93 protein-coding genes and 6 pseudogenes are annotated in these 107,977 nt (G+C 72.6%); 49 read left to right on the forward strand and 50 right to left on the reverse strand.

The features are described 5' to 3' along the window. From ACZ68P_RS31225 to ACZ68P_RS31235, 3 genes and pseudogenes are all read left to right on the forward strand, one after another. The coding region (locus ACZ68P_RS31225; RefSeq protein WP_471012136.1) for a lactate utilisation protein LutB domain-containing protein at positions 1 to 465 on the forward strand (465 nt) is incomplete at its 5' end. Beyond that, positions 462 to 1,142, forward strand: a complete 681-nt coding sequence (locus ACZ68P_RS31230; RefSeq protein ID WP_471012137.1) for a LutC/YkgG family protein — start codon at positions 462 to 464, stop codon at positions 1,140 to 1,142. The genes ACZ68P_RS31225 and ACZ68P_RS31230, both read left to right, overlap by 4 nt. A gap of 103 nt (positions 1,143 to 1,245) precedes the next feature. Further along, positions 1,246 to 2,877: pseudogene (locus ACZ68P_RS31235) on the forward strand (alkyl/aryl-sulfatase). Positions 2,878 to 2,900: 23 nt separating this feature from the next. On the opposite strand, the gene ACZ68P_RS31240 reads toward ACZ68P_RS31235, so the two are convergent. After that, positions 2,901 to 3,545, reverse strand: coding sequence for a TetR/AcrR family transcriptional regulator (locus ACZ68P_RS31240; protein WP_471012139.1), 645 nt, complete (start codon positions 3,543 to 3,545; stop codon positions 2,901 to 2,903). 110 nt (positions 3,546 to 3,655) lie between these two features. Here ACZ68P_RS31240 and ACZ68P_RS31245 point away from each other — a divergent pair, with 110 nt between their 5' ends. The 3 genes from ACZ68P_RS31245 to ACZ68P_RS31255 all read left to right on the forward strand — a co-directional run bounded on the left by ACZ68P_RS31245 (position 3,656) and on the right by ACZ68P_RS31255 (position 6,325). Further along, positions 3,656 to 4,546: an NAD(P)-dependent oxidoreductase gene (locus ACZ68P_RS31245; RefSeq protein ID WP_471012141.1), complete on the forward strand. Its 891-nt coding sequence runs from the start codon at positions 3,656 to 3,658 to the stop codon at positions 4,544 to 4,546. Between the two features lie 99 nt (positions 4,547 to 4,645). After that, the gene (locus ACZ68P_RS31250; protein ID WP_471012143.1) at positions 4,646 to 5,314 is read left to right on the forward strand and encodes a HEAT repeat domain-containing protein; all 669 of its coding nucleotides are present in this window, start codon (positions 4,646 to 4,648) and stop codon (positions 5,312 to 5,314) included. Positions 5,315 to 5,320: 6 nt separating this feature from the next. Beyond that, positions 5,321 to 6,325 carry a HEAT repeat domain-containing protein gene (locus tag ACZ68P_RS31255; protein WP_471012144.1) on the forward strand — a complete coding sequence of 335 codons (1,005 nt, stop codon included), beginning with the start codon at positions 5,321 to 5,323 and terminating at the stop codon, positions 6,323 to 6,325. 187 nt (positions 6,326 to 6,512) lie between these two features. Here the strand turns inward: ACZ68P_RS31255 and ACZ68P_RS31260 are convergent, their stop codons facing one another. Next, a complete protein-coding gene (locus tag ACZ68P_RS31260) occupies positions 6,513 to 7,409 on the reverse strand; it encodes an alpha/beta fold hydrolase (protein WP_471012146.1) in 897 nt (298 codons plus the stop codon). A gap of 192 nt (positions 7,410 to 7,601) precedes the next feature. Between ACZ68P_RS31260 and ACZ68P_RS31265 the strand changes: the two are divergent. Beyond that, positions 7,602 to 8,039: pseudogene (locus tag ACZ68P_RS31265) on the forward strand (SRPBCC domain-containing protein); the annotation flags it as partial. Beyond that, positions 8,040 to 8,402: an ArsR/SmtB family transcription factor gene (locus ACZ68P_RS31270; protein ID WP_471012309.1), complete on the forward strand. Its 363-nt coding sequence runs from the start codon at positions 8,040 to 8,042 to the stop codon at positions 8,400 to 8,402. Between the two features lie 39 nt (positions 8,403 to 8,441). On the opposite strand, the gene ACZ68P_RS31275 is transcribed toward ACZ68P_RS31270, so the two are convergent. The 3 genes from ACZ68P_RS31275 to ACZ68P_RS31285 form a co-directional block, all read right to left on the reverse strand. Then, the gene (locus ACZ68P_RS31275) at positions 8,442 to 9,674 is read right to left on the reverse strand and encodes a PP2C family protein-serine/threonine phosphatase (RefSeq protein WP_471012147.1); all 1,233 of its coding nucleotides are present in this window, start codon (positions 9,672 to 9,674) and stop codon (positions 8,442 to 8,444) included. Positions 9,675 to 9,709: 35 nt separating this feature from the next. Next, positions 9,710 to 10,699, reverse strand: a complete 990-nt coding sequence (locus ACZ68P_RS31280; RefSeq protein WP_471012149.1) for an Acg family FMN-binding oxidoreductase — start codon at positions 10,697 to 10,699, stop codon at positions 9,710 to 9,712. Positions 10,700 to 10,920: 221 nt separating this feature from the next. Beyond that, positions 10,921 to 11,892, reverse strand: coding sequence for a LysR family transcriptional regulator (locus ACZ68P_RS31285; protein ID WP_471012310.1), 972 nt, complete (start codon positions 11,890 to 11,892; stop codon positions 10,921 to 10,923). A gap of 39 nt (positions 11,893 to 11,931) precedes the next feature. Between ACZ68P_RS31285 and ACZ68P_RS31290 the strand changes: the two are divergent. The 3 genes and pseudogenes from ACZ68P_RS31290 (at position 11,932) to ACZ68P_RS31300 (ending at position 14,920) form a co-directional block, all read left to right on the forward strand. Beyond that, a pseudogene (locus ACZ68P_RS31290) lies at positions 11,932 to 12,958 on the forward strand (serine hydrolase). Positions 12,959 to 13,041: 83 nt separating this feature from the next. Beyond that, a pseudogene (locus ACZ68P_RS31295) lies at positions 13,042 to 13,837 on the forward strand (MBL fold metallo-hydrolase). Between the two features lie 177 nt (positions 13,838 to 14,014). Further along, complete coding sequence (locus tag ACZ68P_RS31300) at positions 14,015 to 14,920, forward strand: YihY/virulence factor BrkB family protein (protein ID WP_471012152.1); 906 nt, start codon at positions 14,015 to 14,017, stop codon at positions 14,918 to 14,920. Positions 14,921 to 14,974: 54 nt separating this feature from the next. Here the strand turns inward: ACZ68P_RS31300 and ACZ68P_RS31305 are convergent, their stop codons facing one another. Together ACZ68P_RS31305 and ACZ68P_RS31310 are read right to left on the reverse strand one after the other, a co-directional pair. Then, the gene (locus ACZ68P_RS31305; protein ID WP_471012155.1) at positions 14,975 to 15,586 is read right to left on the reverse strand and encodes a hypothetical protein; all 612 of its coding nucleotides are present in this window, start codon (positions 15,584 to 15,586) and stop codon (positions 14,975 to 14,977) included. Positions 15,587 to 15,766: 180 nt separating this feature from the next. Further along, the gene (locus tag ACZ68P_RS31310; RefSeq protein ID WP_471012157.1) at positions 15,767 to 17,830 is read right to left on the reverse strand and encodes an RICIN domain-containing protein; all 2,064 of its coding nucleotides are present in this window, start codon (positions 17,828 to 17,830) and stop codon (positions 15,767 to 15,769) included. Positions 17,831 to 18,284: 454 nt separating this feature from the next. On the opposite strand from ACZ68P_RS31310, the gene ACZ68P_RS31315 reads away from it, so the two are divergent. Then, positions 18,285 to 19,241: a quinone oxidoreductase family protein gene (locus tag ACZ68P_RS31315; RefSeq protein WP_471012159.1), complete on the forward strand. Its 957-nt coding sequence runs from the start codon at positions 18,285 to 18,287 to the stop codon at positions 19,239 to 19,241. Between the two features lie 190 nt (positions 19,242 to 19,431). Here ACZ68P_RS31315 and ACZ68P_RS31320 read toward each other — a convergent pair whose 3' ends face one another. Next, positions 19,432 to 20,538: a M20 family metallopeptidase gene (locus ACZ68P_RS31320; protein ID WP_471012311.1), complete on the reverse strand. Its 1,107-nt coding sequence runs from the start codon at positions 20,536 to 20,538 to the stop codon at positions 19,432 to 19,434. A 265-nt stretch (positions 20,539 to 20,803) separates the two neighbouring features. Here ACZ68P_RS31320 and ACZ68P_RS31325 point away from each other — a divergent pair, with 265 nt between their 5' ends. Beyond that, positions 20,804 to 21,715 (forward strand): LysR family transcriptional regulator, encoded by a 912-nt coding sequence (locus ACZ68P_RS31325; RefSeq protein WP_471012161.1) that lies wholly within the window; start codon positions 20,804 to 20,806, stop codon positions 21,713 to 21,715. Here the strand turns inward: ACZ68P_RS31325 and ACZ68P_RS31330 are convergent. Further along, positions 21,656 to 22,699 (reverse strand): TetR/AcrR family transcriptional regulator C-terminal domain-containing protein, encoded by a 1,044-nt coding sequence (locus ACZ68P_RS31330; RefSeq protein WP_471012164.1) that lies wholly within the window; start codon positions 22,697 to 22,699, stop codon positions 21,656 to 21,658. The two genes, ACZ68P_RS31325 and ACZ68P_RS31330, sit on opposite strands and share 60 nt — an antisense overlap. 168 nt (positions 22,700 to 22,867) lie before the next feature. Between ACZ68P_RS31330 and ACZ68P_RS31335 the strand changes: the two genes are divergently transcribed. The 4 genes from ACZ68P_RS31335 (at position 22,868) to ACZ68P_RS31350 (ending at position 28,588) form a co-directional block, all read left to right on the forward strand. Beyond that, the gene (locus tag ACZ68P_RS31335; protein WP_471012165.1) at positions 22,868 to 23,977 is read left to right on the forward strand and encodes an FAD-dependent monooxygenase; all 1,110 of its coding nucleotides are present in this window, start codon (positions 22,868 to 22,870) and stop codon (positions 23,975 to 23,977) included. A gap of 286 nt (positions 23,978 to 24,263) precedes the next feature. Next, positions 24,264 to 25,754, forward strand: a complete 1,491-nt coding sequence (locus tag ACZ68P_RS31340; RefSeq protein WP_471012167.1) for an alpha/beta hydrolase family protein — start codon at positions 24,264 to 24,266, stop codon at positions 25,752 to 25,754. Positions 25,755 to 26,084: 330 nt separating this feature from the next. Continuing rightward, positions 26,085 to 26,936: an aldo/keto reductase gene (locus ACZ68P_RS31345; RefSeq protein WP_471012169.1), complete on the forward strand. Its 852-nt coding sequence runs from the start codon at positions 26,085 to 26,087 to the stop codon at positions 26,934 to 26,936. A gap of 620 nt (positions 26,937 to 27,556) precedes the next feature. Next, positions 27,557 to 28,588: a terpene synthase family protein gene (locus tag ACZ68P_RS31350; RefSeq protein WP_471012170.1), complete on the forward strand. Its 1,032-nt coding sequence runs from the start codon at positions 27,557 to 27,559 to the stop codon at positions 28,586 to 28,588. A gap of 126 nt (positions 28,589 to 28,714) precedes the next feature. Here ACZ68P_RS31350 and ACZ68P_RS31355 read toward each other — a convergent pair whose 3' ends face one another. The 6 genes from ACZ68P_RS31355 to ACZ68P_RS31380 form a co-directional block, all read right to left on the reverse strand. Then, positions 28,715 to 30,160 (reverse strand): cytochrome P450, encoded by a 1,446-nt coding sequence (locus tag ACZ68P_RS31355; RefSeq protein WP_471012172.1) that lies wholly within the window; start codon positions 30,158 to 30,160, stop codon positions 28,715 to 28,717. Further along, positions 30,157 to 30,780, reverse strand: a complete 624-nt coding sequence (locus ACZ68P_RS31360) for a GTP-binding protein (RefSeq protein WP_471012174.1) — start codon at positions 30,778 to 30,780, stop codon at positions 30,157 to 30,159. Before ACZ68P_RS31360 ends, ACZ68P_RS31355 begins: the two co-directional genes overlap by 4 nt. Next, complete coding sequence (locus tag ACZ68P_RS31365; protein WP_365716574.1) at positions 30,761 to 31,117, reverse strand: DUF742 domain-containing protein; 357 nt, start codon at positions 31,115 to 31,117, stop codon at positions 30,761 to 30,763. Before ACZ68P_RS31365 ends, ACZ68P_RS31360 begins: the two co-directional genes overlap by 20 nt. Next, the gene (locus tag ACZ68P_RS31370; protein ID WP_365716572.1) at positions 31,114 to 31,521 is read right to left on the reverse strand and encodes a roadblock/LC7 domain-containing protein; all 408 of its coding nucleotides are present in this window, start codon (positions 31,519 to 31,521) and stop codon (positions 31,114 to 31,116) included. The genes ACZ68P_RS31365 and ACZ68P_RS31370 overlap by 4 nt, the downstream gene beginning before the upstream one ends. Before the next feature lies 1 nt (position 31,522). Then, positions 31,523 to 32,887, reverse strand: coding sequence for an ATP-binding protein (locus ACZ68P_RS31375; protein ID WP_471012177.1), 1,365 nt, complete (start codon positions 32,885 to 32,887; stop codon positions 31,523 to 31,525). Positions 32,888 to 33,503: 616 nt separating this feature from the next. After that, complete coding sequence (locus ACZ68P_RS31380; RefSeq protein ID WP_471012180.1) at positions 33,504 to 34,328, reverse strand: class I SAM-dependent methyltransferase; 825 nt, start codon at positions 34,326 to 34,328, stop codon at positions 33,504 to 33,506. A gap of 421 nt (positions 34,329 to 34,749) precedes the next feature. Here ACZ68P_RS31380 and ACZ68P_RS31385 point away from each other — a divergent pair, with 421 nt between their 5' ends. The 3 genes from ACZ68P_RS31385 to ACZ68P_RS31395 all read left to right on the forward strand — a co-directional run bounded on the left by ACZ68P_RS31385 (position 34,750) and on the right by ACZ68P_RS31395 (position 36,893). Further along, complete coding sequence (locus ACZ68P_RS31385) at positions 34,750 to 35,409, forward strand: DNA alkylation repair protein (protein WP_471012313.1); 660 nt, start codon at positions 34,750 to 34,752, stop codon at positions 35,407 to 35,409. Positions 35,410 to 35,552: 143 nt separating this feature from the next. Further along, entirely contained in the window at positions 35,553 to 36,215 is a 663-nt protein-coding gene (locus ACZ68P_RS31390) for a class I SAM-dependent methyltransferase (RefSeq protein ID WP_471012183.1), read from the forward strand. Positions 36,216 to 36,323: 108 nt separating this feature from the next. Further along, positions 36,324 to 36,893, forward strand: coding sequence for a hypothetical protein (locus ACZ68P_RS31395; protein WP_471012187.1), 570 nt, complete (start codon positions 36,324 to 36,326; stop codon positions 36,891 to 36,893). 59 nt (positions 36,894 to 36,952) lie between these two features. On the opposite strand, the gene ACZ68P_RS31400 is transcribed toward ACZ68P_RS31395, so the two are convergent. From ACZ68P_RS31400 to ACZ68P_RS31450, 11 genes are all read right to left on the reverse strand, one after another. Continuing rightward, positions 36,953 to 38,053: a hypothetical protein gene (locus ACZ68P_RS31400; protein WP_471012190.1), complete on the reverse strand. Its 1,101-nt coding sequence runs from the start codon at positions 38,051 to 38,053 to the stop codon at positions 36,953 to 36,955. A gap of 62 nt (positions 38,054 to 38,115) precedes the next feature. Beyond that, a complete protein-coding gene (locus tag ACZ68P_RS31405) occupies positions 38,116 to 39,624 on the reverse strand; it encodes an ABC transporter ATP-binding protein (RefSeq protein WP_471012193.1) in 1,509 nt (502 codons plus the stop codon). Continuing rightward, a complete protein-coding gene (locus tag ACZ68P_RS31410) occupies positions 39,621 to 40,430 on the reverse strand; it encodes an ABC transporter permease (RefSeq protein WP_471012196.1) in 810 nt (269 codons plus the stop codon). Before ACZ68P_RS31410 ends, ACZ68P_RS31405 begins: the two co-directional genes overlap by 4 nt. After that, positions 40,427 to 41,374, reverse strand: a complete 948-nt coding sequence (locus ACZ68P_RS31415; protein ID WP_471012200.1) for an ABC transporter permease — start codon at positions 41,372 to 41,374, stop codon at positions 40,427 to 40,429. Before ACZ68P_RS31415 ends, ACZ68P_RS31410 begins: the two co-directional genes overlap by 4 nt. Next, a complete protein-coding gene (locus ACZ68P_RS31420) occupies positions 41,371 to 42,936 on the reverse strand; it encodes an ABC transporter substrate-binding protein (RefSeq protein WP_471012202.1) in 1,566 nt (521 codons plus the stop codon). Before ACZ68P_RS31420 ends, ACZ68P_RS31415 begins: the two co-directional genes overlap by 4 nt. Continuing rightward, positions 42,933 to 43,754, reverse strand: coding sequence for a class I SAM-dependent methyltransferase (locus tag ACZ68P_RS31425; RefSeq protein WP_471012203.1), 822 nt, complete (start codon positions 43,752 to 43,754; stop codon positions 42,933 to 42,935). Before ACZ68P_RS31425 ends, ACZ68P_RS31420 begins: the two co-directional genes overlap by 4 nt. Positions 43,755 to 43,905: 151 nt before the next feature. Next, positions 43,906 to 45,183 carry an MFS transporter gene (locus ACZ68P_RS31430; protein ID WP_471012205.1) on the reverse strand — a complete coding sequence of 426 codons (1,278 nt, stop codon included), beginning with the start codon at positions 45,181 to 45,183 and terminating at the stop codon, positions 43,906 to 43,908. Next, positions 45,180 to 46,238, reverse strand: coding sequence for a dipeptide epimerase (locus ACZ68P_RS31435; protein WP_471012207.1), 1,059 nt, complete (start codon positions 46,236 to 46,238; stop codon positions 45,180 to 45,182). Before ACZ68P_RS31435 ends, ACZ68P_RS31430 begins: the two co-directional genes overlap by 4 nt. Continuing rightward, positions 46,235 to 47,356 carry a PLP-dependent cysteine synthase family protein gene (locus ACZ68P_RS31440; RefSeq protein WP_471012209.1) on the reverse strand — a complete coding sequence of 374 codons (1,122 nt, stop codon included), beginning with the start codon at positions 47,354 to 47,356 and terminating at the stop codon, positions 46,235 to 46,237. Before ACZ68P_RS31440 ends, ACZ68P_RS31435 begins: the two co-directional genes overlap by 4 nt. Beyond that, positions 47,353 to 48,267 (reverse strand): Rossmann-like domain-containing protein, encoded by a 915-nt coding sequence (locus ACZ68P_RS31445; protein ID WP_471012210.1) that lies wholly within the window; start codon positions 48,265 to 48,267, stop codon positions 47,353 to 47,355. The genes ACZ68P_RS31440 and ACZ68P_RS31445 overlap by 4 nt, the downstream gene beginning before the upstream one ends. Beyond that, positions 48,264 to 49,553 carry an ATP-grasp domain-containing protein gene (locus ACZ68P_RS31450; protein ID WP_471012211.1) on the reverse strand — a complete coding sequence of 430 codons (1,290 nt, stop codon included), beginning with the start codon at positions 49,551 to 49,553 and terminating at the stop codon, positions 48,264 to 48,266. Before ACZ68P_RS31450 ends, ACZ68P_RS31445 begins: the two co-directional genes overlap by 4 nt. Positions 49,554 to 49,736: 183 nt before the next feature. Here ACZ68P_RS31450 and ACZ68P_RS31455 point away from each other — a divergent pair, with 183 nt between their 5' ends. From ACZ68P_RS31455 to ACZ68P_RS31470, 4 genes are all read left to right on the forward strand, one after another. After that, positions 49,737 to 50,357 carry a GNAT family N-acetyltransferase gene (locus tag ACZ68P_RS31455; protein WP_471012212.1) on the forward strand — a complete coding sequence of 207 codons (621 nt, stop codon included), beginning with the start codon at positions 49,737 to 49,739 and terminating at the stop codon, positions 50,355 to 50,357. Positions 50,358 to 50,454: 97 nt separating this feature from the next. Then, positions 50,455 to 50,661 carry a DUF6011 domain-containing protein gene (locus ACZ68P_RS31460; protein WP_471012214.1) on the forward strand — a complete coding sequence of 69 codons (207 nt, stop codon included), beginning with the start codon at positions 50,455 to 50,457 and terminating at the stop codon, positions 50,659 to 50,661. A gap of 47 nt (positions 50,662 to 50,708) precedes the next feature. Then, positions 50,709 to 51,404, forward strand: a complete 696-nt coding sequence (locus ACZ68P_RS31465; RefSeq protein ID WP_471012216.1) for a phosphatase PAP2 family protein — start codon at positions 50,709 to 50,711, stop codon at positions 51,402 to 51,404. Continuing rightward, on the forward strand, positions 51,404 to 52,357 hold the full coding sequence (locus ACZ68P_RS31470) for a YihY/virulence factor BrkB family protein (protein ID WP_471012217.1): 954 nt from the start codon (positions 51,404 to 51,406) through the stop codon (positions 52,355 to 52,357). Before ACZ68P_RS31465 ends, ACZ68P_RS31470 begins: the two co-directional genes overlap by 1 nt. A gap of 7 nt (positions 52,358 to 52,364) precedes the next feature. On the opposite strand, the gene ACZ68P_RS31475 is transcribed toward ACZ68P_RS31470, so the two are convergent. Both ACZ68P_RS31475 and ACZ68P_RS31480 read right to left on the reverse strand, forming a co-directional pair. Then, positions 52,365 to 53,201, reverse strand: coding sequence for a hypothetical protein (locus ACZ68P_RS31475; protein WP_471012219.1), 837 nt, complete (start codon positions 53,199 to 53,201; stop codon positions 52,365 to 52,367). 652 nt (positions 53,202 to 53,853) lie between these two features. Beyond that, positions 53,854 to 54,303 (reverse strand): SRPBCC family protein, encoded by a 450-nt coding sequence (locus ACZ68P_RS31480; protein WP_471012221.1) that lies wholly within the window; start codon positions 54,301 to 54,303, stop codon positions 53,854 to 53,856. 268 nt (positions 54,304 to 54,571) lie between these two features. Here ACZ68P_RS31480 and ACZ68P_RS31485 point away from each other — a divergent pair, with 268 nt between their 5' ends. From ACZ68P_RS31485 to ACZ68P_RS31500, 4 genes are all read left to right on the forward strand, one after another. After that, positions 54,572 to 55,918: a nicotinate phosphoribosyltransferase gene (locus ACZ68P_RS31485; RefSeq protein ID WP_471012222.1), complete on the forward strand. Its 1,347-nt coding sequence runs from the start codon at positions 54,572 to 54,574 to the stop codon at positions 55,916 to 55,918. Between the two features lie 461 nt (positions 55,919 to 56,379). Further along, positions 56,380 to 56,904: a transglycosylase SLT domain-containing protein gene (locus ACZ68P_RS31490; protein ID WP_471012224.1), complete on the forward strand. Its 525-nt coding sequence runs from the start codon at positions 56,380 to 56,382 to the stop codon at positions 56,902 to 56,904. Positions 56,905 to 57,104: 200 nt separating this feature from the next. Beyond that, positions 57,105 to 57,368: a hypothetical protein gene (locus tag ACZ68P_RS31495; protein WP_471012226.1), complete on the forward strand. Its 264-nt coding sequence runs from the start codon at positions 57,105 to 57,107 to the stop codon at positions 57,366 to 57,368. 324 nt (positions 57,369 to 57,692) lie between these two features. Beyond that, positions 57,693 to 58,805, forward strand: coding sequence for an ABC transporter substrate-binding protein (locus tag ACZ68P_RS31500; RefSeq protein WP_471012228.1), 1,113 nt, complete (start codon positions 57,693 to 57,695; stop codon positions 58,803 to 58,805). An 18-nt stretch (positions 58,806 to 58,823) separates the two neighbouring features. Here ACZ68P_RS31500 and ACZ68P_RS31505 read toward each other — a convergent pair whose 3' ends face one another. Continuing rightward, positions 58,824 to 60,044 carry an erythromycin esterase family protein gene (locus tag ACZ68P_RS31505; RefSeq protein ID WP_471012229.1) on the reverse strand — a complete coding sequence of 407 codons (1,221 nt, stop codon included), beginning with the start codon at positions 60,042 to 60,044 and terminating at the stop codon, positions 58,824 to 58,826. A 58-nt stretch (positions 60,045 to 60,102) separates the two neighbouring features. Here ACZ68P_RS31505 and ACZ68P_RS31510 point away from each other — a divergent pair, with 58 nt between their 5' ends. From ACZ68P_RS31510 to ACZ68P_RS31520, 3 genes are all read left to right on the forward strand, one after another. Continuing rightward, positions 60,103 to 60,837 (forward strand): TioE family transcriptional regulator, encoded by a 735-nt coding sequence (locus ACZ68P_RS31510; protein WP_471012231.1) that lies wholly within the window; start codon positions 60,103 to 60,105, stop codon positions 60,835 to 60,837. Positions 60,838 to 61,078: 241 nt separating this feature from the next. Beyond that, on the forward strand, positions 61,079 to 61,882 hold the full coding sequence (locus tag ACZ68P_RS31515; RefSeq protein ID WP_471012233.1) for an SGNH/GDSL hydrolase family protein: 804 nt from the start codon (positions 61,079 to 61,081) through the stop codon (positions 61,880 to 61,882). A 113-nt stretch (positions 61,883 to 61,995) separates the two neighbouring features. After that, positions 61,996 to 62,571: a hypothetical protein gene (locus ACZ68P_RS31520; protein WP_471012234.1), complete on the forward strand. Its 576-nt coding sequence runs from the start codon at positions 61,996 to 61,998 to the stop codon at positions 62,569 to 62,571. Between the two features lie 114 nt (positions 62,572 to 62,685). On the opposite strand, the gene ACZ68P_RS31525 is transcribed toward ACZ68P_RS31520, so the two are convergent. The 3 genes from ACZ68P_RS31525 to ACZ68P_RS31535 form a co-directional block, all read right to left on the reverse strand. Next, complete coding sequence (locus ACZ68P_RS31525; RefSeq protein WP_471012236.1) at positions 62,686 to 64,506, reverse strand: ThuA domain-containing protein; 1,821 nt, start codon at positions 64,504 to 64,506, stop codon at positions 62,686 to 62,688. 21 nt (positions 64,507 to 64,527) lie between these two features. Further along, the gene (locus ACZ68P_RS31530) at positions 64,528 to 67,197 is read right to left on the reverse strand and encodes a PQQ-dependent sugar dehydrogenase (protein WP_471012315.1); all 2,670 of its coding nucleotides are present in this window, start codon (positions 67,195 to 67,197) and stop codon (positions 64,528 to 64,530) included. A gap of 385 nt (positions 67,198 to 67,582) precedes the next feature. Next, on the reverse strand, positions 67,583 to 67,882 hold the full coding sequence (locus ACZ68P_RS31535) for a hypothetical protein (RefSeq protein WP_471012331.1): 300 nt from the start codon (positions 67,880 to 67,882) through the stop codon (positions 67,583 to 67,585). On the opposite strand from ACZ68P_RS31535, the gene ACZ68P_RS31540 reads away from it, so the two are divergent. After that, the gene (locus ACZ68P_RS31540) at positions 67,778 to 68,146 is read left to right on the forward strand and encodes a GNAT family N-acetyltransferase (protein WP_471012318.1); all 369 of its coding nucleotides are present in this window, start codon (positions 67,778 to 67,780) and stop codon (positions 68,144 to 68,146) included. The two genes, ACZ68P_RS31535 and ACZ68P_RS31540, sit on opposite strands and share 105 nt — an antisense overlap. Here the strand turns inward: ACZ68P_RS31540 and ACZ68P_RS31545 are convergent. Continuing rightward, on the reverse strand, positions 68,043 to 68,579 hold the full coding sequence (locus ACZ68P_RS31545) for an NUDIX hydrolase family protein (protein ID WP_471012238.1): 537 nt from the start codon (positions 68,577 to 68,579) through the stop codon (positions 68,043 to 68,045). The two genes, ACZ68P_RS31540 and ACZ68P_RS31545, sit on opposite strands and share 104 nt — an antisense overlap. Positions 68,580 to 68,804: 225 nt before the next feature. On the opposite strand from ACZ68P_RS31545, the gene ACZ68P_RS31550 reads away from it, so the two are divergent. Both ACZ68P_RS31550 and ACZ68P_RS31555 read left to right on the forward strand, forming a co-directional pair. Continuing rightward, positions 68,805 to 69,872, forward strand: coding sequence for a hypothetical protein (locus ACZ68P_RS31550; protein ID WP_471012241.1), 1,068 nt, complete (start codon positions 68,805 to 68,807; stop codon positions 69,870 to 69,872). After that, complete coding sequence (locus ACZ68P_RS31555; RefSeq protein WP_471012245.1) at positions 69,869 to 70,957, forward strand: hypothetical protein; 1,089 nt, start codon at positions 69,869 to 69,871, stop codon at positions 70,955 to 70,957. Before ACZ68P_RS31550 ends, ACZ68P_RS31555 begins: the two co-directional genes overlap by 4 nt. 27 nt (positions 70,958 to 70,984) lie before the next feature. Here the strand turns inward: ACZ68P_RS31555 and ACZ68P_RS31560 are convergent, their stop codons facing one another. After that, positions 70,985 to 72,115: a PP2C family protein-serine/threonine phosphatase gene (locus ACZ68P_RS31560; RefSeq protein WP_471012248.1), complete on the reverse strand. Its 1,131-nt coding sequence runs from the start codon at positions 72,113 to 72,115 to the stop codon at positions 70,985 to 70,987. 381 nt (positions 72,116 to 72,496) lie between these two features. Here ACZ68P_RS31560 and ACZ68P_RS31565 point away from each other — a divergent pair, with 381 nt between their 5' ends. Continuing rightward, entirely contained in the window at positions 72,497 to 72,790 is a 294-nt protein-coding gene (locus tag ACZ68P_RS31565) for a YkvA family protein (protein ID WP_471012251.1), read from the forward strand. 102 nt (positions 72,791 to 72,892) lie between these two features. Here ACZ68P_RS31565 and ACZ68P_RS31570 read toward each other — a convergent pair whose 3' ends face one another. The 4 genes from ACZ68P_RS31570 to ACZ68P_RS31585 all read right to left on the reverse strand — a co-directional run bounded on the left by ACZ68P_RS31570 (position 72,893) and on the right by ACZ68P_RS31585 (position 78,974). Beyond that, a complete protein-coding gene (locus ACZ68P_RS31570; protein ID WP_471012254.1) occupies positions 72,893 to 74,122 on the reverse strand; it encodes a cation:proton antiporter in 1,230 nt (409 codons plus the stop codon). A gap of 362 nt (positions 74,123 to 74,484) precedes the next feature. Next, the gene (locus ACZ68P_RS31575) at positions 74,485 to 75,744 is read right to left on the reverse strand and encodes a vWA domain-containing protein (protein WP_471012320.1); all 1,260 of its coding nucleotides are present in this window, start codon (positions 75,742 to 75,744) and stop codon (positions 74,485 to 74,487) included. A 104-nt stretch (positions 75,745 to 75,848) separates the two neighbouring features. After that, positions 75,849 to 77,171 (reverse strand): AAA family ATPase, encoded by a 1,323-nt coding sequence (locus tag ACZ68P_RS31580; protein WP_471012255.1) that lies wholly within the window; start codon positions 77,169 to 77,171, stop codon positions 75,849 to 75,851. A gap of 141 nt (positions 77,172 to 77,312) precedes the next feature. Continuing rightward, the gene (locus ACZ68P_RS31585) at positions 77,313 to 78,974 is read right to left on the reverse strand and encodes a hypothetical protein (protein ID WP_471012256.1); all 1,662 of its coding nucleotides are present in this window, start codon (positions 78,972 to 78,974) and stop codon (positions 77,313 to 77,315) included. 331 nt (positions 78,975 to 79,305) lie between these two features. Here ACZ68P_RS31585 and ACZ68P_RS31590 point away from each other — a divergent pair, with 331 nt between their 5' ends. From ACZ68P_RS31590 to ACZ68P_RS31620, 7 genes are all read left to right on the forward strand, one after another. Beyond that, positions 79,306 to 79,662 carry a phage holin family protein gene (locus ACZ68P_RS31590; RefSeq protein WP_471012257.1) on the forward strand — a complete coding sequence of 119 codons (357 nt, stop codon included), beginning with the start codon at positions 79,306 to 79,308 and terminating at the stop codon, positions 79,660 to 79,662. Positions 79,663 to 79,919: 257 nt separating this feature from the next. Then, complete coding sequence (locus tag ACZ68P_RS31595) at positions 79,920 to 81,014, forward strand: serine/threonine-protein kinase (protein ID WP_471012260.1); 1,095 nt, start codon at positions 79,920 to 79,922, stop codon at positions 81,012 to 81,014. Positions 81,015 to 81,140: 126 nt separating this feature from the next. Next, positions 81,141 to 81,491 carry a PRC-barrel domain containing protein gene (locus ACZ68P_RS31600; RefSeq protein WP_471012262.1) on the forward strand — a complete coding sequence of 117 codons (351 nt, stop codon included), beginning with the start codon at positions 81,141 to 81,143 and terminating at the stop codon, positions 81,489 to 81,491. A gap of 405 nt (positions 81,492 to 81,896) precedes the next feature. Then, the gene (locus ACZ68P_RS31605) at positions 81,897 to 83,501 is read left to right on the forward strand and encodes a TROVE domain-containing protein (protein WP_471012265.1); all 1,605 of its coding nucleotides are present in this window, start codon (positions 81,897 to 81,899) and stop codon (positions 83,499 to 83,501) included. A gap of 127 nt (positions 83,502 to 83,628) precedes the next feature. Continuing rightward, on the forward strand, positions 83,629 to 87,360 hold the full coding sequence (locus ACZ68P_RS31610; RefSeq protein ID WP_471012266.1) for a S8 family peptidase: 3,732 nt from the start codon (positions 83,629 to 83,631) through the stop codon (positions 87,358 to 87,360). A gap of 137 nt (positions 87,361 to 87,497) precedes the next feature. After that, a complete protein-coding gene (locus ACZ68P_RS31615) occupies positions 87,498 to 88,499 on the forward strand; it encodes a transcriptional regulator TrmB (protein ID WP_471012267.1) in 1,002 nt (333 codons plus the stop codon). Between the two features lie 263 nt (positions 88,500 to 88,762). After that, entirely contained in the window at positions 88,763 to 90,148 is a 1,386-nt protein-coding gene (locus ACZ68P_RS31620; RefSeq protein WP_471012270.1) for an FAD-binding protein, read from the forward strand. Between the two features lie 79 nt (positions 90,149 to 90,227). On the opposite strand, the gene ACZ68P_RS31625 is transcribed toward ACZ68P_RS31620, so the two are convergent. After that, complete coding sequence (locus ACZ68P_RS31625; RefSeq protein WP_471012274.1) at positions 90,228 to 91,448, reverse strand: saccharopine dehydrogenase family protein; 1,221 nt, start codon at positions 91,446 to 91,448, stop codon at positions 90,228 to 90,230. Between the two features lie 163 nt (positions 91,449 to 91,611). Here ACZ68P_RS31625 and ACZ68P_RS31630 point away from each other — a divergent pair, with 163 nt between their 5' ends. Both ACZ68P_RS31630 and ACZ68P_RS31635 read left to right on the forward strand, forming a co-directional pair. Beyond that, on the forward strand, positions 91,612 to 92,343 hold the full coding sequence (locus ACZ68P_RS31630; RefSeq protein WP_471012277.1) for a TetR/AcrR family transcriptional regulator: 732 nt from the start codon (positions 91,612 to 91,614) through the stop codon (positions 92,341 to 92,343). 65 nt (positions 92,344 to 92,408) lie between these two features. Further along, the gene (locus ACZ68P_RS31635) at positions 92,409 to 92,948 is read left to right on the forward strand and encodes a hypothetical protein (RefSeq protein WP_471012280.1); all 540 of its coding nucleotides are present in this window, start codon (positions 92,409 to 92,411) and stop codon (positions 92,946 to 92,948) included. Between the two features lie 104 nt (positions 92,949 to 93,052). Here ACZ68P_RS31635 and ACZ68P_RS31640 read toward each other — a convergent pair whose 3' ends face one another. Then, the gene (locus ACZ68P_RS31640; protein ID WP_471012284.1) at positions 93,053 to 93,922 is read right to left on the reverse strand and encodes a LysR family transcriptional regulator; all 870 of its coding nucleotides are present in this window, start codon (positions 93,920 to 93,922) and stop codon (positions 93,053 to 93,055) included. 121 nt (positions 93,923 to 94,043) lie between these two features. Between ACZ68P_RS31640 and mgrA the strand changes: the two genes are divergently transcribed. Continuing rightward, complete coding sequence (mgrA, locus tag ACZ68P_RS31645) at positions 94,044 to 95,036, forward strand: L-glyceraldehyde 3-phosphate reductase (RefSeq protein WP_471012323.1); 993 nt, start codon at positions 94,044 to 94,046, stop codon at positions 95,034 to 95,036. Positions 95,037 to 95,095: 59 nt separating this feature from the next. Here mgrA and ACZ68P_RS31650 read toward each other — a convergent pair whose 3' ends face one another. Beyond that, entirely contained in the window at positions 95,096 to 95,890 is a 795-nt protein-coding gene (locus tag ACZ68P_RS31650) for a GNAT family N-acetyltransferase (RefSeq protein WP_471012288.1), read from the reverse strand. Between the two features lie 98 nt (positions 95,891 to 95,988). Here ACZ68P_RS31650 and ACZ68P_RS31655 point away from each other — a divergent pair, with 98 nt between their 5' ends. After that, on the forward strand, positions 95,989 to 96,966 hold the full coding sequence (locus tag ACZ68P_RS31655; RefSeq protein ID WP_471012292.1) for a GNAT family N-acetyltransferase: 978 nt from the start codon (positions 95,989 to 95,991) through the stop codon (positions 96,964 to 96,966). An 11-nt stretch (positions 96,967 to 96,977) separates the two neighbouring features. On the opposite strand, the gene ACZ68P_RS31660 is transcribed toward ACZ68P_RS31655, so the two are convergent. Both ACZ68P_RS31660 and ACZ68P_RS31665 read right to left on the reverse strand, forming a co-directional pair. Next, positions 96,978 to 98,048 (reverse strand): glycoside hydrolase family 43 protein, encoded by a 1,071-nt coding sequence (locus ACZ68P_RS31660; RefSeq protein ID WP_471012294.1) that lies wholly within the window; start codon positions 98,046 to 98,048, stop codon positions 96,978 to 96,980. A 422-nt stretch (positions 98,049 to 98,470) separates the two neighbouring features. After that, positions 98,471 to 99,619 (reverse strand): S1 family peptidase, encoded by a 1,149-nt coding sequence (locus tag ACZ68P_RS31665; RefSeq protein WP_471012296.1) that lies wholly within the window; start codon positions 99,617 to 99,619, stop codon positions 98,471 to 98,473. A gap of 402 nt (positions 99,620 to 100,021) precedes the next feature. Between ACZ68P_RS31665 and ACZ68P_RS31670 the strand changes: the two are divergent. Further along, a pseudogene (locus ACZ68P_RS31670) lies at positions 100,022 to 100,506 on the forward strand (IS5 family transposase); the annotation flags it as partial. A 109-nt stretch (positions 100,507 to 100,615) separates the two neighbouring features. Next, on the forward strand, positions 100,616 to 101,047 hold the full coding sequence (locus tag ACZ68P_RS31675; RefSeq protein WP_471012299.1) for a hypothetical protein: 432 nt from the start codon (positions 100,616 to 100,618) through the stop codon (positions 101,045 to 101,047). Positions 101,048 to 101,503: 456 nt separating this feature from the next. Here the strand turns inward: ACZ68P_RS31675 and ACZ68P_RS31680 are convergent, their stop codons facing one another. From ACZ68P_RS31680 to ACZ68P_RS31710, 7 genes and pseudogenes are all read right to left on the reverse strand, one after another. Further along, entirely contained in the window at positions 101,504 to 101,911 is a 408-nt protein-coding gene (locus ACZ68P_RS31680) for a DUF3224 domain-containing protein (RefSeq protein ID WP_471012301.1), read from the reverse strand. 237 nt (positions 101,912 to 102,148) lie between these two features. Next, a complete protein-coding gene (locus ACZ68P_RS31685) occupies positions 102,149 to 103,018 on the reverse strand; it encodes an alpha/beta fold hydrolase (protein WP_471012302.1) in 870 nt (289 codons plus the stop codon). Positions 103,019 to 103,117: 99 nt separating this feature from the next. After that, the gene (locus tag ACZ68P_RS31690) at positions 103,118 to 103,855 is read right to left on the reverse strand and encodes an SAM-dependent methyltransferase (RefSeq protein WP_471012326.1); all 738 of its coding nucleotides are present in this window, start codon (positions 103,853 to 103,855) and stop codon (positions 103,118 to 103,120) included. Between the two features lie 18 nt (positions 103,856 to 103,873). After that, positions 103,874 to 105,064 (reverse strand): annotated as a pseudogene (locus ACZ68P_RS31695) (glycosyltransferase); the annotation flags it as partial. Between the two features lie 112 nt (positions 105,065 to 105,176). Then, positions 105,177 to 105,959 (reverse strand): VOC family protein, encoded by a 783-nt coding sequence (locus ACZ68P_RS31700; RefSeq protein ID WP_471012303.1) that lies wholly within the window; start codon positions 105,957 to 105,959, stop codon positions 105,177 to 105,179. A 55-nt stretch (positions 105,960 to 106,014) separates the two neighbouring features. Next, a complete protein-coding gene (locus tag ACZ68P_RS31705) occupies positions 106,015 to 106,995 on the reverse strand; it encodes a GNAT family N-acetyltransferase (protein ID WP_471012305.1) in 981 nt (326 codons plus the stop codon). Between the two features lie 103 nt (positions 106,996 to 107,098). Beyond that, on the reverse strand, positions 107,099 to 107,740 hold the full coding sequence (locus ACZ68P_RS31710) for a hemerythrin domain-containing protein (protein ID WP_471012307.1): 642 nt from the start codon (positions 107,738 to 107,740) through the stop codon (positions 107,099 to 107,101). 143 nt (positions 107,741 to 107,883) lie between these two features. On the opposite strand from ACZ68P_RS31710, the gene ACZ68P_RS31715 reads away from it, so the two are divergent. Continuing rightward, the coding region (locus ACZ68P_RS31715; RefSeq protein WP_471012329.1) for a LysR family transcriptional regulator at positions 107,884 to 107,977 on the forward strand (94 nt) is incomplete at its 3' end.

A 107,977-nucleotide genomic window follows, 5' to 3' on the forward strand; every position in this document is an offset into this window, starting at 1 on the left:
TGCCCCGTCTACGAACGAGCCGGAGGCCACGCCTACGGCTCCGTCTACCCCGGCCCCATCGGCGCCATCCTCACCCCCCAACTCCGCGGCACCACGACCGACATCGATACCACCCTCCCCTACGCCTCCACCCTCTGCGGCGCTTGCTACGACGCCTGCCCCGTCGCCATCGACATCCCCGAAGTCCTCATCCACCTACGGGAGAAGGTCGCCGACCAGGGCGGCAAGGGGCATCGGCTGGAGAAGGCGGCCATGGGCGCGGCCGCGTGGGCCTTCGACCACCCCGGAATGTTCGCCACAGGTCTGCGCGTCGCCTCGCTCACCCGCGCTCTGCATCCCTCGCGCCTGCCGGGCCCCGGCCGGGCGTGGACCGACACCCGCGATCTGCCGCGGCTTCCCGAGCGTTCCTTCCGGGACTGGTGGAAGCAACAGCACGAGCACAAGGGAAAGGCGGACAGCCAGTGAACAGCCGGGAGCAGATCCTCGCCCGCGTCCGCCGGGCGCTGGAGAACGACCCGCGCCCCCCGGGCGACGGCGAGCGGGCGGTGGTCCGCGACTACGCGCGCGTACACGGGGACCGGACGCCCGAGGAGACCGTCGACCTGCTGGTCACCACCCTGGAGGAGTACCGGGCCGTCGTGCACCGCTGCCGCCCCGCCGGGCTCGCGGAGCTCGTCGCCCGGCTGCTCGACGAGCGCGGAGCCAGGAGTGTGATCATCCCCCGGGACCTGCCGGACGACGTGATCGGAGCCACGAGAAGCGAGGTGCGCCGGGAGCGGGACGACGACACCCCGCGGGATCTCGACACCGTCGACAGTGTGGTGACCGGCTGCTCCGTCGCGATCGCCGAGACCGGCACCCTCGTGCTCGACGCGGGACCGGCCCAGGGACGCCGGCGCCTCACGCTCGTGCCGGACCACCACATCTGCGTCGTCCACGCCCCCGCGCAGGTCGTCGGTTCGGTCCCCCAGGCCGCCGAACGCCTCGACCCCACCCGCCCGCTCACCTGGATCTCCGGCCCGTCGGCCAGCAGCGACATCGAACTCGACCGCGTGGAGGGGGTCCACGGTCCCCGGCGCCTCGACGTCGTCATCGTCGGCGCCACCGATCCCGGACGGAGCCCCGGGCCCGCCGCGCCGTGATCCGTCCCCGAGGTGCGCCCGACCGGGTGGGGTGCTGGGATGAGGCCGGGTCTCGCGCCGGCCTCCCGGCTCGGGCGTCGCACCGCGCGGAGCGGAGTGAGAGATGACCGCCCTCCCCTTCGAGGACACCACCGACTGCGACAACGCGGACCGCGGGTTCATCGGCGCTCTCACCCCGGCCGTCGTCACGGCGGAGGACGGCCGCGTCGTCTACGACAACGACGCCTACGCCTTCCTCGACGGGGACTGCCCCGACACCGCGAACCCGAGCCTGTGGCGCCAGGCCCAGCTCTGCGCCCGCCAGGGCCTGTACGAGGTCACGGAGGGGATCTACCAGGTCCGCGGGCTCGACCTGTCGAACATGACGCTCGTCGAGGGCGACCGCGGCGTGATCGTGATCGACCCGCTGATCAGCACGGAGACCGCCGCCGCCGACCTCGCCCTGTACCGCGCGCACCGGGGCGACCGCCCGGTCACGGGGATGGTCTACACCCACTCGCACGGCGACCACTTCGGCGGCTGCCGGGGCGTCCTGTCCCCGGGCGCCGAGCGGGACGTGCCGATCCTCGCCCCGGCCGGGTTCGACGATTGACGGCGTGCACATGGTCTTCCAGCTCACCCCCGGCACCGAGGCACCGGCCGAGGTGAACTTCCTCTTCCCGGACAGGCGGGCGCTCTGCCTGGCCGAGAACGCCACGCACAACATGCACAACGTCCTGACGCTGCGCGGCGCCGTCGTCCGCGACGCCCGGATCTGGTCACGCTACCTCGACGAGGCGATCGAGTACTTCGGCGACGGCTACGACGTGGCGTTCGCCTCCCACCACTGGCCCACCTGGGGCCGTGAGAACGTCGTCGCCTTCCTCTCCGCCCAGCGCGACCTGTACGCGTACATGCACGACCAGACGCTGCGCATGCTCAACGACGGGCTGACCGGCCCGGAGATCGCCGAGGAGATGCGGCTGCCGCCGGCCCTGGAGAGGGCGTGGCACACGCGCGGCTACTACGGCTCCCTCTCCCACAACGTCAAGGCGATCTACCAGCGCTGTCCGGGCTGGTTCGACGGCAACGCGGCGCACCTGTGGGAGCACCCGCCCGTCGAGATCTCCCGGCGGTACGTGGACTCGATGGGCGCCCCGAGCAGACCCTGGCGAAGGCCCGCGGCTACGCCGACTCCGGCGACCTCCGCTTCGCCGCCACCCTCCTGAACCACCTCGTCTTCGCCGACGCCGGTCACACGGATGCCAAGCAGACGCTGGCCGGCGTCTACGACAGGCTCGGTCAGGGCGCCGAGAACGGCCCGTGGCGCAACTTCTACCTCACCGCGGCCATGGAGCTCCGGCACGGGGCCGACCCCGTCTCCCTGGACACCACCAACCCCGAGCTGACGGCGGCCCTGACCACCGACATGCTCCTGGACTCCGTCGCCATCCGCGTCGACGGCCCCCGCGCCGGGCACGAGGACCTCACCATCGACCTCGTGCTCACCGACGAGCGACGCCGCCACCGCCTCACGCTCCACAACGGCGCTCTCACCCACCGCTCCACTCCCGACGGGGACGAGCCGAAGAGCCCGGCGGGGCTCACCCTGCGCCTCACCAAGCCACAGCTCCTCGGCATCCTCGCCGGTCAGGGTCTCGACGGAGTCAGCACCGACGGCGACGCGGGGCTGCTAGCCCGCCTCCTCTCCTACGTCACCGCACCGGACACGGCCTTCCCCGTCGTCACGCCCTGAGCCCCGTCACAGCCGAGGCCCCCTCAGACGTACGAGTCGATCAGGCGGGACAGGTGGCGGCCGGCCAGGAGCAGGGGCGTCTCCGAGCGGGTGATCTGGGCGGAGACCTCGGCCCCCTCCAGGGTGTTGACGACCGTGGCGGCCAGGGACTCCGCCTCGGGGCCGGGGAAGCCGCAGCCGAGGAGTTTGTCGGCGACCAGTCGCTGCCAGGACGCCAGGGCTTCGGCGCAGGCGCGCTGGATGGGGTTCTCCGTGCCGAGGGTCTCCAGGGCGGCCGCGGTGACGGGGCAGCCGTCGATCCAGCCGGAGGCGCGCAGTTCGGTGGCGAGCGTGCGGGCACACGCGTCGACCGCGGCGCCGGGGGCGTCCTCGCCGTCCAGGGCGTTCCGCAGCAGCGCGGCGAACTCCTCCCGGCCGTGCTCCATGGCCGCCACGGCCACGGCTTCCTTTCCGCCGGGGAAGAAGTGGTAGACGGATCCGAGGGTCGCCTCCGCCTCCTGTGCGATCTGCTTGATGCCCGTGCCGACATAGCCCTGACGCTGGATGAGGCGGGACGCGGCGACGACGATGCGGTCGCGGGTGCCCCCGGCCCCGCCGGCCCCGCCGGTCCCGCTCGTCCTGCCGGCCCCGCCGACGCCGTCGGCGCTGCTCGCGCTGCTCTTCTGCATGCGGTGAGCTTACCGAGTCATTAAGTAGAGCGTTCGTTCTAGAACCGTGCTAGCTTCATCCTTGTCACTGGATAGAGCGTTCGTTCTAGACCTTACGAGGAGAACTCCGCATGCGCACCAAGAACACCGGCTCCACCCGGTCCGTCACCGTCATCGGACTCGGTCCCATGGGCAGCGCCATGGCCGACGCCTTCCTCTCCCAGGGCTACGACGTCACCCTGTGGAACCGCACCGCCTCCCGCGCCGACGCGCTCGTGCGCCGCGGCGCCGTCCTCGCCGCCTCGCCCGCCGAGGCGGTCGCCGCCAACGAACTCGTGGTGCTCAGCCTCACTGACTACGAGGCGCTGTACGCCGTCCTGGACGGCGTCGACCCGGCGGTCCTGGACGGCCGGGTCCTGGTCAACCTCAGCTCCGACACGCCCCGCCGCGCCCAGGAGGCGGCCGACTGGGCGCGGGAGCGCGGCGCCGTCCAGCTCACCGGCGGGGTCCTCGTCCCGCCCTCGGGCATCGGCAGCCCCGGCTCCTCGGCCTTCTACAGCGGCCCGCGCGAGGTCTTCGAGGCCCACCGGCCCACGCTGGAGGTGCTCACCGGCACCGACTACCGAGGCGAGGACCCCGGCCTGGCCGCCCTCTTCTACCAGCTCAACATGGTCATGTTCTGGACCGCGCTGAGCTCCTACTGGCAGGCCCTCGCCCTGGCCGACGCGCACGGCATCAAGGCCGCCGACCTCCTGCCGCACGCCCTCGGCGCCCTGGATCTGGCGCGGTTCCTGGAGTTCTACTCACCTCGCGTCGACGCGGGCGACCACTCCGGGGACGTCGACCGGCTCGCCATGGGACTCGCCAGCGCCGAACACGTCCTGCACACCGTCCTGGACGCCGGCGTCGACGGAGCGTTGCCCGCCGCCGTCGTCGACCTCTTCCGGCGCGGCGTCGACGCCGGCCACGGCGGCGACAGCAGCTCCAGCCTCGTGGAGGTGCTCAAGCGACCCGCCGGCTGAGCGGCCGGCCACCCTGCCCGCCTGCCGCCCCTCGGCTCGCGGCCGACTTGACCTTGCCACGGTGACAAGCCCTTCACTGATGCCGAGGAGGTGGGCCCGATGGTCACACGGGACGAGGACACGAACACGCCGCGCGCTCTCCGGAACCTGGAGAGCGGCAGTTCGTCGGAACGACTGCGAGCCGCCATGGCGGTCGGTACGGATCCGGACCCCCGGTTCGTCGACGTGCTGATCTCCCGGTGCGCGGTCGAGCCCGAATTCCACGTACGGGAGATGCTGACGTGGGCGCTCACCCGCCACTCGACCGGGACGACGGTCACCAGGCTGATCGGGGAGCTCGGTTCGGAGCACGCGCAGGCACGAAGCCAGGCCCTGCACACGCTCTCCAAGATCGGGGACCCACGGGCCTGGCCAGCCCTCACCCGCGCGCTGCTGACCGACGCCGACGACGAGGTGGCGCGGAGCGCCTGGCGGGCAGCCGTCGCGCTCGTTCCCGAAGGCGAGACGGCCGGGCTGGCCGGGGTGCTGGTCACACAGCTCGGGCGCGGCGCACGGGAGACGCGGCTGAGCCTCAGCCGGGCACTCATCGCGCTCGGTGAGGCCGTCACGCCGGCCCTGCGGACGGCGATGACGGATCCCGCCCCTCGCGTACGCCTGCACGCGATCGCCACGGAACGGCTGTGGCGCGACCCGGATGCCGGATTCGAGTGCGCGATCGAGGAGGCGAAGCGCATCGTGGCCCTGGGCACGAACAGCGAGAAGGAGTAGTGGGCAGTGTTGATCGGTGAGGTGGCACGACGTTACGGAGTGAGCGCCCGCATGCTCAGGCATTACGAATCGCTCGGCCTGGTCCGGCCGACAGGACGTACCCGGTCCGGCTATCGGGAGTACGCGAGCGCCGACATCCGGCGCGTCTTCCACATCGAGAGCCTGCGGTCGCTGGGGTTGTCCCTGCGTGAGGTCGGGCGGGCCCTGGACGATCCCGGCTTCACGCCCTCGGGCCTCGTCGGGGACCTCACCCGCCAGACGGAGGAACGCCTCGCGCGGGAGACGGAGTTGCTCACGCGGCTCCGGCGGATCGGTGCCGCGGAACCCGACGACTGGGAGGACGTCCTGCAGATCACCGCCCTTCTGCAGGCCCTGGCGTCCGAGAGCGCCGGGAAGCGCCAGCGCGCGGCCCTGTCCTCGGTCGAGGAGGTGCCCGTGCCGGTGGAGGCCCTGGTCGAGGCGGCGTTGGGCGAGACGGACCCGAACGTGGCGGGTGCCCTGCGGTGGGCCCTGGCGCGGACGGGTGGACGGGGAACGGCACTGCTGGCGGAGGGACTGCGCTCAGCCGTGCCCGAGGTGCGCCGGCGCGCCGTCCAGGCCATCGCCGAGTTCCCGGGCGGGGAGTCGACCGCACTGCTGCGGGACGCTCTCGCGAGTTCCGACCTCGGGGTCCGCAGATGTGCGGCCCTGGCGCTCGGGGCACGCGGGGCGGCGGACGCGGTCCCGGTACTCGTCGACATGATCGTCGAGGAGGTGAACGACGTCGACGCGGCCGATGCGCTGAGCGCGTTGGCGAGCGACGCCGGGACGGCGGACCGGATCGCCACCCTGCTGGTCGACCGCCTCGCCGACGACACCGTCGCACCGTCCGCACGTCGACGGCTGACCGAGGCGCTCGCCGACGTTCCGGGGCCCACCGCATCACGCGCTCTCGCGGATCTGTCACACGACCCGGACCGCGCCGTCGCCCTGACCGCGACCTCCATCCTCACGCTCCGCGAAGCCCGGTGAGGACCCATCAGGCGCGCGGTCGCCAGGGTGGTCTCCTGTCGCCCCGATGGCGCGCCCGTCCTGGCGCCCGCCGTCGGGGCGGCCGTGTCGCTCGGCTCTGGGGCTCGGTTCGCCTCCGGGCGCTGGGTGCGGGTGCCGACGCCCGTGCGCCCTTCGGCTCCGGCCGGCCCCGGCGACGGCGAACCCGTCACCGCCGCCCGGCGCCTCGGCCCGCGCCGGCCAGCACGTCTCTGAGCGTGCGGGCGAACTCCTCCGGGGCGCCCTGCTGGCCGTACTCGCCGCCGAGGAAGCCTCCGTGGTGGCTCGGGAAGACGGTGAGGGTCGTGCCCAGCTCCCGCGCGATCTCCGCCGCCGCGCGGGCCGGCCACTCCCCCTCCGACTCCTTGCCCGCGGCGACGACCACCCGGGTCGGAGCTGCCCGCAGCGCGGCGGTGTCGGGCCGGAAGCCCGTGCAGCCGATCATGTTCTGGCCCAGCAGGGGGTCGTCCCGTGACCCGTCGTCCTCGGTCGGCAGTCCGAAGGCCGCCGGGTCCGGCGCCGGCGCGTCACGCCAGTCGTCGGGGAAGAGGCCCTTGCGGCCGACGGTGGCGAGGAACTTGGCCATCGCCGGCCCCATCCCCTCCCGGAGGTAGGTGGCGTGGATGTCCTCGCAGACCCCGAGGACGGCCTCGCCGTCGGGCAGCACCCTCGCCGCCGGGGGCTCGTGCGCGACGAGCGTCGCCACCAGCTCGCCGTGCCCGGCCACCAGGGCGAACGCGTTCACGGCGCCGCCGCTGCTCGCGAAGAGGTCCACCGGACCGGTGCCGAGCGCCTCGATCACCCGCCGCAGGTCGTCGGCGTGCTCCTCCGGAGTCGTCCGGCGAGCACCGTCGGTGCGGGCGCTGCGGCCGGTGCCCCGCGGGTCGTAGGTCACGACGGTGCGGTCGGCGAAGTGCCCCGCGAGCGTGCCGAAGCCGGCCGCGTCCATGGGCGAGCCGATCAGCATCAGCGGCCGGCCGCCCGTGGCGTCGCCGTCCGGCCGCAGTACGTCGTAGGTGACCGTCGCGCCCGGCGCGTCCACGGTGCGGGTCTCGGTCTTGACCATGTTCATCTCCTCGGGAAGAGCAACCACTGCATCTGTAGACCGACCCGGGCCCGACAACTCATCGGTCGCGGCCGTCCTTCTCTCGACCGCCCCGAGATGCAGCGACGTGCAACCAGCGGGTTGCACTCGGGACCTGGACGTGCAACTCTGGGGTTGCAACTCATGGTGACCGTAGCGGCGAAGGAGCCCCTCATGACCGACGACCGGATCGAATGTGAAACCCTGATCGAGGCGCCCCTGGAGCGGGTCTGGTCTTTGGTGGCCCAGCCCGGGTTCTGGGTGGCCGACAAGGCGAGCCTGCCCGGCACGGTGGCCGAGGAGGGCGCTTCGATGGTGGCGAGGAACGCCGAGCACGGCGACTTCCCCGTACGGGTGGAGAAGGTGGAGCCGCCGACGTACCTGGCCTACCGCTGGACCAGCGCGTTCCCCGGGGAGGAGCTCCGGGAGGACAACAGCACCCTGGTGGAGTTCACGTTGACCCAGGAGGACGACGGGACGCGGCTCCGTGTCGTCGAGAGCGGTTTCGCGGCGCTGGCCGGGTCCGACGACCTGCGCAGCCAGAACCTGAAGGACCACACCCAGGGCTGGCCCCTGGAACTGGAAGCCCTCGGGGCCCGCGCCGAACGCCCCGTGACGGACGAACCCCCCGCCGGGGACGTCGACAGCGTCCTCGGCGCGCTGGCCGATCCGACCCGGCGGCAGCTGCTCGACCTTCTGGCCGCACAGGGCGAGGCGTCCGCGACGACGCTCGCCGGGCGACTGCCGGTGTCGCGGCAGGCGGTGGTCAAGCACCTCGCCGTCCTCGACGCCGCCGGCCTGGTCTCCGGCGGCCGGGTCGGCCGCGAGGTGCGGTACGCGGTGCGGCCGGCGGCCCTGGACACGACGGCGCGGTGGATGGCGTCGCTCGCGGCCGACTGGGACCGCAGGCTGGCGCGCATCAAACGCGTCGCCGAGGCGGCGGAGCGGGACGACGGTCCGACACCCCCCGGCTGAACACGCGGCCGCTTCACGCGGAGCTGTCACGGGCGGCCGTCACAGGCGTACGACGATGAGGGCGATGTCGTCCCGGGCACCGCCCACCACGCCGAGGCGGGTCAGCAGCGCGTCGGCGAGATGGCCGGGGCTCAGGCGGGCATGGCGCCCGAGGGCGTCGGTGAGCCGGTTCAGACCGGCGTCGATGTCCTCGTCACGGCGCTCGATGAGCCCGTCGGTGTAGAGCACGAGGGTGTCGCCAGGGGCGTAGGACACGGTCGCGTGCGGGCGAGGGACGTGCTCGGGGCGGGCGCCGAGGGGTGGGTCGGTGGCCTGGTCCAGCAGGTCACAGCTGCCGTCGGGGTGGACGAGGACGGGTGGAGGGTGGCCGGCGCTGCTGTAGGCGACGCGTTCGTGGCGCGTGTCGATGACGGCCTGGACGACGGTCGTGGCCAGCGCCCCCTCCACCGAGCGGGCGTACAGGCCGAGGACCTCCAGGGAGGCGGCCGGCTTGTGCAGGGCGCGGACGGCGGCGCTCAGCGCGCTGCGGAGCATGCCCATGACGGTGGCGGCCTCCAGCCCGTGGCCGACGACGTCGCCGACCGCGACACCGAAGCAGGCGTCGGGCAGATCGACGACGTCGTACCAGTCACCGCACACGTTCAGCGAGCCCACGGCGGGCAGATAGCGCACCTCGACGTCCCCGTGCCGCTCCAGGTCCGGCGAGTGGAGCATCGCCCCCTGCAGAGCGATCGCGATCTGGCGTTCCCGGGAGTGCGCCTGGCGCAGTTCCTCGTTCAGCCGCTGGAGTTCCCGGGAGCGCGCGTACAGCTCGGCCTCCATCGCCTCCCGCTTCCCGAGCGGGCCTCCCGGTCCGGTCATGCGGGAGCGGACGAAGTCGGTCACGTCCTCCACCCGGTGGATGATCCACGCCACCCGCCCGTCCCGGCCGAGCACGGGGGTGTTGATCGGTGACCACCACCGTTCCTCGAAGGCCCCGGGCCGGTGTGCCACGGGGATGTCGTACTTCTGCACCGCCATGGTGTCCGGTCGCCTGGACTGCAGGACGCGGTGCAGCGACGCGTCCAGGTTCTGCACCCCGTCCGCGGTGGCGTCCTCGGGATTGTCCGGGAAGGCGTCGAACAGGTGCAGGCCGACCATGTCCTGCCTGCTCCGCCCGGTGGCCTGCAGATACGCGTCGTTGACGTCGACGATCACCAGATCAGGACTCAGCACCAGATACGGACTGGGCGTGGCGGCGAACAACGCCTTGTAGTCAAGGTCCGTTCTCACGGTCTTCGCGTCGGCCCCTTCCACCGGGCGCCCCCTCACCGCAGGCTCAGCACGTCCGCCACCGGCCTGCGTGGTGTCGCGTCACCCCGGGGGCCGTAGCCGAGACGGAACACCATGTGGACGAAGCCGACCGCGGAACTCGGATCGCGTACGGACGGGCGGAGCTCGGGCCATTCCAGGGGCTGCGACATCAGCGAGGTCGCGAGGCCGTCGAGCGTGGCCTGCAACAGCACGCGTTGCATCGCCTGACCCGCGCGCAACCAGTCCGCCGGAGTGTCCTCCACCGTGCCGAGCAGTGCGATCTGGGGGTGTGTCTCGAAGACCGCCACGGCGCGGTCCGCGACGCGGCGCCGGGAGTCGAAGTCCCGCGCGGGGGCGCTCACGCCGTACTGCCGCGGCCCCATGGCTCCGGCCGGGATGCCCTCGGTGACGGGTCCCTCACCGCCGCCCTCCGTACGGGTCCAGCCGGCGATCTCCGCGCGCACGGCCTCGCTCGCCGCCTCGAGCATCTCGGCGTCGCGTACGAGCCCCATGACGGCGTCGGCGTGCCAGGCGCCGGGCGTGATCAGCCGGCACCCCTCCAGCAGGGCGGCCGCGCCGAGCCCGTCGAGTATCGGCGCCGGGATCCGCTCGTCCGAGAAGGGGAACCGGCTCGTGTGCCGCCGTCGGACAGCGGGGTGGAGGTCCGCGAGCGCGCGGTCCGGGCTTCCGGTCGGCCGGAGTACCACGTCGGCCAGGTACCAGGGGTCCTCCGGGTCGGGGAGCAGCCGGACGGCCGGGGACCAGCCCTTGTCGGCGGCGGACACCCGCAGATTGAACAGGGCGGCGCCACAGCCCAGGTGCAGGGCCCGGTGGTCCGCGTCGGCGAGCGGCAGGCTCCGGCCGGGGTCGCCGTGGAGGGCCAGGGAATCACTGCCCGTGCGATGGTCGAATCTCCAGGGCTGGGCATTGTGCATGGAGGGCGCCGTCACGGCGTCCTCGACCAGCGACGTCACGACCGCCGCGTCGAGTTCTGCAGTGGACACGGCTCGTCCTGTCTGTGCGGGACCGCCGTGTACGCGGACGAGCGCGCCGGCGATCGTGTGCACCCCTGGGGTTCGGTCGGCCCTTCTTACTCCCCTCTTCGCATTGTCCCAGTTCGTACCGAGCTTCACATCGCGAAGCCACCACGCCACGCCTGTCGACCGCGGACGCGGGCCGTGGAAAGGGGTTCCGCCGGCCCATGCGGTGTCGAGCCCGCCGACGATCACCCTGCCGTCTCGTCGTACACCACCGCCCAGGGGCGCGGTGGCCCGTCCGGCGCGGGCGCGCCGTCGTCGCGACGCGGGGTCGCCGTACGGTCGCGGGCGAGCACGTCGGCCGCGAGCTCGGCGAAGTGAGGAGCGGCCGGGTGGGCGGACCGGCCCGCGGACCAGGCTCCGGTGATCCGCTGGGTGAGGGGGCGGCCCGCCAGCGCCCGCCAGACGACACGGGGCTCCTTGCGGGCCGTGGCCCCCTGGTCGAAGGCGACACCGTGGCCCGCCTGGACGAGGGCCAGCAGGAACTCGGGGTGCGAGGCGTGCCGGACCCGGGTGGGCACGAAGCCGCCGGCCCGGCAGGTGTCGATGATCCGGTCGTACCAGCCGGGGGCCTGGGCCCGCGGAAGGAGCACGAGGTCGTGTCCGGCCAGTTCGGCGAGCGGGACCTCGGGAAGCCGGGCCAGGGGGGAGACGCGGGGCAGGACGACACCGAGCTCCACGCACACCTCCGGGCCGAGGCGGAGTCCGGTGGCGTCCACGGGCTGGTGGACGAGGCCGACGTCGAGTCCGCCGGAGGCGAGCAGCCGCAGCTGCTCGTCGGTGGTGATCTCCTGGAGGTCGACGGCCATGCCCGGGTAGTGCTCCGCGCAGGCGCCCAGGAGCAGGGACAGCGTGGCGACCGTCGTGTCGGGGGGTACGCCCGCGCGCAGGGTGCCCAGATCCCCGTCCCCGGCCCGGCGGGCCAGCGTCCGCAACCGCTCCTCGCGAGCCAGCAGGTCGCGGGCTTCGTCCAGCAACAGCATGCCCGCGGAGGTCAGTTCGACCTGGCGGTGCGACCGGTCGAACAGCTCGGCGCCGAGGTCCTTCTCCAGTCTGCGTACCGCCTGACTGAGGGGTGGCTGGGCCATGCCAAGCTGGTCGGCGGCCCGGCTGAAGTGCAGCTCGTCGGCGACGGCGACGAAGATGCGCAGGTGGCGCAAGAGATCCACAGCCAGGGACCTTACGTGAGGGGCGAGTCGATGGTCGAGGAACGGATCCGTGAGGTCTTCGCGGGGGTGGGTGCCGAGGGGCTGCTGCACGCGGTCCCCATCGGCGGGGGGCCGGGTGGGGACGGAATGTCCGTCGGCACGCGTTCGGGGGCCGAGGAGGGGGCCGTCTGCGCGTGTGCGGGGGGCGGACGCGCCGACCGTCGGCATCCGCTCGGAAGCCGGCGGGGTGGCCGCCGACGCGGGCTCGGCAGCCGACGAGGTGGCCGTCGGCGCCGATGAGCCCGTCGTGATCGCCTCCCTCTTCAAGGTGCTGCTGGTCCTGGAGTTCGCGCGCCAGGTCGCCGCCGGCCAGCTCGACCCGCGTGAGCGGGTTCGGGTCACCGCGGCCGACCGGCTCGGGGGCTGGGGTACGGCAGGGTGCGCGGACGACGTCGAGCTGTCCCTGCGCGACCTGGCCTTCTTCGCGATCTCGGTGAGCGACAACTCGGCGGCGGACCTGCTGCTGGCACATGTCGGCCTGGACACGGTGCGGCTCCTGGCAGCGGAACTCGGCCTCGACGGGACCAGGATCGTGGGCGGACCACGCGACGTCCTGCGGTCGATGCTCTCCGAGGTCGGCGCGCGCGACGAGAGGGAGTTCGCCCTCCGCTACCCGGCCCTCCCGGACGACCGCAAGCGGCGCATGAGCGTGCTGGATCCCTCGCGGACCAACGCCGGCACGCCCCGGGAGATCACCCGGCTGCTGCGTCTCGTCTGGCGTGACGAGGCGGGCCCGCCGGACGCCTGCGCACAGGTGCGGGAACTGATGGCCCGCCAGGTGTTCCGGCACCGGCTGGTGTCGGGGTTTCCGGACGAGGTGACCGTCGCGGCGAAGACCGGCACCCTGCCCGGCCTGCACATGGAGGCGGGGGTCGTCCGGTATCCCGACGGCAGCCGCTACGCGGTCTCCGTCTTCGCCCGCACGCGGGAGCTCGCCGCCTCACGTCCGGCCGTGGACGCGGCGATCGGCGCCGCGGCCCGGATCGCCGTCGACTTCCTGCGCGCCCAACCCATCTGACCTGGTCTCATATGCGCCCGCGTATCGGACCCCCGGCATTTTGATCTTGGACGCCGGCCGGTACCTCCTGATCTCCTGGCCGCATGAGCGACGACACAGACGCACAGCGCCCGAAGCGGCGCATCCAGGGTTTCGGCCGACGTACGGTGCTGCGCGGCGCCGCGTTCGGGGCGGCCGTTCCGCTCCTCGCCTCCCCCGCCGTCGCGGCGGCGGGGGCGACGGCCCGCAGGGTCCCGCCGGCCGGCGCGGCGTCCTTCCGCTGGCTGGGTACGTCCGGCTGGCGCTCGGGTCGTCGGCACCGAGACCACCTACCACCTGCTGGTCGCGTTCGGGGTCGACCCCGGGCAGATCTCGGTGGTGAAGGGCGGCGAGGTACTGGACTTCGACGGACTCACCGTCGAGGTCGTGGCGAGCCTCCACAGTCGCAACAAGCGGCACACCTACTTCGCCCCGGGCACACTCGACGCGCCACCCCCGGCAGCCCCCCGCACCATCTCCGACCTGCCGGAGGGCGACACCCTGGCCTTCCAGGTGACGGTCGGAAGCGACGGGCCCTCTGCCTTCCTGATGGGCGCCAGCGACTTCTCCGAGCGGGCGGTCCAGGGACTCACCCCCGACCTCGCGATGGTCGCGGTGCCGTCCAGTGCCTCGACGTCCCGCTACGTACCGCGCCTGCTGCGTGCGCTCGGGCGGCCCGGCGTCGTCGTACCCGTCCACTGGGACAACTTCGAGGAGCCTTTGAGCCAACCGCCCCGCCGCGACCCGGTGATGGACCTGGACGCGTTCGTCGCCCTGGTCCACCAGGAGTCCCCGACGAGCCGGATCGTCGTCCCGGACTACCGCACCACCTACGGCGCGGACATGCGGCCGAGGCCCTGACCCGCACCGCGGAGCGAGGCTCTCCGGCAGCGGAGGGACGCCGACGCCCGGCTACGCGGTCCGCGTCGGCACGGCGTGGGCTCGCCGTCGCGGGGAAGCAGGAAGGGGACCCTGTCGGTCACCGCTCCGGAAGGCGGCGGCCCGCGGTGCGGCAGGCCGGAACGGAGCGGTGGTTTCATGACGATCGGAGTCCCCGCGAGCGGCTCGGCGCCCGGCCGGCGCGGGCGCGGCGCGTACGCCCGCGCCCTGGCCCGTACGCCGGTCGCCGTCTGGGTGGACGACCTCACCGACTGGGCCGCCGCCCTGACGTACTACGCGGTCCTGGCCGTCTTCCCGGCCCTCCTGGTGATCGTCTTCTCCACGGCGCTGCTCGGCACGGGCTCCCCGCAGGAGGTCATCGCCCAGCTGGAGGCGTTCGTGCCGGAGGCGGCCCACCCGGTGCTCGCGCAGGCGTTGGGCAGCCCGCGGGAGGACCAGTCGGTCCGGTGGATGCTGGTCGTGCTGACCGGGGGCGCGGCGCTGTGGTCCGCCACCAGCTACCTCGCGGTGTTCCGGCGCGCCCTGCACGCGATGTACGGGGTCCCCGACTGCCGCCCCGCGTGGCGGACGCTGCCCGCCACCCTGCTGAGGGCGTTGACCGTGCTCGCTCTCCTGGTCAGCGGCGTGCTGACGCTGACCGCCACCGAGCGGGTCGCCCGTGCCATCGGCCGGGGCATGGGAAGGGACCATCAGGCGGCGCTGGTGTGGGCGGGCCTGAAGTGGCCGCTGCTGCTCCTGGTGGTCGTCGCCCTGGTCCTGTTGCTCTTCCGGTCCGGGCCGCCCGAGGGCCGCGGGGTGCGGAAGACGGTCGCCGGCGGAGCCTTGGCGGTACTTCTCTGGCTGCTCGCGTCGGTGGGGTTCGCGTTCTACGCGGCGCACATCGCGACGTACGACCGCCTGTACGGCTCCCTCGCGGGAGTGGTGGCGTTCCTCGTCTGGCTGTGGGTGTCGCACGTCGTCCTGCTGGCCGGCGCGCAGTTCAACGCGGAACTCGCCCGGGACGGGGAGCCGCAGCGGCCTGACCCCTGCCCCGAGACGACGTGACGTACCGCCACCTCCCCCTTCCTCTCTCCTCTTGCGCCTTCCGCCTCCTGGTTGTCAGGTCCTGCCTCGGCGCCTGTTCCCTACGGCGAGCAGGACCGCCGCGCCGCCGACGAGGACGACTCCCCCGGCCGCCGTCCCGGCGTCGCCGGGCAGCGCGGAGGGCGCCTCGGCGTCGGCGGACGTCTCCGTCGACCGCGCCATCGCCTTGCCGGTGGGAGGGTGGGGCGCTGATGTGGCGGGCGAGGGGGCGGCAGGTGGCGCGGAGGGAGTCCTCGCCTCCGCGGCGACGGTCACGGTGATGTCCGCCTCGTCGCGGCCGAGCGCGGGATGACCCACCTCGACGGCTACCTTCCACCGGCCCGCGGGCAGCGCCTCGACGGTGGTGAAGCGCTTCTCGTCCGACCCGTCGCGGACCAGGAGCCAGGGTCCCGCCGCCCGCCCGCCGTCCGCGCTGACGGCGTTGACGGTGGCGGCGACCCGTTCGCCGACGGAGTCCTCGTCGTTCTCCCAGGTGATCCGGGCCGTCACACGCCCGTGCTCGTGTCCGACGATGTCGACCGCCAGGGTGCCTCCGTGGGCGCGGGCGGTACCGGCGGGGACGGCGAGGACCGACAGGACGGCCACCACCACGACGGTCGCCGCGGTCGCGAGACGCGGTAGGTGCACAGGCTCCTCCAGGGGTGTGTTCGATGCGAGGGATGAGGGGGTGGCGAGGGGGCCGGGGCCCGGGCCGGCGGACGGTCGCGTGCCGCCCGCCGGCCGTCACTCGCGCCTTGGGCCGTCACCGCGGTGGGCGGTCGTCCTCGTGGTGGACGGCGTCGGTGGGAGCGGGTCGAACCGGACGGGTCAACCGGACTTCTGCAGCGTCCAGATCTGCGCGGGGCCCGAGGACGCGTGCTGGAGCTCGATGAGCCAGGATCCGTAGTACGGCCGGTTGCTGACGCCCAGCGCGAAGCGGCTCGACCCCGCAGTGATCATCACGCCGTTGCCGAGGGAAGCCAGCCGCCACTGCTGGGCGGCGGAGTTGCCGCAGGGCTGCTGGGCCACCCACATGCCCGGGCCGGCCGTCCCGCCGGTCTGGAGGCACTTGCCCGTCGCGGCCGACCGGATCCGCTTGAACCCACCGCCCGCGTCGTCGAGGTACCACTGCTGAGGGGCGTAACCGTTGCGGGGTGAACCGACCAGGACCGTCCCGTCGGCAGCCCTGCCGCCCCAGACCTCGGCTGCCGTGCCGGTGGGGCCGTTGGCGAGGACGTAGCGCGCGTTCGGCACGTTGCCGCCGCCGTTGCCGTCGCCGGCGGTGCGGAAGGCGGTCGCCTTGCCCGGGCCGCTGTCCCGCCCTGACCGGTCCCGTACGGAGACGGCGACGGTGTGGTCGGTGCCGGGCTTCAGGTTGTAGACGCGGGCGCTGTTCGTCTGCACCCACCCGATGGCCTTGCCGTCGAGGAAGAGCTGGTACCAGGCGGCGTCGTCGACGGCCTTCCAGGTGGCCACGACGGAGTCCGACGCGACCTGCCCGACGGTCACCGTGGGCACCGTGGACGGTCCGCCCGTCGGCCCGCCCGTCGGAGTCGGAGTGCCGGTGGGCGATGGATCGGGCCGGGTGTTGCCCTTGTTCCGCATGAGGAACTGGCTGTCGGCGATGTTCCAGTGCGAGGCCAGATAGCTGCCGGGCTTCGGGCTGGTGTGGAAGTAGTCGTCGTGGTTGCAGTCGAGCCGGTTCTCGTAGGCGCCGTCCTGGCAGACCGAGCGCATCCGCGGGTAGTGCGGGCTGTCGGAGTAGCACATCACGTCCCACTCGTCGGTGCAGTGGGCGCCCCGGCTGGTGTTGGGTGCGCTGTTGTTCACCGCGCCGAGGTTGTGGCCCAGTTCGTGGGCGGCGGTGTGCCCGCCCCAGCAGCCGGTGTCCGTACGGCCGTAGGAGGGACCGAAGTTGCTGAGGTTGTTCTGGGCGGGCCGCTCGTCACCTGCGAAGGTGCCGATGCCGCAGTACACCTGGGTGTCGGCGAAGATCATGTACTTGCGGTCACGCCGGTCGAGGCCCCGGGCGGCGAGCGCCCGGTTCATGGCGCTGAACTCGGCGAGGGCCGAGGCGGGGAGCTCGATGTCGAGCACGGTCGGCACGCAGTCGGAGCCGGTGACGTAGCGGATGTGCCGCACTCCGCCGGTGTCCTCGGCGCTCGCGGAGAAGATCAGGTCGGCGTCGGCCGCCCACTTCCGGAAGGACGCCAGGTACGTGGCGTACCGGTCCGTTCCGGGGGCGTGGGCGTAGACGACCTGGACGCGGTTGCCGGTCGTCCCGTCACCGTCGCACTGCACGGTCTGTCCCGTGGGGCCGGCGGCGGACGCGTCGCGCGTGCCGGTTGCCGCCCCGGCCGGCGGGGCGCCCTTCCGCGGCGCGGCGGCATCGAGCGCGGGGGCGGTGGTCCGGGGCAGCTCGGTGCCCGAGGGCTTGCCGTCGGACCCGCCGGGCACCGGTTCTGCCGGGTTCGGCGCGGGGGCGACCGCCTTGACGGCCGGAGGCGTGTCCTTCTTGATGTCGACGCCCTTCGGAGGGGCGTCGGGGCCGTGGGTGCAGTGGCCGGCCGCCGTGCGGTAGACACCGGCGCACGGATCCCCCTCGGGCGCGGGTGTCAGGCCCTCGTAGACGAGTCCGCGCTCGGGCTCGCTCTTCGGCTTCTCGACGAGGGGGTCGGGCTCCTCGTCGCGCGTGGGCTCGGCGGCCGGCTCCGTCGCCGCGCTCGGTGCGCCGGCGGGCCGCGCGAGGGGCAGCGCTCGGTCCGTGCCGGCCGCCGGCCCGGCGGCCTCGTACGCGACACCTCCGACGACCGCCAGGGCGGCGACGGCCGCGACGAGTATGAGGCCGGGGGGCTTGCGGCGCTGGGTCCGGAGTCTTCGACGTCCTGACACGTGGCACCTCTTCCTTGATCGGGAACGGTGCGGGGAAGCCTGCCAGACCATCGGGAGGGGCAATTGAGACATAGAGGGGCCCAAGGAATGTGTGCATTCCGTTATGCGGTGGTTCTAAATGATGATCTCTCACATCCCTTTCCAGCAAGCCGAGTTGAAGCCACGCCTCACAAATGGTCCAGCCCTTTCCTGACTTCTCGTTATGCGATCGAGATATACGCGACGCCTATGTGACGGGGCGTCAACGGAATGTCTCACTCCAAGGAATTCCCGTCGTCACACATGGTGCGGAAAATGAAATACATGCTTGGAGAAGCCATAAGGCCACTCCGGAGCGAGGAGTGGCGCAGCTCACATACTGAGCAGTTGGTAATGTGCATCGCCTGATGGGAACGTGAGGACGGCGGGGTCCGCGGGAGTACCCCGCCGGACATGTCAGGGTTGAGGAGCGACTGTGCGTGCGATACACGTCACCGAATTCGGCGGGCCCGAAGTACTGCGACTGGTGGAGATACCCGATCCCCGGCCCGAGGCGGGCCGCCTGCTGATCGACGTCTCCGCCGCCGGCGTCAACTACGCCGATACGCACGCGGTCGAGGACTCCTACCTGTCGCGTTCCGCCCTCCCCATGGTCCCCGGCGGCGAGGTCGTCGGCCGCACGGAGGACGGACGCCGGGTCGTCGCCCTCGCCGACCTCTACGGCGGGTACGCAGAAAAGGCGTCCGTGCAGCAGGACCTGGCGATCGACGTCCCCGACACGGTGGGGGACGGGGAGGCGTTGGCTCTGATCGTCCAGGGCCTCACCGCGTGGCACCTGCTCCGCACCGCGGGGCGCATGGCCTCGGGCGAGTCGGTCGTCGTGCACGCCGCCGCGGGCGGCACGGGTTCGCTCGCCGTCCAGCTGGCGAAGACCTTCGGCGCGGGACGCGTCATCGCCACCGCATCGACCCCCGAGAAGCGTGAGCTCGCGCTGTCCCTCGGCGCGGACGTCGCCGTCGACGCCGGTGCGGACGACCTCAAGGCACGTCTCATCGAGGCCAACGGTGGCAGGAAGGTGGACGTCGTCCTCGAAATGACCGGCGGCCCGGTCTTCGACGAGTCCCTCGCCGCCCTCGCGCCGTTCGGCCGGCTGGTCACGTACGGCATGGCGAGCCGCCAGGCCCCGAGTCCCGTCCACGCGGCGCAGCTGATGGGCCGGTCCCGGGCGGTCGTCGGCTTCTGGCTGATGCACGCGGTCGGACGTCCCGGCATGTACCGCGAGCCGATGTCCGAGCTGCTCGCCATGGTCGCCGACCGCCGTCTGAAGCCACAGGTGGGCGGGGTCTACCCCCTCTCCGAGGCGACCCGCGCCCACGAGGACCTGCGGGCCCGCAGGACCGTCGGCAAGCTGGTGCTCGACACCTCCCGCTGACGGAACGGCGGGGCCCCTCCACCCGGCGGAAGACACCGAGTTCCGGCCCGACGGCTCCCGGGGCCGGGGCCCCGGCGGCGTCCACGAGGAGGGGTCCTGGCGACCCTGCGAGGCCGGGGCCCTGACGGCCCCACGAGGAGCAGGTCCTGGCCGCTCCGCGAGGACGGGCCCGTCCTCACCGGAGGTCGCCTCAGCCGCGGGTGTGCTCGACGAGCCGAGCGAGCAGACGTGTACGGGGAACCATGGACACGACGTCGACGTACTCGCCGTCCGCGTGGGCGCCCGCGCCCACGGCGCCCAGGCCGTCCAGCGTCGGGCAGCCCGCCGCCGCGGTGTGGTTGCCGTCCGAGGCGCCGCCGACGGCGATGCCCCGCGGTGGCTCCTGGCCCAGTTCGGCGGCGAGCCGGGTGGCGAGCGCGAACAGATCGGCGGAGGACTCCGGCTCCATGGGCGGCCGTTGCGTGCCGCCCAGCACCTCCAGCCGGGCGCCGGGCGTCCGGGCGGTGAGGCCGCGCATGATGTCGTCGATCCGGTCCTGCGCGGCCCGGGTGGGTGCCCGCACGTCCACCGACAGCCGCGCAAGGGCGGGCACCGTGTTCCGCGTGCTGCCGGCGGACAGCAGGGTGGGCGTGACCGTCGCCGGGCCCAGGACCGGGTGGGCGGCGGCGCCGACGGCGCCGGTCGCCACCCCGAGGCGGGCGACGGCCAGCACCTGGTACGCGACCTCGATCGCGGCGTTGATCCCCTTGTGCGGTTCCAGGCCCGCGTGTGCGGCGCGACCGTGGACGACGACCTCATACCGCGACGTGCCCTTGCGGGCGATCTTGAGCGCACCCTGCGCGTCGGCCGACGCCTCCAGCACCAGGGCGGCCGCGCACTGGCGGGCGGTCTCCTCGATCAATCGGCGCGAGGTCGTGGAGCCGACCTCCTCGTCCCCCGTGACCAGGACGCACACCCCGTCCAGGGAGCGCAGGGAGGCCAGCGCGTGGAACATCTGGACCAACCCGGCCTTCATGTCGAGGACTCCGGGCCCGCGAGCGATCCCGTCGGCCGACGACCAGGGGTGGTCCCGTAACGAACCCATGGGCCAGACCGTGTCGTGGTGCCCCATCAGCAGGACCCGCGGGGTGCCGAAGACCCACCGCAGATGGGTCACCCCATCGATGACGAGGGTCTGCGGCGCGGCCCCCAGCAGCCGCGCCCCGAGGGCGGCGACCACCTCGGCGCTGCGCGCCACCGCCACGTGATCGGCCGAGAAGGACTCGCAGCGGACGAGTTCCTCCAGATCGGCCAGCATCGCCGGCAGCGCGGGCACGACGGCCGCCGGGGTCACCGGTCCCGCTCCGTCTCGACGTCTCGTGAGGTCAACACATCTTCTCCCTACGGCAGATGGGTGGATGACGCGGCGGCGCCTCTACCCCCTCCGGAGCACCGCCGCGTGAACGACGTTAGGGCGGGGGCGGGTATGCCACCAGCGACTGGTTCGCATGGGACCCATGCGCCCATGGCATGTGTCAGGGCACGATGGTTCGGGTTCGGCGGACGTCGTGGAGGGGGGAAGCGTGTTCGACATCGACGCGCTGCGGGTGCTGGTGGCGGTCGCCGAGAGCGGATCGTTCACGCAGGCGGCGGTGCGGCTCAACTACACGCAGTCGGGGGTGTCCCGGCGGGTCGCCGCCCTGGAACAGCAGGCGGGTGGACCGCTCTTCGACCGGCTGCCGCGGGGCGTGCGGCTGAATCCCGCCGGCCGTACGCTGCACCGCCACGCCGTGGAGGTACTGGACCGGCTGGGGCGGGCCCGGCGCGAGCTGGCCGTCCTGCACGCCGGGCACGGCGGGCTGCTGCACGTGGGGGCGTTCTCCACCGCCAACGTCTCGCTGGTGCCCACCGCCCTCAGGGCGCTCCAGGACGCCCGCCCGGACGTCGAGGTCGTCGCGATGGAGGGCCCGACCGACACGCTGATGGCGCGCCTCGCGGACGGGGCGCTGGACCTCGCCGTCGTCAGCGACTACCCGTCCGGTCTGCCGTCGGCGGACGGCGTCACGACGAGCGTGCTGTGCGAGGACGAGCTGTTGGTCGCTCTCCCGCGCGGGCACCGCCTGGCCGGCGCCGACACCGTCGATCTGGGCGAACTGCACGACGAGGCATGGCTCCAGAGCGCCTACGGAGACCGTCCCACGATGCTCGCCGACGCGTTCGCGAGGGCGGGCATCACCCCGAGGAAGATCATCCGGATCGCGGAGTGGACGGGGAAGTTCGGCTACGCGGCGGCCGGACTCGGAGTGGCGCTGGTCCCCTCGCTGGCCGCCTGGGCGGTCCCCGACGCACTCGTCCTGCGCCGCCTCGCCGACCCGGCCCTGCGCCGGACCGTCCATGTGGCGCTGCCCGCCGCCCCGCTGCCCACGGCGCGGAGGCTACGGGACCTGCTGCGCGCCACCGTCGCGGGACGGGGCGACCCGCTCGCGGGCGAGTGAGGCGCGTGTCCGCGTGTCCTCGTCCCGGCCTTCGACGAGCGGGGTCAGGCCGTCGAGGAGCGCCGTGAGGCCGCGTTCGAAGAGCACGTCGAGGCGCAGGTCGTAGCCGTCGTCGAAGGCTCCGACCACCTTGGCGAAGGTCGGGAAGCGGCCGTCTTCCACCAGCGCCTGGAGAGCGGAGGCGCGACTGTCCATCCACTGGTCTTCCGACTGGCCGGTGGAGGCTTCGGCGTGCGCCTCCCACTCCAGGTGCACCGCCAGACCCTGCACGTGGCTGTAGATCAGGACGTGGATGTCGAACAGCGTGACGGGGTCGAGGCCGTGACCGTCGAGGGCGGCCAGCATCCATTCGCCGTGGACCATGAGATTCGGCACGAGCAGCGGGCGGGTGAGGGAGCCGAGCTGGGCCAGCCACGGGTGGCGGCGGTACAGCGTCCAGAGGGTCCGAGCGCCGCACTCGACGCGGGAGCGCCACCCTTCGGGCGCTTCGGCCGGGTAGGTCTCCTCGCCGAACGCGGCGTCGGCCATGAGCAGGACGAGATCGTCCTTGCTGGGGACGTACCGGTAGGGCGACATGGCGGCCACGCCGAGGCGGGCCGCGACGCCGCGCATGGAGAGCGCCGAGAGCCCCTCGGCGTCGGCGATGTCGATGGCGACGCGGACGATCCGGTCGAGGGTCAGTTCCTGCTCGGTGACGGCGGCGGGTGACGAGCGCCTGCGGGGCGGAGCGACGGAAGCGGCGCCGGGAAGGGTCCCCGCGACGACGGTGCCGGCGCGGGGGCGCGTCTCCACGAGCCCTTCGAGGCGCAGGGTGGTCAGCGCCCTGGTGGCGGTGGCGAGCGCGACCCCCTGGTCCCGGGCGATCTGACGGGTCGAGGGGACCCGGTCGCCGGGGGTCAGTTCGCCGTCGGCGATGCGCCGGCGGATCTCGGCGACGATGCGCAGATAGGGCGGCCGGCCGGGTGCGCCTGTGGCCTTCGTCACGTCCTGCCGTCTCCCTTGTCTGTACTAGTGCAGAGGCTAGCAGCGGGGACGCCGGGCGGAGGGGGACTGTCCTAGAACAGGGGCCTGACACGGCCGGTTGAGGGGCCTGCGCGTACGTCGTACGTTCACCGTGCGTACAGCGTCATCAGCCCTCTGAAGGAGCTTTCCGTGCAGACCGTTCTCATCTCCGGTGGCGGCATCGCCGGGCCCGTGCTCGCCTCCTGGCTGCGCCGCCACGGCTTCGAGACCACCGTCGTCGAACGCGCCGCCGGTCCCCGCCCCGGCGGCCAGGCCGTGGACGTGCGCGGCGTCGCGCTCGACGTCCTCGCACGCATGGGCCTGCTGGAACAGGCGCGGAGCGTCCGCACCCGGATGCGCGGCATGTCGGTCCTCGACCCCGAGGGCCGGGAGATCGATCGCTCCACCGAGGCGACCTTCAGCAGCGGCCGGCTCGACAGTGAGGACATCGAGCTGCTGCGCGAGGACCTGGTTTGGATGGTGTACGAACACACGCGCGCGGACGTCGAGTACCTCTTCGGCGACAGCGTCACCGCGCTCGACGAGGACCGGAGCGGGGTCCGCGTCGACTTCGCCCACGGGGCCTCCCGCACCTTCGACCTCGTCGTCGGAGCCGACGGCCTGCACTCGAACGTACGGCGCCTCGCCTTCGGCCCCGAGGACCGCTTCGCCCATCACCTGGGCAGCTACCTCTCCGTGTTCGGCGCGGACAACTTCCTCGGCCTCGACCGCTGGCAGATGTGGCTACGGGACGGGGACGCGGGGTTCGGCATCATGCCCGTGCGCGACAACACCGAGCTGAGGATCGCCTTCGGCTTCGAGTCCGCGCCTCTGGAGCACGACCCGCGCGACAACGACGTCCTCAGGCGACTCGTCGCCGACAAGCTCGCCTCCCTGCGGTGGGAAGGGCCCCGCCTGGCCGAGGCCGCCCGGGAGGCGCCCGACTTCTACTGCGACGCCATGGCGCAGATCCGCATGGAGCACTGGTCGCGGGGCAGGGTCGCCCTGCTCGGAGACGCCGGGTACTGCCCCTCCCCGCTCTCGGGGCAAGGCACCAGCCTGGCCCTGGTGGGCGCCCACGTGCTGGCCGACTGCCTGGCGCGGGCGCGGGGCGACCACCACGCCGCGTACTCCCGCTACGAGCGGAGGATGCGCCCCTTCGTCACCCTCAACCAGGCGCTGGCCACCGAGAACGCAGGCGGACCCGCCTCCGAGGAATCCGTCGCACACGCCAAGAACGCACTGTCCCTCGACGACTGAGACCTTCCCCCTCGCCCTTGGAGACCAGCGTCGGTCAGGTCACCCGGCGGCGGATCCACCGGACGCGGAACCCGGTCAGGGCCAGGGCGAGGCCGAGGTAGAGCCCGGTCTCGGCCCCTTGCGGGGCCCAGAAGCTCCAGGACCCGCCCACCCCCGTGCCCCCCGAAGGCCGAGCGGGACGTGCGACGTAAGTCGCACGGGCGACGTGCCTGGATGCGACTTCGGTCGCACAAGTGACCTGCCCCGGATGGCGACTTCAGTCGCATACGAAGGCGACCGGGGAGGGATGTGGCATCGTGTGCCCGGCCCTGAGGATGGCCGGGTGACCGAGATCATCGCGGGCCTTCACCTGTCCCCTCCGGAACTTCTCGCCCTGCTCAGTGCCGTCGCACTGGTGGTGGCGCGCTGGCTTCCACCCGCCGCACGCCCACGCGTCACGGTCGCGGCGGGAGCGGTCCTCGTGCCGTCCGTGATCGCGCTGACTGCGGTGGGCATCCGCTGGCAGATGCTGCCTGTCCTGGCAGGCGCCGCCGTCGCGTCACCCTTCGCGCTCTCTCCCCTGCTGCGCCGTCGTACCGGCCGGCCCGCGCGGCGGGCCCGGTGGTGGCTGGCAGGGCCGGGGGCGGTGGTCTGCGTCGGCCTGATCGCCTCCGGCCCCTTGGCGGCCTGGGCCTTTCCCGTGCCCGTGTTCCCCGAGCCGTCGGGCCGCTACGCGGTCGGCACCCACGTCGTGCAGTGGACCGACCCACGCCGCCCCGAGAGCTTCACCACCGATCCGCACGACCGGCGTACGGTCGTGGCCCAGCTCTGGTACCCGGCCCGGACGAGCCCGGCGGGCGCGCAGCGGGCCCGCTACCTCGGGCGCACCGAGCACGAGGCGCGCACCGTTTCCGATGCCCTTGCCCGCGAGACCGGTTTGCCCGGCTTCCTGGTCGACGGCGTCCCGCGTGCGCACACCCATGCGGTCTTCGACGCCCCGGTGGCCGGTGGGGGCGGACGGTTCCCGGTGGTGCTGTTCTCGCCGGGGTCGAGCGGAGTGCGTACCCAGAACACCGCCTGGTCGGAGGAACTGGCCAGCCACGGCTATGTGGTCGCCGCCCTCGACCACCCGTACGACTCCGCCGCCGTCGTCCTCGCCGACGGCCGGACGATCCACTCCGAGATCGCCTCCACCGGAGACCGGGACGAGGACTCGGATCTGGCGGCCGGCTGGACGGCTGTGCGGGCAGCCGATCTCCGCTTCGTCCTCACCCGGCTGGACCACCTGGACCGGGGGGAGACGGCCGGCCTCCTGACCGGACGCCTGGACACCGGCCGGGTCGCGGTCACCGGCCACTCCATGGGCGGCGCCGCGGCTCTGCAGGCAGCCCGGCAGGATCGCCGGTTCGACGCCGTCATCGACCTGGACGGCTACCCCCACGGCCCCACCTCCCCCTCCCTCCACCAGCCGACGCTCGCGCTCACCCAGGCCATCACCCCCGAAACCGACCCGCGCTACCTGCCCCGCCTCACCGAGGCCCTCACGCGCAGTACCGCGACGAGCTACCGGCTCACCGTCCCCGGCACCGCACACCTCACCTTCATGGACGGCCCCCTCTATCTGCCGCCTGTGCCCTCGATCGTCGGCTCCCTGGGCCGCACCGAGAGCCCGCGCGTCGTCGCCGCGACCACGCTCGCCTTCCTGGACGCGACCCTCCGGCACGAACCCGGTGACCTGGCCGGCGCTCTGGCGGCCCACGGCGACCTCAGCGTCCACCGCCCGGACGACAGCCCTTGATCGGCTGCACCCGTGCCGGCCGGCCCGGAACCGGCGGGGAGAACGGCGGTCAGGCCGATACGCGCGGGATGCCGCCGGCCCTCGCCCCGGCTTCGACCGGCACGACCCGCCGGGCCGGGTGAGAGTGGGAGGCGGGCAACGCCACCGACCGGAGAAGGCGTGATGCGGTACGTCAACCTGCGTGCGCTGGAGGTGTCCCGGAGCCGCCGCGGGCGCCACCCGCACCGAGGCCCAGGCGCGGAGGCTCGAACGCAGACCACCCGAACCGCCCGGTACGGCCAAGGCCCTCATCCGCCCTGGACCACCCGCACAGCGAAGGACCCTCCGCCCATGCAGACCGTCACCCTCAACAACGGCGTCGAGATGCCGCTCCTCGGCTTCGGCGTCTACCAGATCCCCGCCGAGGACACCGAGCGCGCCGTCTCCGAGGCCCTGGCCGCCGGCTACCGCCTGTTGGACACCGCCGCCGCCTACGCCAACGAAGAAGCCGTGGGACGCGCCATCGCCTCCAGCGGCATCCCGCGCGAGGACCTGTTCGTCACCACCAAGCTGTGGGTGCAGGACGCCCCCGCCGAGGACCACACCCGCCGCGCGTTCGCGATTTCCCTGAGCAAGCTGGGCCTGGACCACCTCGACCTGTACCTGATGCACCAGCCCTTCGGCGACGTCCACGGCCAGTGGCGCGCCATGGAGGCGCTCCACCGCGAGGGCGTGACCAGGGCGATCGGGGTCGCCAACTTCTACCCCGACCGGCTGATCGACCTGATCGTCCACAACGAGATCACCCCGCAGGTCAACCAGATCGAGACGCACCCCTTCTTCCAGCGCGCCGACTACCAGGACCTGATGCGCGAGCACGGGGTGCAGATCCAGTCCTGGGGCGGCTTCGCCGAGGGCAGGAACGACCTGTTCACCAACCCGCTGCTCGCCGGGATCGGCCGGGAGCACGGCAAGTCGGTCGCCCAGGTCGTCCTGCGCTGGCTGACCCAGCGCGGTGTCGTCGCCATCCCCAAGTCCGTGCGCGCCGCGCGCATGGCCGAGAATTTCGACGTCTTCGACTTCCGGCTCACCGATGAGCAGATGGACCGGATCGCCACCCTCGACACCGGCAGCTCCCTGTTCTTCGACCACCGCGACCCCAAGATGGTCACCTTGCTCGGAGGGCACCGTCTGGACGGCTGAACGGCGCCGGACGCCCCTCGCCGGACGCGGGTGCCCTGACGTACACGCCCGAGGCACCCGCGCCCCCGTTCCGTCCCCGGTTCACCGGGAGCCGTCCACCGTGATCGATCCACACCGCCGTGCCGCCCTGCCGAGCCGGCGCACCGTTCTGCGCGGGAAACTGCCGGCAGGAGCCACCCTCCTGGCCGCGACCCACCTGTCGCGCCGCGCACCGTCCTCGCCCCAGCCCGAGGCCGGCGCCTCCCCTCGGCCCTCCGCACGGCAACGGGATGTACGTACGCCAACGGAAAGCGCTCCATGGCGGATCGTTCCCTTCCGCACGCGCACCTGTTCCGATCGTGTTCCGGCCAATTGCGGGGTTGCCGGTCGTTCGCGGAGGGCAGGTTTGGAGAGTTGCAGGGCGGGCATCGACCGGCCTCGTGGTAGGGGGCGGTTGTCGGCACATGCGGGGGCTCGCGCGGGAGCGCGCGGCGCATCGCATCTCTCCGGCATGGCGTCCACGGCGTGCCGGCGCTTCCGGCAGCGTGGTGCGAACGACACAGTGGGCCGCCTCCCTGCAGGCAGACCGCTCGGAGGGTGGCCCGCAGGTCGACGCGGGCCGCGGAACAAGGAGGTTGGCCATGACAGTGCGCGCCGTCGAGCTCCCCCAGCTGTGGATGCCCTACCCGCTGCGGGTGAATCCGTATCTGCCGGCCTTACGCGAGGAGAGCGAGTCCTGGGCGCGCGCGATGGGCATGCTGGACGGCGACGCGGGATCGTCGGACCGCCGCGCGATATGGACCCGGTCGCGGTTCCACGCCATGACCGTGGACCAGCTCACCGCCTGGACCCTCCCCGACGCCTCTCTCGACGGCCTCCGGCTCAACCACCGGTTCAACATCTGGGCTCTGGCCTGGGACGACTACTTCGCCTCCGCCTTCAAGCAGACCGGTGACCTGCCCGGCGCACGGCTCTTCACCGCCCGGCTGCGGGCGTTCCTGAGACCGGAACCAGGCGCCCGGTTGCCGGAGCCGAGCAACGCCGTCGAGCGGGGGATCGCCGATCTGCAGCAGCACCTCTTCCCCCCGCAACTGGCGCACTGGCGGCAGGAGTTCAACCGCGCCCTGGAAAGATACGTCGATGCCGGTGTCGAGGAACTGGCCAACAGCCGCAACGGCCGCATCCCCCACCTGATCGACTACGCCCCGTTCCGGCGTGAGAGCTTCGCCGCCTATACCGCGCCCTACTCGGTCGAGTTGGCCACCGGCGCGCGCATCCCCGAGCAGATCCGGCACACCCGGACCGTCCACGCCCTGCTCGACGCCTTCATGGACTTCATGGGCCTGGCGAACGACATCGCCTCCTACGAGAGGGAGGTGCACGAGGAGCACGACGTCAACAACCTCGTCCTGGTCGTCGGAACGTCCCTCGGCATCAGCCTCCACGACGCGGTCCCGGCTGCCCTGCATCTGGTGAACGCCCGGCTGCGGGACTTCGAGCACCTCAGGCAGGAGGAACTGCCGTTGCTCGTACGGCGATCCGGTCTGCACGACGACGAGCACGCCGAGCTGGAGGTGTGGCTCGAGGGAGCGTGCAGTTTCCTCTCCGGTATCCACGCCTGGTACACCGGAGCACCCCGCTACGCCGCCGCGGACGTCTTGTTCCGGCCGTAGCGGCAGCGACGGCTTGGCAGCGGGAACGGCCGTGACGGTGGCGGACACCTGGCGCCGAGGGGTGCCGACGGAACGCGTCGGCACCTCTCGGCGGGGACGGTCGGCGCAGAGCACCGGCCGTAAGGGCTACCTCCTCCGCAGGAGACGTCCGACCCGCGTCCACCACGAGGCACGCGGCTCGGACCGCTGTCGCGTCTCCGGTTCGTTCAGTGGCTCCACCGGTGCCGAGGGCATCGCGATGCCCTGGGCGGGCGGGGCCGGGAGCGGCGCCGGGACGTCGTGCGCCTGGGGCGGGCGGGGGGCGAAGGTGACGGGCAGCTGCGTCAGGTGACGGGCCCAGGTGGAGGAACGCCAGGTGAGGCTCTCCTCGGGGACGCCCAGGGTGATGTCGGGCAGCCGGGTGAGGAGGATGTCGATGCCGGTGTCGGCGATGATGCGCCCGATGTCCTGGCCCGGGCATTCGTGGGTACCGGCGCTGAAGGACAGGTGCGCGCGGTTGTGGTGCACGGGCGCCGAGGGATCCGGGCGGATCGCCTCGTCGACGTTTCCGGCGGCCAGGCCCAGCAGGAGCATGTCCCCCGCCTTGATCTGCTGCCCCCCGAGGGTCGTGTCGCCGTTGGCCCAGCGTCCCGGACACACCATCAGCGGGGGTTCGTCCCAGAGGACCTGCTCCACGGCTTCGGGAAGGGTCATCTGTCCGCCGGCCAGCGAGCCGCGGAACCGGGGGTCGCTGACCACCATGCGGAGGACGTTGGACATGAGGTTGGCGGTCGTCTCGTATCCGGCCAGCAGGATGAGCCGGAGGTGGTGCTGGACCTCCTCGTCCGAGAGGTTGGCGGGATGGGCCATCAGCGCGGAGGCGATGTCGTGCCCCGGGCGGGCCCGCTTGGCCACCACGAGCCGTTCGAGGCTCTCCAGTACGTAGGCGTTGCTGGCGAGCGACGTCTCGGTGGCCTTGAAGAGGTCGCGGGCGGCGTGCACGAGCTCGGGCGCGGACTCGTCCGACATGCCAAGCAGGTGGGTGAGGGTGAGCATGGGCAGGTGCTCGGCGTACCGGTCCACCAGTTCCGCCTCGCCGCGCTCGCAGAACGTGTCGATGAGCTGGTGGGCGAAGCGGGTGATGTGGCGGCGGATCCCGCGGTGGTCGAACTGGCTGAGGCTGGCCGTGACCGCGCCGCGCAGGCGCTGGTGTTCCTCCCCGTCCGCGCAGACGCAGTCGGGACGCCAGCCGATCATCGGCACGAGCGGCGAGGTGGCGGGGTCGATCTCCCCGCTCGTCCAGCCGTGCCAGACGCGCGGGTCGCGGGAGAACTGGGTCGGGCGGCTGGCCACGTCCCGGTTCTCGAGGTACCCCAGGACCAGCCAGGCGCGTACGTCGCCGTCGAGCAGGACGGGCGCCACCGGACCATGGGCCGCGCGCAGCTTCTCGTACAGACCCATGGGGTCCGTCGCCGCGTCGGCGCCGTAGAGCCGGGTGGCTCCGCCGGGTCCGGTCGCGGTGTGGGCCGGGCAGCCCGGGGGCGGGCTCGGCTCGGACGTCGCGGTGGGGCTTTCGGTGGGCGGGACGGTCATGCTGTCTCCTGGGCGGCGGCGAGGGTGCGCAGATAGACCATGAGCGAGAGGAGGGCGTCGCGGCAGGACGCCCGGTCCCGTGCGTCACAGGTGACGATGGGCACGGAATCGCTGAGGGCCAGAGCGGTGCGCAGATCCGGTACGGGGTACTGCGGGGCCTCCGGGAAGGCGTTGACGGCCACGACGAAGGGGACGCGGCGGTCTTCGAGACGGGTGATGACCTCGAAACAGACTTCGATCCTGCGGGTGTCGACGAGCACCACGGCGCCGAGCGCGCCCTCGAAGATGCCGTTCCACAGGAACCAGAAGCGCTCTTGTCCCGGCGTCCCGAACAGGTAGAGGATCAGCTCCCGGTTGATGCTGATCCGTCCGAAGTCCATCGCGACGGTCGTCGTCTTCTTGCCTTGGGCGCCGGGATTGTGGTCGATCCCGACGCCCGCCTGCGTCATGGTCTCCTCGGTGGTCAGGGGCGGGATCTCGCTCACCGCCCCGACCATGGTCGTCTTGCCGACTCCGAAGCCGCCGACGATGACGACCTTGACGCCCCTGGCGCCGTGGGGCAGCAGCACGTCGGTGTCACGCGGGCCGGCGTCGAGAGCGTCAAAGCTGGCGTAGTCCATGGATCACCGCCTCCAATAGGCCGCGTTCGGGGTATGCCGCCACGGGCACGGGTGCGATGGCCTCGACCCGCTCGTCGTCGACGAGCTTGGAGAGCAGCACGGTGACGACGCTGAACGGGAGACTGAGATAGGCCGACACCTCGGCCACCGAGAGCGGGTAGGTGCACATCGAGAGGATGGCCGCGTGCTCCGGCTGCATCGCGGGCTCGGGCTCGGACCTCGCCGCGATGAGGGTGACCAGGTTGAAGGCCTTGGCCTTGGATCCCGGGCCACCGGTGATGACGTAGAGCGGGACAGGAGTGCCTTCTTCCCAGGGGGCCTGGTTCTCTGATGTCACATCGCCTGCCCGACGTCATCACGCGGCGGGCTGGTCATGTGCTGGCCGATGCGCACCACCAGCGTCCGCATGCGGTCCCCCAGCAGTCCGGCGTCCACCTCCTGGTCGGCGAGGACCGCGAGGTAGGCCCCGGGGCCGGCCGCCATCAGGGAGAAGTACCCGCCGTCGGCCTCGATGCCGACCATCCGCGTCGAGCCGTTCCCGTGCGGGAACATCTGGGCGATGGCCCGGGCCAGACTCTGGATCCCGGAGCAGGCGGCGGCGATCGCGTCGGCGGTGTCGGACGCCGTGTTCGCTTGCCCGATGCACAGGCCGTCCGACGACAGGACGACCACGTGTCGCACGTACGGGACGCCGCCCACGAGCTCCTTGAGCATCCAGTCCATGTTGGGCAGTGGCTGCATGTTACTCAACCTCATCTGACGGCTCGCTGTGTGGAGTGGATGGTTCCGCGCCCGGCCTCTTCTCGCCGTTGAACGCCTCCCACATCAGGCCCGGCGGGCGGGATGCGGCGGAGGATCCCCGGGGGGCGGGCGGAGCGGCGGGCGGTGTAGGCGTCCCCATGACGACCGGTGTCGGGACGGGCGTCTCCCGGCGTCGCTGCGGGAGACCGTTGGCGGTCTTCCCGACCTCGCCCGTCTCCGGGACGGCGTCGCGCGCCTGCGTCGGTCGGGGCATGACGGGGCCGCCCATGCGCCTGCGGACCGGCGGCGGGGTCTTCACGACGGGCTGCGGCACCGTGGTGATCAGACGCCGGGGTACGAGCACGACGGCCCGTACGCCCCCGTAGGCGGAGGTGCGCAGGTCGACGTCGCAGCCCAGCTCGCGGGCGAGTCGGCTGACGACGGGCAGGCCGAGCTGTGTCACCTCGCCGAGGCCGGCGAGATGGATGGTCGACCCCGACTGCGCCATGACGCGTTCGACGCGCTGCCGGACCTCTTCGGTGAGTCCGACGCCACGGTCCTCGATCTCGATCGCGATGCCGGAGGGCACCTCGCTCGCGGTCACCTCGACGGGGGTGTGCGGCGGCGAGAACGTCGTGGCGTTATCGAGGAGTTCGGCGAGCAGATGGATCAGCGGTTCGGCTCCCGGGCCGGTCACGGCCACTTCCGTCACCGACTGCAGCTTCACGCGGGGGTAGTCCACGATGCGTGACATGGCACCGCGCAGCACGTCGTAGAGCGGAATGGCCTTCGACCACTGGCGCCCGGGCCGGGCGTCGCCCAGGACCGCGATACTGGCCGCGAGGCGGCCGATCAGGGCGTTGCGGTGGTCGATGTCCTGCAGGCCGCGTGAGACCACGACGTCCGTGCCGTGGAGGATCTGCATGGAACGGAGGTCCTTGGCGAGCTGGTGCACGATCGCCTGCATCCGGCGCGCGACCGCCACGAGGGCCCGCTGGGAGGCGTCCCGGGTGTACTCCTCGGCCTCCACCGCCTCCAGGAGCGTACGCAGGGCTCCCTTGAGCGCCTCGGTGAACTCGTCGTCGAGGTGCTTGCCGAAGGTCACGGCCTGCAGGACCTCCGAGGCGGGGGTCCCCTTCTGCAGACGGGCGACGGCCGCGGGCAGCAGCTCCTCGGCGAGCCAGACGGTGGTGGCCCGCTGCTGGGCAAGGCGCCCGATCAGCGCGGCCTCCCGCTGCGCGGCGCGCTCCCCCGCCTCGGCGCTCGCCCGCGCGTGGCGGGCCCTTTCCGCCGACCCCAGCCGCCGCGCGGTCTCGGCCGAGGTGGCGACCGTGAGGACGACGGCGGCGAGGCCGCACCAGGCCACCGGAGTCCGTATCTGTGCAGGGGAGAGGAGCAGCGCTATGGCGGAGGCTCCGGCAAGAACTCCGGGCGGGAGGAGCCACACCCGGGCAACCGCGGTTGACCGGGCTCTGGAAACTGATCCTGCACGAACCATCAAGGGGTCCCTAAACAGTCTGAAATGAGCGGACTGAGGTGATGCGATGCGCCGAGACGAGCGAGTCGGACTCCACACGGGCACGCACGCATGCCCCGACGAGGCCCCGCGGCCGCCTCGGGGTCGCGCCGTCGGTCGCTTCCCATGGCAGCCCACTCCGTCCACGCGCACCACAGCGACCATGACTCGCTGTGAGCGCAGCGCAACACATCGGGGAGCATAGTCAGTTCGGGTTCGCCATGTGACTTTGCGAAAAGGACAGCCGCCACCGGTCATTTCGGGCGCATCAAACGACCAATCCAGGCATCGAAGAAGCACTCAACCGATCACATCCTGGCGCCCGCGGGCCCCATGGTTCCCGGCCGCCCCATCACCTGGCGCGGGCTACGGCACGGAGCCCCGGGCCCGGCCCCTACACGCGGAGGACCGGGCTCGTGGTCGAGCGGGAAGCCGGACAGGCACCCGCGCGGGCCTCGCAAACGGGTCAGCGAGGCCCGGTCGGTTGGTGTCCCCAGCAGGTCAGCATGCCGGCCGACAGTGCGGCGCATGCGTCGGAGGCGAGGTAGCGGATCGCCTCGTCGACGGCGTGGGTGTCGACCAGGCCGGTGGCGAGCATCGCTGTTCTGCTGCGTTCCCAGGTGTCCGCCCAGAAGCGGCTGATCGGGCTGCCGGGTAGCAGCGGGGGCACATGGACCTCGGCAGCGACGGGCAGGAGCCCCGCCCCACGGAGCAGGTGGGGGTACGACGGCACCCAGGAGACGTCCGTGCCGATGGTGGCGCGCAAGCCCTGCCACATCGCGCGCATGACCGCGCTGTACGGAGTGGTGGGTGTCCGGTCGGCCGTCAGGTCGACCGCGTCGCTGAGCACCAGTACACCGCCGGGCTCGACGAGTTCGGCGAGCCGGGCGATCAGGTGTTCGCGCTCGGGCAGGTGCATCAGGACGAAGCGCGCGTGGACGAGCCGGAACCGGCCGGGGACGGAGTCCGGGGCGGTGATGTCGGCCTCCAGTACGTCGAGACCCGGCACGGGCCGCTCGGCGAGGAAGCGCACGTCGCGGTCGACGGCGAGCACGCTCGCCACCTCGGCCTCGTCAAGCAGCCGACGGGAGACCGTGCCGGTGCCGGCCCCCACGTCGAGACACCTCCACCCGGGGCCGACGCCGAGCGCCCGCAGGCGCGCCAGGGTGATGTCGTCGTATGCGAGGGCCCCGAAGTCGATGCGCTCACCCTCGCCCGCCTGTTCGGGGCGGAACACGGTTTCGCCGTAGCGGCCGCCGTCCGGTGCGTCCCCGCACGGAGCGGCGGTCACGACGCCGGCGCCGTGGTGGAGTCGGACGTGTCCAGCTCGACGAGCCCCGGCGCCCGGTCGGCGCGGTACGGGAACGGCGGGTCTTCGCACACGTACATGGCCGGACCTCTTCATGCGGTGGGGCGGTGCCGGGCGGCCCGTCCCCGGGCCCCCACCCGACCGATCCTGCACGAGCGGCCGCCCTCGCGCCCGAGGCGCGCCGGGCCCGAGCCCCTCTGCCCCGCGAACGCGGCACACGAAGCAGCCGAGTGGGCGCACGGGAGACCCGAGGGCCGGCCCCCCGCGGGTGACGCGGTCTCGCTGTCGGGCGGCGGAGTGACGGGATGGCCGCCGCTCGACCGGCGCGCACGCCCGGAGGGCGGCTCCCGTCGTAGGCTGCATCGCGCACGCGAGGGACAGGAGGCCGGCGGTGACCGAGGCGATGGTGGACGAGGTGACGGCCGAGCTGGCCGCGCTCGAGGACCCGAAGGTACGCGCCGTCAACGAGAGGCACGGCGACGACCACGGCGTGAACCTCGGCAAGCTGCGCACACTCGCGAAGCGGCTGAAGACACAGCACGATCTCGCATGCCGGCTGTGGGAGACGGATGACGCGGCGGCCCGGCTGCTGGCGATCCTGGTCTGCCGCCCGAAGGCGTTCACCCGCGACGAACTGGACACGATGGTGCGCGAGGCGCGCACGCCCAAGGTGCACGACTGGCTCGTGAACTACGTGGTGAAGAAGACCCCGCACGCCGAGGAGCTGCGCCTGTCCTGGTCCGCCGACCCGGATCCGGTGGTCGCGAGTGCCGGCTGGGCGCTGACGACCGAACGCGTGGCGAAGAAGCCCGCGGGTCTGGATCTCGCGGGACTGCTCGACCTCATCGAGGCGGAGATGCGGGACGCCCCGGACCGCCTCCAGTGGGCGATGAACCACTGCCTGGCCCGGATCGGAATCGAGCACGCCGAACACCGCGCCCGCGCGCTCGACATCGGCGAACGCCTCGGGGTCCTCAAGGACTACCCCACTCCCCCGGGCTGTACGTCTCCGTTCGCGCCCGTCTGGATCACCGAGATGGTGCGCCGACAGCAGGAGACGTAGGGGGCCCAGGGACTCGGCGGCGGGCGGTGCGCGGGACGATCGGGTCGACGTGCGGCGCCGTCGGCATGGACCGCGTGGTCGACGGGGTAGGCAGGCCATGACATCACGACGGGCCGCGCCGGTGCGGAGAAGAGGGGACCACTGTGCGGGACGGGGAGAAGGAGCGGTCCGCCGCGGAGACGGGCGTGCTGTCGGCGGCGGAGCTCTTCGACGGACTGGGGCTCGCCTACGAGGAGGCCTTCGGCGGTCTGCCCGAGCAGGTGGCCGCGGTCGACTGGCTGACCGCCCGGCTCGGAGCGGGCGCTCGGGTGCTCGATGTCGGCAGTGGTACGGGGCGGCCGGTCGCCGAACGACTGGTCCGCGCCGGCTGTGAGGTGACCGGGATCGACGTCTCCCCGACCATGGTGGAACTGGCGCGCCACCAGGTGCCGGGGGCGCGGTTCGAGCAGTGCGACGTGCGGGCGTTCGATCCTCCGGAGGGAGGCTTCGACGCCGTGTGCGCCTTCTTCCCCCTCTTGATGATGAGCCGGGCGGAGGCGGGCGCGGCACTGGAGGCGATGGCCGGCTGGCTGGCGCCCGGTGGCTATCTGGTGTCTGCGACGGTGCCCGCGGACGTGGAGGGCGTGCGCATCGAGTGGATGGGGCGCGGCGTGGAAGTCTCCAGCTTCTCGGCACAGGAGTACGTGCGTCGGCTGCGCGAGGAGTGCGGTCTGGAGGTGTTGCACCACGCGGTCTCCCGGTTCCGGCCGGCCGGCGATCTGGCGGAACCGGAGGAGCACCTCTTCTGTTACGCCCGCCGCCCATGACGCGGGAGCCCGGGACCCGGGCCGTTCCCCGCCGGGACCTTCCCAGCCCGGGCGTTCCGCGCCCACGGTAGAGTCCCCGGCGAGACGGCGGCAGGCATCGGGGGACACATGCGGGACTTCGTCGACGACCGGCCGAAGCGGCGGGGATTCCTGACGCTGCTGGGTGCCGCCGTGCTTCTTCCGTCGTTCGCCGCGACCGCCTGCACCGCGGTTCCGGAAGCGGCCCGGGACGACGACGCGGCCACCGGTGACCGCGTACGCGTACGGACCGACATCGACCCGCTCCGTGAGCCGTTCGCCGCACTCGGGGAACTGGCCGACGCGCACTGGCTCGGCTACGACATCGACGAGACGGGACAGCGCTTGACGGTGCCCGGTCCCGAGGCGCGGATCCGTGTGGTGGGGCTGGCCAGGCCGGTGCCGGGCGTGGCGGAGCTCATGCGCTCCGCGCACCCGGACGAACGCTTCGCGCCGTCGGCGCTGCCCGCCGACATCCCGGACCCGCTGGCGCCGCACCTGCCGACGCGGTCCGGCTGGCAGGCCAGCACGGCGTACGACGCGCGCGTGCTCGCGCCCGGTCCGGGGAAGCCCCCGGGCGACGAACACGTGAAGGGCCGCTTCCTGCTGCACCCGCAGCGAGACCTCGTCTGGTTCGACACCCTGTTCCTGATGACCTGACAGGCCGTTCGTCACCGGTCGGCTCGTCGTCGCGCGCGCGGACGGTGCCTTTCCGGCCGCTACATCCGCTGCGGGCTCGGTACGGGGAGTGCTCGGGATCGCTTCACCGCCGTGCCGCGGGCGAGTTCGAAGGCCCAGACCGGGTCGCCGGAGTTCAGCCACGGCTCGGCGCCGCACCATGGACCGAGCAGCCGGAACTGCTCCACCGCGGAGGCGTACATCCTCGATCGCACCATGAAGTGCGCCAGCAGATGACGCAGCGCGGGGACGTGCTGGTTGTCGCAGGGGATTTCGGAGAGCGATGCCGCGACCTGTCGCAGGCGTCTCCGGGAGGCCCATGCGCTGGGCAGTGCCGAAGGGATGGGCCTCTTCTCCAGTTCGCACAGAGCGTGGAGATACATCCCGACGAGGGGGCTTCCGGGCGGGGCCTTGCGGACCGCCCGCTTGGCGAACGACATCATCCGCCTGTCACTCCCGAACCACTTCGCGCACCAGTACTGCAAGGCCTGCCAGTGGCCCGCGTAGTGGTGGGGGGCGCGGGACACGAGGCCGTCCCAGAGCGGTCGGAACCGAGCCGGCCTGTACCCCGCTCCGCGGGCCGCGGTGACCATGACGACCCAGGGGCCGGGGTTCACGGGGTCCAGCTCGGCGGCCTTCCGGGCCTGCTCGATCGCGGCCGGAAGCATCGCGCGGAACTCCTTCATCCGACCGGCCGGGACCTGGTTCGCATACGCGGTTCCCCGGATCTCCCAGGCTCGGTGGACCATCAGGCCGGCGTGGAGGGTCGCCGCGTCGCAGTTGCCGGGCTCGGCCTCGCGCCACGCCTCCAGCCAGCCGTCGTCCTCCGAGGCCACCTGCCGCAGCAGCTCGGTACGCGACCAGCGCTCGTCCCAGTCGTCGCCGGCCGCGCCGACGTACGCCTTGGCCGCCTGCCACTGCCCTTCCCATGCGGCGTCGGCCACGGCCTGCGTCTCCTCGAGCCGGTGCTGCGCCGGAGGCGGACCGGCTCGTCCCGCGTCGAGCACCTCGCGAGGAACGAGCCCGTAGTGGGCGGCCACGAAGTCCTCGCGCACCCACCGGTCGGCGCGGCGGTGCACGGGAAAGATCGTGAAGAAGGCCAGGATGAGCGCGCCGAGCACGACGGCTGGAAAGATCGTCACGGCCGAGAATCATCCATCACGCCGTCACGCCCCGCAATATCCTGGCCTACGATCTTGTGAGGTCAGAGGCCTGGTGGCGGTGCGGTCGAGGGTGACAGTGCGGTCGCGGGCGCCGACAGCAGCTCCCTGGTGAGGGCGTGCCGTGGCGTCTCGATCAGCTCGCGGGCCGGGCCGGTCTCCACGACGCGGCCCGAGTCGAGGACCGCGATCCGGTCCGCGAGGGTGGCGGCGGCCGTCAGGTCGTGGGTGATGAACACCAGGCCGAGATCCACGCGTTCACGGAGCCGGGCGAGGGCGTCGAGGAGGGTGGTCCGGGTGGCCGGATCGAGCCCGGAGGTGATCTCGTCGCAGACGAGGACCCGGGGCGCTGCCAGCAGGGCACGGGCGAGTGCGGCGCGCTGGAGTTCGCCGCCGGAGAGCTGTCCCGGGCGGCGCCCGGCGAGGGCCTCGCCGAGGCCGAGTTCCGCGAGGGTGCTCAGGGCGCCGCGCCGCGCGTCCCCGGGGGCCGCGCCCCGGAGCCGTACCGCGCTGCGGGCGACCTGGTCGAGGACCGGCCGGTGCTCGTCGAAGGCGGCCTTCGCGTCCTGGAACACGTACTGCACGGCGGCCAGTTCGGCGCGGCCGCGGGAACGCAGGCTGCGCGGGAGCGGCGTCGCGTCGAGCAGCACCGTGCCGTCGTACGTGCGGTGCAGCCCGGCGAGGCAGCGTCCCAGGGTGGTCTTGCCGCTGCCGGACCTGCCGACGAGGGCCAGGCACTCCCCCGCCGCCACCGAGATGCCGATGTCGCTCAGCACCACGGCGGCCCCGTGGGCGGTGTGGTGCCGGGCGGTCAGGTTCCGTGCCTCCAGGCGCACCGGTCCACGGGGGCGTGGCGCGCGCGTGGCGCGGGGCCGGTCGGGGGTGAAGTCCGCCAGGACCGACGACGCGGTCCCCCGGTCCACGACGCGCCCGGCCCGCATCACGACGACCTCGTCGGCCAGCTCCCGTACGACGTCCAGGTCGTGGCTGAGCAGGACGACGGCGATGCCCTGGGCGGCGACGGCCGCCAGCTGGGCCACGACTCCCTGCTTGGTGACGGCGTCCTGGCCGGTGGTGGGTTCGTCGGCGACGATGACCCGGGCGCCCAGGAGCAGTGCCTGCGCCAGGACGACCCGCTGTTGCTGTCCTCCGGAGAGCTGGTGGGGAAAGCGGCGCAGCACGGCCGCCGGATCCGGGATCTGCGCGAGGCGCAGGGCCTCCTCGACACGGGCCCCGCGTTCGCGGCGGCCTCCTCGCCGCAGGGCGGCGATGTCGGAGAGGAGCGCGCCGACCCGGCGGGCGGGGTTGAGGACCGAGGCCGGATGCTGGGGTACGTATCCGACCGGGCCCGCGGGGGTGCGGATCTCGCCGTCGACGGCGGCTCCGGGCGGGTACTCGCCGAGGAGGGCGAGCCCCGTGGTGGTCTTGCCGCTGCCGGACGGGCCGATGACGGCGGTGATCCTGCCGGCCCGGGCGGCGAGGCTCACGCCGTCCACGATCGTCCGTCCGCCGACGGCGACCCGTAGGTCCCGTACTTCCGCGACGAGGGTCATCTCCTCGCCTCCTTCCGGAGGGTCTGGCGTTGGAGGGCGGCGTCGAACAGGAGGTTCGTCCCCATCGAGAGGGCCGCGATGAGCAGGGCGGGCACGACCACGGCCCAGGGCTGGAGGAAGAGGCCGGTGCGGTTGCGGTCGACCATGACCGCCCAGTCGGCGGCGTCAGGCGCGACGCCCACGCCGAGGAAGGCGGCGGTGGAGACCAGATACAGGGCTCCGGTGAGGCGGATCCCCGCGTCGGCGGCGAGCGTGCGGCGCATGGAGCGGGCGACGTACCCGACGGCCGTGCGCCACCAGGACTCGCCCTGCATGCGGAGCGCCTCGACGGCGGGCCGGGAGGAGATCTCGACGGCGGCCGCGTGCACCACGCGCGCGGCGTCCGGTACGGCGGCCAGACCGACCAGCAGGGTCAGTCCGGGGAGCCCCGGGGTCAGGGTGGCCGCGACGAGCAGCACCAGGATGAGGGAGGGGACGGCGAGGACCACGTCCAGGGGCCGCATCAGCGCCTCCTCCAGCCAGCTGCGGCGGGTCAGGGCCGCGGCGAGGCCCAGCGGGACGGCGATGAGGTACGCGAGGGCGGTGGCCGCGATCGCCACGAGCACCACGGAGCGTCCGCCGAGGAGCACCTGCCGCCAGACGTCGCGTCCGCTGAAGTCGGTGCCGAGCCAGTGCCCGTCGCCGGAGGCGAAGGAGACGGAACGGGGGCCGGCCTGGCCCGCGACGAAGGGGCCGACCAGCGCGAGCAGGACGGGAAGGACGATCAGCGCGAGAGCGAGAAGGGACCGTGCGGGACGCCGTTTCACGCCGCCACCTCGGACCGGGGTGCGAAGCGCCGGGCGACGAGGTCGGCGGCGAGGTTGACCAGGACGGTGACGACTCCGAAGACCACGGCCATGCCCTGGACGACCGGGACGTCACGTGCGGCGACGGCCTCCACGAGTACGGTGCCGAGGCCGGGGATCACGAAGAGCGCCTCCACGACGATCACTCCGCTGAGGAGCCAGTCGCAGGTCCGGGCCAGTTGCTGGACGGCTGGGGCAAGGGCGTTGGGCAGGGCGTGCCTCCAGGTGACGCGGGCGCCGGGTACGCCGTAGCGGCGGGCCTGCGCGACGTACGGGGAGGCCATCGCGTCGATCATCCCGGCACGCACCAGCCGGCTGATGGTGCACACGGGCCGTGCGAGCAGCACCACGACGGGCAGGACCAGGACGGCCGGCTCCGTGAAGGGGTCGGCGCCGACGGCGGTGGGCGGCAGCCAGCCGAGCCACAGCCCGAAGAGGGTCGCGAGCAGCACCCCGACCGCGAATTCGGGCACGGCGTGCACCGCGAGGGTCAGGGTGCTGACGGTCCGGTCGACCGGCCCGCCCTCGCGCCGGGCGGCCAGGACGCCGAGTCCGACGGAGAGCGGGACGAGCAGGGCCAGGGTGGCTCCGGCGAGGAGAAGGGTGGGGCCGAGACCGGCGGCCAGAAAGCCGATGACGGGCCGCCCGCTGATCAGGGAGGTGCCGAGGTCGCCCCGTAGGAGGCCGGCGACCCAGTCCACGAGGCGTTCGTCGGCCGGCCGGTCGAGGCCCATCGTCTCGCGGATGCGGGCGATGCGGGCGGGGTCGGGCTGGTCCCCGGCGAGTGCGACGGCCGCGTCACCGGGCAGCGCCTCGGTGAGGGCGAAGACGAACAGGACGACGGCCGCCGTCTGTCCCAGCCCGAGGAGCAGGCGGCGGCCGATCCACGCCAGGTGCGGCGTCACGCGAGCCAGATCCTGTCGAAGCGGGCCCAGTCCAGGGTGTTGGCGGGGGCCTGGTCGGAGACGCCGCGCACCCGGGGTGCGGTGGCGACGATCCAGTCGGCGAAGCCCCAGATCAGGAAGCCGCCCTCGTCGTACAGGCGGCGCTGCATCCGCTCGTACAGTGCGGCGCGCTGCTTCTCGTCGCGGGTGGCCTGGGCCTGCCGGTACAGGTCGTCGAAGTCCTTCCGCTGCCACCGGGTGGCGTTGGTGGTCGAGCCGGTCAGCAGCCGCTGCGAGATGTGGGACTCGATGGGCATGGCACCGGAGCGGTAGGAGGCGAAGGTCCCCGAGGAGAGGATGTCCTTCCAGTAGGTGTCCTTGTTGCCCACCCGGACCTCGACGGTGACGCCTGCCTTGGCGGCCTGTTCCTTGAAGATGCCGGCGGCTTCGACGAAGCCGGTGGCCGCGGGTGCGGTGTCGAGGGTGACTTCGAGGCCCTCGGCGCCGGCCGCCTTGAGGAGCGCGCGGGCCTTGGCGAGGTCCTGGGCGCGCTGCGGGAGGGTGTCCGCGTAGTACTGGTAGCCCTTGCCGAAGAGGTCGTTGCCGATCTCGCCCGCGCCGGAGAGGGCGCCGTCGACGAGCTCCTTCCGGTCGGCGATGAGGAAGAAGGCCTGGCGGACCCGGGGGTCGTCGAACGGGGGGCGGTCGGTCTTCATGACGAAGCCCTGCATGGCGCTGCCCGGGAGGCGGATGACGTCGATCCTGCCCTGGCCCTCGTGGGTGCGGGCGGTGGCCGGGTTCAGCTCGTGCGCGTACTCGACCTGGCCGCCGAGCAGGGCGCTGACGCGGGCCGACTCCTCGGAGGCGATGACGAATTCGAGCGTGTCGAGGTACGGGGCGCCCTCCCAGTAGGCGTCGTTGCGCTTGACGACGAGGGAGCTGCCCGGTGTGAAGGAGACGAAGGAGAACGGCCCGGAGCCGACGGGCTTGTCGAAGGCGGTGGTGCCGGCGGGGACGATGTACGTGCCGAAGGCGGCGAGGACGTTGGGGAACTCGGCGTACGGGCGCTTGAGCCGGAACTCGACGGTGGACGGGTTCAGGGCGCGGCTGGTGTCGAGGTCGATCGGTTCCAGGGATGCCTTGGCGCGGAAGGTGCCCCGCGGGTCGGCGATGCGGCGGTAGCTGAAGAGGACGTCCTCGGCGGTCACGGGCCGGCCGTCGTGGAAAGTGGCCTTGCGCAGGGTGATGCGCCAGGTGTCGAGCGCGTCGTTGGACTCCCACTTCTCGGCGAGCCGGGGGACGGCCGCGAGGTCGGCGCCGAAGTCGGCGAGCTTGTCGTAGAGGGCCTTGGCGCGGGCGGCGTCGACGAACAGGTTGGTGGCGTGCGGGTCGAGGGTCTCGTTCGCGCCGCCGCCCGCGAAGGCGGCACGCAGCCGGCCGCCGGCCTTGGGTGTGCCTTCCGGGGCGTTCTTGGTGTCCGGGGCGGTGGCGCCGGTGCCGCACGCGGCGGTGAAGGCGAGGGCGGTGGCGCCCGTGGCGAGCAGGAAGCCTCTGCGGGCGAGGGGGGAGCGGACGTCGTTCATGGGGTGGTGTCTCCGTTGTCGGGGCGGGGCGTGAGCCGGGCGATGAGGTGCAGGCGGTCGGAGTGCGCGGTCCCGTGAGGGGTGTCGCCCTCGCTCCACGGTGGGTCCGTGCGGGGGCCGGGTCCGTCGTGCAGGGCGAGGACCTCGAAGCCGGCGGTGGTGAGGAAGTGGCGTAGCTCCTGCGGGAAGAGGAGCCGCCAGGCGGAGTGCTGCTCCTGCGCGGGGCTGCCGTCGTCCGCGGTCCAGATACGGCGGCGTCGCAGGAGTTGTGCGCCGTGGTCGATCCACAGGGTGGTGCGGGAGGTGTAGGTGGTGCCCCTCCAGGCGAAGGTGCTGACGCTCGGGGCGTCGAGGAGTTCGGTGTTGCCGAGGAAGAAGGCGCCGTTGCGCATCTCGGCGACGAGGAGGCCGCCCGGCGTGAGGTGGGCGCGGCAGCGGGCGAGGAAGGAGGTGAGGTCCTCGTTGGTGTGGCAGTACAGGAGGGCGCTGTCGAGGCAGACGATCGCGTCGAAGCGCGCACCGAGGTCGAAGTCGCGCATGTCGGCCGCGTGGTGGTCGGGGCCCGGATGGTGCGTGGCCGCGTGGGCCAGCATGGCCGCGGAGGTGTCGATGCCGGTGACGCGCCGGCCCGCCCGGTGGTGGAGCCAGGCGGCGTCACGCCCCGTGCCGCAGCCGACGTCGAGGACGCGGGGTCCGGCGCCGTGCCGGGCCAGCACGTCCTCGGTCCAGCGGGCGGCGAGCCGTTCGGGGTCGGGGAAGCGCTCTTCGTAGAGCTCGGGGTGGTCGGTGAGGAGGTTGCCGTCGGTCGTCGGGGTCATGGGGTCTCGCTTCGGGGCCGGTCGGGAGGGGCGGGAACAGCGGCGTCGGGGGCCTCGGTCAGCAGGTCTCGCTTCGCGAACGGCCGGGGGGCGGGGGCCAGCGCGTCGGGGGCCTCAGCAGGGGCGGGGCCCACCGCGTCGGGGGCCTCGGTCATCGGGACTCGCTACGGGGCCGGTCGGAAGGGGCGGGAACAGCCGCGTCAGGGGTCTGCCCGGCGGGCAGGACGCCGCGGCGTTGGAGGTGGCCGACGGAGACGGCCGAGGCCAGGCCGAGGGCGAGGCAGCACCCGTACGGCAGCCACGTCAGGCCGGTGTGGCCGGCGGTGTCCATGGACCAGCCGATCGCGGCGCTGCCCGCCGCGGCCGCGATGCCGGAGATCGCGTAGAAGAGGCCGTAGAACGTCCCGGTCAGGTTCGCGCGGCCGAAGGCCGGTATCAGCTCCATGACGAAGGGCTGCGCGACCATCACGCCGAGGTGCAGGAGCAGGGCTCCGGCGAGCACCGGCACGAGACGCAGCGGATGCGGGGCCGCGGCGGAACCCGCCACGAGCATCGGCGGCAGGAACCCCAGGGCCATGACGCCCAGACCGGTGGCGATCCAGCGGCCCCTGGTCCCCCGCTTCTCGAGGGCCCGGGTGATGCGTAGCTGGAACAGCAGGTTCGCGACGGTTCCGGCGAGGAACAGCAGGCCGACGGAGCCGCTCCAGCCGGACGCCTCGGTGGCCGCGCGGGGCAGCAGGAGGTAGAGCTGGTTCTCCAGGCCGTACATGCCGACCATGGCGAGGGAGAAGGCCAGGAACCGGCCGTTGCCGGCGACTTCGCGCCAGTCGCCGAGGACCCGGGTGGCGTGGGCCGGCACCTCGCGGGCGGGCAGCACCAGGAGTTGGGCGAGGGTGAGCACGGCGAACACGCCGGCCGCGGTCACGGCGGCCGCGCGGAAGTCCACGAGCAGCAGCAGCGTGCCGAGCAGGGGGCCGATCAGCGCCCCGCTGGTGGCGAAGACGTTGAACAGCGCGAACGCCTCCGCCTTCCGCTCCCCCGCCTCCTGGGCGACGTAGGTCCGTACGGCCGGATTGAAGAGCGCCCCCGCCAGCCCGCTGAGTACGGACGCGGCGAGCAGCAGCGGCAGGCCGTCGCCGAGGGCGAACAGGCCGAACCCCACGGTGCGCAGGGCACATCCCGCGATGATCACACCACGCGCGCCGAGCCGGTCGGCCGCGGAGCCGCCGATCAGGAAGAGGCCCTGCTGGCTGAGGTTGCGCAGCCCGAGGACCACACCGATGACGGCGGCCGAGAGCCCCAGGTCGTCGGCGAGGTGGGTGGCGAGGTACGGGATGAGGAGGTAGAAGCCGGTGTTGACGCCGAGCTGGTTGACCAGGAGCAGCCGCACGGCGAGCGGGAAGCCCCGCAGGGAGCCGAGGATCCTCACGGTATGTCCACCCGGTGGGTGCGCCGGACGCCGAGTCCGGCGGCGTCGCCGGCCCGTACGGTGCCGTCGGCGCCGCCGATCCCCGTCCAGGGGTCGTCGGCGAGCAGCAGGTGTCCGTCGAGGTCCACCCAGCGGGCCCGGTCGGCGAGGTGCACGGCCGGGGCGATGCCGAGGGAGCTGGCGGTCAGGCACCCCAGCATCAGGTCCGTCCCGGAGCCGCGCAGGGCCTCGTGGATCCGCAGGGCGTTGCGTACCCCACCGCACTTGGCCAGCTTGACGTTGACCCCGTGGACCAGACCGGCGAGCCCGACGGCGTCCTCGTACGAGACGGCGTCCTCGTCCGCGATGACCGGGACCGGGGACTCCTTCGCCACGCGCGCGAGGGAGTCCGGGGTGCCGGGGGCGATGGGCTGCTCCACCGCGGTGACGCCCAGCTCGGCGAAGCGCGGCAGGAGGTCGACGGCCTGGCGCTCGCTCCAGGCCCCGTTGGGATCGAGGAGCAGGCTCACCCCGGGAGTCCCGGTCCGTACGGCGCCCACCCGGGCGAGGTCGTCCGCCGGGTCGGGCGATCCGGCCTTGACCTTGAGGACGGTGAAGCCGCTGCGTACGAGGCGGGCGGCCTCCGCGGCCGCCGCCCGGGGGGTGACGATGCCGATCGTCCGGGCGGTCCGCACGGCCGGCGCGGTGCGGGCGCCCAGCAGCCGGTGGGCGGGGCTTCCGGCGCGCTTGCCGGTCAGGTCGAGCAGGGCCGCCTCCAGTCCGGCGAGAACTCCGGCCGGCAGCTCCGACCAGCCGGGGAGCGGGTCGGCGAGGTGCGCGTGCCACGCGGTCTCGGGGTCGGGCAGGCGTGCGACGGCGGGGCGCGTCGCGGTGAGGTGCCGGACGATGCGCGGTGTGGGCAGACCGAGGTAGTCGCTGCTGACCACCTCGCCCCAGCCGGTCAGACCGCCGTGTTCGACGGCGACCCACACGGCGTCGCGGCGGGCCATGACGGAACGGGAGATGCGCAGGGGTTCGGCCAGTTCAAGCTCGGTGACGTGCCAGGTCAGTCTCATGCGGTGCCTCCCCGGGCCGGTGGGGGCAGGAGCGGCCGGTTCGCCGTGAGCGGGGTGACGACGGTGCGGCAGCGGGTCCAGCCGATGGCCTCGGTCGCGTGCGGGTGGGGGATCTCGACGGGCCGGACCGCGAGGTCGGGCCGGTCCAGGCCGTGTGCGCGGCAGTAGTCGTCGTCGTAGACGGTGTCGAGGTAGCGGTGCGGTCCGTCGGGGAAGACCGTCGCGACGACCGCACCCGTCTCGACGCGGGCGGCCCAGGCGGAGACCAGCGCGACGGCGCCGGTGCTCCAGCCGCCGCTGACGAAGCTGGTGCGGGCGAGCCTGCGGCAGGCGTCGACGGCCTCGGCCGGGCCCACCCAGTGGACCTCGTCGAAGGCGTGATGGGCGACGTTGCGCGGGTGGATGCTGCTGCCGAGCCCGCGCATCAGGCGGGGCCGGGCGGGCTGGCCGAAGATGGCGGAGCCGATGGAGTCGACGCCGATGACCTTCAGCCGCGGCCAGCGGCGGCGCAGCGGGCCGATGAGCCCGGCACTGTGGCCGCCGGTGCCCACGCTGCAGACCAGGACGTCCAGGTGCTCGATCTGCTCGCACAGTTCGGCCGCCATCGCGTGGTAACCGGCGGCGTTGTCGGGGTTGTTGTACTGGTCGGGCCAGTAGGCGTCCGGGGTCCGGGCCAGGACCTCGCGCAGCCGGGCGATCCGGGCGGCCTGCCAGCCGCCTTCGGCGGCGGGCCGCTCCACCAGCTCCAGCCGTGCGCCGTACGCGTGCAGCAACTGCCGCATGGACGGTTCGAGTTCACGGTCACCGACGAGGACGACCGGGTGCCCGAGGGCCTGCCCGGCGAGGGCGAGCCCGATGCCGAGGGTGCCGGAAGTCGATTCGACCACGGTGGCGCCCGGGCGGAGTTCGCCGCGCAGGCGGGCGCCGCGGAGCATGGACACGGCGGACCGGGCCTTCATGCCACCGGCGCCGAGGCATTCGAGCTTGGCCCAGAAGCCGGGGTGCGGGGAGGGCAGTTCCGTGCGGATCCGCGCGAGCGGGGTGCGTCCGATCAGTGTCAGCAGCTCCGGGTGGGCGCTGCGCGACGGCGGGCGGTGTAAGGGAAGTGCGGTGGTCACCGGGCGCCTCCGTGACGGTGGATGGTTCTGGGGCCGTCGTCGCGGTGACCGGTTCCGGGGCCGCCGTAGCGGTCATCGGTTCCGGGGCCGCCGTAGCGGTGGATGGTTCCGGGGCCGCCGTCGAGCCAGAAGAAGGGGTACGGCTCCGCGCAGAGGGCGCTCACCCCGGCCCGCAGGAACCTCGGGAGGATCGCGCTGCCCGTCTGGGCGAACATGACCAGGGGCGTGCCGGTGGCCGCGGCGTGGTCGAGCAGCGGCTGGAAGGTGCCGTTCCCGAGGGTCATGCCGGAGGCGAGGATCGCGTCGCAGTGGGCCAGCTCGGCGCGGGCGTCGGTCCGTACGGTCTCGCCCCACTCGGTGACGCCGCCCTTGAGGTCGCAGGGGACGTACGCGAGACCGCGCTCACGCAGCCGCTCCAGCAGGGAGTTGACCACGCCGATGACGAGGACGCGGCGGGGCCCGGTCGCAGGGAGCAGGTCGATGACGGCGCGGGCCCGGGACCGGGACCTCTGCAGCGAGTTCCCGGCCGGCAGGGCGTAGGGGCGGGCACCGTGGTCGGGTGTGTGGGGGCGCACGTGCGCGAGGTAGGCGTCGAGCGCGGCGATGCGTACGGGCAGGAGGGGGTGGTCGAGAAGGGCGGCGACCGACGCCCCGACGCAGTCGTCGAGCGCCGCCGCGGGCAGCGCTCCCGGTTCCACCGCGCAGGACCCGACCGCGGCGTGCAGGCGCAGGCTGAGCACCTCGTTGCGGTATCCGCTGCTGCGGCCGTCGTGGCGGACGGCCTGGCTGGTGGTGAAGGCGAGCGCGACGCGCTCCTGGGCGGGGTCGGGTCCGTAGCCACCGGCGCGGACGTGGGCGATCAGCTCGTCCAGGGTGCGTACGGCGGGCTCGTGGAGTGTGAGGGCGTTCATGCCGGCACCGCCGGGGACAGCTCGGCCGGACACTCCTGGTAGGTGGGGCGCAGCGCCGAGAGGAGCCGTTCGGCGGCCTGCCGGGCGCCGTCGCCCCGGGTGTCGGCGGTCATGACGTGGCCGAGGTATTCGTTGTTGCTGGTCGCGGCGCGTACGGACCGGCCCGGCTCGGCGAGGGTGAGCTCCAGTACGCCGGGCTCGGCCCGGACCTCGTCGGCGCCCTCGATGCCGGTGAGGGTGCCGTCGGTGTCGGGGAGGAGGAAGGCGATGGCGGCACTGCGCACGCCGGTCGGGCGGGGCGTGAGATCGGGTGTACGGCCCAGGGCGACGTCCACGCAGGCGGCGGCGAGGTCGATGCCGGTGACGTGGCGGACCAGTTCGGTGATGCGGTTGCCGGCCGGGCGGGGGTTGACCTCGATGACCTTGGGTCCGTCGGGGGTCAGTTTGATCTCGGTGTGGCACACGACGTGGTCGAGGCCGAGGGCCTTGACGGCGGCCAGGGCCGTGTCGGCCGCGTCCCGTTCCGGGCCCGGCGCCATCGCGGCCGGGAACATGTGGCCGGTCTCGATGAAGCCCGGGGCTCCGCCGATGCTCTTGTCCGTGACTCCGACCACCTCCGTGACGCCGCCGGAGGAGACGGTCTCCACGCTGACCTCCGGACCGGTGAGGAGCTCTTCGAGGAGGACGACGGGCGCGCGTTCCTGGCCGCGGGCGTTCACGGGGAAGTCCGCGAGCGCCTGGCAGGCGAGCTCCAGCTCGCGCTCGTCCCGGACCTGACGGACCAGCATCCCGGCGCAGAGGTCCACGGGCTTGACCACGAGCGGGTAGCCGATGTCGCGGGCGGCCTCGACCGCCCGTGCCGTGTCCGCGCAGAGCGCGAAGCGGGGGCCCGGCACGCCGGCTCCGGCCAGCACACGGCGGGTCAGGTCCTTGCGGCAGGCCGCCTCGACGGCGTCGGCGGCGGGTCCGGGCAGGCCCAGGCGCTCGGCCGTGCGGGCCACGGCCGGCAGGTAGTAGTCGCAGGAGGAGACCACGCCGTCGAAGGCGAGCACGGCGTGCAGCCGTTCCAGCCGGGACAGCAGCCCGTCGATGTCGTTGGTGTCGGCGGTGATGATGTTGCGCGCCGCGAGCAGGGGGTGCGGGCCGCCGTCGGGCCGGGCGCCTCGCAGGTAGTGGTGCAGGTCGCGGGTGACGAAGGTGAACTCGTGACCGCCTTCGCGGATCGCCCTGGGCAGCAGCCTGCTCATCGATCCCACCCAGCTCTCGACAACCAGCAGATGTGCCACGGGACTTCCTCTCGAGATGCCTCCGCCGGAGCGGGGCGTGACTGCGAAGCGGAGCGCCTGAGTGAGGCGTCCGCACCGGACCGAGAAGGAAGCTATCTGAAATCGTTTTCATTTCCAATAGACGCGATCTCGGGTAGCCTGCCGATCAAGAAGACCGGAGCGCCGGAAGGGAGCCATCGCGCCATGAGAGACCTGACGCCAGGACAGGAGACCGGACCGTACGCGGTACGGCTCGCCGGGCCCGCGGACGTGCCGGGGGCGCGCAGCGTCATGCTCGACACGTTCTACCGGGAGTTCGACTACGGATACGTGCCTCGGTGGCACGACGACGTCGTGGACATCGAGGGCACCTACCTCGCGCATCCCCGCCACGCCCTGGTGGTGGCGGCGCTGGGCGACGAGGTGGTCGGCACCACCGCGCTGCACTCCCGGGGCCCAGCCCATCCCCCGCATCCACGCTGGCTCGCCGACCGCTACACGTCCCGGCGCACGGCGCAGCTCCTGCGGGTGTACGTACGCCCCGACCACCGCCGCCGCGGACTGGCCCGCGCCATGGTCGAGGCCGCCTGCGAGTTCGCCGCGGGTGCCCCCGGATACGACACCGTCTACCTGCACACCAACGTCGACGTCCCCGGCGCGGAGGCGTTCTGGCGCAGCATGGCCGACGAGGTCTGCGACGCGCGGACGACGGGCGAGCACGGCGGGTACGGGACGGTGCACTTCGAGATCCCGCTCCGGGTCACGGCGGGCGCCGGCGCGGGCGCGGGCCGGCTCGACGACCGGCCGGCGCTGGGCGGGCTCTGAAGCGCGCTCGGCCCGTCGCGCGCACCCGTGGGCGCGAGCGTGGTGGACGGGCCGGGCCGCCGCCGAGGGCGCCGGTCTCCGCCGCGATAATGGGGTCATGCCCCGACGGCCCGCACCCTGCCAGCCCGCCCTCGTCGACGACCCCGTCACCGGGTACCGGCACCGCTACTGCCGGCGCTGCGGCCGGGAGCTGACCAGCCCCGAATCCCGCCTCACCGGCTACGGACCCCACTGCGACCCGTCGCGCCGGCCGCCCTCAACCCCCGAGCACGTGGTCGACCAGGAGCCGCTGCCCGGAACCTGAACCCCGCCGGGGCACATCATCCGGCGGCGACGGGCAACGAGGGTTCCATGACGACAGGCAGCGGCGCGGACGCGAGGCCCTCGTGGCTCGTGGTGCTGGTCCCTGTGCAGGTGACCTTGATGGTGGGGCTCGGCCTCGCGGTGACCTCCGCCCATGCGGGCGTCCTGATGTCCTCTGTGGAGAGGCCGGTCGTCCGCGGGGTCCTCGCCTTTCGCGGTTCCACGGTGGACGGCCTGTCGGAGTGGTTGTCGGCTCTGGCCGACACGGAGGCCGTCGCCGGCGTGACGCTGGTGTGCGTCACCGCTCTGCTGACGCTGTCGGGCGGGCGGAGATGGCGGGAGGCCGCCTTTCTCGGCGCGGCGACCGTGGTGCAGTCGGCCACCTTCCTCGTGGTCACGATGTGCGTACAACGGCCGCGGCCCGACGTCCCCCACCTCGACACGGCCCCGCCGACGTCGAGCTTCCCGTCGGGTCACGTCGGGGCGTCCGTCGCCCTGTACGGGGGGATCGCCGTGCTGTCGCTGACCTGGGTGCACGGCGCCCGGCGGTACGCCGCCCTGGTGCTGCTGCTGATCCCCGCCGCCGTGGGTCTTTCGCGGATCTACCGGGGCATGCATCACCCCACCGATGTCGTGGGGGGCCTGCTCAACGGCGCCGTGACGCTGGTCGTCGTGGGTTCCGTGTTCCTCTCCGCCCGTTCCCCGGCCGGGGAACGGGCCCTTCCCCGGCAGACAGGACGATGATGGGCACCGCCACACGCGTACCGCAGAGACGTGACGTCCGGGGCGAGGAACTCTCCGGCGACGAGGCATGGGCCGCTCTGCGCCGGTACGGAGGCTGGAGCCTGGCACGGGACTCCTTCATACGCTTCCGCTACGCCGACGGCTTCAGCCACTCGCGGGCCCTGGCGCTGCAGACGGTCCTGTCCCTCGTCCCGCTGGCCATCGCCGCCATCGGCCTGTCCGGTGTCCTGCACACGGAGGGAATCGGCCGTGTCGCCGAACTCACGATCCGCCGGATCACCAGCGGCCCCAGCCAGGATATGGTCGACGAAGCGCTGCGACTGAGCCGCAGGCACGCGGGCGAGGGCGGCCAGGCGGCCCTCTGGCTGGGCCTGCTGTTCTCCCTCGTCAACGTCACCACCGCTCTGTGCCAGGTCGAGCGCGGCGCCAACCGCATCTACGGCAACGAGCGGGACCGGCCCTTTCCGCTCAAGTACTCCTGGGGGCTGGCGATGGCCGTGCTCGCCGGGTTGCCGCTGGGGCTGAGCTTCCTCCTCACCGTCCTCGGCTCCGATCTGACCCATGCCGCCACGGAGACGTACCACCTCGGGCCGGGCGTCACCCGCGCCTGGGAGGTCCTGCGCTGGCCGGTCGGAGTGCTCCTCGCCGTCCTGGCCACCAGCGCGATCTTCCGGCTATCCCCGCGCCGCGACCAACCCGGCTACACCTGGCTCGCCTTCGGCGCCGTCCTCTATCTGGTGCTCTGGAACGGGGCGACCTGGGGCCTGAGCCTGTACGTCGGAGTGAGCGGCTCCTTCACCAGTGTGTACGGGCCTCTCAGCGCGGTCATGGCCTTGCTGCTGTGGTCCTACCTCACCTCCCTGGCCCTCTTCCTCGGCCTGGCGTTCGCCGCCCAGCTGGAGGCCGTACGAGCGGGAGTGACGCGTCCGGCCAGGCCGGACCCGGGAGTCTGAGCCCGCGTCAGGGGCGTTCGGAGAACTGCAGCACACCGCCGAGGGAGAAACACGCGGCGCCCGTGAGAGTCCCCCAGTCGGCGATCACGACGTTCACCAGGTCGCCGGTCGCGGGCCGCGTGAAGGCCGCGAGGGCCGACACCATGAAGAGGGCCGATCCGAGCTGGTTGACAGCGACGATCCACCAGCCGAGGTCATGCGCGCGGACACCCGGCCGGCCGTGGCAGACCTCGACCAGCGCGAGGTGACCCGAGATCAGGAAGAGGATGCATCCGACCAGGTCGGGCGCCCAGACCAGCCTGTTCACCTGCTGGACCGAGAGCCCGTCCAGCAGGGAACCCACGAGGTTGATCCCGAACACGAGCGTGCCGACGAACAGCAGGAAGGTGCTGAGCCAGCCGATGTGGTCGGGCTGGTAGCTCCACCACCGCCAGCGCTGCGAGGCGAGCCTTCCGGCGACGGGGTCGCGACGGGGTGCGTTGACGGACTGGAGGAGTGAGGCGTATCCGCCGGTGTTGAAGAAGAGCCCGCCGGCGAAGTAGATCCAGGCGCTCGTCATGCCGCTCGGGCCGAACTGCGACAGACCCGCGCCGAGGGCGAAGAGCGCGCCGCCCACGGTGAACGCGCCGGCGGCGACGGCGTTCAGCCTCCGCATCCGGACGACCGAGACGCCGTCCGCCGACCGGGAGAGGGACTCCCTCCCGCCCTCGGCCCGTACGGTCAGCCGTGCGCGCTTCCGGGCCGGGCGCGATTCCCACACCGCGGTGTCCCCGCCTGCGAGAAGCCAGGTGAGCCGGGTCGTGAACGGTCCCGCTCCCTCGGAGTGCTCCGTCGTTCTGCCCACCGGGCGACTGTATCCCTTCGAGTGATATGTCCGCTCCGTCCCTCGGCATCAGGCGAGCACGTTGACCGCGCCGGCGAGGACGAGGCCGAGGATGAGCAGACTGAACCGCCATGGCGACCTTGGCCCAGGGCGCCGGCGGCATGACGTCGGTCGGGCGGAAGGCGGTGGCGTTGGTGAGCCCGAGGTAGAGGTGGTCGATGAAGCGGGGGCGCCGGTCGGCGGTGGCGATCGCGGGATCGAGCTGCTGGGGAAAGGCGAGCGCGGGGGTCGACGACGCGCCACGGGCCCGGGCGGGCGAGGCGCGCACCGCCCCGAACCCGTCCGGGTCACCACACCGGCCGGATCAGCCGAGGGAGGGTGCGGGCGCGCCGTTGCCTGCTGCACTTCGCGCTGTTCGAGCCGTCCGACGCACCCCTCTGGCGGGTCGCCGTCTGTGACGCCGCCACCGCGGCGATGCTGGACCGCGGCCGCGCGAGCGCTGTGGCCACGCCACAGGGCAGCCGACCGCGTCACCTACCAGCTCTTCACCCTGCCCTTCGCGGTCGCCCTGTCGACGGGCCCCGTCCTGTGGTTCCGAGACCGCTACGGCTCCATCCCGCCCCGCCCGCCCGGGAGGCGTCCGCACCCGGGGAGTCGGGCGGGCGACGGGGGATCAGACACCGCCGCGCCAGGAACCCGTCTCCGCGCCGCGGTCCTCGATGAAGTGCTTGAACCGCTTCAGGTCGCCCTTGACCTGCCGGTCGATGAATCCGAGCTTGTCGGCGACGCTCTCCGCCACTCCGTCGGGGTCGAAGTCCATCATCAGCGTCACCTCGGTGTGGGCCGGGTCGATCGGCCGGAAGGTGACGAGTCCGGACTGCTCCGCCTGGCCGCTCACGGTTACCCAGGCCACCCGCTCGTCCGGGATCTGCGCCGTGATCTCCGCGTCGAACTCCCGCTCCACCCCGCCGATCTTCGTCACCCAGTGCGTGAGCGTGTCGCTGCGCTGCTCGATGCGCTCGACCCCGTCCATGAACTGCGGGAACGACTCGAACTGCGTCCACTGGTTGTAGGCCGTCGTCACCGGCACGTCGACCTCGATCGATTCCTTCACCTGCGACATCAGAACAATCCCTCCAGCGCGATCGGGTGCCGGCGTCCGGCCGGCGACTGTCGCTCCATGCCTCCCCGCAGCGGCGCCCCGCCCCGCCTCACAGCCGGGGACACCACCCAACCGAGACCGCCGCACCGGCGTTTCCTCGGCAACCGGCCCACCCGGGGCCGCCGACGCCGCCCGGTACCCCCACCTCGCCGCGTCGGCCTCGGGCGCGGGCGGGCGAAGGGGACACGGTCCCCGTGCGAGGTGCCTGCCGACCGCGCATGCTCGAAGCATGTCCGAGGTGACGACCACCGATCTCTACGAGGTCACGATGGCGCTCTCGTACCTGCGGGAGGACATGCGGGCACCCGCCACCTTCAGCCTCTCCGTACGGGACCTGCCACCGGGCCGGGGATTCCTGGTCGCGGCCGGTCTCGAGCCGGCCCTGGACTACCTCTCGCGTTTCCATGTGGGCCGGTCGGACGTGCGGGACTTCGCGGACGCCCTGGGACGGCCCGTCGAGGACCTCGAACCGCTGCGCGGGCTGTCCTTCGACGGACAGGTCCGCGCCCTCCCCGAGGGACGGCTCGCCTTCGCCGGCGAGCCGCTCCTGGAGGTCACCGCGCCGCTCCCCCAGGCCCAGCTCGTGGAGACGTACCTGCTCTCCCTCGTCTGTCACCAGACCGCGATCGCCTCCAAGGCGGCCCGCTGCGTGCTCGCCGCCCGGGGCCGGCCCGTGGTGGACTTCTCGCTGCGCCGCGCCCACGGGCCCGAGGCCGGCCTGCGCGCGGCGCGTCTGTGCGCCCTGGTGGGCTTCGCCGGCACGAGCAACGTCGCCGCCGCGCGCCGGTACGGCATCCCGGCCGCCGGCACGATGGCCCACTCGTACGTCGAGGCCTTCGCCTCCGAGGAGGAGGCGTTCCGGGCCTTCGCCCGTACCCATCCGGGACCGGTGACCTTCCTGGTCGACACCTACGACACCGACCGCGGTGTCGCCACGGCCGCGCGGGTCCTCGCGGACCTCGGGCTCGGCCCGGAGTGCGGGATCCGCCTCGACAGCGGGGACCTGGGCGCGCTGGCCCGCCGGGCGCGGGCGGCGCTCGACGCGGCCGGGCTCGGGGACGTGCTGATCATCGCGAGCGGCGGCCTGGACGAGTACGGCGTCGACCGGCTCGTACGGGACGGGGCGCCGATCGACGCCTACGCCGTGGGGACGAAGGTCGGAACGGCCGCCGACGCCCCCTACCTGGACGCGGCGTACAAGCTGGTCGAGTACGACGGGCGTCCGGTCATGAAGCTCTCGACGGCGAAGGCGACGGCTCCGGGACCCAAGCAGGTCTTCCGGGGCCCCGGGCCGCGTGACGTCATCGGCCTGGCGAACGAGGAACCGCCCCCGGGCTCGGAACCGCTGCTGCACACGGTGATGCGCGGTGGGCTGCGCACCGCGCCGCCCGACACCCTGGCCGCCGCCCGTGCCCGCTTCGAGGCGGACCTCGCCGCCCTGCCGGACGAGGCCCGGCGGATCGAGCACCCCACGGCCCCGGTGCCCGCGCCGTCGACGCGCCTGACGGTGCTGACGACCGTGGTCCGCCACCGGATCGAGGCGCGGCCGGACCCGGGGCAGCAGCCGGAGGAGTGACGCGGCCGGCGCGACACCCGCGAGCGGGCATCGCGCCGGCGCCCGCTGCCGGACGTGGACGCGGGGAGCGGGCGGCCCGGACGCGCGCACACAGCGCGAGCCACTTCCACCGGTGCGTGACAGGGCAGCCCCCGGCGACTCCCGTGCTTGTGACGCCCCGCATAGGAGCCACGTCACGTTCTAAGCGAGGTAGTACGCCGGAGGGCCATCGGCCCGCGTCAGGGCGGCGCCCGACGCGCGTTCCGGTCCTGTGCCACGCGGTCGGGTAGTACGTCACATCCTTGCGCCGGGCGGGAAGCGCCCCTAACCATGGCTGTCGTCCCGGGGAGCACGGCACCGGGCCGGACAGCGGAACGAGTCCGGCCGACCGCCCCGGCCACCACGCGGACATCAGCTCCGCCTCCGCCGCACCGTTTCCGGTCGGCATCCCCCGTTGTCTCAGCTAGGAGAGTTACCCACGTATGACCGCCCCCACGCAGAACACCGCCGGCCGCATCGCCCGATTCCGTAAGCTCTCCGTCGCGGGTATCGCCACCGCGGGTGCCGCGGCGGCAGCGCTCACGCTGGCCCCGTCGCCCGCCCAGGCGGCACCGGTCACGGCGAACGTCGCGGCGGCCCAGGTGTCGGCTGCGGAGGCTCCGGCGAAGAAGGCGAAGAAGCAGTACGCCGACAACCTCGACGGCTGGATCAAGGAAGCCCTGGACATCATGAAGTCCGAGGACATCCCCGGCACGTACGAGGGCCTTCACCGCAACATCATGCGTGAGTCCTCCGGCAACCCGAAGGCCCAGAACAACTGGGACGTGAACGCGCAGAACGGCACGCCGTCGAAGGGCCTGCTCCAGGTCATCCAGCCGACGTTCGACGCCTACCACGTCTCCGGCACCCCGCACGACCTGACGGACCCGGTCGCCAACATCACCGCGGCCGCCAACTACGCGGCCGACAAGTACGGCTCCATCGACAACGTCGACTCCGCCTACTGATCCTCGGCCACGGCCCCACCCGCGCTCCCGCCCCGCGGGAACGAGTCGCCGACGCGCGCCGACCCCACGTCGGGCCCCGTCCTCCTCGCGAGGACGGGGCCCGACGTCGTGTGTGCGCAGCCCCGGAAACATCGCCCGTTCGCCCGAGCACCTTGCGGGTCCAGGCCGTTACCAGCCGGGAAGAGCGGCGTTTTCAGGACATGCGAAAGATCATCACCAGCGGCCTGCTCACCGCCGCGGCCCTCTCGGTCGCCACGCCCGCGTTCGCCGACAACGACAGCAACTTCGGCGGTGGCGTCAACGCCGCCGACAACTGGAACTTCACCGCCGCCGCCGTCTGCCTCCAGGAGGTCGCGGTCGTGCCCGTCCTGGGCAACTGGGTGGGGGACCACGCCAACAACTGCTCCAACGGCAACGTCATCGACCACGTCACCGACACCGTCGGGTCCCTGACCGGTCACTGACCCTCGTCTCCGGGATGCCTCGCACCGAGGCGTCCCGGAGCCCCTCACCGCGTCGGGCTCATGACGGCCACGCGGCCATGGCGCTCATACTGCCGAGCGCCCCGACGAGTGGATCGGGCTCGTCATCACGTTCCCGGGCCGGGGGGCGGCAGACTGACCGGCCCTGGGCGCGGCCTTTCGCCCGCGGCTCGGCGGACGGGAAAATAGCTTGCCCCCGAGCGAGGGTGACCGGTCCAATGACCGGCAGCCTGATCAACCGGGCGGGCTCACGGCGCCGCGCCCCCGGCACGATCGGCACGAGACCCCCTGGGGAGACGCCACCCGATGAACACGCCACCGTCGCCGCCCACGGCCGAGCACGCGGGCGGGTCCTCCGTCCGCCTGGGCGCTCTCGTCCCGCTGACGCGGCCCGGCTGGGTCGAGGCGGGCCGGCACCTGCTGGCAGGGCTCGACCTGGCCGTGGCCGAGGTCAACGCCGCCGGCGGGATCGGGGGCAGACCACTGGAGCTGGTGGTCCGGGACACGGCGGCCGATCCGGCGCGGGCCGCGGCGGCCGTGGACGAACTGGCCGGCCTCGGGGTGACCGCCGTGGCGGGCGAGTACCACAGCGTCGTCGCCCGCGCCGCCGCCGCCCGGGCCGACGCGCTCGGCGTGCCGTTCCTCTGCTCGTCCGCGGTGCTCGACGCGCTGACCGAGGAGCCGACGCAGTGGGTCGCGCGCCTCGCCCCGCCGCAGTCCCGCGGCTGGCGGATCTACGCGGACTTCCTCCTGGGCACCGGCAGGCGCCGGATCGCCGTGGCGGCCCAGCCGAGCGTCTACTGGGCGTCCGGGGTCCGCGTGCTGCGGGAGCGCCTCGCCGCCCGGGACGGCACCGTCGTGGAGCTCGACGCGAACGCGCTCACCCCCGAAGCCCTGTGCGACGCGCTCGTCGACCACGGCGCGACGGCGCTCCTCCTGCTGGTCGGGCATCCGGAGCCGGCGGTGCCGATCGTCCGCGCCGTCCGCGGCGATCGACGGCTCGCGGACGTCCTGATCGGCGCCCCGGCCGGACAGCCGGAACTCGCCTCATGGTCCGCGGCGCTGGGCGAGGACGGCGCCGGGCTCCCGTTCCTGCGCTACCTTCCCGACCGCCTCGGCCCCCTCGGCGAACGCGTGGGGAAGGAGCTCCGCGAACGGCTCGGGGAAGCCCCCTCCTTCGTCGCCTTCGAGGGCTGGGACACCGTCACCGTCCTCGCCGCGGTGCTGCGTTCCTCCGGCACGGACCGGGCGGCCGTCGCCGCGTCCTGGCCGCGTGTGGCGGTCGAGGGCGCCCGCGGTCCGATCCGGTTCGCCCGCACGCCGGGCACCGGCGTGTGGCAGTGGGCGGGGGCACCGATCCATGTCGCCGACCGCGACCCGGCGGACGCCGACCGGTTCCGGATCCTGCACGTCGGCTGAGCGGTCACGGCCGCCTGGTCACCGGGATACGCGTGCTGAGCACTGCGGGACGTCCTTGACGAACACGATCCCGTCGCAGTCCGCCAGGTGGGCCGGGTCGAGCGGGGCGTAGCCGAACCAGGGAGACGTTCGGGGCGCGGGACGCGTGTCGCCGAGTGCGGTGGCCAGGCGCGTGGTGTCGATGACGTACCGGTCCTCCGGAAGGGCGTAGAGGAGGCCCTCGACGGTGTCCGGTGGGGGTGTGTCCACCCCCTGGTGCCGGATCGTGCCGAGCGCCGTGGCCACGAAGGCGTACTCCTCACCGAGCCGGGCGCTCACCAGCGCGCCGGCGCTCCACCACTCCACCGGCCCTTGCCACATCCGCATCGTGCTCTTCTTCCGCTGGAGGTGGGCGTTCTGGGCGTGGACGAGGGCCGGTCCGCGAGCGGCGACGGCGAGGAGGTTGTGGGCCATCATCAGATCCCGCTGCGCGCACAGCCGCGCCATGCGGACCGGCGAGGTGTCGGCCATCTCATGGTGGTAGCGCAGCAGTCCGGTCGCGGTGCGGCCGTACAAGCACGCCCGGTCCCAGTCCTCCCACGAGGCCGCCCTGATCAGGTGGGGCGTCTGCGTGTCGAGCAGCGCCACCAGATCGTCGGCGAGCAAGCGCAGTTCCCTCGCCTCGGCCGACCGGCCCGCCGATCGGGCCGGGTCCATCATGGCGTCGGGTTCGGTCCACCGGTCGTCGGTGCCGAGCAGGCGGTCGAGCGTCTCCGCGGTGCAGGGGAGCAGATCGGCGTCCACCCAGGCCGTGAGGTAGTCGTGAAGTGCGGTGAGGGCCTGCCGGGGGCTCTCGGCCGCGGTGATCTCCAGCGGGCCGTCGATGCCCGCGAAGCTGAGGCGCTCGGAGGCGGGCCGGCCGTCGTTGTACGCCCGCATCCAGCGTACGAGTGCGCGGTTGCCCGCGAAGGCGCCCCAGCCGTGGCTGAATCCGTGCTCCATGACCTCGTCCAGTGTGCCCTCGCCCGAGGTGACGTAGGCGTCGACGGCGAGGCCCCGCAGGCAGTCGCTCTCGATCGCGATCGTCCGGTAGCCCTCCTCCTCGACGAGGCGGCGGAAGAGGTCGTTGCGCAGGTCGAGCAGGGAGTCCTCGCCGTGGGTGGGCTCGCCCAGGGCGAGGAGCCGGGGCCGGGCCGGAAGAAGCCTCATGACGGCGGCAGCCTCGACGGCATGGGCGGTGTGCGTGATGTCGGTCGCCATGCCTTCAACGCTATCGTTGAACCTTCGGTGGAGACTTTTCCGCGATACGGTCGGTCTCATGGGCCGAAACCTTCAAACCGGCAGGCACCTGCGGCCGATCGACCTGGCGCGTCGGCACGGTCTGTCGACCCAGGCGGTCAGGAACTACGAGGAGGCCGGCATCCTGCCGGCCGCCGGTCGGACGGCCCACGGCTACCGCGCCTACGCCCCGCTGCACGCGGCGGCGCTGCGGGCGTTCCTCGCCCTGGTGCCCGGCCATGGCCACCCGTCGGCGGCGTCGATCATGCGGGCCCTGAACCACGGCGCGGTCGACGAGGCGCTCCGCCTCGTCGACGAGAGCCACACCCAGCTCCTCGACGACCGCCGGACCCTCCAGGCCGTGGAGAGCGCCCTCCGTGACCTGGAGTCCACCGCGACGGCCGGGCCCGAGGCACGGGGTGCCTGGTCCGGCGCCACGTACATCGGGCCGCTGGCGCGGAGGCTCGGCATCCGGCCCGCGACGCTGCGTGCGTGGGAGAGCGCCGGTCTCGTGCGTCCGCGCCGCGACGCGAGGACCGGGTACCGGGTCTACGACGAGGCCGACGTACGGGATGCCCGGCTGGCCCACCAGCTCAGGCGGGGCGGCTACCCGCTGGATCGGATCGCCCCGCTGATCGAGCGGGTGCGCGCGGCCGGTGGGCTGGAGCCGTTGGAGGCCGCGCTGGGTGACTGGCAGGGACGGCTGTCCGCCCGCGGGCGGGCGATGCTCAGCGGCGCCGCCGAGCTGGAGGCGTATCTCCGCGAGCGCGGATGACGGGCCGGCCGCCGGCCGAGGAGAGGGAAGGGCCGGGCGTCGCGGGTGCCGGCCCTTCCCACGCTGTGACCTGCGACGGAGGGGCCTGGGCGCCGCGCGCGCCGCGCGTCACTCGCGTCCTGGGGAAGAACCCACGGAAACAAACCGATCCGCACATCTATCGCGAGTGCGTCGACCCCTGCTAGAAGAGTGACACTTCAACAACTCCTGTTCCCCACAACACTTCAGGGAGTTATTTGTCATGCGCACGTCTAGATTCAGATGGGCCCTGCCCACCCTGCTGGCCCTGGTCGCCGCGACCCTCGGCATGGCCCAGCCCGCCTCCGCCGCCGCGGCGGCGGGCGAGCGCTACGTCGCTCTCGGCGACTCCTACTCCTCGGGGGTGGGCGCCGGAAGCTATCTGTCCGACAGCGGCAGCTGCCAACGCAGCAGCAAGGCGTACCCGTCCCTCTGGGCGGCCGCCAACGCCCCGGCCTCCTTCTCCTTCACCGCCTGTTCGGGAGCGACGACCAGCACGGTCAAGAACAGCCAGCTGGCCCCGCTCACCAGCTCCACCACGCTCGTCAGCGTCACCGCCGGCGGCAACGACGTCGGGTTCGCGAACGTCATGCAGACCTGCGTCCTGCAGAGCGAGGCGACCTGCGTCAACGCGGTGAACACCGCCATCGGGCAGATCAACAACACACTGCCCGGGAGCCTTTCCTCCCTCTACGCCGGCATCCGGGGCAAGGCGCCCCAGGCCCGGGTCGTCGTGCTCGGCTACCCGCGCTTCTACCAGCTGAACGGCAGTTGCATCGCCGGCCTCAGCGAAACCGAGCGCGCCGCGATCAACCGGGGCGGCGACGCCCTCAACGCCATGCTCGCGAAGCAGGCCGCGAACGCCGGCTTCTCCTACTCCAGCGTCGTGGACGAGTTCACCGGCCACGAGATCTGCTCGGGCGCGGCGTGGCTGCACAGCGTCTCGGTGCCTGTCTCCAACAGCTACCACCCCACCGCCACCGGTCACTCCGGCGGCTATCTGCCGGCCTTCCGCTCCGCCGTCTGATCTTCCCCGGGCACCCCCCGGGATCTTTCGCGTCCATGAGTCGACGCGGGTAGACCCGGCTCACACCGCCCGGCATCGCGCGCCCCATCCGATCCGCACCAGGAGGAAAGCCCATGAAGTCTCCGCAGGTCCCCACCGGTCCCCGGGCCGACGGCACCACCTCGAGCCGTACCCGAGGAAAGGCACTCCGCTCCGTTCTCACCGCCCTCGCCCTCGTGCTGGGCGCACTCTTCGCACCCGGCGTCGGCGTCCTCTCCGGCGCCACCGACGCCCAGGCGGCCACCAAGATCAGCCACGCCACCGCGACCTCGATGTTCCGTGCCTCGGGGATCACCTGGTCCTCGTCCGGCGGCTGCTCCGACCGGTCCAACCCCACCTGCACGTCCTTCGAGCAGCTCAACCTCGCCACCGCGCAGGGCGCCCAGACCCTCAAGAGCGCCAGCGGCTGCGCCCTCAACATCACCGGCGGCACCGAGACCGGCCACGCCTCCGGCACGTACTCGCACTGGAACGGCTACAAGCTCGACTTCAGCAAGTACACCTGCGTCGGGAACTACATCAAGAACACCTTCACCTACATCGGCGTACGCGGCGACGGCTCCCCGCAGTGGAAGTCCGGCGCCGGCAACATCTACGCCGACGAGGGCAACCACTGGGACGTGACCTTCTACAACTGCGGCGGCTGCTGAACGACCGCCGCCTCCGAGGCCGGAGACGGCCGAAGGGGCGGCACCGCCCCTCCCGAGGCCTGTGTGACGGCATCGGGAGGGGCGGTGCACCGTCCGGGGCGGAGGCGACACGCCCTAGGGCAGGACCCACTTCTGGTTGGGTCCGGTGTGGCAGGTCCACAGGTGGACCCGGGTGCCGTCGTTCCAGGTACCGCCCTCGGCGTCCAGGCACTTGCCCGACTGCGGGTTGCGCACCGTACCGTCACCGTGGGGCTGCCAGACCTGGGCGCCGCTGCCGTTGCACGTCCAGAGCTGGACCTTCGTGCCGTCGGCGCTCCCGCCCCCGCTCACGTCCAGGCACTTGCCAAGCGCGCGCAGCGTGCCGTCCCCCGGCCGGGACCACTTCTGCGCGGCCGACGCGTTGCAGGTCCAGATCTGCACCTGCGTACCGTCGGCACTCGCCCCGCCCGCGACATCCAGGCACCTGCCGTTCACGCCCTTGACCTCGCCCCCGGCCGGGGGCGGTGTGCCCCCGGAGGTCGCGACCCGGACGTTGCGGAAGGCGACGGTGTCCCCCTCGCCGTGGTTCTGGAGACCGATGTGGCCCTGGCGCAGGCTGCGGACCGGGTCGGTGTTGGTGAAGTCGTTGATCTTCCGACCGTTGAGGAAGATCTCCAGACGTTCCCCCGTGACCCGGAGCTCGTACGTGTTCCACTCCCCCGGCGGGTTGAGCGCGGCGTCGCGAGCGGCCGTGTCCGCGGACTTGAAGCCGTAGACGGAGCCGGTCGTGCGGTCGGCGGCGTCGGTGGCGTCGATCTGGATCTCGTAGCCGTTGTTCACCGCCGACCACGGGTCCGAGGAGGCGGGGAAGCCGATGAAGACCCCGGAGTTGTCGTCGCCCTCGGCCCGCCAGTCCAGCTTGACCGAGTAGTCACCGGTCAGCTCCCGGCCCGCGTACCAGAGCATCCCGAGCCCGCCCTGCGAGGTGAGGGTCCCGTCGGCCAGCGAGAAGGAGCCGGGGCCCGCCTGTTGCCAGCCTGCGGTTCCGCCGCCGTCGAAGAGGGCGGTGTAGCCGGTCTCGGGCCGGCAGTCGGCCTCCGTCATCCCGGCCGCCCAGCGGATGCCGCCCAGCAGGTGGCGGCGCAACGCCGGCTCGGCGTACGACTCGTCCGTGTGGCCCGCGCCGGTGTAGAACGCCCGGCCGCCCTCGTGGGCCTTGCACCAGGCGATGGGGTGGTCCCCGGACATGGTGCCGCCCGAGTAGCTGGACTCGTCGAGCGACGCGAGGACGTGCGCCGTGGTCCGCGGGTTGGTGCGGTAGTTGTACCACTCGTCCTGGCGCTGCCAGGTCCGGCCCAGATGCGCGGTGGCGTCGTGGGCACGGTCCTCGACCTTGGTGGTCGCCGTCTGGATGTGCGGGTGCGAGTGGAACAGCGCGCCGGCGAGCCCGGCGTAGAAGGGCCAGTCGTACTCCGTGTCGGCGGCGGCGTGGATGCCCACGTAGCCACCGCCGCCGCGGATGTACTGCTCGAAGGCGGTCTGCTGGGTCCCGTTCAGGACGTCGCCGGTGGTCGAGAGGAAGACGACCGTGGCGTAGCGGGCGAGGTTGCCGGTGGTGAAGGCGGTGGGGTCCTCGGTGGCGTCGACGGTGAAGTTGTTCGCACCGCCCAGTTCACGCAGGGCCGCCACGCCGTCGTCGATGGACGAGTGGCGGAAGCCGGCCGTCCGGGAGAAGACCAGGACCCGGTAGGCGGGGTCGGCGGCCGCCTGTACGGCGGAGGCCGCGCCGGCCGCCGCTCGGTCCGCCCGAGGTGCGGCGGAGACGGTGGCGGAGTCCGCGATCGCCGCGGTGCGGGCCGTCTGGGGGACGGCGGTCGCGACGGCGGGCGCGACGCCCGCGCAGATCAGGGCGGTGCCGGCGAGCCAGACGCCGGTACGGGAGAGGATGTGTCGCATCTTCGTGTCGCCTCCTTCCTGCTAGGACAGGGTCCACTTCTGGTTGGCCTCGGCGTGGCAGGTCCAGAGATGGACCCGCGTGCCGTCGTTCCAGGTACCGCCCTCGGCGTCCAGGCACTTGCCGGACTGCGGGTTGCGCACCGTGCCGTCGCTCTGGGGCTGCCAGACCTGAGCGGCGCTGCCGTTGCACGTCCACACCTGAATCTTCGTACCGTTCGCGGTCGCGCCGCCATCCACGTCCAGGCACTTGCCAAGGGCGCGCAGCGTGCCGTCCCCCGGCCGTGACCACTTCTGCGCCGTGGTCCCGTTGCAGGTCCAGATCTGCACCTGTGTGCCGTCGGCACTGGCCCCGCCCGCGACATCCAGGCACTTGCCGTTCACACCCTTGACCTCGCCACCGGTCGGCGTGGCGCCCGAGAGCGCGAAGTGGAAGTCGTCGACGTCGAAGAGCGATCCGCTGCCGCCCTTGAAGACCAGGAAGAGGGTGGTGGAGCCGCTCGGGCGGTTGGTCAGAGCCGTGCTGACCTCCTGGAAGGTCTCCCAGCCGCCGGTCACGGGCACGGTCGCCGTGCCGAGCAGCGTGCCGGTCGGGGATCCCGCCCGTACCTCGATGGTGCCTCCCGTGCCGCCGGAGGAGACGCGCGCGGTGAAGCGGGCGGCGTCGGCGAGGACGTAGGGGGTGTAGGAGATCCAGTCGCCGGTCTCGATGTGGCCGGCCGTCTTCCCGCCGTGGGCCGGCGCGTGGTCGACGATCTGCACGCCCGACGTGTTGCCGTAGTGCTCGCCCTGGCGGTGGGTGGGCTGGCTGATGTTCTGGTCGTGGGTGGTGAGGGCGGGCTGGCCGTTCGCCCCCTTGTCGGTGTACTCGGCGTCCCAGACGCCGAAGATGTTGGCGTTCGGGTCGTGCTCGCCGTCGGCGATGGTCTGCACGGTGCCGGAGCAGCCGGTGGCGGAGGTCTGCGGGTGCCCGTGGCTGTCGTGGCCGAGGATGAAGGTCACCTTCACCTTGGAGCAGTCGATGGGTCCGTCCTCGGGGTCGGTCACCGTCACGCGGAACGGCACGGCGGCGCCGGGGTCGAGGATGGTGCCGTCCAGGGGCAGGTCGAGCCGCACGGTCGGGGCGGTGTTGCCGACGGTGATCTGCACGGAGGCCGTCGCCTGCTTCCCGGTGGCGTCCGTGACGGTCAGTTCGGCGGTGTAGCGGCCGTTGACGGTGTAGGTGTGCGACGGGGCGGCGCTGGTCGAGGTGCCGCCGTCACCGAACTTCCATGCGAAGCGCAGCGCGTCGCCGTCGGGGTCGGAGGAGGCCGCGGAGGAGAACGTCACCGTCAGCGGTGCCTTGCCGGAGGTGCGGTCGGCCGTCGCCACGGCGAGGGGGGAACGCCCGCCGGTGATGTGCTCGATGCGGTAGAGCGCCGAGTTCTCGTCGCCGTTGAAGTAGCCGGTGCCGTAGTCGAGGACGTACAGGGCTCCGTCCGGCCCGAAGGCCATGTCCATCACCTGGGTGCCGGTCCAGGGGAAGGCGTTGATGGACTGGATCGTCCCGGCGCCGTCCTGGGCTATCCGGCGTATCCACTTGCGGCCGAACTCGCCGGCGAAGAAGTTCCCGTCGTAGCTCTGCGGGAACTTCACCGCGGAGGTGGAGGACGCGTCGTAGCGGTAGACCGGGCCGCCCATGGGCGACTCCGAGCCGCTGCCGAACTCGGGAACCGAGCCGCCGTCGTACGGCAGCCACGCCGACTGGGCGGGCGGCAGGTCGGTGAGGCCGGTGTTGCGGGGCGATGTGTTCCTGGGCGCCGCGCAGTTGAACTTCGCCCCCGAGGTCCCGGTGGAGAAGTCGTGGTCGTTGTAGGCCTCGTTGGCCCCGGTGCAGAAGGGCCAGCCGTAGTTCCCGGCCTTGGTGATGCGGTTGAACTCGACCTGGCCCGCCGGTCCGCGGGTCGCACTCGCGGATCCCGCGTCGGGGCCGTAGTCGCCGAGGTAGACGGTGCCCGTCGCCTTGTCGACGCTCATCCGGAACGGGTTGCGGAAGCCCATGGCGTAGATCTCGGGCCGCGTCCTGGCCGTGCCGGGGGCGAAGAGGTTCCCCGACGGGACGGTGTACGAACCGTCGGCGGCGACCTTGATCCGCAGGACCTTCCCGCGCAGGTCGTTGGTGTTGCCGCTGGAACGCTGCGCGTCGTAGGCGGGGTTGCGGGAGGCCCGCTCGTCGAGCGGGGAATAGCCGTCGGAGGCGAAGGGGTTGGAGTCGTCGCCGGTGGAGAGGTAGAGGTTGCCCTGGGCGTCGAAGTCGATGTCTCCGCCGACGTGACAGCAGATGCCGCGGGACGCCGGCACGTCGAGGATCTTCTTCTCGCTCGCGGTGTCCAGGGTTCCGTCGGTCCTGAGCGTGAAGCGCGAGAGGCGGTTCACCCCGTCGAAGGGCGCGAAGTCCGCGGCGGTGCCGTCACTGGGGGCGTCACCGGCCGGGGTGGAGAGCTTGGGGGCGTAGTAGAGGTAGATGTGCCGGTTGGAGCTGAAGCCGGGGTCCACGCCGACACCCTGCAGCCCCTCTTCGTCGTGGCTGTAGACGGGGAGTTGCCCGGCGACCTTGGTGGCCCCGGCCGCGTCGGTCAGCCGGAGCGTGCCGTCGCGCGAGGTGTGCAGCACCCCCCGGTCGGGCAGCACGGCCATGGTCATGGGCTCGCCCATCTCGGCGACGCCCTTGGCGAGTGTGACCTGCTGGAACTCCTCGGCGGCGGCCGCCGCCTCGCCTTCGCCGTGAGCGGAGGCCGGCGCCACGGGGGACAGCAGGGCGGTGGAGAGCGCCAGCGCGATCACGCCGACGGCTCTGCGGACACGGAAGGGTTTCTGGCGCACAGATGTCTCCCGAGAGGTGGGGGGCCGACGGGCCGGAGTTGCCCGGTCGGGGGATCGCAGGCGTGCGCCGTCACGCCGGCAGGCCCGTCGCCGCGGTCAACTGGACGGGCCCGTAGGGAAGTTAGCGCGCTTCTCCGCCACCCGTAAGACCTTTCGCAGCGGCATCGCGAACTTCTTCCCCCGGCAGGACAAAGAAGGGGGCGGTCGTCCCCGGACGTCACTCGACCTCGCGGAGCCGCCGGACACCGCCCTCACCGCCCTCGGCCCCTGGACGGCCACCGGGCCCCTCGTCCCCCACGGTCGCCGGGCGGCCCTCGTCCCCCGAGGCCGCCGGGCCTTCGTCCTCCCACGGCCGCCGGGCCTTCGTCCCTCTCGTCCCGAGGTGAACGGCCTCGTCGTCCGGCCGCCCCGCCTGCGGTCCCGGGGCATCGGACCGGCCCTCGTCCGCGCCGCCGATGACCGGGCCCGGCGGCACGGCCGTCCACGGATCGGCCTGGGCGTGGACGACCGGAACCACCGCGCGGCCGCGCTCTCCCCTACGGCTCGGCCACCACGAGACCGGGTGCCAGGACCTCGACCGCCACCACTACCTCGACGGCGGGGTGCGGCACCAGGTCGCCGCCCCCTGCCTGTTCCTCGTCAAGCCGCTCACCGGCCGGCCGGACCGACCCCGGCTTTCAGTAGGTCTGCCCCACATGCGCGAGGGCCTGCTTCAGCAGGACGGCGTGGCCGCCCGGCATCTCGTTCTGCACGGCCGCGGAGGCGGCCTCCCGCGGGCTGAACCAGACCAGGTCCAGGGCGTCCTGCCGGGGACGGCAGTCACCGGTCACCGGCACGATGTAGGCCAGGGACACCGCGTGCTGGCGAGGGTCGTGATACGGGGTGACACCGGCGGTGGGGAAGTACTCGGCGACCGTGAAGGGCTGGAGGGAAGCGGGCACATGGGGCAGCGCCACCGGACCGAGATCCTTCTCCAGGTGGCGCAGCAGCGCGTCGCGGACCCGCTCGTGGTGCAGCACACGGCCGGACACCAGGGTCCGGCTGATCGTTCCGTCCGTACCGATCCGCAGGAGCAGTCCGATGCTGGTGACTTCGCCGGTCTCGTCCACGCGTACGGGAACGGCGTCGACGTAGAGGATGGGCATCCGTGCCCGAGCGCTCTCCAGCTCGTCCCCGGTCAGCCATCCGTGCGTGGTCTCGGTCATGTCAGACATCGCCTGATCATACTTTCCGGACGGTCCTCCGCCCAGATCATCGGCCCGCCAGTCGGGACGGAGTTCGGGGCGCGCCGACGAGGCACATCGCCACCGGCAGCGATCGGAAGCCCCGGGCCAGGGAGGGCAGCGCTCGATCCGGGGCGGCGGACCGCGTGGGATAGCGTGCGGTGATCGGTTCGCACGGTGGGAGGCCCGTGCACGAGCGCGGGAACGGGGGCGGGGATGGGCGATTCGGCATGGGCGCGGTTCCGGCGGCACCGGTGGCTGCCGCAGGCGGCGCTGACGCTGCTGCTCGTGGCGCTGACGGCGGGTGTCGTCCTGGTACGGGCCGAGCAGCGCGAGCGGCACAACGAGGACGCGCTCGCCGAGGCGTGCGGTGGGGCGCTGCCCCGGGAGGACGCGGCGAGGCTGCTGGCCCACGACTCCTGGTGGACACTGCGGACCGGGCCCGGGCCGCGGGGGCTGGTGTCCTGTTCCCTCGGCGGGGACGGGGACGACGACCCGTGGTTCAGCGTGACGGCGGAGCCGGTCCTCGACCCTCCGCTGAAGGGCGTCCGGGTCGAGGACATCGTGGCCCGCACTCCGTTCGCGGAGGTACCGGAGTGGGCCGAGGAGCACGAGCGGGCGGCCGTGCGGGTCACGGTGGACTGCCCGAACGGCCTGCCGGGGTACGCGCGGCCCGTCACGTCCTTCCGGGTGCACGCCTCGACCGTCGGCGCCGAGCACGAGCGGGCCGGGGCGCTCGTCGCCGCCGTCGCCGAGGACGTGCGCGCGAGCCGGCGGTGCGGCGGGGCCCCTGTGCGGGAGGCCGACGTACAACCGGTCGTGCCGTCCCGGGACGACGAGGCCCCGGACGCGGCCACGGCGGAGTGCGCCTGGTTCCGGCCGGCGCTGCTCGGCCCCTCCTTCGAGGACGCCGAGCAGTCCGCCCGCGGAGCGACCCACGCTTGGGGGCGGGCCTGTTCCACGACCCTGTCGAAGCCGGGCGGCGGCGTGGTGGTGACCTCCGCGAGCTGGTGGGGCGAGGTGCTGCCGGAGGTGGGCACCGAGTACGGGCGTGAGCTCGCCCGGGCCGGAAGCGGCGGTCCGCCGACCGCCGGCGGGAAGCGGCACTCGCTCGCCGTCTGGGCCGAGGGCCGGTGCGCGGGCGGCCGGACCCTGCACCGGCTGGGCCTGGAGGGGGCGGACCGAGGTCTTCTGTCGGCCCGGGCCGACGCGCTCCTCGCCCGCTACCTCGGCGCTTCGGACGGCTGCCGTGACACGAAGGTGCTCGGAAGGGTGTGGGGATGAGCGACGAGGCCGTGGAGCGGGAGCGGGGCAGGCTCCGCCGTCGTCGGATCCGGCTCGTGGCGGGCCTGGCGCTCGGCACGGCGGTGGTGGCGGGCGGCTTGTTCTGGCTGTCGGGCGGCTGGGACGCCTGGCGCCATGACCGGGCCCTGGACAAGGCGTGTGACGGCACCCTGGCGGCCGAGGCGGTACGGGAGTTGACGGGCGGGGCGGAGGTGACCGCGGAGACGAGGAAGGGCAGGACCTCCTGGCAGTGCCGGGTGAGCGAGGTCGACGACGAGGAGGACGGCCGGATCGACCTCCGCGTGACGGTGAGCGACGCGCGGGACCGCTTCGCGCGGCTGGAGGCCGCGCGCACCGACGCGCCGCTGGGTCATGGCTGGACCGGCGGGTTCGCGTTCGATCCCGACCAGGAGCGCCGGGGCCAGGCGACCGCCACCGTCCTGCTCGACTGCGACGGCAGGTCGGACGGCGGAGTCGTCGCCGACGTACGCGCCCGGATCGACCGCGCGGACTTCGGCCGTCCGCAGGACCGGGTGCGGCTCACCGCCGTGCTGACCCGGACGGCGGCGGCCTACGCCCGCCAGGGCGGGTGCCCGGTCGGCGAGGGCGAGCCGGTGCGGTCGGTGGGCGTCTCCGTGAACGCCTGGGACCACAAGCCCTTCGCGTCGGTGTCGGGCAGCTGCGCCGGAGTCCTGGACGAGCGGACCGCCGCCCGTTGGGGCGTCCGCACGGTCGTCGAGACCGCACCGGGACCGAAGCCGGTGGAGGGCTGCACGCTGGGCGGGCTCAGGGGTGCGCCGCTGTACACGTTCACCGCGTCGTACGGCCGAGCGCTGGACTGGCTCGAGGGGGAACGTCTGGAGGACCTGGCCGACCGGCCGGCGGGCGATGCCCCGGACGGCCGTTACGTCCTGTGGGCCGACTGCCCCGGCGCGGCCGGACGCGCCGCCTATTCCGTCGCCCCCGCCGGTGACGGGCGCGGTGGCTCCACCCTCCTGCTGGACCACCCCGCCCTCCGCGACGCGCTGCGGGCCTTCGCCGAGCGTTCGGCGAAGGCCCAGGGCTGCGCGCTCTCCGTCGGCTAGGGGGTGCTTGGAAGGTTCCGGCTCCGTCTACGGGTTCTCTCGGGGGGCGGGATCGAGCCGAGGGGTGCGATGGACGGCCACCGCGGCCGCGTCGTCGTTCAGGTGTCCGCCGACATGGGCCGTGAGATCGGTGCGTACGTGGTCCAGCAGCGGCTCGGGGGCCGTGCCGGTCCACCGGGCGACGCGCTCGGCGAGAGGGTAGAAGGATCCGTCGGGTGAGCGGGCCTCGATCACGCCGTCCGTGTAGAGCAGGAGCGTGTCGTCGGCATCGAAGACGAACGTGTCGGGGGTCAGGTCGGTCCTGGGCAGGTCGCACATGCCCAGCGGGGGCTCGGCGTGGCTCGGGGACAGCGGGGTCACGCCGTGCCGGTTCAGCAGCAGGGGCGGTGGATGCCCGCAGTTGATCATCCGGGTGACGGGGTCGTCGTCCGGGATCTCGACCATCAGAGCGGTGACGAAGTGCTCACCGAGGTCGTCGGACCCGGCGTGGGGGGCGTGCTCGGCCAGATACCGGCAGATGCTGTCCTCGAGCGCTCCGGCGAGTTCGGCGAGAGTGGCCGACCGGTGGGTGGCCTCGCGGAAGGCGCCCATGATCACGGAGGCCTCGCCGATGGCGGTCATCCCTTTGCCCCGGACGTCGCCGATGAGCAGTCGGGTGCCGTGCGCGGTGCGGGCCGCCGCGTAGAGGTCCCCGCCGATCTGCGCTTCGTCGTCCGCCGCCCGGTATACCGAGGCGATCCGCAGGGGGCCTATACGGTGGGGCAGCGGACGCAGGACCACGCGTTGGGTGGCTTCGGCCACGGACCGGGCCTTGCTCAGCTGACGTCCACGGCGCTCGCGCTGGTGGCAGAAGACGACGATGACCGTCGAGAGCACCGCCAGGGCCGCGATCTGGACCTGGTGGTTGGTCGAGAACAGCTCGTCCCGGTCTCGCAGCAGGGCGATCACCACCTGAGCCGCCACGGTGAGCGCGCCGACCAGACCGGTCAGCCAGGCGCCCGCGAACCAGGGCGTGATGGCGGGGGCGACGATCAGCAGGGGCCCCAGGTGGATGTCCCCCGGTGCCAGGACGTCGACGACCGTGATCACGACGATCAGCCCGAGCGGGATGACGAGCAGCCCGTGCCCCGATCGCCAGAGCCGCCTCGGATCCGTCAAGCGTCGCCGCAGGTCCACACCCCCACTCTGCACCAGCCGCGACACGGCCGCAGGGCGGCACTTCTCCGGCCGGGGACGGCACCGTGGTCCGGTGCGCCCGGATGGCGGAGCGGTCCCCGGCGGCGGTCGTGAGGTCGCGCAACCACGCCTCGAGCCCCTGGCGCAGCAGGTCGGTCGCGGTGGAGACGTCCGCCTCGACCTGGCCGGGCTCTGGAGGACCCCCAGCGGTACGTCCTCGTCCACGGCCCTCCGGTCCCCGGCGACCACGCGCCCGAGGGCATCACCGGCACGGAACCCGACGACTGCCGCCCCACCCGGCCTGACGGCCGTTTCACGGACTATGCCGACGTCGAAGCCCCTCGAACGGGTAGAAGAGGACCTATGGACAGCTCCCTCTGGCTCGTGGTGGCCGCGGTTCTGGCGCTCGCGGTGGCCGGCTGCGCGGCCGTACTGCTCGTACGCGTCTTCCGGGCACGCAGGTTGCTCAGGGATTCCGGTGTCCCGTTGCAGTCCAAGGCGCTGTTCTGGACCGCGGTGATCTACACGGTGTCGCCGATCGACCTGCTCCCTGACCCGGTGTACCTGGACGACGTCGGCGTCCTCCTGGTGGCGCTGCGCGCGTTGCACTCGGCGGCGGCCAGGAGCGGGGCCGACCGCAAGGAGCTGCCGGGCTGAGCGGCCCCCTGGCGACGCCCGGCGGAGCGGGGGCGCACGCGGGCGGCGGCCCCGTGCAGGGGCGGCGCCTCGGACCGCGCGCGGCCGATGGCCGGGGGCCGGTCAGGCCACGCGCTTCGGCTCCGGTGACCCGGCCCGGCGGCGAGCGTAGCGGCGGCCCAGGGGCTCGGCGCTCAGGCCGTGCAGCACGATGCTGATCATGACGGTGATCACCATCACCCGGGAGATGAAGCCACCGCCCTCCTCGCGCAGTTCGACCGCGGCGAGGAGGCCGAAGACCACCGAGGTCACGCCCCGGGGCCCCATCCATCCGAGGAAGAGGCGGTCGCCCAGGGACAGATCCGTACCGATCAGGGCGAGTATCACGGGCACCATGCGCACCAGCGTGACCGCAAGGAGGGCGTAGAGGATGACGGAGAGGTGGAAGCCGTCCCAGAACTCGTCGTTGACGATCTGTCCGAACAGGAACCACAGGGCGAGCGTCAGCAGCGTGACCAGGTCGTCGGTCATCTCCACGGCGTCCTTGGGCAGATGCCTCATCGCCGGCGCGATGCAGACGCCCGCCACGAAGGAGGCGACGAATCCGTTGCCGCCCAGGGCCGACGACAGGCTGTACGCGGCGATGGGAACGCTCAGGACCCCCAGCCTCGTCGCCGCGGGCTGCGTCCAGCCCCTCGCCCAGGCCAGGCGCAGCAGCCGGCCTGCCACCGCGCCGACGAGCGATCCGGCCAGGACGGCCCAGGCCGCCGATCCGACGGCGTCGAGGACGGCCTCGGCGTAGTCGCCGCCGCCCGTGTGGGCCTCTCCGGCGGCGGCGACGCACAGCAGGAACACCGGTGAGACGATGCCGTCGTTCAGGCCTCCCTCGACGTTGAGCACGTCTCGCAGCCGCGCCGGGATCCGCTTGTCCCGCACGACGGCCGCGGTGGGCGCCAGATCGAGGGGGACGACCACGGTCGCCAGCGCCGCCAGGATCCAGCCGGGCTGGTCGGGGAAGAAGACGAGCGCGGTGAGGAAGGCGGCACCCAGGGTGAGGGGCAGCGCGCCTCCCACGAGGCGGGTGACGACGCTCCTCTCCCGGCGGATGACTCCCGAGGGAACCTCGGTCGCGTCGACGAAGAGCAGCAGCGCGAGGACGACCTCCACCGCGTGCTCGAAGCCCGCCATGTCACCGAAGTCGAAGACGAGCGGCGGGTCCGATCCGCTGGTGAGGGCGATGCCTGCCGCCATCATGGCGATCGGCGCGGTGATGCTCCACCGCGCGAGCCGGTGCGAGAGGACGCACCAGGTGAACAGAATGCCCGCGATGACGGTGACGGCAAGCAAGAGCATCCGCGCTTTCGAAGGGGTCTTCCGATACAGCCGCAGACTAGAGCGGATGCCCCGGCGACCGGCGCGAGCACGCCGACGGGGGGCCGCCTCACCCCCCGTGCGGCGGGCCGTGCGGTCCGGCCCGGCGACACCGGGGGCCCGGGGCCGCCGGCCCCAGCCTCGGGCGGCCGGGGCCGGTGGGCCGGGGCCAGGCGGCCCGGTCCGGTGTGCCGAGGCCAAGCGGCCCGGTCCGGTGTGCCGAGGCCAAGTGACCGACTCAGGTGGGCCGGAGTCAGGTGGCCCCGACTCGGGCGCCCGGGCCCGGTGGGCCGGGGCCAGGTCTCCGGGTCCGGCGGGCCGGGCAGATGGCCGGGGACCAGGTGTCACGCGATGGTGACGACACGTGCCCAGGCGGGCGGCGTGTCGGGGACGTAGTCGGGGTCCTCCTCGTCCACGGCGCGGGCCGGCCGGGGGAAGAGACCGACGACGGTGCGGCAGGGTGGTTGCGCGGAGGGCCAGGGCGTCTGGCCGTCCGTCAGGGCGACGATGACGTCCGGGCGTGGCCGGGTGCGGAGCGCCCGGGCGAACCCGGAGCGCAGATCGGTTCCGCCGCCCCCGACCAGTTCGAGGTTCTCCGCGCGGCAGAGCGGTACGGCGACACCGGCCGCCGCGTCACAGGAGATCACCGAGACCAGGTCGCGCCGCCCGCCCACGGCCCGCGAGATCGCCGCCACCTCCAGGAGCGCGCCGCCCAGCTCGGCGTCGCTCACCGACCCGGAGGTGTCGATGACCACGCACACCCGGGGCGGCATGCGGCGCAGGCTCGGCAGCACCACCCCGGGGACACTGGCCGAGCGGCGGCTCGGGCGCCGGTAGCTGTGGTTCTCGCCCACCCCGGGCGCTCCCGCGGCCGAACGGATCGCGGCCCCCAGCAGCCGCTTCCACGGCTGCGGCGGATGGAACGCCTCCTCCGCCCATCGGCGCCACCCCTCCGGCGCGTCACCCGGACGGCCCTTGATGCCCTCCGCGACCCGGAAGCGGACCGCGTCCCGCTGCTGTCCGCTCAGCCCGTGCGCTCCGTCGGGCCCCAGCTCCCACGGCCGTTCGTGCCCGTCGGCGCCGCTGCCGCAGTCCAGCCAGGCCAGGTCGGCGGCGAGCCCGGACAGCGACGCCGTGCGCAGGTACTCCTCCATCAGCTGCCCCTCGGGCAGCCGCAGCAACGACGGCATCACCGCCCCGGCGGGCCGGGGCAGGCCGTCGCCGTAGATGTCGTCGTTGATCTCGAAGTCGGCGGCGATGTTGCGCCGCAGCCGCTCCCCCGGCCCGTGTTCGCCGTGCTCCCTCGCGTACCGCTCGCCCCGCCCGTGGTGGTCCCGGAGCAGGTGGGAGACCTCGTGCACCCAGACCCCGGCAAGCTCCTCGACCGGAGTGGACGCCACGAAGCCCGGGGAGACGTAGCAGCGCCAGTACGCGTCGACCGCCATCGTCGGCACCGACCGGTCCTCCACCACGTGCAACGCGAAGAGCGCGGCCGCCAGATAGGGACGCACGGTAACCGCGTGCAGCCGGGCGGCCAGCAACTTCTCCCTGTCCAGCGGAAGTCGGGGCGTACCGCCGGGCCGGGCCGGACCGGCCGGCGGCATCGGCACGGTGGCCCGCACCGGGCGTGGCGGCGGGGGCGGGGACATCGGGCGCGGAAGCGGGGGCGGGGACGTGCGGTACGGCGCCGGGGGCCGTACGGCCCTCGTCATCGGCGCGTCCGCGTCACGCGCCCGGCGTCGGCCGCCGCCGCACGTCCGACCGATTGGTCCGCGCGGCGGGCCAGATCGATCACCCCGGCCAGCCGTTCCACCGCCTTCGGGATCTCCCAGTCGTCGCGCCGCAACGTCGCGAGCACCGTCGCCGGGGCGACGAGCAGATCCGGGGCACCCGTCTCCAGCGCGCGGACCAGCACGGCCCAGCCCGCCTCCCACCGCTCCCGCTCCGGGCGCGCCCCGACGGCGGCCACCACCGCCTCCAGAGCCGCCTGGCGCAGATCACCGCGCTCCGGCAGTTCGGCGTGGGACGGATCGGCCAGCAGCGACTCGGGGTCGGGCAGGTCCATCCGGTCGAGATGGGCGAGGAGTTCGAGGCCTGGCCCGTCCCCCACCGCCCCTCGGACCAGCAGTGCCAGCACCTCCCGGGAGACGGACGCCGCCGTTCCGAAGGCCAGCAGGGTCAGCGCGGCCTCCCAGCTCCGGGGTGAGGGCCACGCGCCCCCGCGCTGGGTCTCGGTGGTCGGCAGCCGGTGGATCAGCTTCGGCCGGGCCTCCAGGAAGCCGCAGACCGCGCGGCGGGCGAAGGTCACGGCCTCCGGCAGCCTGTCCGGGGCGAGCCGGGGCAGCTCCGCCCGGGGCCAGACGCCTCCCAGTCCGCGTACCACCACCTCCCGGTCGTGCACCCAGTGCAGATGCACGAACCGGTTGGCCAGCGGGGGGCTGAGCTCCCATCCGTCCGCCGCCGAGGCGCGCGGATTGGCGGCGGCCACGATCCGCACGCCAGGCGGCAGCGTGAGCGTGCCGACCCTCCTCTCCAGGACCACCCGGAGCAGCGCGGCCTGGACCGCGGGGGTGGCGGTAGAGAGCTCGTCCAGGAAGAGCAGGCCCCGCCCGGCGCGGACGAGTTCCACGGCCCACTGCGGGGGCGCCATCGGTACCCCCCGTACCGCCGGGTCGTCGCCCACGATGGGCAGTCCGGAGAAGTCGGACGGCTCGTGGACGCTGGCGATGACGGTCGTCAGCGGCAGGTCGAGGGAGGTGGCGAGCTGGGTCAGGGCGGCGGTCTTGCCGATGCCCGGTTCGCCCCAGAGCAGGACGGGCAGGTCGGCGGCGACGGCCAGGGTGAGCGCTTCGAGCTGCTCGTCGGGGCGCGGCTCGGTGGTCGTCGTCCGCAGCAGCCCGAGGAGGTCGTCGGCCAGGGCGAGGCGGGTGCCGGTTCCCGGTGCGTCGGCGCAGAAGGGTACGGGCCGCACGGCCGTCGGGACGGAGACCGAGGCGGGGGCTGGGGTGGGCAGGAGGGTGCTGGACGTCATGAGGCATCACCTGAGGGGGTTCGGGGAACGGGGTGAGCCGTCCCGGAAGTGTGGGGTAGCACGGAAGCGCTCGATGCGCGGTGTGAGCATCGGAGTTCAGGAAGCGGTGCTCAGGAGGCGGAGTTCAGGAGGCGGAGCCGGTCACCGGGACAGGCCGGTGCGGGGCCGGGTCAGGCTGCCGCGCTTGCGGCGCATCACGAGGGGCGTACGGCGGTCGATCCGGGGACGGGGGCCCGCCCCGGCGGGCGAGGCCCCTGCGGCGTTCCCGTCCCCCGCCGTGTCGGCCCGTGTACCGGCGGCGGGATGCTCGGGGACCAGCCCCGCCCGGTAGAGGCCCTGGTCGATGCGGCGGGCCGCGGCGGACAGCAGTTCCTCCCGGAGCGGGCCGTCACGCAGGACCGCACCGGGACCGAGGAGCCCCACGACGACGGCCAGCGCCCCGGAGACATCGCCGTGGCCGAGCCGTTCCCTGACCGCGGGCAAAGCCTCCGGGTTGCGGTGCACCGCGTCGATCGCCCGCAGGCAGGGCAGCGCAGGCCCGCCGAGCGCCACCAGCAGGGCCTCCCTGCGCAGGGTGACCCGGTCGTGGTCGACAGCCGTCAACACGCCGTCCCGCAAGGCGATCCGGTGAATTTCGCCCCGGCACTCCACCCGGTGCGGATCATCGGTCGTGTGAACCGGGCCGGAGGCCGGTGCCATGCCGGAGACGACGACCGGGCCGAACGGACCCACCGAACGGGACGCCACGGCGGGGACGGAGGCAGCCAGAGCCCCGCCGACGAGAGGGTGCAGCCTCTCCGCCGTGATCAGCCCGGCACGCAGCAACTCCAGGTCGGGGAGGGTGCGGGCCGCCGCTTCCGGCAGCACCGGAAGCGCCGCCACCTCCTGGGGCGGCAGCAACTCCCGCAGCGGCCGGAGGACCGGGGCGTGGCCGTCGTCGGGGGCGACGAGTTCGAGCACGGCGCGCCGTCGGGTGCCGAGCCGTACGGTGAACGCGCCGCGCGGACCGTGCCCTTCGGACCGCAACAGCGACTCCGCCTCGGCCGCCCATGTCGTGACCGCCCAGGGGGCGCCGAGGAGGGCCGGCGTCGGGGGCCTGCCACCCGGGTCGGACAGGCCGAGCACGCCGGGTCCGTCAGGCCGGTGGGGTACGCCGAGCGGATCGGGTACGTCAGGCCGGTCGGGTACGTCGAGCGCGTCGAGCAGCTCGCGTACGTCGGGCCGGTCGGGTGGTGCCGTGGACGGCGGTGGCCCGTCCGCGCCGCACCGCCGGGCCACGTCACCGCTGCGCGCCGCGTCCCAGAGATGCCGGTGCAGGTCGAACCGGAAGCGCCGTTCGGGAAACGGATGCGGGTGGGTGTGCGAAGCGCGGCCGGGAACGTCGTACCCGGAGCCGTCCCATACGGCAAGTGACATGCGCTGTCCGGCATCCGCCCAGGCCGGCGGTGTGCGCACCACCAGGCTCAGCGGCGCGGCACTGTCGTAACGAGCGAGCGTCAGGGTGAGGCCGGGCCGGAGCCGTCCGTCGGGGGCGATGCGAGGCATGTGCCAGCGGAGCAGATCCGGCGCCAGGTGACGCAGGTCGGCACGGAGCCGGCCGGCGAGATCGGTGCCGTGGCGGTCGGCCACGGCGCGCAGATCGAGGTCGACGTCGATCCGGGCGGCGGCGCAGGCCCCCGCCCAGTCACCGACCGCACGCCGTGCGGTGGCGGTCTCGATCATGGACGGTGGCACGGCGTACTCGCGCACGCGCTGCCACATCTGAAGACGGGTCGGAATCTCGTTCGCGAAGTGATGTGCCATCAGCACTCACCTTGTGCGAACGAGTCCCCCAATCGGTACGAGGAGAGGTTCATCATCTCCGGCATCGTAACCCACCGCCGTTCGATCCCCCAGGAGGTTTCGCCCGGGTGATCGAACGACGCTCGGCGGGCGATGGTCCACCGCCGCCCGTGACCGCGCGCGCCGTTGATCGTTGAGCACGGCGAAGCGAACACCGCTTCCTCCAGGGGTCTCTCACCGCCATGGGAATCCCGACCGGCCCCGCCCGCGCTCACGCGCCGGCGGGGCCGCGTCCATGGGGGTGACGCCGAAGCCCTCGCGTACACGGCCGCGTCAGGGGTACCGGGAAGACATGCAGGCATTGTCACGCGATGTGATCGAGATGGTCCGTGAGGACGTCGACCAGGTGAAGGCGGAGTGGGTGACCGCCGTGTCCGAGGGGCGCCGGGGCTCGGCCGCACTGGGCGCGGGCGGGGTGCTCGGAGTGCTCGCCGTGCTGGCCGCGCACGAGTCGGCGGTGCGGGCGCTGGAGCGGGTGTGGCCGGCGCCGCGGGCGGCCGGGGCGCTCGCCGCCGTGTACGGCATCGGGGCCGCGACGTTCGCCGGGTACGGCTACGAACGACTGCGCCGGGCCCGAGCCGCTTCGCGGGAGGCGCTGGCGGTCTCGCTGGACTCGGTGAAGGACGTGGCCGACGAACTGGCGAACTGACGGGGCTCCACCCGTCCGCCGCCCAAACGGCTCCGCAAGCACGTGAGTTGACACCTCTCTCCGATATTTCCGGCCCTCCACGGATGGTGTGAGGTTCAGGGGGCACGCGTACTCCGTGCTCGCACACGGGTGGGTCCGCGGGCGGGCCGCACGGCGTCCGCCGCTGCCCCGGCGCTCATGGGCCACGCATCGGCCCGGCCTGGACGTACGTCCGCGAGCGGACAGCGGAAGGTGACAACGGAATCCAGGGAGCACAGATGAAGGTCCGCGCGTGGTCGGTCCGACCGGATCTCCGGCTCACGGCTCACGTGGTCGCCGGTCGCTACCGGCTCGACGACCTGTTGGGGCGTGGAGGTGCGGCCGACGTGTACGAGGCGCTGGACCTGAGACTGCGGCGGCCGGTGGCGGTCAAGGTCTTCCGGCCCGGCAGCGAGTCCCAGACGGAGGAACGCTTCTACGGCGAGGGCCGTCTGCTGGCCCGGATGCGGCACCCCGGCCTGGTGACCGTGTACGACTCCGGCGAGGACGACGGGCGGCCCTTCCTGGTGATGCAGCTCGTCGAGGGGACGACGCTGCGGCGGCGCATCGCCACGGCCCCCCTGGCGCCTGCCGACGTCTCCCGGGTCGGCTCCGCCCTGGCTTCGGCGCTCGCCCATGTGCACGAGGCCGGTGTCGTCCACCGCGACGTCAAGCCGTCCAACATCCTCCTCGACGGGACGGGCACGCCCTATCTGACCGACTTCGGCATAGCCAGGCTGCTCGACACCACCACCGCCCACACCACCACCGGCGCTCTGGTGGGAACCGCGGCCTACATGGCGCCGGAGCAGGTGCTGGGGAAAGGAGCGGCGCCGGCGTCCGACGTCTACAGCCTCGGGCTGGTGCTCCTGGAGTCGCTGAAAGGTGAACTGGAGTACGCGGGACCGCCGTTGGAGGCCGCACTGGCGCGACTGCACCGGCCGCCGGTCGTTCCCCCCGGCCTTCCGGCGGATCTGGTCGAGCTGCTGGAGGCCATGACGGCCCCGGACGAGACGAACAGGCCGGACGCCCGGGCCTGCGCACGGAGGCTGGCCGCCATGCCGGGCGGAGAGGCGGGCATCCGTAGGCGTGGCCGTGCCCGCACGGGTGGTGCCGGGCCGGTCGCGGCGACGCCGAGCGAGGGGCCGCCGCCCCCGGACTCCCCTCCCCCGGCCTCCGCCTCCCTGCGCTCGGGCCGCGCTCTGCTCGCCACCGGCACGGCACTGGCCGTGCTCGGCGTCACGCTGACCGGCTCGATCGGCGCTGCGGCGGACTCCGTTCCGCGTTCCGAGACCCTCCGGACCGCCACGTCCCACGCCGACGGTCAGGGCTGACGCCGCCCGGTCCGGGCTCGTCCCGGTGGCTCGGCGGGTCCGCGGTGTGAACCGCCCGCGCCGGGCAACAAGGAGAGTCAGCACGGGCCGTGGACTCCCCGCGGGCCCCGCAGGAAGGAAGTGGGCATGCTCCCCGACATCTGGTCCTTCTCCGAGACCGCGACCCACGCGGCCGACATGAACCTGACCGGATTCCAGGTCGAAGCGACGGACGGCGGTATCGGAAAGGTCGACAAGCACTCCGCGGACGTCGGCTGCTGCCACCTGGTCGTGGACACCGGGCCGTGGATCCTCGGCAAAAACGTCGTGATCCCGGCCGGCATCATCACCGCCGTGGACAGGGCGACGGAGACCGTCTTCGTCAGCCGCACGAAGGAGCAGATCAAGGACGCTCCGGAGTTCGTCCCGGACGAGCCGGACACGGACGAACAGCACCGCATGAAGTTCGCCGACTACTACCTCGCGTTCTTCCGGTAGGCGCCCGGATGCCTCACAGGAGCCCTGTCGGCGCGGATCTCCCGCCCGACAGGGCTCCGCCGTCCTCCCGACGTCCGGCTCTGCAACCCAAGGCGGCATCGAGCGCGAGGGCGGCGGCCTGGACGGGGCGGCAGGCGTGCTTTCCGCGGGCGGCCGCGGAGAACAAATCACTGGCGTGCGGTCCGGCGGCCCGCATACCGTGGCGGTGCGACCGCGCCCCCGATGCGCTCGGCTGCGGCTACTTCCTCTGACAAACAAGTGACGCCGCCGCCCCCTTGATCTCGGGAGGCGCGGCCGCCCTTCGCCCCGCCTGTCGTCGGATCTCTCGGCCGGGCTTTTCGTTCCTTGGATCCGGGGGATTCACTGCCTCGTCACACCCAGCGCGTCTCCAAGATCTGGCCGGAGATGCTCGTCGCCCCGCACATCTCGGCGGCGGCCCGTACCGCTCCGGCCCCGCCGCGGGCCCACCACTCGCCCGCCGCGCCGCACACCCTGACCTACGAAGGCGGCCCGGCCTTCGTCCGGGAGCCTCGGGACGAACTCTTCCTGCTGGCCGTCGGCAACTTCGTGTCCCAGCGGACCTTCTACGAAGGCGGCCAGGAGCGCGACGACCGCTACGCCCGGCTCGTGGGCACGCTCGCGGTCGAGGACCCCGACTGGACGGCCGGCCTGCTGCGCTGGCTCCGTGGCGAGGGCAACCTGCGCACGGCGTCCCTGGTCGGCGCGGCCGCGTACGTCCGGGCCCGGCTCCAAGCAGGGGCGTGCGCGGGCCCTTCCAACCGGTCCGTCATCGACTCGGTGCTCCAGCGCGCCGACGAGCCCGGCGCGTTGCTCGCGCACTGGACGGCGGAGTACGGGCGGAACGTACCGCAGCCGGTGAAGCGGGGCGTCGCCGACGCCGCGCGCCGCCTGTACTCGTCCCGGTCGCTGCTGAAGTACGACACCGACGCCCAGGACTTCCGCTTCGGCGACGTGCTCAACGTGGTACACGCCTCCCCCGCCCCGGACAAGCCCTGGCAGGGGGCGCTCTTCCGCTACGCCCTGGACCGCCGGCACCATCCGGAGCAGGCCGTTCCACCGGCCTCCGACCGGCTGCTCACCGCGCGACGGGCGCTCATGGAGCTGCCGGTGGCCGAGCGGCGGGCCGTCGTGACCGGGCCGGGCGGTGCCGAGCGGCTCGCGGAGGCGGGCATGACCTGGGAGGCCCTGGCGGGCTGGCTCCACGGACCGCTGGACGCCGCCGTCTGGGAGGCCGTGCTCCCCTCGATGGCGCCGATGGCGCTCCTGCGGAACCTCCGAAACTTCGACGAGGCCGGAATCTCGGACGAGACGGCGGCCCGGGTCGCCGAGCGCATCTCCGACGCCGTGGAGGTCTCCCGGTCCCGGCAGTTCCCCTTCCGCTATCTCGCCGCCCACCGACAGGCGCCGTCGCCGCGCTGGAAGGCACCGCTGGAGCGGGCACTGGGCCACTCGCTGGGCAACGTACCGTCCCTGCCCGGCCGGACGCTGATCCTGGTGGACCGGTCCGACTCGATGTTCTGGGACACGGTCTCCGAGCGGTCCACGCTGACCCGGGCGGACGCGGCGGCCGTGTTCGGTTCCGCGCTGGCCCTGCGCGCCGAGCAGGCGGACCTGGTCGAGTTCGGCTGGTCCAGCAAGGTGGTGCCGTACCGGGCCGGAGAGCCGGTCCTCGAGATGGCGGAGCGCTTTCACCGCCTCGGCGGCACCTCCACCGCGACGGCGGTCCGCACCCACTACAGCGGACACGACCGGGTCCTCGTCGTCACCGACGAGCAGGCGGCGCCGTACGGCCCCGGCGGGCCGGCGGAACCGGTGCCGGACGACATCCCGGTCTACACCTGGAACCTGGCGGGGTACCGCCCCGCCCACGGTCCGGCGGGCCCTCACCGGCACACCTTCGGAGGGCTCACCGACGCCGCCTTCCGGATGGTCGGTCTCATCGAGTCCGGCCGCCGCGCCGCCTGGCCGTGGAACGCCGACCCGGCGTAGCGCACGCGGGCGTCCCTGTCCGGTTTCACTGGATTCCGGGGATTCGCTGCTGGCAAGTACTTGCCATGGCGAGGACTTGCCGCCAACCTGCCTTCACCTCGGAGCCACCGGCCGATAGACCCATGGCATGTTCTCCCCCTCGCACTCATCCGCCTTCGGGCGCAGACGCCGGCGGCTGCTCTCGGTCGCCGCCGCGGTGCCCCTGCTGGCGTCAGGGCTCGGTGTTCTGCAAGCGCCCGCACAGGCCGCCCCGAGCAAGCCCACCGTTCCCGCCAAGCCCTCGGCGACCCACAAGGTCACCCTGGTCACCGGCGACGTCGTCACGGTCACCACGATGGCCGACGGCAGGCAGAGCGCCGACATCGACCGGCCGGACAGCGCCGTCGGCGGCGTGAAGGTCCAGCAGGTCGGGGGCGACCTGTTCGTCGTCCCCGACGAGGCGGTGCCCCTGCTGGGCACGGACAAGCTGGACAAGCGGCTGTTCAACGTCACCGACCTGATCGAGATGGGCTACGACGACGCGAAGTCGGCCGCCGTGCCGCTCATCGCGACGTACGCTCCGACGACGTCCCGCGCGGCCGTGGAGCCGACGGCCCCCCGGGGCAGCAAGCTCACCCGCAAGCTCCCGGGCATCCGCGGGGCCGTGCTCAGCACGGAGAAGCGGCAGGCCCGCACCTTCTGGACCGCCGTCGCCCCGCGGGGGCGTACGACGTTGGGTGCGAGCGTGGAGAAGCTGTGGCTCGACGGTCGCGTGAAGGCCAGCCTGAAGGAGAGCGTGCCGCTGATCGGCGCGCCCGAGGCGTGGGCGGCCGGCTACACGGGCAAGGGCGTCAAGGTCGCGGTGCTCGACACCGGAATCGACGTCAACCATCCCGACTTCGAGGGCCTGATCGACGGCACGGCCAGCTTCGTGCCGGGTGAGGCCGTCACCGACGTCAACGGCCATGGCACGCACGTCGCAGGCACGATCGTCGGTTCGGGCGCCGGGTCCGGCGGCGGCGACAAGGGCGTCGCCCCCGGCGCCGACCTGTTCGTCGGCAAGGTGCTCGGCGGCAAGGAAGGCTACGGTCAGGACTCCTGGGTCATGGCCGGCATGCAGTGGGCCGCCGAGTCCGGGGCGGACGTCGTCAACATGAGCCTCGGCGACTCCTACCCGACGGACGGCAGCGACCCAATGTCGCGGACGGTCGACGCGCTCTCGGAGCGGTACGGCACGCTGTTCGTCATAGCCGCCGGCAACGCGGGCCCGGAGACCGTCTCCGCTCCGGGTGCCGCCGCCTCGGCGCTGACCGTGGCGGCCACGGACAAGGAGGACCGCCTCGCGTCCTTCTCCAGCACCGGCCCGCTGGCCTACAGCGGCGGCATGAAGCCGGACATCGCGGCGCCCGGCGTGGACATCACCGCGGCCCGCTCGCAGGAGATGACCGACGGCGGTGAGGGGCTCTACCGCACCATCAGCGGCACGTCCATGGCCACCCCGCACGTCGCCGGAGCGGCGGCGATCCTGGCCCAGCGGCACCCGGACTGGACCGGCGCGCAGCTCAAGGAACACCTGACGAGCACGGCGAAGGGCCTGGACGGGTACTCGCCGTACGAGGTCGGCACCGGCCGTCTCGACGTGGCCGCCGCCGTGCGCACCACGGTCCGCGCCACCGGATCGCTCTTCTTCGGCAGCTACACCTGGCCGCACCAGCCGAGCGACGTCGCCGTCACCAAGGACCTGACTTTCACCAACACCGGTCCCGCCGACGTCACGCTGAACCTCGCGCTGACCGACGAGGACGGGCCGTTCGCACTCGGAGTGGGCAAGGTGACCGTCCCGGCGGGCGGCACCGCCGCCGTGCCGGTGACGGGCGACCCGCAGGCCGCCTCGGCGGGCCGGCACGCCGGCTACGTGACCGCGACCGACGCGGCCACCGGGCAGCCGGTGACCCGCACGTCCGTCGCGCTGCTCAAGGAGGAGGAGCGCTACGACCTGAACATCAAGCTGGTCGGCAAGGACGGCAAGCCCGCCGCGGGCTGGGTCGGCATCAACCTGGCCGGCGACGTCTGGCCGTGGAACGTCTACGTCGAGGGCTCGACCACGATGCGCATGGCCCCCGGCCTCTACACCGTCGCGGGGTACCTCGACGTGGCGGGCGAGAAGGCGGACCGCTCGGGTGTGGCCGTGCTCGTCGATCCGGAGACCGTGCTCGAGGACGGTTCCGCGGAGGTCGTGCTGGACGCGAGCAAGGCCCGCCTGCTGCGGACCGAGGCGCCCCAGCTCACCGAGGACCGCCAGCGCAAGGTCGACTTCAACGTCCACTACACGGGCCTCGACCCGTACCTGGACTACCGCAGCGCCTATGTGGTGCCGCCGACGTACGACGACGTCTACGTCGCGCCGACGGAGACGATGAAGCGGGGCGAGTTCATGCTGATCACCCGCTGGCGCAAGGGCGAGCCGCAGCTCGCTCTGAGCACGCCGGGCGGCCGGCTCCGGTTCGAGGCACGGGTGCAGGCGGGCAGCGCGCTGGGGACGTCCACGGACAGACTGGACACCGTTTACGCGGGCGACGGCGCGGCGGCCTCGTACGGGAAGGTCGACGCCAAGGGGAAGGTCGTCGTCGTCGAGCGCAGCGACGAGGTCTCGCCCCAGGAGCGCGCCGAGGCCGCGGCCGCGGCCGGTGCCAAGGCGCTGATCGTGGTCAACGACGGTGTCGGCACGTTGATGGAGTACGTCGGCGAGTCGGCCATCCCGGTCGCCACCGTGCACCGCGACGCGGGCAAGGCCCTCCTCGCGATGGCCAGGGCGGGCACCCTGCCCCTGACCGTGACGCAGACCGAGCACACGCCGTACGTCTACGACCTGACCCGGGACTATCCCGGTCAGGTCCCGGACCGGGCCCTGGTCTACAAGCCCGCCAAGGACGACCTCGCCCGGATCGACGCCCGGTACTACGCGGCCGCCGGGGGCCGGTCGGCGGAGGGCTACCGTTCCGACTTCACCCTCAGCCCGTCCTTCAACTTCCCCGAGCCCGAATGGCACCCGGGCACCCGCACCGAGTGGGTGACGCCCGGTCAGGTGTGGCGGGAGTTCCACACCCAGGGCACCGACGGACCCCTGCCGTGGACGATGGTGTCGGGCGACAACACGTACGCCAAGGGCGGCACCACCCGGCTGGACTGGTTCGCGCCGGTCACCCGTCCCGCGCAGAGCGAGTCCTTCGGGGTGTACAACTCCCGCTGGCAGAACATGATGACCTGGAACGTGCAGGCGTGGGCCTCGGCCAGCGACACCATGCGGCTCGGCGGCTACCTGCCGTGGGGGGAGACACCGTCTCATCTGCGGGTCTTCCAGGGCGACACGCTGATCCACGACAACCCCGTCAGCGGGGACATGCAGTGGGTCGAGGTACCGGCGGGGAACCTGCCCTACCGCGCCGTGCTCGACGTGGAGCGGCCCGGTGACGTCTTCCGGCTGTCGACGCGTACGCACACCGAGTGGACGTTCATGTCCGACACCGTCGACGCGGACTTCTTCGAGCCGTTCTCGGTCCTGAACCTGGACTACGCGCTGGAGACGGACCTGCACGGCGACGTGAAGGCCGGCACGACCCAGCGGATCAGGCTGGAGCCCGTGTCGATGGACCTCGGCACGGTGCCGGGCTCCGTCACCTCGGTGACGCTGGACGTGTCGTACGACGACGGCGCCACCTGGCGGAAGACGGCTCTGGCCAAGGGCGCCGACGGCTCCTGGACGGGATCGTTCAGGGCGGCCGGGAAGGCCGGCGGCTACGTCTCCCTCCGCGCGAGCGCCGCGACGGACAGCGGCTTCGGCGTGAAGAACGAGATCATCCGGGCGTACGGCCTGCGATGAACCGCCTCGTCGGGCCCCGGGGAGGCGACTCCCCGGGGCCCCACCCGTCCCACCCGCTCCCACCAGGGACTATCCGGAATCTGCCGCCATGGCCCATACTCTTCCCGCTGCGACAAGCGGAAGAGAGTCGGTCGCCGATGCTGGATGTCCTGGGCCTCGACCCCGACGACGAACACGTCTACCGGGCGCTGCTCGGACGGCCCCACTCCCCCGCCGACGCGCTCGCCGACGCGCTCGCCCTGTCCCGGGCCCTCGTCGACACGGCCCTGGCCCGCCTGGTCGGGTGGGGACTGGCGACCAGGTCGGCGGACGACCGGTTCACCGCCGCCCCGCCGGCCATGGCGCTCGGCTCCCTCATCAGCCAGCGCCGGGACGGTCTGCGCAGGGCCGAGCAGGCTCTGGTGACCTTCGCCGAGGAGCACCGGGCGGCGATGACCGGGAGCAGCATCAGCGATCTGATCGAGGTGGTCACGGGTGTCGACGCCATCCGTCATCGCTTCCTCCAGGTACAGCAGGCGGCCCGCACGCAGGTCCGCAGTTTCATCACCGCGCCCTTCGTCGCTCTGCCCCCCGACGAGAACACGGCCGAGCCGGCGGCCATCGGCCGTGGCGTGCGGTTCCGGGCGGTCCTCGACCGGGCCGTGCTCGGCGAGCCGGGCATCGTCGACGACGCGATCGACGCGCTGGGCAAAGGCGTGCGCCTACGGGTCGCAGACGAGCTGCCCATGAAACTCGTCCTGGCCGACGCCGACCTCGGTCTCGTGCCGCTCGCGGTCACCCCGGACGGCGAGCCCGGCGCCGTGCTGCTGCACCGCAGCGGGCTGCTTGACGCGTTGGACGCCCTGTTCGAGACGGTCTGGCGTGCCGCACACCCGCTGGAGCTGTCGGGGCTGTCGGGCAGCGGCGGAGAGCCGGCGTCCCCCGTCGAGCTCGGCGCGAGCGGTCCGACCGAACTCGACCGGAAGATCCTGGCGCTCCTCCTGGCCGGGCTGACCGACCTGACCGCCGCGAGCCAGCTCGGCCTGTCGCCGCGCACGCTGCACCGGCGTCTGCGCCACCTCATGGACATGGCCGGAGTCCGGACCCGGATGCAGCTCGGCGGCCACGCCGTCCGGCACGGCTGGGTGGAACCGCGCTGACGGGCGGGTCCCCACCGTTCCGCGGTCGCGTGGCCGGCCACACTCGCGTGTTCGTGCTGCCCCGTTGTGCCGGGGCTCTGCCCCCTCGCTGGGCCGGAAGGCACCAACTTGGTTGTTTTGGTGGACGTTAGGCCATGAAACTGATCACAATGTGAAGGAACTGTGTCGGAGACCCGGGTCGTCGAGCGTGTTCCGGACCGGCACGTCGCCGCCCGCTCGGCGAGGGGAGGCGGTGCCCTGTCCCCACGTCGACTGGAGCAAGCGTGACGTCTCCTCACCTTCCCGCGCAGCAGCCGGACCCGCGCGTCGCCCCCGGCGCCGGCGGCGTCTTCGACGCGGCCCCCGCCCTGGACGGGGAGCTGTGCTTCGACCAGGCGTCCCTCGCGGCGGCCTCCGCGGACTTCGGCGGACTGGTCCGCCAGGCACCCGCCGCGGTCCTCCGGCCCCGCTCGGCCGAGGACGTCGCCGCGATGGTCCGCTACTGCCGGGAACGGGGACTGAAGGTCGCGGGGCGGGGGCGGGGGCACTCCACCAACGGCCAGGCGCAGGTGCCCGCCGGGCTCGTCGTCGATCTCGGCTCCCTGGATTCCGTCGAGATCCACGACGACACCGCCCGGGTGGGAGGCGGCGTGCGGTGGAGCGCCCTGGTCCGGGCCTCGCTGCCCCAGGGCCTCACCCCGCCTGCCTTCACCGACTACCTGGAGCTGTCCGTCGGCGGCACGCTGTCCGCCGGCGGCCTGGGCGGCCAGATCGGCCGGTACGGCACGCAGGTCGACAACGTGCTCGAACTCCAGGTCGTCACCGGTGAGGGCGAGATCGCGACCTGCTCGCCCACCGTGCGCCCCGACCTGTTCCGTGCCGTCCTCGGCGGTCTCGGGCAGTGCGCGATCATCACCCGCGCCACCCTCTCCCTCGTTCCCGCGCCCCGCTCCGTACGGCACTACGTGCTGTTCTTCGACAGCGTGGCCGCGCTCACCGCACGCCAGGCCGAGCTGATCGAGGAGGGACGGTTCGACTACCTCGTCGGCCAGGCGCTGCCCACCCCGGACGGCTGGACCTACATGCTCGAGGCCGCCGCCTACGACGGGGCCGCCGACGACGACGCCCGGCTCACGGACGGCCTGGGCCACACCTCCCTCGAGGTGCGGGACGTGGACTACTTCGACTTCCTCGACCGGCTCGCGCCGGCCGTGGAGGCGTTCACCGCCATGGGCGAGTGGCAGCGTCCCCACCCCTGGTACGACAGCCTGCTCCCCGCCTCCACCGTGAACGACGTCGTCACGGAGACGCTGTCCGGCCTCAAGGCGACGGCGCTCGGCGCGAGCGCGATCGTTCTGCTGTACCCCGTCCCCACCGCCAGGTGCCGGACCCCGCTGCCGGTGATGCCCGACGGGGAACTCGCCTACCTCTTCTCCCTGCTCAAGACCGCCTCGCCCGGAGCGGATTCCGCCGAGGAGATGGTGGCCGCGAACCGCCGCCAGTACGACGCCACGCTCGCCGCGGGCGGCCGCTGGTACCCCATAGGTTCGGTACCGCTCACGACGGACGACTGGGTGCGGCACTTCGGCGCCTTCTGGCAGGAGTTCAAGGCCGCCCGGCACCGGTACGACCCGGACGGCATCCTCACGCCCGGCCAGCGCATCTTCTGACCGAGCCGCGGACAGGTACGCGAACACCGGCGGTACGGGCGCCGTGGGGGCGCCTGCCCGGGCGAGCGGGGCTCCGGTCCTACTCGCGCACGCCCCAGGGCGAACCGTAGGCGGTGAGCAGGTCCAGGAAGGGGCGCGGCGGCAGGGCCTCCGGGCCCAGCACGCCCGTCCCCGCCCACACTCCCGAGGCCAGGAGTTCCAGCGCCACAACCGGGTTGACGGCGGTCTGCCACACCACGGCCTGGGAGCCGTACTCGCGCATGGACCACTGGTTGTCCACCACGTGGTAGAGGTACACCTCGCGTCGGCGGCCGTCCTTCGTGCCCGTCACCCAGGTGCCCGCGCAGGTCTTGCCGGTCATGCGCTCGCCCAGCGTGGCCGGGTCCGGGAGGCAGGCGGCGACCACGTCACGAGGGGAGACCCGCACCGGCTCGCCGTCCGCGTCACGGACGCCGACCGGCCGGGTCGCGTCCAGTCCGAGCGCGTGCAGGGTCTTCAGCTTGCCGATGAAGTCGTCGCCCAGTCCGTACTTGAAGGTGACCCGCCGGGCGTCCACCCAGCGCGGGACGAGGAGCACCTCCTCGTGCTCGACGTTCACGCACTCGACCGGTCCGATGCCCTCCGGGAAGTCGAACACCTCGGGCTCGCTGAACGGCTCGGTGGTGAACCATCCCCGCTCGCGCTCGTAGACCACGGGCGGGTTCAGGCACTCCTCGATCGTGGTCCAGATGCTGAACGACGGCGCGAAGTCGTAGCCCTCGACCGTGAGGTTCGCACCGTCACGGATGCCGATCTCCTCGATCTCGTCGAAGAGTTCGTCGGCGGCGTACCGGGCGAAGACGTCCGAAAGGCCCGGCTCCACCCCCATGCCGACCAGGGCCGTCCGGCCCGCCTTCTCCCACGCCTCGGCCCGTGCGAACTGCTCGTCGCCGAGCTTGACCCCGCACTCCCGGTAGGGCAGGTCGGGGTGCGGCCGCGACAGCGACATCGCCATGTCGACGTAGTGACAGCCCGCGGCGAGGGACGCCTCGAACAGCGGCATCACGAAACGCGGGTCGGTCGCGTTCAGCAGCACGTCGCACCGCTCCCGGGTGAGCAGCGAGACGACCGCGGACTCGTCGGAGGCGTCGATCCGGCGCGCGACGAACCGGCCGGCTCCGTCCTCGACCGCCCCCACGGCGGCTTCGGCGCGGGCGAGGTCGTAGTCGGCGACCACGAAGTGGTCGAAGAAGTCCCGGCGGGCCGCGATCCGGGTGATCGCGGTACCGACGCCGCCGGCGCCCACAAGCAGAACACGCATGACGAATCCCTCTCTCCGTGAGTTCGCGGAGGTCCGCGCCTCATGGGAGGGGATGAAAGCCGGGCGGGCGGATTAAGGTCAATGGTGTTGGCATAAGGACCGCGGCCCACGCCGCCGCACAGCATGGGCGCGGCGAGGGCCCGTCCTGGGAGGGAAGGCACAGATGGCGAAGCAGGTCGTCCCCGAAGGGGCCCGGAGGAGGAGGCGCCCGACCCGGCAGGGAACCGTCCTGTCGGAGCGGCTGATCGTCGAGACCGCGCTGCGGATGCTGCGCGAACACGGCAGCGCCGGGCTGTCCGCCCGTCGGCTGGGCGCCGCCCTCGGCGCCGACCCCAGCACCCTCTACCGCTACTTCGACGGCATGGACGGTCTCACTCTCGCCATCGGCGAGGAGTTGATCGGCCGGGCCCTCGACGGATGGGTGGCCACCGGCAGTTGGCGCTCCGACCTGCGGGCCCTCGGCCTGCGCATCCACGGCGCCTATCTCGCCCACCCCCAGGCGGCCCTGTTGACGGCCGGCCGCGTCACGGGCCGCCCCCGCGAGATCGCCGCCGACGAAGCCGTGCTCGGCATCCTCCGCACCGTCGGCTTCCCCGACCCGGAAGCGGTACTGATCTACCACGCGTTCATCGACCAGAGCCTGGCCTTCGCGGCCCTCGACGCCGGCTCCCTCGCCCTGACCGAGGCGTCCCGGATCTCCGACGAACGGCAGTGGGAGTCCACCTACGCGCGGCTGCCGGCCGAGGAGTACCCGCACATCGCGGCCACCGCGCCCCTGCTCGCCGCGCGGATGACCCACAGCGCGTACCCGGTGGCCCTGGACATGCTGCTTGCGAGCGCCGAGGCCCGGCTCCAGGCGCTCCGGCCGGGGGCCCGGGCCGTGCGCGTACCGTGACGGCGGATACGCGCAGAGCACGGGAATCCCTCCCACCAGGACAGGACCCGCACTACAGTGCGGTCATGTTCAGATCAGGGGTGGGGTTCCTCGCACTGTTCGGTGCGGGCTGGTGGCTGCTGGGCACGAGTGCCTTCGACGGCTGGGTCCGGCCGGTCGCGATCGTCGTGGGGTGCGCGCTCGCGCTGGGGCTGATGCTGGCGGCGCAGAGGCTGCTGCCCGCGTCGGCGGGTGGACCGTTACCGGCACACCTGCGACGGCGGTTCCACCGGATCAACGCGCTGCAGTGGCTCCTCATCATCGCCGTCGCCGTCGTGTGCGGCCGCGCCGGAGCGCCGGCACTGATCCCGCCGCTGGTCGCGCTGGTGGTCGGACTGCACTTCCTTCCGCTCGCCGTGGTCTTCGCCCAGCCGCGCCTGCGACTGCCCGCCGCCCTTCTCGTCCTGGCGGGGATCGGCGGCCTCGCCGTGTGGGCGACGCAGGGCCCGGCGACGACGGTGCGTCTCGTGGTCGGCGTCACCGCCGCGCTCTCCTTGTGGGCCACGGCCGCCTGGACGGTGACCGGTACGGCGTCCGCCCCTCGCGAGCCCGCGCCCACGTCGTGAGTCCGGCGCCCGGACCGGCCGGTCCGGGCCGACCCGCCGATCCACCGGGTCGAGCTCGTACGGACGCCACTCCGTCGGCGTGACGTGACCACGGAACACGGGAGCTACAGGAGTTCCAGCAGGGCCCGGGCGGCGGGGCTGGTGGCCTGGGCAGGCGGCAGCAGGGCGACCGTCTCGTAGACCGCCTCGCCGGTGCCCTCCACGGGGAGGGCGCTCAGCGCCTCGCGCTTGTGCCGGAAGTGCCGTGGCACGGCGGCGATCCCGAGGTTCTCGTCCACCAGGTCAAGCAGGCTGTGCACGTCGTTCACCTCGAGGGCGACCTTGCGCCGCACGCCCGCCGCGGCGAAGGCGGCGTCCGTGGCCCGGCGCGGGCCCCAGTCCGGGTGGAAGTCCACGAAGACGTGCCCGGCGAGGTCGTCGGGCACGACGGCCGGACCGGCCGAAGCGAGCGGGTGCTCGGGGTGGCACAGCAGGGTCATCGGCTCGGTCGCGAGCGGCACCGAGCGCAGGTGGTCGGAGTCGGCTTGGGTGCGGTACGCGAAGGCCAGGTCGAGGCGGCCGGCGGCGACGTCGTCGGCCAGATCGAGGGAGCCCGACTGCCGCAGCCGGATCTCCACGTCCGGATGCCGTCGCCGGAACGCGGCCAGCAGCCCCGCCGCGTACACGCCGGCGATGCACTGCTCGGTGCCCAGCGCGAGCGTGCCGCGCAGTACGCCCTGCACCGCCGCCACTGCGTCGTGCGCCGCCCGCACCTGCGCCAGGATCCGCTCCGCCTCGCCCAGCAGCGCGCGGCCTGCCTCCGTCAGCGTCACCCGACGCGTGGACCGTACGAAGAGCGGCGCCCGCAGCTCCCGCTCCAGCGCGCGGATCGACGCCGACAGACCCGACTGGGAGACCATGAGCCGCTCGGCGGCGCGGGTGAAGTGCCTGTCCTCGGCGACGGCGACGAAGTGCTGAAGGTGACGCAGTTCCATGATTGAGCAGCCTAACCACTGAATCCCATCGGATTCTCCTGTTGGACCGATGGTCGCAGACCAGGGCAGATTGGGTGCAGCCCACTCCTGGGACCGCACCCCCTCATGCCATGGAGTCGTGTTGTACACCGCACACCCCGACCGTTACGCCGACATGCCCTACCGCCGCTCCGGACGCAGTGGCCTCCGGCTTCCCGCCCTGTCGCTGGGCCTGTGGCACAACTTCGGCCCGGACCGCACGGCCGAGACCCAGCGCGCCATCCTGCGCCGCGCCTTCGACCTCGGGATCACCCACTTCGACCTGGCGAACAACTACGGCCCTCCGCCCGGCGCGGCCGAGTCCGCGCTCGGTGGCTTCCTGAAGTCGGACTTCGCCCCCTACCGCGACGAACTGATCATCTCCACGAAGGCCGGATATCTGATGTGGCCGGGCCCGTACGGCGAATGGGGCTCGCGCAAGTCCCTGCTGTCGTCGCTCGACCAGAGCCTGGGCCGGCTGGGTCTGGACTATGTCGACGTCTTCTACTCGCACCGCTTCGACCCGGAGACTCCCCTGGAGGAGACGATGGGCGCCCTGCACTCGGCGGTCCAGCAGGGCAAGGCTCTCTACGTCGGTGTCTCCAACTACTCCGCCGAGCAGACCCGCGAGGCGGCGCGCATCCTCGGCGAGCTCGGCACCCCGCTGCTCATCCACCAGCCGCGCTACTCGATGCTCGACCGTCGTCCGGAGGAGCAGGGCCTGCTGGACGCGCTCGACGAACTCCGGGTCGGCTCCATCGCCTACTCCCCTCTGGAGCAGGGCCTGCTCACCGGGCGCTATCTGGACGGCATCCCCGAGGACTCGCGCGCCGCGAGTGACAGCCCCTTCCTGAACCGGGACGCCGTGACCGCGGACCTGGTGTCCCGGCTGCGCGCCCTGAACGACATCGCCGCGTCCCGGGGCCAGAGCCTCGCGCAGCTCGCCCTCGCCTGGGTGCTGCGCGGCGGGCGCGTGACGTCCGCCCTGGTCGGCGCGAGCAGCGCCCGTCAGCTCAAGGACAGCGTGGCCGCCCTCGGCAACCTCGACTTCGACGCCACGGAGCTGGCCCGTATCGACGCCGTGGTCAGGCCGTGAGCCGGCCTGTCGGTACGCGGTCCACCGGAGCGCGGTGACGGGAGCGCGCGGTCACAAGGTCACCCGGTCCGAAGCGCGGTGAAGGTGGCCTCGGAGAACCGGGTGACCTCACAGAATCCGAGCCTGCGGTAGAGCGCGACGGCCGTGGCGTTGTCCGCGCGGACGTTCAGCCCGATGTGGTCCACGCTCCGGCCGAGCCGGTGGCACAGCGCGGCCACGCAGGCTCCGCCCGCCCCCTGGCCCCGTACGTCGGGGTGCGTGGTGACGTTCCCGAGCGCGGCGACGCGGTAGGCGGGCGAGTAGACGTGCACCCCGGCGACGGCGACGAGCCGTCCGTCGAGTCGGGCGCCCACGTACTGGCCGGTGTCGAGCATCCGCTGGTCGAACCAGTTGCCCGGGTACGCCTGCTCGAACAGCGCGAGCAGCTCCGGCAGGTCGGCCCGGCCCAGCGGAGCGGGCCGCCAGGGACCGTCCTCGGGCGGGACCGCACGGCCCGGGTCGGTGAGCGCCATGCGCACCAGGGCGTCGTTCCGCTCCACCGCGTACGCCGACTCCAGGACCTTGGCTCCCGAACCCGTCAGGTGACCGAAGAAGCGCCGGGGCAGGACGGGCAACAGCGCACCGGCCAGCTCCTCCAGCTCCGCGGCCTGATCGGGGCGGGAGAAGGCGATCAGGGTCGGGATGTCGCCGACCGCGTACAGCAGCGCGACGGGGCCGCTGTCCGACACCGTGTACCAGGTGGTGTACGGCCACAACAGGTCGTCGAGGTCGCCCAGTTCCATCAGGTGCATCTCCGGGTCGCGCCTGAAGCGGGCGGCCAGGACGGATCGGTCGTGCAGGGTACGCAGGGTCACCCGCTCAGCCTACGGCGCCACGGCCCGGGTGTGGCGGCGGGCATGCTGCTAGCGTACATACCGAACGCTTGTTACGTACCCCGGAGAGCGAGGCCCCCATGTTCACGCTGCCGCTCGGCGACCACGCCCGGCTCCGCCCCCTGGAGCCCTGGCAGGCGCAGGAGTTCCTCGCCCACATTGACCGTTCCCGCGGCTCCGTGGATCCGTGGATCCCCTGGGCGACGTTCAGCACCGACCTCGCGTCCGCCACGGCCACCCTGCAGCGCTACGCCGACCGCCAGGCTCAGGACGCGGGACGGATCTACGGGATCTGGCTGGACGGCACGCTGGTCGGCGGTGTCATGTTCACCCGGTTCGACAGCGCCTCCGGGGTGTGCGAGGTCGGCTGCTGGACGGAGCCGGCCGGGGAGGGGCGGGGCCTGGTGACCCGGGCCTGCCGGGAGTTGATCGACTGGGCCCTCCGGGCGCGCGGGATGAGCCGCGTGGAATGGTGGGTGGCCGCCGGCAACACCCGCAGCATCGCGGTCGCGCGACGGCTGGGCATGAGCCGCGACGGCGTCCTGCGGAGTCATTCCTCGTACCGGGGCCGCCGGTACGACGTGGAGGTCTGGTCGCTCCTGGCCGACGAGTGGCCGCCGACGGGGGACGCGTCCAGGGCCGGTGACCGCGCCGAACTCGACCGGCTGATGGGTGTGTTCGTCGGCGCCTTCACCAACACGGGCGGCCGCAGGCCCGATCTCGACGTCATCCGCGAGGTCTTCGTCCCGCAGGGACGGATCATCGCGAACACCGGTGACGAGCCGGTCATCCACGATCTCGACGCGTTCATCGCGCCACGGCAGAAGATGCTCACGGACGGGACACTCACGGAGTTCTCCGAGTGGGAGGTCGCCGAGCGGACGGAGGTCGTGGGATCGGTCGCGCACCGGTTCAGCGAGTACCGCAAGTCCGGCTTCCACCACGGCGAGTGGTTCGAGGGCTCGGGCCACAAGACCACGCAGTTCGTCCGGACGCCGGCGGGGTGGAGGATGGCCTCGCTGGCCTGGGACGACGACCCCGCGCCCGCCGCCGGCTGACCGGGCGGCGGTCACTCGAAGAACTTCAGGCTCCAGCCGGTGTCCGCGTGCGGACCGGGCACGTCGGCCCGGCTGTACGTGGTGCCGCCCCACCAGCAGAACGTCCCCGTGTACCAGTACCTGTTGCCCCACGCGTAGGGCGTCCCCTTCGGCACGGCGTGGTACATCGAGGGGAACGCCGGCCCGGCCGGCGGGCTGGTACCGATGTCGCCGTCCAGGAGGACGAAGGTGTGGTGACCGGGTCCGTCGACCCGCAGGGTCGGATCCCAGCCGGCCATCATCGTTTCCCGGTGCGAGCCGAAGAGGCACCCGTTCGACTTGTACCAGTCCCATACGTACGTCGGGTCCCCGCCGGCCCGCAGCCGCAGGTCGGCCAGGCAGTACTGGTCGCTCCAGCTGCCGTTGGCGGAGTACACGATGTGCAGCTGTCCGTTCGGGTCCTTGATCGCCTCCGGGGCCTCGTTGATGTACGGATGGCCCACGACCCGCTCCCAGCTCTCCCGCGGCTGGGAGATGACGTACCGCGCTCCGGTCGGCGTGGTGGGGCTGCTCATGCGGGCGATGTAGAGGTTCTGCTCCACGTCGCTGTCTCCAGCCCAGCCGGACCAGACGAACCAGCGCTGGCCGCCGAAGGTGAAGAGAGTGCCGTCGATGGCCCACTTGTCGTCCGGGAGCGCGAGCTTGGTCGCGGGCGTGTAACCGCTGTCGGGGCTCGCCGAGCTGATCACGTACATCCGGTGGGCCTGGCGGACGCCGGCCGTGAAGTAGACGTAGTAGCGTCCGCCGTCGCGGACGATCTCCGGCGCCCACACCTCGCCCAGGTGGGCCGTGTCGCGCCAGATCTCCCGCGCCGGTGCCGCCGCGAGCCCGGTGGTGGACGCGGCCTGCCGCACGGCGATGCCACCGCCGGTCGACTCCACCGACACGTAGGTGCCGCCCACGCGCAGCACGCTCGGGTCGGCGGCCCGCAGGGAGGTCTGCCCCGCCCCGGCGAGTCCGGCCGCGGACAGGGCCGCCACCATCGCCAGGAACAGGGTCAGCGCCAGGGCGACTGCCCCGGAGCGGGGTCGGACACGCTTCATGGTCCCTCCCGTCGTGCCGTTCGACGCCGTTTACAACGATGGAAGCACGGGGGGAGCATCTCGGCCGATTGACGGTGTGCCAGTTCCCTGCGCGCCACGACACGGCGAGCGAATGATCGAGATTGTTCAGGCGGCTTGGTCTTATGAGCGCTTCCGCTGAGGAATGTTTCGTGTCAGGTTCCGCAGCACCTCGGTCCGGGCCGGGGAATGGGGCCCTCGCCCCACGTACGAGCCGCTCGTCGACTCCGCACGGCCCCCGCTCGACGACCGGCCGCCGACAGCAGCCGGAGCAGCCGGTCCCTCGAAGCGCCGTGGGCGCCCTGACGGGAAGCGGCACCCGGAGCTGAACCGGGACGACAGGGCGGGGTCCTTCCGGGCGCGGTGACGCCCGGAAGGACCCTTCGTCGTGCTCCGGCACCCGGTCAGGCGGTGTGCAGGGTCAGTCCGTAGCGGCCGAGGATCTCGTTGACGGGCTGGAACCACGTCTCGCCGCCGGAGGAGCAGTTGCCCCAGCCGCCGGACGTGACGCCCTGGGCCTGGTCACCGCTGATGAACGCGCCGCCGGAGTCACCGCCCTCCGCGCACACGCTGGTCTTCGTCATCTGGTGGACGGCGCCCTGGCTGTAGTTGACGGTCTCGTTCTTGGCCAGGACGGTGCCGCAGTGCCACCGCGTGGTGGAGCCGGAGCGGCAGATCGACGCGCCCACGGGCGCCTCGGCGGAGCCGCGCACCAGCCGGTCCGGGACGGTGCCCCAGCCGAGCACCACCGGGACCGTCCACCAGCCGCTGTGGATGCTCACGTACGCGTAGTCGTCGCCGGGGAACGAGGAGCCCTGGAAGGTGCCCATGGCGGATCCGTCCCAGCCGCGCACCGCCGCCCCGGCCCGTCCACAGTGCCCGGCGGTCACGAAACCGCCGTGCACGGAGAAGCCGATCGAGCAGCGGACGTTGCCGGTGTAGTAGGGGTCGCCGCCGACGGTTCCGGCGGCGTACGTACGGGGCGCGGCGGCGGTCTCGGCCGTGGTGACGGGGCCGGCGGCGCGGGCCTTCGCCACGAAGGCGCGGACGGCGGGCGCGTTCCGCTCGGCGCCCACGACCGTGACGACGACGCTGTTGGAGCGGGGGTCGACGTGCCAGCCGGCCACGCCCGCCGGGGCGGAGAGCGCGTCCAGTCGCGCCTTTGCCCGGTCCAGCGCGGCGGCGCCGTGCCGGACGATCCGGGTGTCGGCGCCGAGCGCGCGCACCTCGGCCTCCTCGGTGCGGTCGGTGAGGGCGATGACGAGTCGTCCCGTGGCCGGCTCGAACCACGACCCGGCGTAGTCGTCGCCCGCGGCCTTCCGGGCGGGCGTCTCCACGGCCCTCGCGGCCTTCTCCGCCCGCAGCCGCTCCTCCGCCTGCGCTGCGGTCAGTCCGAAGTCGTGGCGCAGGGCGTCGAGCAGGCCGTCCGAGGCGGACGGGGCGGACGGGCGCGGCTCGGGCAGGGGGGCGGCGTTCGCGATGCCCGCGGAGCCGAGGCCGAGGACGAGCATCAGCGCCGCGGCGGCGGAGCGAAGGGGCATGGTGCGTGTCACGAGACCTCCTGATGTGGGGGCGCGGAAAGCGTGAGAGCGCTCTCAGGTGTTCGGCGACCACGGTAGGCCCCGAGAGCATGACAGGTCCATACCAAGTTTCGGCCGTCGGACGCCCGGCCCTCACGCCCCGGCCGCGGACACGCCGGGGCCCTGGTGCGCGCCGGGTCGGCTCGCGCACCGGGGATCCCGGGCCGCCCGGCTCTCACCGCGCGGCCCCGCGAGCCGTCCTCAGGGACGCTCGGACGTGTGGAGAGCGGCCACCTCCTCCAAGCCCCATGCCGCCGGCGCCCGCACCGACCCACCGACGGCTCCCTCCTCAAAGGGGGATGTGCCAGCAGAACACCAGGGCGAGACGCCGTGGCAGAGCCTCGTCGCCCGCCTGGTGGAGGTGGTGCGGGAGGTGAGGGCCTGGGCCGCTCGCGCGGCGGGTTCACCACCAAGCTTCACCTGAGCGCGGACGGCCGCTGTCGCCCGCTCTCTTTGATCGTCACCCCAGGCCAGCGGGCGGACCGCACCCAGTTCAAGCCAGTGCTGGAGAAGATCCGCGTCCCGAAGTCCGGCCCGGGTAGACCACGCAAGACGCCGGACAGCGTCGCGGCCGACAAGGCATACAGCAACGGCCCCTGCCGCGAGTACCTGCGGCGCCGGGGCATCCCGCACACGATCCCGGAGAAGACCGACAGCCAGGCCGCCCGCCTACGCAAAGGCTCACGCGGCGGACGACCACCCGGCTTCGACGAGGACCGGCACAAGAAACGCAATACCGTCGAACGGGCCACAACCGGCTCAAGCAGCACCGAGCCGTCGCCACCCGCTACGACAAACGCCGTTACGTCTACCTCGGCACCGCGACCGCCGCAGCCCTCACCATCTGGCTCCGAACGTGACCTCTCGGGCAAGTCCAGGGCGGCGAACTCCGCGTACGGAAGGAGCCCCGACGGCTCCGGGTCCCAAACCCGATTGTCCTCGGTACCCGGCACGGTGTGACATGTGGGCATGAGCAGAATGGCGCAGGTCATCGTGTTGGCACGATACGAGGACGAGGTGATGGAGCCGCTGACGCGGCCGGACGAGGCCCGCACCTGGCACGGCTGCTTCGTGCAGATCCCCTGGTTCGTAGGGGGCTGGTACATCGAGTTCGAGCGATGGAACCGGCGCCGTGGCGTCCTCAAGGACCTAGAGTCCCTGCCGTGGAACGAGCCCGCCTGCGTGCAGGTCATGCTGCACGACGAGGACGACGACCTGTTCGGTCTGTGGATGTTCCGCGGCGGAGTCCTCGTCGAAGTGGGCATCCCCGGCACCCAGCGGGTGCACATCGCTGCCCCGCCACGGGACGTGGACCCCGGCTTCCTGGTCCGGACCGGCCTGGGCAGGGGAGAGGACCGGCACTCGCCAGAGCACGTACAAGACCCGCGGTCGTGCTGGTGACCCGGTGCGGACCGGGGCCGGACAGGTACAGAAGTCGCCGTTGCCGGTCTGACAAGGGGATCGGCGGAGGACTGCACCGTGGCCGGCAGTGAACCCTGGAGGTGAGCCGTCGTCCTGCTGACGACTTCTCAGCTTGTCGCTGACCATGGGCCGGTGTCGTCAGGGCGACGGTGGAAATACCCGTCCTTGCTCGTCCGTGGCTTCCCCTCGTGTGAGCTGCCGAGGCATGGACCGCATGGGTGTCCTTGGTCGGAGCACAGGAGTCGGCGAAGCCCGTTTCTCTGGGATCTGCATAGGGGTGATCACGTTCGGAACGTCGGTCGAGGCCGGCCGGAAGGGCTCACGCCGAGGAGAGGGCTGAACTCGCTGTTCAGCTCGCCCCGCCTCGGCGTTCAATCACTGGTCGCCCACCAGTCGACTCTAGGCCGGTATCTCAGGTAACTCTAGGCCGGCCGTTCAGACGAGCTGATAGTCGAACCAGATGCGATGCGTGCCATCAGTGTCGACGGCCATCCCGCCGGCTCCGGAGATTCCAGCCAGCTCACCGGTGCCGCTTGAGGGCACGATGGTGAAGAACTCCGCGGTGCGGTCGCTGCCGAATGTTGTCGCCGAGTGCACAAAGTTGAAGGAACCCTCCCGGCCGTGCAGCGAACCCTCGAATGACTCCATGGCGACATAGGTGCCGACGCCGGTCGTCTGGTCGAACGCGGCGGTGAACAGGGTCGCCGAGCGTCCGACGGCCTCTCCCTCGAAGTGCTTCTCCATCGTCGCGACACTCACCGGCAGCCTAGTGGGCACAGCCGGCTCGGGCTTCAACTCGGTCGGGACGAAAGCTTTGACGGTGAACGTTCCAGCAGCTCTCATGTACCGACCGTACCGAGGCGGTCTGACAACCGTGGCTGGAAGAAGGAAGCTGTCCGGCCCCCAAGGGCAACAGAGACTCTGACCACATGCTAAGAGGCCGGTCGCGAAGCTGACTACCGAACCGGGCAGGGTCGAGGCCTTGGCGGAACTGATCACGCGCGCCATGTGGCGCGCTGCCCGAAAGGTGCCGGACAACCTGTTGTCTTACCACCCGCCGAGTCGTCTACCTCATGTCGGTCACGCCCTACCGGACGGGCCGGGAAGGGTGGCGAGTTCGCTCAGGACGCGGGCCGCCGGTGCCGGGTCGACCAGCCACTTCAGGTGGCTGCCTTCCAGTGTGCGGACGTCGTAGGGGTTGTCGGGCGTCAGCTCGTCGCCCTCGCGGATCAGGCGGTCCTGGAGGGCGAGAGGCAGGCTCGCGTCGTCGGCCAGGCGGATGTAGGTCTTCGGGATGCGGCCCCAGGTCGCGGCCTGCGCCCGGTCCGCGGAGCCGCCGACGTCCAGGTTCTCGTCGGGCTGGAAGGTGTTGAGGAAGGTGAGGAACTGCTCGTCGGTGCCGTCGGCGAAGAACGCCGCCCTGAACGCCGCGAGCGCGCCCGGGTCCGCGGTGCGGAAGTTGACCCGGAGCAGGCCGAGTTCGGCAGGATTACCGGCCAGTGCCGAGGCGAAGGCGGCGGGGTCGACCGTGGCCATCTCCGGTTCGCTGTAGTAGTCGTTGACGTCGAGACGGACCGGGCACCAGGCCGCGACGTAGACGATGCGGTCGATCAGGTCCGGGCGTGCGTTGGCCGCGGCCGTGACCGTGGCGCCGCCCCGGCTGTGGGCGACGAGGATCACCGGGCCGTTCCGTTTGGCCCGCTCGAGGATCCCTATGAGATGCGCGACGTTGTCGGCGAGGGTGACGCCCTTGATCGTGCCGGGCGCCGTGGCGAGCCCCTCCGGGTCCTGCGGTGACTGGTAGGCGTGGGTGAACGTCGCCTGGAACCCGTGGCCCGGCAGGTCGACGGCGACCGAACGGTGTCCCAGGAGGCCGAGTTCGGCCTGGAGGGGCGCGAAGGAGAAGGAGTTCGCGAAGGCTCCGTGCACCAGTACGTACGTAGGTTGCATGTGTTTCTCTCTTTCTGGCTGCCGCGGGGCGGCGGCTATTCCGGGCCCCCCGGGTGTGAGGGTCGTCTTGAGTGCGCGGCCTGTCCGTGGCCTACGGGATCACTCCGAGGTCCGGCGCAGGACCAGGCAGAGGAAGCCGAAGCTGTCTCGGTATCCGTGCAGCCACTCGGAACGCGCGGCGGTGGCTGTTTCCAGGGCCTGTGCGCTGGCTGGGTCGGCGGGGTGGTCCAGAGCCCAGGAGGCCAGTGAGCCCCAGCAGGACCACTCATAGGCATCCAGCTCACTGCGGGTGCTGACGTGGCCGTGGACGGGGGTCCATCCGTCGGCTACGACGTGGTCCACGGTGGTCGCCAGGTCGGCGAGGTCGCCGAACATCTCGACGGCCTCCGGTGAAGGGGTGCGGTCCCAGAACGACTCGCCGATCAGGACGCGGCCGCCGGGGGCCAGGTGGTCGCGGGCTGCCGCGAGGGTGGGGAGAAGGCCGCCGAAGGCATGGGTGGCGCCGATGCTGATCACCAGGTCGAACGGCTGCGCAGAGACGAAGTCAGCGGCTTCCTGCCGGTGGAGGACCAGGCGCTCGTCGACCTCGCGTTCGCTCGCTGCCCGGCGAGCCTGCCGAAGGGCTACTTCGGAGACGTCGACGCCCTCGGCGCGCAGGTGCGGGCGTGTCGTGAGGGCGCGCAGAAGCCATTCCGCCGTGCCGCATCCCAGGTCGAGCACGCGCTCGTCGCCTCGCGGGAGACCGTGTTCGAGGAGGCGGCCGACCGAGTCGTCGTCGAGTGGAGACTTGATCGGGTGGTCGGCGTGAGCGATCGCGGAGATCTGTTCGCGGCTCATCGGCGCGGTGGGACCTGTGTCGAGGAGCAGCTTGGAGGCCACGGCCGCCCCGTCGGTGCGGATCGTGCCGGCGACGGCCGTCGCCCGTGCTTGGGTCTCGGGAGCCAGGGCCGTCCTGAGCGCGGCCGACAGGGATTCGAAGGTCGGCGTCGGGCCGTCGTGTGCCGCGCCGATACCCAGGTCGGCCACGCGGGCGGCCCAGTGCGGCTGGTCCACGAACTGGGGCACCACCACCTGGGGCGCACCGGCTCGGGCGGCGGTGGTCGTGGTGCCCGCGCCTCCGTGGTGGACGACGGCCGCGACCCGGCGGAAGAGGAGCTGGTGGTTGACGTCGCCGACTGCGAAACAGTCCTCCGAGTCGTCCACGAGGCCCAGTTCCGCCCAGCCGCGGGAGACGAGCACACGGCGGCCCTGCGCGCGGGCCGCCTCGACGGTCGTGTGGGCGATGTCGGTGGCCGTGCTCATGGGCATGCTGCCGAAGCCGACGTACACCGGTGGTGTGCCGGAGTCCAGGAACGTTTCCAGATCGGCGGGCAGGGGGCGCTCGTCGGGCAGGATCCAGGCGCCGGTCTGCACGAGGTCGAGGTTGGTCAGCTGCTCCCACGGCCCCAGGACCGGGTCCACCGCGAGCCACGGCCGTTCGGTGAAGACGTGGTCGCGGACGTTGTCGACCGGTGGCAGACCGATCGCCGCGCGATGGGTGTTGAGGGGCTGGAGGTAAAGGGCGTTGACCTTCTGGGCGTCCAGGTCCCACAGCGCCTGGTTGTCGGTCATGTCGGGCGGCACCGGCGGGCCGGGCCGCCCCGACGGCCGGTAGTGCGCGGAGGGCATCTCGAAGGGGTGGAAGCCGGCGTACACATAGCGGATGCCGAGCTTCTCGGCCACCGAGCGGGCGCCGGCCGGCATCAGACCGCTGGCCACCAGCACGTCGCAGCCCTCGGCCGCCTTGCCGACCGTTTCGAAGTGCGCGGTGACCAACTCGGCTGCGAACGCGGCCGCGTCCGAGGGCGGTGCTCCCGTCCGCAGCGCGCGCACGTTCCGTCCGAAGGGCACGTGCTCCGCGCCGACACCGGTCAGCAGTTCCTTGAATTCCTGGTCCGGTGGTGCGCACACGCGTACCTCTGCGCCGAGGCTCCTCAATTGCACCGCCAGTCCCGCCAGCGGCGCGATGTCGCCGCGTGATCCATACGCCATCAGCAGCACGCGCATGTTGTGTCTCTCATTTCTGTGGATGCCGGCCCTCGGCCGGTGGTTTTCGAGGAAGAGGTCCGGTCGTTGTCGAGATCTGCGGGGTCGGAGGAGGCCCGTTCGCGGGAGCTGGTCATCGTGCCCAGGGCAGTTCGCGGGTGCCCTCGGTGCCGGGAACGGAAGCGACTCCGTCGCAGCGCATCGAGACGTGGGCTTCGGCCCGTTCGGGGGCATGGATCTGGCGGACGACGCCGGACGGGAGGACGAGGCTCTGGCCGGCCGTGACCGTGTGGGTGTGGCCGTTGCAGGTCGCTTCCAGGGTGCCTTCGGTGACTGTCCAGACCTGCTCTCGGTTGACGGAGTGCTCGGGTCCGGTCGCCCCGGCGTCCTGGGCGACCGTCCAGGTGCTGAGTTCGGTGCTGCCGCGGCTGGGAGCCGCGAGACCGGTCATGGTCGCGTTCGGGGAGACGGTGATGTGCTCGGCCTTGGGGGTGATCACATGCACGGCGGTGTCCGTGTCCGGCTCGGCCGAGGGGCCTGGGGAGGCCCACTCGACGAGCTGGACGACGACCCCGCTGGGGTCGGTCATCTGGAAGAGGCGCTCGCCCCAGGGCTCTTCGCGCAGCGGCATGGTGATGGGGGCACCGGCAGCGCGCAGCCGGGTCTCCTCGGCGTCGAGGTCGGTGACCGTGAACGCGAGGATCAGGCCGCCCGCCTCCCGGTCGCGCTGCTCGGCGGGCAGGACCTCGGTGCCCTTGCGGAGCAGGACGATGTCGACGGCGGCATCCTGGCGGGTCAGGGCGGCGAAGCCGTCGTTGGCCATCGCCACTTCGTAGCCGAGGTGGGTGCAAAGGAAGTCCCGGGAGCCGTCGACGTCGGCGACGGTCAGGGACAGGGTGGAAGTGGAAACGTTCACGGCAGCTCCTTTGGCCGGTGTGCAAGGGGGGACGAGCCGGGGGTGTCCGTTGCTCTCACGGCGTGGGCACGTCGAGCTGGAACTCGCGGGTACGCCGGTAGGGGCGGAAGCCCAGGCGATGGTTGACGGCGAGCATGTGGACGTTGTCGTCGGCGTTGTCCGTCTCGATCTCGACGACGCCAGGGTGCTCGGCGCGCAGCCGGCGCGCCATGGCGGCCTTGACCCACAACCCGAGGCCGTGGCCGCGGTGGGCGGGCACGACCGCCGTGTCATATTGCTGGACCCGCGGCGGCGCTCCCCGGGGGATCAGGATCTCGGTGTAGCCGGCCACGGCGCCGTCGTCGTGGACCGCGGCGATGGTCAGCAGGGTGTCGCCGCGGTCAGCGACCACCTTGCCCATGGCGCATACGCGTTCGGCGTCCCACGCCACGCTGCCGTAGTCCAGGTCGCCGACGGGCATGTCGTTCATCGCGTTCTTGGCCGCGGCGAATGCGTCAGCGAGCTCGTCGGGAACCGTGCCGGTCCAACCGGTCAGGCGGTAGCCGGGGTGCTCAGCATCGGCGATCAGGAGCAATTCGGCCGCGTCGAGTTCGGCGAGGCGCAGGATTTGGTGATTGAGGGTGAGTGCCCGGCGAAAGCCATGGCGCTCGCTGAACGCCTCGCCCGGGCTGTCTGCCGGCGCTGTCGCGAGGAGGCTGCGCCGCCCCTCGGTGCGGCAGGCGGCTACGACCGCCGACAGGAGAAGGGAGCCGGTTCCCAGGAGCCGGTGGGCGGGATCGACGTGGAGTTCCAGTTCGGCCAGGTGCTGCTGGCCCGGTGAGGTGAACAGCCGCAGACCTGCGACCGCGACGGTGGCGCCGTCCGCCGCGGTGGCGAGCCAGGCCAGTCGGCGGCTGGCGAGCGCGGGCTGGGTGAGCTGGGCGTGGATCTGTCCGAGGCTGGGAGCCGGTACTCCGGGCATGTCGTGGGCCGTCGAGGCGGCGACGACCTGGTGCCACGCGGCGGCTTCGGGGTCCGAGGCGCGCAGGAGCGGCATGACGTGTGCAGGTGGGGACACTGTGATGGCTTTCGTGGTTAAGGGCCGCAGAGCGAATTCCGCGGGAGGCTGGACCGCGAGGGCGGCGGGTGATGCAGGTGTGTCAGGCCGTGGTGCCTCGGCCCCAGCGGTCCAGCGCGGTGTAGGCGGGGATCCATCGGGTGGTGCAGGCGGTGTACGCGTGCGCGGGCAGCTGGGCGAGGAGCGTGGCCCTGGTCTGCTTGTCGGCGCCGTCCAGGAGCCACGGCAGCAGAAGTGGTGCGTCCTTGCCGATGTTCTGGGCATGGACGTCGCTGAAATGGGCCCACTGTTCGGCGGTCAGCGTCTGCCGGATCATCGGGAAGACCGCGTCCTCCTCGTGCTTGAGGTGTCCGGTCAGGCCGCGGGTCAGCGCGTCGGTGAGCTGGCCCAGTCGCAACGGGTCGCCTCCGGGCCCGGTCAGCAGCTCGTCGATGGCGTGGATCACCGGAGCGATGGCGGCGTGCTCGGCCTCCATCACCTCCAGTAGCGCCAGGTCCTTCGGGCGGCCGGCCAGATTCTGACGCAGTGACGGCCACAGCGAGCTGTCCTCGGCAGCGTGGTGCGCGCGGAGGCCCTGCTTGAGCAAGGTCCATCCGGCAGCGGTGGCCAGTACGCGCACGGGGTCACGGTTCGCGGCGGTGGTGACCCGGTCGAGCTGGGCCAGGTCCCGGCGTAGGGCGCCATGCGTCGCGTACATCACGGTCAGGTCGATGCCGTCGCTCATCGGGCCGGACAACTACGGCGTTGTTGCCGAATCTTCATACGTCTGTGCATGCCTTAAAGATCTTGCGGTCCGTGCATATGATCAAGCCAGACTTCTACGCGGTTCGATAACCGCTGGGTTATCGACACAGGGGGCGGGGGCCGGTGGAGCTGCGGGACATCGAAATATTCCTGGTACTGGCGGAGGAGCTGCACTTCGGCCGGACCGCGCAGCGGCTGCACGTCTCCCAGGCACGCG

It is taken from the genome of Streptomyces sp. NPDC036822, from assembly GCF_055609145.1.

Bases quoted from the DNA above. Each gene is read 5' to 3' on its own strand.
- ACZ68P_RS31555 (WP_471012245.1), top strand. From the start codon at position 69,869: ATGAGCGACGAGGCCGTGGAGCGGGAGCGGGGCAGGCTCCGCCGTCGT.
- ACZ68P_RS31445 (WP_471012210.1), bottom strand. From the start codon at position 48,267: ATGAACGCCCTCACACTCCACGAGCCCGCCGTACGCACCCTGGACGAG.
- ACZ68P_RS31500 (WP_471012228.1), top strand. From the start codon at position 57,693: ATGAACACGCCACCGTCGCCGCCCACGGCCGAGCACGCGGGCGGGTCC.
- ACZ68P_RS31345 (WP_471012169.1), top strand. From the start codon at position 26,085: ATGCAGACCGTCACCCTCAACAACGGCGTCGAGATGCCGCTCCTCGGC.
- ACZ68P_RS31490 (WP_471012224.1), top strand. From the start codon at position 56,380: ATGACCGCCCCCACGCAGAACACCGCCGGCCGCATCGCCCGATTCCGT.
- ACZ68P_RS31510 (WP_471012231.1), top strand. From the start codon at position 60,103: ATGGGCCGAAACCTTCAAACCGGCAGGCACCTGCGGCCGATCGACCTG.
- ACZ68P_RS31585 (WP_471012256.1), bottom strand. From the start codon at position 78,974: ATGGCACATCACTTCGCGAACGAGATTCCGACCCGTCTTCAGATGTGG.
- ACZ68P_RS31260 (WP_471012146.1), bottom strand. From the start codon at position 7,409: ATGGTCAAGACCGAGACCCGCACCGTGGACGCGCCGGGCGCGACGGTC.
- ACZ68P_RS31615 (WP_471012267.1), top strand. From the start codon at position 87,498: ATGCTGGATGTCCTGGGCCTCGACCCCGACGACGAACACGTCTACCGG.
- ACZ68P_RS31580 (WP_471012255.1), bottom strand. From the start codon at position 77,171: ATGACGTCCAGCACCCTCCTGCCCACCCCAGCCCCCGCCTCGGTCTCC.
- ACZ68P_RS31530 (WP_471012315.1), bottom strand. From the start codon at position 67,197: ATGGGCGAGCCCATGACCATGGCCGTGCTGCCCGACCGGGGGGTGCTG.
- ACZ68P_RS31520 (WP_471012234.1), top strand. From the start codon at position 61,996: ATGAAGTCTCCGCAGGTCCCCACCGGTCCCCGGGCCGACGGCACCACC.
- ACZ68P_RS31420 (WP_471012202.1), bottom strand. From the start codon at position 42,936: ATGAACGACGTCCGCTCCCCCCTCGCCCGCAGAGGCTTCCTGCTCGCC.
- ACZ68P_RS31395 (WP_471012187.1), top strand. From the start codon at position 36,324: ATGCGGGACTTCGTCGACGACCGGCCGAAGCGGCGGGGATTCCTGACG.
- ACZ68P_RS31505 (WP_471012229.1), bottom strand. From the start codon at position 60,044: ATGGCGACCGACATCACGCACACCGCCCATGCCGTCGAGGCTGCCGCC.
- ACZ68P_RS31660 (WP_471012294.1), bottom strand. From the start codon at position 98,048: ATGAAGCGTGTCCGACCCCGCTCCGGGGCAGTCGCCCTGGCGCTGACC.
- ACZ68P_RS31640 (WP_471012284.1), bottom strand. From the start codon at position 93,922: ATGGAACTGCGTCACCTTCAGCACTTCGTCGCCGTCGCCGAGGACAGG.
- ACZ68P_RS31630 (WP_471012277.1), top strand. From the start codon at position 91,612: ATGGCGAAGCAGGTCGTCCCCGAAGGGGCCCGGAGGAGGAGGCGCCCG.
- ACZ68P_RS31515 (WP_471012233.1), top strand. From the start codon at position 61,079: ATGCGCACGTCTAGATTCAGATGGGCCCTGCCCACCCTGCTGGCCCTG.
- ACZ68P_RS31350 (WP_471012170.1), top strand. From the start codon at position 27,557: ATGACAGTGCGCGCCGTCGAGCTCCCCCAGCTGTGGATGCCCTACCCG.
- ACZ68P_RS31435 (WP_471012207.1), bottom strand. From the start codon at position 46,238: ATGAGACTGACCTGGCACGTCACCGAGCTTGAACTGGCCGAACCCCTG.
- ACZ68P_RS31595 (WP_471012260.1), top strand. From the start codon at position 79,920: ATGAAGGTCCGCGCGTGGTCGGTCCGACCGGATCTCCGGCTCACGGCT.
- ACZ68P_RS31465 (WP_471012216.1), top strand. From the start codon at position 50,709: ATGACGACAGGCAGCGGCGCGGACGCGAGGCCCTCGTGGCTCGTGGTG.
- ACZ68P_RS31300 (WP_471012152.1), top strand. From the start codon at position 14,015: ATGACGATCGGAGTCCCCGCGAGCGGCTCGGCGCCCGGCCGGCGCGGG.
- ACZ68P_RS31545 (WP_471012238.1), bottom strand. From the start codon at position 68,579: ATGTCTGACATGACCGAGACCACGCACGGATGGCTGACCGGGGACGAG.
- ACZ68P_RS31460 (WP_471012214.1), top strand. From the start codon at position 50,455: ATGCCCCGACGGCCCGCACCCTGCCAGCCCGCCCTCGTCGACGACCCC.
- ACZ68P_RS31425 (WP_471012203.1), bottom strand. From the start codon at position 43,754: ATGACCCCGACGACCGACGGCAACCTCCTCACCGACCACCCCGAGCTC.
- ACZ68P_RS31250 (WP_471012143.1), top strand. From the start codon at position 4,646: ATGGTCACACGGGACGAGGACACGAACACGCCGCGCGCTCTCCGGAAC.
- ACZ68P_RS31355 (WP_471012172.1), bottom strand. From the start codon at position 30,160: ATGACCGTCCCGCCCACCGAAAGCCCCACCGCGACGTCCGAGCCGAGC.
- ACZ68P_RS31240 (WP_471012139.1), bottom strand. From the start codon at position 3,545: ATGCAGAAGAGCAGCGCGAGCAGCGCCGACGGCGTCGGCGGGGCCGGC.
- ACZ68P_RS31705 (WP_471012305.1), bottom strand. From the start codon at position 106,995: ATGCCGCTCCTGCGCGCCTCGGACCCCGAAGCCGCCGCGTGGCACCAG.
- ACZ68P_RS31340 (WP_471012167.1), top strand. From the start codon at position 24,264: ATGTGGCATCGTGTGCCCGGCCCTGAGGATGGCCGGGTGACCGAGATC.
- ACZ68P_RS31600 (WP_471012262.1), top strand. From the start codon at position 81,141: ATGCTCCCCGACATCTGGTCCTTCTCCGAGACCGCGACCCACGCGGCC.
- ACZ68P_RS31710 (WP_471012307.1), bottom strand. From the start codon at position 107,740: ATGAGCGACGGCATCGACCTGACCGTGATGTACGCGACGCATGGCGCC.
- ACZ68P_RS31525 (WP_471012236.1), bottom strand. From the start codon at position 64,506: ATGCGACACATCCTCTCCCGTACCGGCGTCTGGCTCGCCGGCACCGCC.
- ACZ68P_RS31690 (WP_471012326.1), bottom strand. From the start codon at position 103,855: ATGAGCCGCGAACAGATCTCCGCGATCGCTCACGCCGACCACCCGATC.
- ACZ68P_RS31370 (WP_365716572.1), bottom strand. From the start codon at position 31,521: ATGCAGCCACTGCCCAACATGGACTGGATGCTCAAGGAGCTCGTGGGC.
- ACZ68P_RS31245 (WP_471012141.1), top strand. From the start codon at position 3,656: ATGCGCACCAAGAACACCGGCTCCACCCGGTCCGTCACCGTCATCGGA.
- ACZ68P_RS31605 (WP_471012265.1), top strand. From the start codon at position 81,897: ATGCTCGTCGCCCCGCACATCTCGGCGGCGGCCCGTACCGCTCCGGCC.
- ACZ68P_RS31320 (WP_471012311.1), bottom strand. From the start codon at position 20,538: ATGCTGGCCGATCTGGAGGAACTCGTCCGCTGCGAGTCCTTCTCGGCC.
- ACZ68P_RS31495 (WP_471012226.1), top strand. From the start codon at position 57,105: ATGCGAAAGATCATCACCAGCGGCCTGCTCACCGCCGCGGCCCTCTCG.
- ACZ68P_RS31655 (WP_471012292.1), top strand. From the start codon at position 95,989: ATGTTCACGCTGCCGCTCGGCGACCACGCCCGGCTCCGCCCCCTGGAG.
- ACZ68P_RS31485 (WP_471012222.1), top strand. From the start codon at position 54,572: ATGTCCGAGGTGACGACCACCGATCTCTACGAGGTCACGATGGCGCTC.
- ACZ68P_RS31575 (WP_471012320.1), bottom strand. From the start codon at position 75,744: ATGCCGCCGGCCGGTCCGGCCCGGCCCGGCGGTACGCCCCGACTTCCG.
- ACZ68P_RS31480 (WP_471012221.1), bottom strand. From the start codon at position 54,303: ATGTCGCAGGTGAAGGAATCGATCGAGGTCGACGTGCCGGTGACGACG.
- ACZ68P_RS31360 (WP_471012174.1), bottom strand. From the start codon at position 30,780: ATGGACTACGCCAGCTTTGACGCTCTCGACGCCGGCCCGCGTGACACC.
- ACZ68P_RS31675 (WP_471012299.1), top strand. From the start codon at position 100,616: ATGAGCAGAATGGCGCAGGTCATCGTGTTGGCACGATACGAGGACGAG.
- ACZ68P_RS31550 (WP_471012241.1), top strand. From the start codon at position 68,805: ATGGGCGATTCGGCATGGGCGCGGTTCCGGCGGCACCGGTGGCTGCCG.
- ACZ68P_RS31470 (WP_471012217.1), top strand. From the start codon at position 51,404: ATGGGCACCGCCACACGCGTACCGCAGAGACGTGACGTCCGGGGCGAG.
- ACZ68P_RS31455 (WP_471012212.1), top strand. From the start codon at position 49,737: ATGAGAGACCTGACGCCAGGACAGGAGACCGGACCGTACGCGGTACGG.
- ACZ68P_RS31625 (WP_471012274.1), bottom strand. From the start codon at position 91,448: ATGCGTGTTCTGCTTGTGGGCGCCGGCGGCGTCGGTACCGCGATCACC.
- ACZ68P_RS31635 (WP_471012280.1), top strand. From the start codon at position 92,409: ATGTTCAGATCAGGGGTGGGGTTCCTCGCACTGTTCGGTGCGGGCTGG.
- ACZ68P_RS31590 (WP_471012257.1), top strand. From the start codon at position 79,306: ATGCAGGCATTGTCACGCGATGTGATCGAGATGGTCCGTGAGGACGTC.
- ACZ68P_RS31570 (WP_471012254.1), bottom strand. From the start codon at position 74,122: ATGCTCTTGCTTGCCGTCACCGTCATCGCGGGCATTCTGTTCACCTGG.
- ACZ68P_RS31680 (WP_471012301.1), bottom strand. From the start codon at position 101,911: ATGAGAGCTGCTGGAACGTTCACCGTCAAAGCTTTCGTCCCGACCGAG.
- ACZ68P_RS31685 (WP_471012302.1), bottom strand. From the start codon at position 103,018: ATGCAACCTACGTACGTACTGGTGCACGGAGCCTTCGCGAACTCCTTC.
- ACZ68P_RS31610 (WP_471012266.1), top strand. From the start codon at position 83,629: ATGTTCTCCCCCTCGCACTCATCCGCCTTCGGGCGCAGACGCCGGCGG.
- ACZ68P_RS31385 (WP_471012313.1), top strand. From the start codon at position 34,750: ATGGTGGACGAGGTGACGGCCGAGCTGGCCGCGCTCGAGGACCCGAAG.
- ACZ68P_RS31565 (WP_471012251.1), top strand. From the start codon at position 72,497: ATGGACAGCTCCCTCTGGCTCGTGGTGGCCGCGGTTCTGGCGCTCGCG.
- ACZ68P_RS31405 (WP_471012193.1), bottom strand. From the start codon at position 39,624: ATGACCCTCGTCGCGGAAGTACGGGACCTACGGGTCGCCGTCGGCGGA.